97 protein-coding genes, 4 tRNA genes, 1 other RNA gene, 1 pseudogene and 1 riboswitch (1 of these 104 running past the window's edge) are annotated in these 114,782 nt (G+C 72.6%); of the genes and pseudogenes, 62 read left to right on the top strand and 41 right to left on the bottom strand.

What is annotated here, in order from left to right; translation table 11 throughout:
• The 3 genes from glgX to treZ all read left to right on the top strand — a co-directional run.
• Window positions 1–557, top strand: the 3' portion of a protein-coding gene (gene glgX / locus GCG21_RS03165) for a glycogen debranching protein GlgX (RefSeq protein ID WP_152817823.1). The gene continues 1,549 nt to the left of window position 1, outside the view; the window shows 557 of its 2,106 coding nt (coding positions 1,550–2,106); its start codon lies off the left edge, out of view; it ends in the stop codon at window positions 555–557.
• Window positions 554–2,875, top strand: coding sequence for a malto-oligosyltrehalose synthase (treY, locus tag GCG21_RS03160; protein WP_152817822.1), 2,322 nt, complete (start codon window positions 554–556; stop codon window positions 2,873–2,875). Before glgX ends, treY begins: the two co-directional genes overlap by 4 nt.
• Window positions 2,876–2,987: 112 nt before the next feature.
• Window positions 2,988–4,805 (top strand): malto-oligosyltrehalose trehalohydrolase, encoded by a 1,818-nt coding sequence (gene treZ / locus GCG21_RS03155; protein ID WP_152817821.1) that lies wholly within the window; start codon window positions 2,988–2,990, stop codon window positions 4,803–4,805.
• 30 nt (window positions 4,806–4,835) lie between these two features.
• Here treZ and GCG21_RS03150 read toward each other — a convergent pair whose 3' ends face one another.
• Window positions 4,836–5,642 carry a response regulator transcription factor gene (locus GCG21_RS03150; protein WP_227993074.1) on the bottom strand — a complete coding sequence of 269 codons (807 nt, stop codon included), beginning with the start codon at window positions 5,640–5,642 and terminating at the stop codon, window positions 4,836–4,838.
• 246 nt (window positions 5,643–5,888) lie between these two features.
• Here GCG21_RS03150 and GCG21_RS03145 point away from each other — a divergent pair, with 246 nt between their 5' ends.
• The 7 genes from GCG21_RS03145 to GCG21_RS03115 are packed head-to-tail and all read left to right on the top strand — an operon-like array spanning window position 5,889 to window position 12,892.
• Window positions 5,889–6,488: an STAS domain-containing protein gene (locus GCG21_RS03145; RefSeq protein ID WP_152817820.1), complete on the top strand. Its 600-nt coding sequence runs from the start codon at window positions 5,889–5,891 to the stop codon at window positions 6,486–6,488.
• 54 nt (window positions 6,489–6,542) lie between these two features.
• Complete coding sequence (locus GCG21_RS17180; protein ID WP_370517267.1) at window positions 6,543–7,739, top strand: thiamine pyrophosphate-dependent enzyme; 1,197 nt, start codon at window positions 6,543–6,545, stop codon at window positions 7,737–7,739.
• A 10-nt stretch (window positions 7,740–7,749) separates the two neighbouring features.
• The gene (locus GCG21_RS03135; protein WP_227993072.1) at window positions 7,750–8,280 is read left to right on the top strand and encodes a hypothetical protein; all 531 of its coding nucleotides are present in this window, start codon (window positions 7,750–7,752) and stop codon (window positions 8,278–8,280) included.
• Window position 8,281: 1 nt separating this feature from the next.
• Window positions 8,282–9,028 (top strand): gluconate 2-dehydrogenase subunit 3 family protein, encoded by a 747-nt coding sequence (locus GCG21_RS03130; protein ID WP_152817819.1) that lies wholly within the window; start codon window positions 8,282–8,284, stop codon window positions 9,026–9,028.
• Window positions 9,025–10,734 (top strand): GMC family oxidoreductase, encoded by a 1,710-nt coding sequence (locus GCG21_RS03125; protein ID WP_370517235.1) that lies wholly within the window; start codon window positions 9,025–9,027, stop codon window positions 10,732–10,734. The genes GCG21_RS03130 and GCG21_RS03125 overlap by 4 nt, the downstream gene beginning before the upstream one ends.
• Window positions 10,731–11,837, top strand: a complete 1,107-nt coding sequence (locus GCG21_RS03120) for an enolase C-terminal domain-like protein (protein ID WP_194164906.1) — start codon at window positions 10,731–10,733, stop codon at window positions 11,835–11,837. Before GCG21_RS03125 ends, GCG21_RS03120 begins: the two co-directional genes overlap by 4 nt.
• 56 nt (window positions 11,838–11,893) lie before the next feature.
• Window positions 11,894–12,892, top strand: coding sequence for an SDR family oxidoreductase (locus tag GCG21_RS03115; RefSeq protein WP_152817817.1), 999 nt, complete (start codon window positions 11,894–11,896; stop codon window positions 12,890–12,892).
• A 40-nt stretch (window positions 12,893–12,932) separates the two neighbouring features.
• On the opposite strand, the gene GCG21_RS03110 is transcribed toward GCG21_RS03115, so the two are convergent.
• From GCG21_RS03110 to GCG21_RS03100, 3 genes are all read right to left on the bottom strand, one after another.
• A complete protein-coding gene (locus GCG21_RS03110; RefSeq protein WP_152817816.1) occupies window positions 12,933–14,366 on the bottom strand; it encodes a dicarboxylate/amino acid:cation symporter in 1,434 nt (477 codons plus the stop codon).
• Window positions 14,367–14,619: 253 nt separating this feature from the next.
• A complete protein-coding gene (locus GCG21_RS03105) occupies window positions 14,620–15,921 on the bottom strand; it encodes an MFS transporter (protein WP_152817815.1) in 1,302 nt (433 codons plus the stop codon).
• Window positions 15,922–16,087: 166 nt separating this feature from the next.
• Window positions 16,088–16,819, bottom strand: coding sequence for a glycerophosphodiester phosphodiesterase family protein (locus GCG21_RS03100; RefSeq protein ID WP_152817814.1), 732 nt, complete (start codon window positions 16,817–16,819; stop codon window positions 16,088–16,090).
• A 164-nt stretch (window positions 16,820–16,983) separates the two neighbouring features.
• On the opposite strand from GCG21_RS03100, the gene GCG21_RS03095 reads away from it, so the two are divergent.
• The 4 genes from GCG21_RS03095 to recD all read left to right on the top strand — a co-directional run bounded on the left by GCG21_RS03095 (window position 16,984) and on the right by recD (window position 26,358).
• On the top strand, window positions 16,984–17,406 hold the full coding sequence (locus tag GCG21_RS03095; RefSeq protein ID WP_152817813.1) for an LppA family lipoprotein: 423 nt from the start codon (window positions 16,984–16,986) through the stop codon (window positions 17,404–17,406).
• A gap of 105 nt (window positions 17,407–17,511) precedes the next feature.
• Window positions 17,512–20,976 carry an exodeoxyribonuclease V subunit gamma gene (recC, locus tag GCG21_RS03090; RefSeq protein ID WP_194164905.1) on the top strand — a complete coding sequence of 1,155 codons (3,465 nt, stop codon included), beginning with the start codon at window positions 17,512–17,514 and terminating at the stop codon, window positions 20,974–20,976.
• Window position 20,977: 1 nt separating this feature from the next.
• The gene (locus tag GCG21_RS03085; RefSeq protein WP_152817811.1) at window positions 20,978–24,469 is read left to right on the top strand and encodes a UvrD-helicase domain-containing protein; all 3,492 of its coding nucleotides are present in this window, start codon (window positions 20,978–20,980) and stop codon (window positions 24,467–24,469) included.
• Window positions 24,466–26,358, top strand: coding sequence for an exodeoxyribonuclease V subunit alpha (gene recD, locus GCG21_RS03080; protein ID WP_152817810.1), 1,893 nt, complete (start codon window positions 24,466–24,468; stop codon window positions 26,356–26,358). The genes GCG21_RS03085 and recD overlap by 4 nt, the downstream gene beginning before the upstream one ends.
• Here the strand turns inward: recD and GCG21_RS03075 are convergent.
• Window positions 26,281–26,601: an Lsr2 family protein gene (locus tag GCG21_RS03075; RefSeq protein WP_152817809.1), complete on the bottom strand. Its 321-nt coding sequence runs from the start codon at window positions 26,599–26,601 to the stop codon at window positions 26,281–26,283. The genes recD and GCG21_RS03075 overlap by 78 nt on opposite strands.
• 33 nt (window positions 26,602–26,634) lie before the next feature.
• Window positions 26,635–27,648, bottom strand: coding sequence for an alpha/beta hydrolase (locus GCG21_RS03070; protein ID WP_152817808.1), 1,014 nt, complete (start codon window positions 27,646–27,648; stop codon window positions 26,635–26,637).
• Between the two features lie 120 nt (window positions 27,649–27,768).
• Window positions 27,769–27,868, top strand: a riboswitch (SAM riboswitch).
• A gap of 4 nt (window positions 27,869–27,872) precedes the next feature.
• On the opposite strand from GCG21_RS03070, the gene GCG21_RS03065 reads away from it, so the two are divergent.
• From GCG21_RS03065 to GCG21_RS03055, 3 genes are read left to right on the top strand one after another with little or no spacing between them, the layout of a single operon-like run.
• Window positions 27,873–29,111, top strand: a complete 1,239-nt coding sequence (locus GCG21_RS03065; protein ID WP_152817807.1) for an O-succinylhomoserine sulfhydrylase — start codon at window positions 27,873–27,875, stop codon at window positions 29,109–29,111.
• A gap of 40 nt (window positions 29,112–29,151) precedes the next feature.
• A complete protein-coding gene (locus GCG21_RS03060) occupies window positions 29,152–29,865 on the top strand; it encodes an SDR family NAD(P)-dependent oxidoreductase (RefSeq protein WP_152817806.1) in 714 nt (237 codons plus the stop codon).
• A complete protein-coding gene (locus GCG21_RS03055; protein WP_152817805.1) occupies window positions 29,865–30,239 on the top strand; it encodes a hypothetical protein in 375 nt (124 codons plus the stop codon). Before GCG21_RS03060 ends, GCG21_RS03055 begins: the two co-directional genes overlap by 1 nt.
• A gap of 109 nt (window positions 30,240–30,348) precedes the next feature.
• On the opposite strand, the gene upp is transcribed toward GCG21_RS03055, so the two are convergent.
• Window positions 30,349–30,987, bottom strand: a complete 639-nt coding sequence (gene upp / locus GCG21_RS03050; RefSeq protein WP_152817804.1) for a uracil phosphoribosyltransferase — start codon at window positions 30,985–30,987, stop codon at window positions 30,349–30,351.
• A 53-nt stretch (window positions 30,988–31,040) separates the two neighbouring features.
• On the opposite strand from upp, the gene tadA reads away from it, so the two are divergent.
• Window positions 31,041–31,514: a tRNA adenosine(34) deaminase TadA gene (gene tadA / locus GCG21_RS03045; protein ID WP_152817803.1), complete on the top strand. Its 474-nt coding sequence runs from the start codon at window positions 31,041–31,043 to the stop codon at window positions 31,512–31,514.
• 20 nt (window positions 31,515–31,534) lie between these two features.
• Here tadA and GCG21_RS03040 read toward each other — a convergent pair whose 3' ends face one another.
• Window positions 31,535–32,359, bottom strand: a complete 825-nt coding sequence (locus GCG21_RS03040) for a Sir2 family NAD-dependent protein deacetylase (RefSeq protein WP_153879117.1) — start codon at window positions 32,357–32,359, stop codon at window positions 31,535–31,537.
• Window positions 32,360–32,449: 90 nt separating this feature from the next.
• On the opposite strand from GCG21_RS03040, the gene GCG21_RS03035 reads away from it, so the two are divergent.
• The 5 genes from GCG21_RS03035 (at window position 32,450) to GCG21_RS03015 (ending at window position 37,753) form a co-directional block, all read left to right on the top strand.
• Window positions 32,450–32,534: transfer RNA gene (locus GCG21_RS03035), tRNA-Ser, on the top strand.
• 144 nt (window positions 32,535–32,678) lie between these two features.
• The gene (locus GCG21_RS03030) at window positions 32,679–33,203 is read left to right on the top strand and encodes a ferritin (RefSeq protein ID WP_152817802.1); all 525 of its coding nucleotides are present in this window, start codon (window positions 32,679–32,681) and stop codon (window positions 33,201–33,203) included.
• Window positions 33,204–33,286: 83 nt separating this feature from the next.
• Complete coding sequence (locus GCG21_RS03025) at window positions 33,287–35,248, top strand: DUF2264 domain-containing protein (RefSeq protein WP_152817801.1); 1,962 nt, start codon at window positions 33,287–33,289, stop codon at window positions 35,246–35,248.
• Between the two features lie 91 nt (window positions 35,249–35,339).
• A complete protein-coding gene (locus GCG21_RS03020; RefSeq protein WP_152817800.1) occupies window positions 35,340–36,176 on the top strand; it encodes an ABC transporter ATP-binding protein in 837 nt (278 codons plus the stop codon).
• Window positions 36,152–37,753 carry a transporter gene (locus GCG21_RS03015; RefSeq protein WP_152817799.1) on the top strand — a complete coding sequence of 534 codons (1,602 nt, stop codon included), beginning with the start codon at window positions 36,152–36,154 and terminating at the stop codon, window positions 37,751–37,753. The genes GCG21_RS03020 and GCG21_RS03015 overlap by 25 nt, the downstream gene beginning before the upstream one ends.
• Window positions 37,754–37,804: 51 nt before the next feature.
• Here GCG21_RS03015 and GCG21_RS03010 read toward each other — a convergent pair whose 3' ends face one another.
• The 4 genes from GCG21_RS03010 to GCG21_RS02995 are packed head-to-tail and all read right to left on the bottom strand — an operon-like array spanning window position 37,805 to window position 39,897.
• A complete protein-coding gene (locus tag GCG21_RS03010) occupies window positions 37,805–38,533 on the bottom strand; it encodes a glutamine amidotransferase (protein ID WP_152817798.1) in 729 nt (242 codons plus the stop codon).
• Window positions 38,534–38,540: 7 nt separating this feature from the next.
• Window positions 38,541–38,921, bottom strand: a complete 381-nt coding sequence (locus GCG21_RS03005; RefSeq protein WP_152817797.1) for a DUF4190 domain-containing protein — start codon at window positions 38,919–38,921, stop codon at window positions 38,541–38,543.
• Window positions 38,918–39,559, bottom strand: a complete 642-nt coding sequence (locus GCG21_RS03000) for a LytR C-terminal domain-containing protein (RefSeq protein ID WP_152817796.1) — start codon at window positions 39,557–39,559, stop codon at window positions 38,918–38,920. Before GCG21_RS03000 ends, GCG21_RS03005 begins: the two co-directional genes overlap by 4 nt.
• 32 nt (window positions 39,560–39,591) lie before the next feature.
• The gene (locus tag GCG21_RS02995) at window positions 39,592–39,897 is read right to left on the bottom strand and encodes a type II toxin-antitoxin system VapB family antitoxin (protein ID WP_153877131.1); all 306 of its coding nucleotides are present in this window, start codon (window positions 39,895–39,897) and stop codon (window positions 39,592–39,594) included.
• Between the two features lie 232 nt (window positions 39,898–40,129).
• On the opposite strand from GCG21_RS02995, the gene GCG21_RS02990 reads away from it, so the two are divergent.
• The 4 genes and pseudogenes from GCG21_RS02990 to GCG21_RS02975 all read left to right on the top strand — a co-directional run bounded on the left by GCG21_RS02990 (window position 40,130) and on the right by GCG21_RS02975 (window position 44,485).
• Entirely contained in the window at window positions 40,130–41,953 is a 1,824-nt protein-coding gene (locus GCG21_RS02990) for an exo-beta-N-acetylmuramidase NamZ domain-containing protein (protein WP_194164904.1), read from the top strand.
• Between the two features lie 144 nt (window positions 41,954–42,097).
• The gene (locus GCG21_RS02985) at window positions 42,098–42,277 is read left to right on the top strand and encodes a hypothetical protein (protein WP_152817794.1); all 180 of its coding nucleotides are present in this window, start codon (window positions 42,098–42,100) and stop codon (window positions 42,275–42,277) included.
• A 46-nt stretch (window positions 42,278–42,323) separates the two neighbouring features.
• Window positions 42,324–43,483: pseudogene (locus GCG21_RS17175) on the top strand (SLC13 family permease).
• Between the two features lie 123 nt (window positions 43,484–43,606).
• Window positions 43,607–44,485 carry a hypothetical protein gene (locus GCG21_RS02975; RefSeq protein WP_152817793.1) on the top strand — a complete coding sequence of 293 codons (879 nt, stop codon included), beginning with the start codon at window positions 43,607–43,609 and terminating at the stop codon, window positions 44,483–44,485.
• Here GCG21_RS02975 and GCG21_RS02970 read toward each other — a convergent pair.
• Complete coding sequence (locus tag GCG21_RS02970) at window positions 44,410–44,916, bottom strand: hypothetical protein (protein WP_370460166.1); 507 nt, start codon at window positions 44,914–44,916, stop codon at window positions 44,410–44,412. The two genes, GCG21_RS02975 and GCG21_RS02970, sit on opposite strands and share 76 nt — an antisense overlap.
• Before the next feature lie 126 nt (window positions 44,917–45,042).
• Between GCG21_RS02970 and GCG21_RS02965 the strand changes: the two genes are divergently transcribed.
• From GCG21_RS02965 to GCG21_RS02955, 3 genes are all read left to right on the top strand, one after another.
• Window positions 45,043–45,648 (top strand): PadR family transcriptional regulator, encoded by a 606-nt coding sequence (locus GCG21_RS02965; RefSeq protein ID WP_152817792.1) that lies wholly within the window; start codon window positions 45,043–45,045, stop codon window positions 45,646–45,648.
• Window positions 45,645–46,370: an ABC transporter ATP-binding protein gene (locus GCG21_RS02960; protein ID WP_152817791.1), complete on the top strand. Its 726-nt coding sequence runs from the start codon at window positions 45,645–45,647 to the stop codon at window positions 46,368–46,370. Before GCG21_RS02965 ends, GCG21_RS02960 begins: the two co-directional genes overlap by 4 nt.
• 95 nt (window positions 46,371–46,465) lie before the next feature.
• Window positions 46,466–48,289 (top strand): ABC transporter permease, encoded by a 1,824-nt coding sequence (locus GCG21_RS02955; protein WP_194164903.1) that lies wholly within the window; start codon window positions 46,466–46,468, stop codon window positions 48,287–48,289.
• Window positions 48,290–49,031: 742 nt separating this feature from the next.
• Here the strand turns inward: GCG21_RS02955 and GCG21_RS02950 are convergent.
• The 3 genes from GCG21_RS02950 to GCG21_RS02940 all read right to left on the bottom strand — a co-directional run bounded on the left by GCG21_RS02950 (window position 49,032) and on the right by GCG21_RS02940 (window position 50,748).
• Window positions 49,032–49,781: a hypothetical protein gene (locus GCG21_RS02950; protein ID WP_152817789.1), complete on the bottom strand. Its 750-nt coding sequence runs from the start codon at window positions 49,779–49,781 to the stop codon at window positions 49,032–49,034.
• Complete coding sequence (locus GCG21_RS02945; protein ID WP_152817788.1) at window positions 49,778–50,452, bottom strand: helix-turn-helix domain-containing protein; 675 nt, start codon at window positions 50,450–50,452, stop codon at window positions 49,778–49,780. Before GCG21_RS02945 ends, GCG21_RS02950 begins: the two co-directional genes overlap by 4 nt.
• Window positions 50,453–50,660: 208 nt before the next feature.
• Window positions 50,661–50,748 (bottom strand) — tRNA-Ser (locus GCG21_RS02940).
• 109 nt (window positions 50,749–50,857) lie between these two features.
• Here GCG21_RS02940 and ffs point away from each other — a divergent pair.
• The 8 genes from ffs (at window position 50,858) to GCG21_RS02900 (ending at window position 59,464) form a co-directional block, all read left to right on the top strand.
• An RNA gene (ffs, locus tag GCG21_RS02935) (signal recognition particle sRNA small type) lies at window positions 50,858–50,954 on the top strand.
• A gap of 50 nt (window positions 50,955–51,004) precedes the next feature.
• On the top strand, window positions 51,005–53,920 hold the full coding sequence (locus GCG21_RS02930; RefSeq protein ID WP_370517234.1) for a DNA polymerase III subunit gamma and tau: 2,916 nt from the start codon (window positions 51,005–51,007) through the stop codon (window positions 53,918–53,920).
• Window positions 53,921–53,924: 4 nt separating this feature from the next.
• Window positions 53,925–54,524, top strand: coding sequence for a recombination mediator RecR (recR, locus tag GCG21_RS02925; RefSeq protein ID WP_152817786.1), 600 nt, complete (start codon window positions 53,925–53,927; stop codon window positions 54,522–54,524).
• Window positions 54,517–55,095: a DUF5063 domain-containing protein gene (locus tag GCG21_RS02920; RefSeq protein ID WP_152817785.1), complete on the top strand. Its 579-nt coding sequence runs from the start codon at window positions 54,517–54,519 to the stop codon at window positions 55,093–55,095. Before recR ends, GCG21_RS02920 begins: the two co-directional genes overlap by 8 nt.
• A 48-nt stretch (window positions 55,096–55,143) precedes the next feature.
• Window positions 55,144–55,923 carry a TSUP family transporter gene (locus tag GCG21_RS02915; protein WP_370517233.1) on the top strand — a complete coding sequence of 260 codons (780 nt, stop codon included), beginning with the start codon at window positions 55,144–55,146 and terminating at the stop codon, window positions 55,921–55,923.
• Between the two features lie 116 nt (window positions 55,924–56,039).
• The gene (locus GCG21_RS02910; RefSeq protein WP_152817784.1) at window positions 56,040–57,065 is read left to right on the top strand and encodes a nucleoside hydrolase; all 1,026 of its coding nucleotides are present in this window, start codon (window positions 56,040–56,042) and stop codon (window positions 57,063–57,065) included.
• A 96-nt stretch (window positions 57,066–57,161) separates the two neighbouring features.
• Window positions 57,162–58,433: an aspartate kinase gene (locus tag GCG21_RS02905; RefSeq protein ID WP_370517232.1), complete on the top strand. Its 1,272-nt coding sequence runs from the start codon at window positions 57,162–57,164 to the stop codon at window positions 58,431–58,433.
• Complete coding sequence (locus GCG21_RS02900; protein WP_152817783.1) at window positions 58,430–59,464, top strand: aspartate-semialdehyde dehydrogenase; 1,035 nt, start codon at window positions 58,430–58,432, stop codon at window positions 59,462–59,464. The genes GCG21_RS02905 and GCG21_RS02900 overlap by 4 nt, the downstream gene beginning before the upstream one ends.
• Window positions 59,465–59,512: 48 nt before the next feature.
• On the opposite strand, the gene GCG21_RS02895 is transcribed toward GCG21_RS02900, so the two are convergent.
• Together GCG21_RS02895 and GCG21_RS02890 are read right to left on the bottom strand one after the other, a co-directional pair.
• Entirely contained in the window at window positions 59,513–61,669 is a 2,157-nt protein-coding gene (locus GCG21_RS02895; protein WP_152817782.1) for an HNH endonuclease signature motif containing protein, read from the bottom strand.
• A 188-nt stretch (window positions 61,670–61,857) separates the two neighbouring features.
• Window positions 61,858–62,451 (bottom strand): copper resistance CopC family protein, encoded by a 594-nt coding sequence (locus GCG21_RS02890; RefSeq protein WP_194164902.1) that lies wholly within the window; start codon window positions 62,449–62,451, stop codon window positions 61,858–61,860.
• 92 nt (window positions 62,452–62,543) lie between these two features.
• Between GCG21_RS02890 and GCG21_RS02885 the strand changes: the two genes are divergently transcribed.
• The 3 genes from GCG21_RS02885 to GCG21_RS02875 are packed head-to-tail and all read left to right on the top strand — an operon-like array spanning window position 62,544 to window position 66,092.
• Window positions 62,544–64,055, top strand: coding sequence for an MmgE/PrpD family protein (locus GCG21_RS02885; protein ID WP_152817780.1), 1,512 nt, complete (start codon window positions 62,544–62,546; stop codon window positions 64,053–64,055).
• Window positions 64,055–64,984 (top strand): methylisocitrate lyase, encoded by a 930-nt coding sequence (gene prpB / locus GCG21_RS02880; protein WP_152817779.1) that lies wholly within the window; start codon window positions 64,055–64,057, stop codon window positions 64,982–64,984. The genes GCG21_RS02885 and prpB overlap by 1 nt, the downstream gene beginning before the upstream one ends.
• Window positions 64,977–66,092: a bifunctional 2-methylcitrate synthase/citrate synthase gene (locus GCG21_RS02875; RefSeq protein WP_152817778.1), complete on the top strand. Its 1,116-nt coding sequence runs from the start codon at window positions 64,977–64,979 to the stop codon at window positions 66,090–66,092. The genes prpB and GCG21_RS02875 overlap by 8 nt, the downstream gene beginning before the upstream one ends.
• 33 nt (window positions 66,093–66,125) lie before the next feature.
• Here the strand turns inward: GCG21_RS02875 and GCG21_RS02870 are convergent, their stop codons facing one another.
• From GCG21_RS02870 to GCG21_RS02840, 7 genes are all read right to left on the bottom strand, one after another.
• On the bottom strand, window positions 66,126–66,455 hold the full coding sequence (locus GCG21_RS02870; RefSeq protein ID WP_152817777.1) for a hypothetical protein: 330 nt from the start codon (window positions 66,453–66,455) through the stop codon (window positions 66,126–66,128).
• Window positions 66,456–66,500: 45 nt separating this feature from the next.
• Complete coding sequence (locus GCG21_RS02865) at window positions 66,501–67,349, bottom strand: hypothetical protein (protein ID WP_152817776.1); 849 nt, start codon at window positions 67,347–67,349, stop codon at window positions 66,501–66,503.
• 24 nt (window positions 67,350–67,373) lie between these two features.
• Window positions 67,374–67,820 (bottom strand): very short patch repair endonuclease, encoded by a 447-nt coding sequence (locus GCG21_RS02860; RefSeq protein WP_255471583.1) that lies wholly within the window; start codon window positions 67,818–67,820, stop codon window positions 67,374–67,376.
• A gap of 5 nt (window positions 67,821–67,825) precedes the next feature.
• Window positions 67,826–69,052, bottom strand: coding sequence for a DNA cytosine methyltransferase (locus tag GCG21_RS02855; protein ID WP_152817774.1), 1,227 nt, complete (start codon window positions 69,050–69,052; stop codon window positions 67,826–67,828).
• A 181-nt stretch (window positions 69,053–69,233) separates the two neighbouring features.
• Window positions 69,234–69,310 (bottom strand) — tRNA-Pro (locus GCG21_RS02850).
• Between the two features lie 107 nt (window positions 69,311–69,417).
• The gene (locus GCG21_RS02845) at window positions 69,418–70,362 is read right to left on the bottom strand and encodes a metallophosphoesterase (RefSeq protein ID WP_152817773.1); all 945 of its coding nucleotides are present in this window, start codon (window positions 70,360–70,362) and stop codon (window positions 69,418–69,420) included.
• Window positions 70,362–72,773, bottom strand: coding sequence for a penicillin-binding protein (locus GCG21_RS02840; RefSeq protein ID WP_194164901.1), 2,412 nt, complete (start codon window positions 72,771–72,773; stop codon window positions 70,362–70,364). The genes GCG21_RS02845 and GCG21_RS02840 overlap by 1 nt, the downstream gene beginning before the upstream one ends.
• 241 nt (window positions 72,774–73,014) lie before the next feature.
• On the opposite strand from GCG21_RS02840, the gene GCG21_RS02835 reads away from it, so the two are divergent.
• The 3 genes from GCG21_RS02835 (at window position 73,015) to GCG21_RS02825 (ending at window position 74,076) form a co-directional block, all read left to right on the top strand.
• A complete protein-coding gene (locus tag GCG21_RS02835) occupies window positions 73,015–73,359 on the top strand; it encodes a WhiB family transcriptional regulator (protein ID WP_152817771.1) in 345 nt (114 codons plus the stop codon).
• Between the two features lie 70 nt (window positions 73,360–73,429).
• Window positions 73,430–73,585 (top strand): DUF4177 domain-containing protein, encoded by a 156-nt coding sequence (locus tag GCG21_RS02830; RefSeq protein WP_152817770.1) that lies wholly within the window; start codon window positions 73,430–73,432, stop codon window positions 73,583–73,585.
• On the top strand, window positions 73,582–74,076 hold the full coding sequence (locus GCG21_RS02825; RefSeq protein WP_153877150.1) for a RidA family protein: 495 nt from the start codon (window positions 73,582–73,584) through the stop codon (window positions 74,074–74,076). Before GCG21_RS02830 ends, GCG21_RS02825 begins: the two co-directional genes overlap by 4 nt.
• An 86-nt stretch (window positions 74,077–74,162) precedes the next feature.
• Here the strand turns inward: GCG21_RS02825 and GCG21_RS02820 are convergent, their stop codons facing one another.
• From GCG21_RS02820 to GCG21_RS02805, 4 genes are all read right to left on the bottom strand, one after another.
• Window positions 74,163–74,840, bottom strand: a complete 678-nt coding sequence (locus tag GCG21_RS02820; RefSeq protein ID WP_152817768.1) for a Crp/Fnr family transcriptional regulator — start codon at window positions 74,838–74,840, stop codon at window positions 74,163–74,165.
• 182 nt (window positions 74,841–75,022) lie between these two features.
• Window positions 75,023–75,928, bottom strand: a complete 906-nt coding sequence (locus GCG21_RS02815) for an alpha/beta fold hydrolase (RefSeq protein WP_228760059.1) — start codon at window positions 75,926–75,928, stop codon at window positions 75,023–75,025.
• A 93-nt stretch (window positions 75,929–76,021) separates the two neighbouring features.
• A complete protein-coding gene (gene acs / locus GCG21_RS02810) occupies window positions 76,022–78,004 on the bottom strand; it encodes an acetate--CoA ligase (RefSeq protein ID WP_152817767.1) in 1,983 nt (660 codons plus the stop codon).
• Window positions 78,005–78,125: 121 nt separating this feature from the next.
• Window positions 78,126–79,160 carry a hypothetical protein gene (locus tag GCG21_RS02805; protein WP_152817766.1) on the bottom strand — a complete coding sequence of 345 codons (1,035 nt, stop codon included), beginning with the start codon at window positions 79,158–79,160 and terminating at the stop codon, window positions 78,126–78,128.
• A 202-nt stretch (window positions 79,161–79,362) separates the two neighbouring features.
• Here GCG21_RS02805 and ssd point away from each other — a divergent pair, with 202 nt between their 5' ends.
• From ssd to GCG21_RS02770, 7 genes are all read left to right on the top strand, one after another.
• A complete protein-coding gene (ssd, locus tag GCG21_RS02800) occupies window positions 79,363–80,340 on the top strand; it encodes a septum site-determining protein Ssd (protein ID WP_152817765.1) in 978 nt (325 codons plus the stop codon).
• A 5-nt stretch (window positions 80,341–80,345) separates the two neighbouring features.
• Window positions 80,346–81,539, top strand: coding sequence for a TadA family conjugal transfer-associated ATPase (locus GCG21_RS02795; protein ID WP_370517231.1), 1,194 nt, complete (start codon window positions 80,346–80,348; stop codon window positions 81,537–81,539).
• 1 nt (window position 81,540) lies between these two features.
• Entirely contained in the window at window positions 81,541–82,257 is a 717-nt protein-coding gene (locus GCG21_RS02790) for a type II secretion protein F (protein WP_152817763.1), read from the top strand.
• Window positions 82,254–82,781, top strand: a complete 528-nt coding sequence (locus GCG21_RS02785) for a type II secretion system F family protein (RefSeq protein WP_194164900.1) — start codon at window positions 82,254–82,256, stop codon at window positions 82,779–82,781. Before GCG21_RS02790 ends, GCG21_RS02785 begins: the two co-directional genes overlap by 4 nt.
• Window positions 82,782–83,024: 243 nt before the next feature.
• Window positions 83,025–83,258 carry a DUF4244 domain-containing protein gene (locus GCG21_RS16555; protein WP_152817761.1) on the top strand — a complete coding sequence of 78 codons (234 nt, stop codon included), beginning with the start codon at window positions 83,025–83,027 and terminating at the stop codon, window positions 83,256–83,258.
• Between the two features lies 1 nt (window position 83,259).
• Window positions 83,260–83,637 carry a TadE family type IV pilus minor pilin gene (locus GCG21_RS02775; protein WP_152817760.1) on the top strand — a complete coding sequence of 126 codons (378 nt, stop codon included), beginning with the start codon at window positions 83,260–83,262 and terminating at the stop codon, window positions 83,635–83,637.
• Window positions 83,634–84,002 carry an Rv3654c family TadE-like protein gene (locus tag GCG21_RS02770; protein ID WP_152817759.1) on the top strand — a complete coding sequence of 123 codons (369 nt, stop codon included), beginning with the start codon at window positions 83,634–83,636 and terminating at the stop codon, window positions 84,000–84,002. Before GCG21_RS02775 ends, GCG21_RS02770 begins: the two co-directional genes overlap by 4 nt.
• A 12-nt stretch (window positions 84,003–84,014) precedes the next feature.
• On the opposite strand, the gene GCG21_RS02765 is transcribed toward GCG21_RS02770, so the two are convergent.
• Window positions 84,015–86,513 (bottom strand): DEAD/DEAH box helicase, encoded by a 2,499-nt coding sequence (locus tag GCG21_RS02765; RefSeq protein ID WP_370517230.1) that lies wholly within the window; start codon window positions 86,511–86,513, stop codon window positions 84,015–84,017.
• 205 nt (window positions 86,514–86,718) lie between these two features.
• Here GCG21_RS02765 and GCG21_RS02760 point away from each other — a divergent pair, with 205 nt between their 5' ends.
• Window positions 86,719–89,022 carry a sodium-translocating pyrophosphatase gene (locus tag GCG21_RS02760; protein ID WP_152817995.1) on the top strand — a complete coding sequence of 768 codons (2,304 nt, stop codon included), beginning with the start codon at window positions 86,719–86,721 and terminating at the stop codon, window positions 89,020–89,022.
• Window positions 89,023–89,172: 150 nt separating this feature from the next.
• Here GCG21_RS02760 and GCG21_RS02755 read toward each other — a convergent pair whose 3' ends face one another.
• The 9 genes from GCG21_RS02755 to GCG21_RS02715 form a co-directional block, all read right to left on the bottom strand.
• The gene (locus GCG21_RS02755) at window positions 89,173–90,504 is read right to left on the bottom strand and encodes an MFS transporter (protein WP_152817758.1); all 1,332 of its coding nucleotides are present in this window, start codon (window positions 90,502–90,504) and stop codon (window positions 89,173–89,175) included.
• Between the two features lie 63 nt (window positions 90,505–90,567).
• Window positions 90,568–91,500: an alpha/beta hydrolase gene (locus GCG21_RS02750; RefSeq protein WP_370517229.1), complete on the bottom strand. Its 933-nt coding sequence runs from the start codon at window positions 91,498–91,500 to the stop codon at window positions 90,568–90,570.
• Window positions 91,497–92,210, bottom strand: coding sequence for an N-acetylmannosamine-6-phosphate 2-epimerase (locus tag GCG21_RS02745; RefSeq protein WP_152817756.1), 714 nt, complete (start codon window positions 92,208–92,210; stop codon window positions 91,497–91,499). Before GCG21_RS02745 ends, GCG21_RS02750 begins: the two co-directional genes overlap by 4 nt.
• Entirely contained in the window at window positions 92,207–93,154 is a 948-nt protein-coding gene (locus GCG21_RS02740) for an ROK family protein (RefSeq protein WP_370517228.1), read from the bottom strand. The genes GCG21_RS02745 and GCG21_RS02740 overlap by 4 nt, the downstream gene beginning before the upstream one ends.
• A complete protein-coding gene (locus GCG21_RS02735; protein ID WP_152817755.1) occupies window positions 93,151–94,101 on the bottom strand; it encodes a dihydrodipicolinate synthase family protein in 951 nt (316 codons plus the stop codon). The genes GCG21_RS02740 and GCG21_RS02735 overlap by 4 nt, the downstream gene beginning before the upstream one ends.
• 78 nt (window positions 94,102–94,179) lie before the next feature.
• On the bottom strand, window positions 94,180–94,986 hold the full coding sequence (locus tag GCG21_RS02730) for an ABC transporter ATP-binding protein (protein WP_152817754.1): 807 nt from the start codon (window positions 94,984–94,986) through the stop codon (window positions 94,180–94,182).
• Entirely contained in the window at window positions 94,983–97,031 is a 2,049-nt protein-coding gene (locus GCG21_RS02725) for a dipeptide/oligopeptide/nickel ABC transporter permease/ATP-binding protein (RefSeq protein WP_152817753.1), read from the bottom strand. The genes GCG21_RS02730 and GCG21_RS02725 overlap by 4 nt, the downstream gene beginning before the upstream one ends.
• On the bottom strand, window positions 97,031–97,999 hold the full coding sequence (locus GCG21_RS02720; protein ID WP_194928778.1) for an ABC transporter permease: 969 nt from the start codon (window positions 97,997–97,999) through the stop codon (window positions 97,031–97,033). The genes GCG21_RS02725 and GCG21_RS02720 overlap by 1 nt, the downstream gene beginning before the upstream one ends.
• 64 nt (window positions 98,000–98,063) lie before the next feature.
• Entirely contained in the window at window positions 98,064–99,704 is a 1,641-nt protein-coding gene (locus GCG21_RS02715) for an ABC transporter substrate-binding protein (RefSeq protein WP_152817752.1), read from the bottom strand.
• Window positions 99,705–99,803: 99 nt separating this feature from the next.
• On the opposite strand from GCG21_RS02715, the gene GCG21_RS02710 reads away from it, so the two are divergent.
• Window positions 99,804–100,547 (top strand): FadR/GntR family transcriptional regulator, encoded by a 744-nt coding sequence (locus GCG21_RS02710; protein WP_152817751.1) that lies wholly within the window; start codon window positions 99,804–99,806, stop codon window positions 100,545–100,547.
• A 3-nt stretch (window positions 100,548–100,550) separates the two neighbouring features.
• Entirely contained in the window at window positions 100,551–102,191 is a 1,641-nt protein-coding gene (locus tag GCG21_RS02705) for a sialidase family protein (RefSeq protein WP_152817750.1), read from the top strand.
• A gap of 31 nt (window positions 102,192–102,222) precedes the next feature.
• On the opposite strand, the gene GCG21_RS02700 is transcribed toward GCG21_RS02705, so the two are convergent.
• Window positions 102,223–102,891 carry a TMEM175 family protein gene (locus GCG21_RS02700; RefSeq protein ID WP_152817749.1) on the bottom strand — a complete coding sequence of 223 codons (669 nt, stop codon included), beginning with the start codon at window positions 102,889–102,891 and terminating at the stop codon, window positions 102,223–102,225.
• 137 nt (window positions 102,892–103,028) lie between these two features.
• Between GCG21_RS02700 and GCG21_RS02695 the strand changes: the two genes are divergently transcribed.
• From GCG21_RS02695 to topA, 4 genes are all read left to right on the top strand, one after another.
• Window positions 103,029–103,781, top strand: a complete 753-nt coding sequence (locus tag GCG21_RS02695) for a FadR/GntR family transcriptional regulator (protein ID WP_152817992.1) — start codon at window positions 103,029–103,031, stop codon at window positions 103,779–103,781.
• A 15-nt stretch (window positions 103,782–103,796) separates the two neighbouring features.
• Entirely contained in the window at window positions 103,797–105,407 is a 1,611-nt protein-coding gene (locus tag GCG21_RS16080; RefSeq protein WP_194164899.1) for an SAM-dependent methyltransferase, read from the top strand.
• A gap of 5 nt (window positions 105,408–105,412) precedes the next feature.
• Window positions 105,413–106,294, top strand: coding sequence for a phosphatase PAP2 family protein (locus GCG21_RS17170; RefSeq protein ID WP_194164898.1), 882 nt, complete (start codon window positions 105,413–105,415; stop codon window positions 106,292–106,294).
• 101 nt (window positions 106,295–106,395) lie between these two features.
• Window positions 106,396–109,068 carry a type I DNA topoisomerase gene (gene topA / locus GCG21_RS02685; RefSeq protein WP_228760062.1) on the top strand — a complete coding sequence of 891 codons (2,673 nt, stop codon included), beginning with the start codon at window positions 106,396–106,398 and terminating at the stop codon, window positions 109,066–109,068.
• A gap of 39 nt (window positions 109,069–109,107) precedes the next feature.
• Here topA and GCG21_RS02680 read toward each other — a convergent pair whose 3' ends face one another.
• Window positions 109,108–110,118 carry a Gfo/Idh/MocA family protein gene (locus GCG21_RS02680; RefSeq protein ID WP_152817746.1) on the bottom strand — a complete coding sequence of 337 codons (1,011 nt, stop codon included), beginning with the start codon at window positions 110,116–110,118 and terminating at the stop codon, window positions 109,108–109,110.
• 104 nt (window positions 110,119–110,222) lie between these two features.
• Here GCG21_RS02680 and tmk point away from each other — a divergent pair, with 104 nt between their 5' ends.
• The 4 genes from tmk (at window position 110,223) to GCG21_RS02660 (ending at window position 113,709) form a co-directional block, all read left to right on the top strand.
• Window positions 110,223–110,840 (top strand): dTMP kinase, encoded by a 618-nt coding sequence (gene tmk, locus GCG21_RS02675; protein ID WP_153877168.1) that lies wholly within the window; start codon window positions 110,223–110,225, stop codon window positions 110,838–110,840.
• A complete protein-coding gene (locus tag GCG21_RS02670) occupies window positions 110,837–111,970 on the top strand; it encodes a DNA polymerase III subunit delta' (protein ID WP_152817745.1) in 1,134 nt (377 codons plus the stop codon). Before tmk ends, GCG21_RS02670 begins: the two co-directional genes overlap by 4 nt.
• Window positions 111,971–112,036: 66 nt before the next feature.
• The gene (locus GCG21_RS02665) at window positions 112,037–113,551 is read left to right on the top strand and encodes an alpha/beta hydrolase (RefSeq protein WP_194164897.1); all 1,515 of its coding nucleotides are present in this window, start codon (window positions 112,037–112,039) and stop codon (window positions 113,549–113,551) included.
• A gap of 82 nt (window positions 113,552–113,633) precedes the next feature.
• A tRNA-Thr gene (locus GCG21_RS02660) sits at window positions 113,634–113,709 on the top strand.
• Window positions 113,710–114,782 lie beyond the last annotated feature (1,073 nt).

Genomic DNA, 114,782 nt, shown 5'->3' with positions numbered 1-114,782 from the left:
TCCCGATGATCAGCCACGGGGACGAGGTCGGCCGCACCCAAGGCGGGAACAACAACGGCTACTGCCAGGACAACGAGCTCACCTGGATCGACTGGGAGAACCTGGACGACGAGCTGCTCGGCTTCACCCGCCGGATGGCGACGCTCCGGCGCCGGCACCCGATCTTCCGGCGTCGCCGGTTCTTCGACGGCCGGCCCGTGAGCCACCCGGACTCCGACGTGCCCGACATCGAATGGTTCACCCCGGACGGCACGGCGATGACCGAGCAGAACTGGGACGACGACTTCGGTCGCGCGATCGCCGTCTACCTCAACGGCCGCGGCATCCCCGGCACCGACACCCGCGGCCAACCGGTCACCGACCACTCCTTCGTGCTCTACTTCAGCGCCCACCACGAGCCGATCGACTTCCGGGTGCCCACGGCCGGATACGGCGCGGAGTGGGAGATCGTGGTGGACACGCTGACCGCGGCCGAGCCCGACCGGGTGGTCGGCCCCGGGGAGACCGTCACCGTGGGGCCCCGCGCCCTCGTGGTGCTGCGGGAGACGTCCGAATGACCGCGCCGGCGTCCACCTACCGGCTGCAGATCAGCGCCGGCCTCGACCTGAACGCCGCGGCCGGCCTGGCCGACTACCTCGCCGCGCTCGGCGCCGGCGCCTACTACCTCTCACCCCTGCTCCCCTCGACCTCGGATCACGGCTACGACACGGTCTCGTTCGGGACCGTCGACCCGGCCCGCGGCGGGGAGTCGGCCTGGCGGCGCCTGCTCGCCGCCGCGCGTGGGCGCGGCCTGGGAGTGATCGGGGACGTCGTCCCGAACCACACGGGGGTCGCTCACCCGGCCGAGAACCCGGCCTGGTGGAGCCTCCTTCGGCTCGGCCCCGCCTCCCCGCACGCCCCGTGGTTCGACGTGGACTGGTCCGGGCCGGCCGGACCGGTCGTGCTCCTGCCGGTGCTCGGCGACGACGTCGAGCCCGGGCAGCTGCGGATCGAGGGCGACGAGCTGCGGTATTTCGAGCATCGGTTCCCGATCGCGCCGGGCACCGGCCCGGTCGCCCATGACACTGCTGCCCAGGTGCACGAGCGCCAGCACTACCGGCTCGTGAACTTCCGCCGCGCCGACACCGACCAGAACTACCGGCGGTTCTTCGCCGTCACGTCCCTCGCGGGCCTGCGCGTGGAGGATCCGGAGGTCTTCGAGGCGACCCATGGCCGGATCCGCGGCCTGATCGCCGACGGCGCGGCAGGTCTGCGGGTCGACCACCCCGACGGGCTGGCCGACCCGGCCGGCTACCTCACGCGGCTGCGCGAGCTCGCCGGCGCCGACGCCTGGATCACCGTGGAGAAGATCCTCGAGCCCGGCGAACAGCTGCCGAGCTCCTGGCCGGTCGAGGGCACCACGGGCTACGACGCGCTCACCGAGGTCGCGCGCGCGTTCGTCGACCCGGCCGGTATCGCGCCCCTCGACGCGGCCTACCGCGAGCTCACCGGCGACCCCCGCACGTTCGCCGAGCACGTCGCCGCGGGCAAGCGGATGATCGCCACGACGATCCTGCGCGCCGAGGTGCTCCGCCTCGCCCGGCTCGTGCCCGAGGTGGCGCCCGCCGACGAGGCCGCAGGGGCACTGACCGAGCTGCTCGTCGCCTTCGACGTCTACCGCTCCTACCTGCCCGAGGGCGCGGACCGGCTCGAGGCGGCGCTGGCCGCCGTCCGCGCGTCCTCGCCCGAGGACGCCGGTCTCGTCGCCGTCCTCGACGCGCTCGCGCCGCGGCTGCGCGATCCGGGCGACGAGCTGTGCATCCGGTTCCAGCAGACCTCCGGGGCCGTCATGGCCAAGGGAGTGGAGGACACCGCCTACTACCGCTACACCCGCTTCGTCGCCGCCAACGAGGTGGGCGGCGATCCGGGCTCGCCGGGTGCCGAACCGGCCGAGTTCCACGCCGCCCAGCGCCGGCGCGAGCGGAGGGCGCCCGCCTCGATGACCACCCTGTCGACCCACGACACCAAACGCGGAGAGGACGTGCGCGCCCGGCTCGCCGTGCTCGCCGAACTCCCCGGCGAATGGACGACGCTCGCCCGCCTGCTCATGGAGCGCGCACCGCTGCCCGATCGCCCCGTCGCGTACCTGCTGTGGCAGACGTTCGTCGGTGCCGGCTTCATCGAGCCGGACCGCATGCACGCCTACGCCGAGAAGGCGATGCGGGAGGCCGCGACCTCGACCGGCTGGATCGACCCGGACGCCGGCTTCGAGGCCGCCGTGCACGACGTGATCGACCGAGCCTACGAGGACCCCGAGATCCGTGAGCCGCTGGGCGAGTTCATCGGGGTCCTCACCCCGCACGGCCGCTCGAACTCCCTGGCGCAGAAGCTCGTGCAACTGACGATGCCCGGCATCCCGGACGTGTATCAGGGCACCGAGCTGTGGGATGACTCCCTCGTCGACCCCGACAATCGCCGCCCGGTGGACTTCGCCGCCCGCGCCGACCTGATCGAGCGCCTCGACCGCGCCGCCGAGGCCGGCCGCACGCCACCGATCGACGGCACCGGGGCGGCGAAGGCGTGGGTCGTCTCCCGGGCGCTGCGGCTGCGGCGCGACCGGCCCGAGCTGTTCGCCCGGTACGCCCCGCTCGCCGCCACGGGACCGGCGACGGCTCACCTGCTCGCCTTCGACCGGGGCGGGGCGATCACCCTGGCCACCCGCCTTCCCGCCGGGCTCGAACGCGCCGGCGGCTGGCGGGAGACCCGCGTCGACCTGCCCGCCGGGATCGACGTGCTCACGGGCGCCCGCCACGGGGGCCCCACCGCCGTGGCGGATCTGCTCGCGCGCTACCCGGTGGCGCTCCTGGTCCGGGACGAGGAGGAGGAAGCTCAGTGAGGGCAATGACGGCAATGACGGTTCTGACGGTTATGACGGTTCCGATGGCCTTGACGGCTCTGACGGCTCTGACAGTCATGACGGGGTCGGCGGCCACGACCGGGTCGCGGCGATGACTGAGCAGGTCTGGATCGATCTCTGGGCGCCGCGGGCCGCCGGCGTCCGGCTGGTCACGGGCACCGGCGGCCGCCTCGACCACTCGACCGCGCAGGAGCTGACCCCCGCGCCGGGCGGCCGGTGGCACGGCCCCGCGCTGCCGCCCGGAACCGACTACGCCTTCCTCCTCGGGGAGTCGGAGCAGCCCCGCCCGGACCCCGCCTCCCGGTGGCAGCCGGCGGGTGTGCACGGGCCGAGCCGGGTCTACGACCAGGGGGCCTACGCCTGGGGCGATCGGGATTGGCGAGGCGCGGGACTGGCGGGGGGCGTCGTCTATGAGCTTCACATCGGAACGTTCACGCCGGGGGCGACGTTCGCCTCCGCGATCACCCGGCTCGACCACCTGGTCGACCTCGGCATCACCCACGTCGAGGTGCTGCCGGTCAACGCGTTCAACGGCACCTGGAACTGGGGCTACGACGGCGTGGGCTGGTACGCCGTGCACGAGCCCTACGGCGGGCCGGACGGCTTCAAGGCCTTCGTGGACGCCTGCCACGGCCGCGGGCTCGCCGTCGTGCTCGACGTCGTCTACAACCACTTCGGCCCGAGCGGGAACTACTGGGGCGAGTTCGCCCCCTATACCACGACGGGCCGCAGCACCTGGGGCGACCTCGTCAACCTCGCCGACCCGAACGTGCGGGAGTTCATCTGCGCGAACGCGCTCATGTGGCTGCGCGACTTCCACGTCGACGGGCTGCGCCTCGACGCGGTGCACGCGCTCCACGACGACAGCGACGTGCACATCCTCGCGGAGCTGTCGGAGCGGGTCGACGCGCTCGCGGCCGAGGTCGGACGCCCGCTCACGCTCATCGCCGAGTCCGACCTGAACGATCCGATCATGATCACCCCGCGCGGGGAGGGCGGCGCCCCGGGCGGATACGGGCTCGCGGCGCAGTGGGACGACGACGTGCACCACGCCCTCCATTCGGCGCTCACGGGCGAGCGGCAGGGCTACTACTGCGACTTCGGCGACCTGTCCGTGCTCGCGAAGGTGCTCACGCACGCGTTCCTGCACGACGGCACCTACTCCACCTTCCGCGGGCGGGACTGGGGCCGGCCCGTCGACCGCGACCACGTGCCGGGGTGGCGGTTCGTCGTGTGCCTGCAGAATCACGACCAGGTGGGCAACCGGGCCGTGGGGGACAGGCTGGCCGAGCTCATCGGGCCGGACCTGCTGCGGGTGGGCGCCGTGCTGCTGCTCACCTCCCCGTTCACCCCGATGCTGTGGATGGGCCAGGAGTGGGCGGCCTCGACCCGGTGGCCGTTCTTCACCTCCCATCCCGAGCCCGAGCTCGCCCGGGCCACCGGCGCGGGCCGGCTCGCGGAGTTCGACCGGCACGGTTGGGACACCTCGGCGATGATCGACCCGCAGGATCCGGCCGCCTACCGTTCCGCGGTGCTCGACTGGGCCGAACCCGAGGCCGACCCCGAGGCCGGCGAGAGTGCGGGTGGCGGGGACGGCGCGCATGCGGCGATGCTCGCCTGCTACCGGGAGCTCATCGCGCTGCGCGCGCGCGAACCCGACCTGGCCGACGGCGACCTGCGCGCGGTCGAGGTGGCCTTCGACGAGGCGGAGCGCTGGATCCGGATCCGGCGGGGCGCCTTCGACGTGGTGGCCAACCTCGGGCCCGCGCCGCGCGCGGTTCCCCTGGGCGCGGGCGCGGGGTGCGACCTCGTGTTCGCGACGGCGGCGGGCGCCCGGGGATGGGTCGACGGCGCGCGTGCGGCCGTGCGGCTGCCGCCGAGGTCGGCCGCGATCGTGCTCCGTCGTTGAGGGGCCGCCGAGGGGCCGCCGAGGTCGGCCTCAGGGCCCGGGCGGGCCGGGCCGGAAGCCGTGCTCGATCGCCCACAGGATCGCGCCCGCGCGACTCGTCGCGCCGATCCGCCGGTAGCAGCTGCGGATGAAGGACTTGACCGAGTTCGGGGTGACGTGGAGCCGCTGCGCAATCTGCGCGTTCGTCAGCCCCTCGGCGATGAGCGCCAGCACCTCGGCCTCCCGCTGGGTCAGGCCGTCGCCCCGGCCGGGCCAGTCGCCGTCGACGATCTGGGCGGCGCGCACCCCCGGCGCCCCCGGCGGTCGCGGCCTCATCCGCCCGGTGTGCCCGGGAAGCTCAGCGTGTCCGGTGCGCTCAGCGTGCCCGGTGTGCTTGGAGAGTGCCGTGTGGCCGGGCACCTCGGAAAGGGCGGTGTGCTCGGCGCGCACGGCCTCGAGCGCCGCCACGAGCCGGGCCGCCGGAAGCCCCTTGGAGATGTAGCCGCACGCCCCGTTCTTCATCGCGGTCGAGACGAGGACGGGATCGAGGTTCCACGAATAGACCACGATCCTTCCCGCCCGCGGATCCGCGGCCAGCACGCGCACTCGCGCCACGTCACCCTGGTGACCGCCGAAGGTGTCGTAGAGGGTGAGGTCGGCCGTCTCGGCGGGGCCCGGAACGCCCGCTCTGCCCGCTCTGCCCGCTCTGCCCGCTGTGACGAGAGGGCCACCGGTGCCCGTGGGGAGGTCGAGGTGCACGATCCGCACCCGGTCCCGGTACGGACGCAGCATCGCGGCGACGCCCCGGACCACGATCTCGTAGTCGTTGACGATCGCCACCCTCAGGCAGAGCTTCATCCCCTCACCCTAGGGTGGCCGTCCCATGAGCGGGAGGGGAGCACGCGGCACGGTTCCCCGACCCCTGCCTCACCCCTAGGGGTGGCGAAAGGCCCGCCCGAGCGGCCTAAGGTCGGTGCCATCGATCACGACCGGCCGGTGCCCGCGCCGTCGACCAGAGTCGACTTTGGAGCCGCGGGGAACCGGTGAGGAAGCGGTGGGGAGGCCGCGCGGTCGACACAGCGGAAGACAAGGGCGGGACGAGTCATGACCGAAGCATGGAACCAGACCCCGAGGATTTTTCACGGCGACCTCGCGAAGGCAACGATCCGGGAGCTGCTCACCGAGCTCGCGCGGATCGAGGAGGCGGCGCGCAGACGCAACAACGGCGTCCCGCGGCCCGCCTCGGTCCAGCCGTCCGAGCGGGAACAGGCGATCCTCACGGCGCTGCGGGCGCGCCGACGAGGCCTCGGGTCCGAGTCGAGCATTCCGTCTCCCGAGATCGAGCATGAGGCGCCGATCGTGCTCGAGACGAGGCGGCGACGCGGCCCGCGCGGCCCGATGTCCGGACGGCTCCGGTTCGACACGTTCCGGGCACCCGAGAAGTGGGTCCACCTGGCCGGGTGCGTCGATGCCTCGACCGGCAACGACGTGCTGCACACGCTGTTCCGCGCCGCCCGCGCGGGACGGACCCTCGTGGTCGACCTCGCGGGCGTCGACGTGCTCGACGAGGCCGGGGTCGCCGTGCTCGACACCGTGCGCAAGCAGCTGCGGATGAGCAACGGCGACGTGCGGGTCGCGAACGCGCCCGCCGAGTTCCGGCTGCTGCTCCAGGACTTCGCCACGGACAGTCGGCACGCGGGCTGAGCCCGGCCGCGCCGGGGACCGGAGGCCGGAACGCTCCTCCCCCCGGCCGCGGACATCCTCAACTCCGGCCGCAGGGTGGCCATGCTCGTCGGCGCCGGGGCCCTCGACGCAACCGAGGAGGTCATGCAGGTCGCCGACACCCTCGGCGCGGGGGTGGCCAAGGCGCTGCTCGGCAAGGCGGTCGTGCCCGATGACGTCCCCTACGTCACCGGCTCGATCGGGCTGCTCGGCACGAAGCCGAGTTGGGATCTCATGCAGGGTGCGGACACGCTCCTCATGGTCGGCTCCGGCTTCCCGTACTCGGAGTTCCTCCCGCCGATCGGCCAGGCGCGCGGCATCCAGATCGACGTCTCCGGGCGCATGCTCTCCATCCGCTACCCGATGGAGCTGGCCCTCCTCGGCGATTCGAAACAGACCCTCGCCGAGCTCCTTCCCCTGCTCGAACGCAAGGAGGACCGGTCCTGGCAGGAGAAGATCGTCGCCGCCGTCGAGGACTGGTGGAAGGTGATGGACTCCCGCGCGGAGCCCGCCGACGTCGACCGTGACGGGGACCGCCCCCGCGTGCGCCCGCAGGCGGTCTTCGCGGAACTGTCGCGGCAGCTGCCCGACCGGGCCGTGCTCTCCTCCGACTCCGGCTCGGCCGCGAACTGGTACGCCCGCCACATCCGGATGCGGACCGGGATGAAGGGCACCCTGTCCGGCAGCCTGGCCACGATGGTGCCCGGCATGGCCTACACGATCGCCGCCAAGTTCGCCTACCCCGATCGGGTCGCCGTGGGCACGATCGGCGACGGTGCCATGCAGATGGGCGGCATGGCCGAGCTCATCACGGCCGCGAAGTACTACCGCGACTGGGACGATCCGCGGATGGTCGTCGTGGTGCTCAACAACGAGGATCTCAACCAGGTCACGTGGGAACAGCGCGCGATGGCCGGGGACCCGAAGTTCGACGCCTCCCAGGACCTGCCGTACGTGCCCTACGCCGCATTCGCCGAGCTCATCGGGCTGCGGGGGATCAAGGTCGACCGCTCCGCCCAGCTCGCGGACGCCTTCGAGGAGGCCTTCGCCGCCGACCGGCCGGTGATCGTCGACGTCATGACCGATCCGGAGGAGCCGCCGATCCCGCCGCACATCACGTTCGCGCAGTTCGAGGCGCTCACCACGTCGGTGCTCGCCGACCCGAAGGAGGGCGTGGCGGGCGCGGTCAACGCCGCCCGGGAGTTCGCCGAGGGCATCCTGCCGAGGCGATGAGGTGAGTCGGATGAGCGTATGGACGACGCGGCCCGCCCGGGCGGGCGCGGGTGGGCGCGGCGTAGGGCGCAGCGGCGTCGGGCGCCGCGCCGAGGCCGCGGTGCCCGAGGTGGAACACCTCCTCGACCGGCTGGTCGTCAACATCGAACACGGCCGGTTCGAACGCTCCCTGTCGGGTCTCACGGCGGTGGCCGCCGTGGTCACGGCCGTGGAGATCTACCTCGAGCACTACAAGGCGAGCTTCGGAAACAAGTGGATGTGGAGCCCGATCCTCGTCACCCCGCCCGTCGTCATCGCCGGGATCGCCGGGGTGTACAGCCGCCGCTGGGCGAAGACGGCCCTGCCGATCGCGTCCGCGGTCTTCGCGATCGACGGGCTCCTCGGGGAGTACTTCCACGCCCGCGGCGTCGCCCGCAAACCCGGAGGCTGGCGACTCGCCTCCTACAACGTGCCCACGGGGCCGCCCATCTCCGCCCCGGGCCTCATGGCCATGGTCGGCGGCATGGGCGTGCTCGCCGCCGTGCTCCGCAGGGAACGCTGACATGCGCGACTTCTCCGATCCGGGCCACCTTCCGAACCTGCGCCCGCATCGCCAGCCCCCGCACCCGGACTGGCTGCCGCGGCAGCGCCGCGGCACCACCCCGCAGATGATCGGGCGCTACCCCGACTACGACGTGCTCGACTCGGCCGACACGTGGGATGCGGCCACGCGCGCGGTCGTGCTCGCGCGGCTCGCCGACCCGGAGCCGCTGCGAGTGTTCAACGAGGCCGAGGAGCGCACGCTCCGCCGGTTCTGCGACGACGTGCTCGCGCAGGACACCGAGCCCCGCGTGCCGGTGGCCGAGGGGATCGATGCTCGCCTCGCGGCGGGCACGACCGAGGGCTACCGCTACGCCGATATGCCGGGCGACCGGCTCGCCTGGCGGCTCCTGCTCGGCGGCCTCGACCACACCGCCCGGCAGCGTTTCGACGCGAGCGAGTACGCCCGCGCCGACTGGCCCTGCCGGCGCGAGCTGCTCGACGCGCTCGCGGCCGGCGACCCGGATGGGATCCTCACCGGCGGCCCCTGGGGCAGGCTCGACGTGCCGAACGTGTGGACCCTGTGCATGAGCGCCGTGCTCGGCCTCTTCTACGGGCACCCCTGGGCATGGAACGAGATCGGCTTCGGCGGGCCGGCCTACCCGCGCGGATACATGCGGCTCGGGCCGGTGAGCGTGCGCGAGCCCGACGAGGCGGTGGCCGCCACCGCCGAGGACCCGGTGCGCACGAGTGAGGAGGAGGGGCTGTGACGCTGCTCAAGGGGTCGGTCGGACCCGCGGAAAACGACTCGCGCTTCCTGCTCGACGTGCACTCCCGCCAGCTCCCGGGCGAGGACACGATGGCCCGCTACCGCGACGAGGACGAGGTCGACCTCGTGGTCGTCGGCGCCGGGGCGGGCGGCTCCGTGCTCGCCCAGCGGCTCGCGCGGGCGGGCTGGCGCGTGGTCGTCCTCGAGGCCGGGCCGTTCTGGCATCCGGACGAGGACTGGGTCTCCGACGAGGCCGGCTCCCACCACCTGTACTGGAACGAGCCGCGCGTGATCGGCGGCACCGATCCCGTCGCGCTCGGCAAGAACAACTCCGGGCGCGGGGTCGGCGGCTCGATGGTGCACTACGCCGGCTACACCCCCCGGTTCCACCCCTCCGACTTCCGCACCCACTCGACCGACGGTGTGGGCGCCGACTGGCCGATCGGATACGGCGACCTGCGGGCCCACTACGAGCTGCTCGAACGGGAGCTGCCCGTCGCCGGCCAGAACTGGCCCTGGGGCGAGCCGCACACCTACCCCTCCTCCCCGCACCCGATCTCCGAGCAGGCCGCCGTGCTCTGGCGCGGCGCGGAGAAGCTCGGGATCGAGATGCGGGTCGGCCCCGTCGGGATCGTCAACGGCACGTTCGGCAACCGGCCCCACTGCATCTACCGCGGCTATTGCCTGCAGGGCTGCAAGGTGAACGCCAAGGCCAGCCCGTACGTCACCCACCTGCCGGACGCGCTCGACCACGGCGTGGAGATCCGCGCCGACTCGATGGCCGCCCGGGTGGAGATCGACGATTCGACCGGCGCCGCGATCGGGGTCGCCTACTTCTCGGGCGACGACGACACCGTGCACCTGCAGCGCGCGGCCGCGGTCGCCGTGGCCGGCTACTCGATCGAGACCCCGCGGCTGTTGCTCGCCTCGACGTCCCGCCGTCATCCGAACGGGCTCGGCAACAACGAGGACCAGGTGGGCCGCTACGTCATGGTCCAGGGGGCGGCCCAGACCGCGGGCCGATTCGACCACGAGATCCGCCAGTACAAGGCGCCGCCGCCGGAGGTCTCCTCCGAGCAGTTCTACGAGACCGACCCGGCCCGGGACTTCGCCCGCGGCTTCTCCATCCAGACCGTGGGCCCGCTGCCGATCGGCTGGGCCGAGCACGTGCTCGCCGACGGGCACTGGGGCCGGGCGCTGCGGGAGTACATGCGCGACTACAACCACTGGGCGACCATCGGGGTGTTGAACGAGCTGCTGCCGCATCCGGACAACCGGGTCACCCTGGCCGAGGAGGTGGATCGGCGCGGCCTGCCCGTGGCCCGGTTCGACCATTCCCTCGGTGAGAACGACCGGCGCAACAACGCCTACTCCACCCGGGTCATCACCGAGATCCTCCAGGCCGCCGGCGCCCAGGACGTGCTCACGGTGCACCGCTTCGCCCACCTCGTCGGCGGGGCGCGCATGGGCGCGGCGCCGGCGGCGAGCGTCATCGATTCCGACCACCGGATCTGGGGGGTGCCGAACGTGTTCGTCTGCGACGGGTCGGTCATGCCGACCCAGGGCGCCGCCAACCCGGCGCTGACCATCATGGCGCTCGCCTCCCGGCTCGCCGAGCGGCTCACGGGCACCCGGCCCGGTGCGAGCGCGCGGCGAGGCGCTCGCCGGGGCGAGCTGCGTCGTCCACACGCCGGGGTCGGATCGTGACGGGGCACGCCGCGCCGCGGATCGGGCAGGTCGCGACCTCGGTCTACGAGATTCCCACCGACGGGCCCGAGGCCGACGGCACGCTCGCGTGGTCCTCGACGACCCTCGTGCTCGTGCGGGTGAGCGCCGGCGGGCAGGTCGGCACCGGCTACACCTACGCCGCCGGGGCGTGCGCGGGAATCGTCGACGGCCCGCTCGCCGCCGCGCTGGCGGGGCGGGACGCGTTCGACGTGCCGGGAAGCTGGGAGGCGATGGTGCGGGCGATCCGCAACCTGGGCCGGCCGGGCCTGGCCTCGTGTGCGATCAGCGCCGTGGACACCGCCCTGTGGGACCTCAAGGCCCGGCTCCTCGGGGTCTCGCTCGCCCGGCTGCTCGGGCGCGCGCACGAGGCGGTGCCGATCTACGGCAGCGGCGGCTTCACCACGTACGACGATCACCGCACGCGCGCCCAGCTCGACCACTGGGTGCACGCCCTGGGCATCCCGCGGGTGAAGATCAAGATCGGCGAGTCACGGGGGGAGCGCGTGGCCCGGGACCTGCACCGGGTGGCTCTCGCGCGCGCGGTGATCGGGGAGACGGCGGAGTTGTACGTCGATGCGAACGGCGCCTACGGGCGCAAGCAGGCGATCCGGGTCGGCCGGGCCCTCGCGGGTGAGCGCGCGACCTGGTTCGAGGAGCCCGTATCCTCCGACGACCACGCGGGCCTGGCGCTCGTGCGGGACCGGGTCGACGTGGACGTCGCCGCCGGGGAGTACGGGTACGACCTGGCGTATTTCCGCCCCCTGGTGGACGTGGTCGACTGCGTGCAGATCGACGTCACCCGGTGCGGTGGGATCACCGAGTGGCTGCGGATCGCGGCGCTCGCGGCGGCGTACAACCTGCAGGTGTCCGGCCACTGCGCACCGCAGTTGCACGCGCACGTGGCGGCGGCCGCGGTGAACCTGCGACACCTCGAGTATTTCCACGACCACGTGCGCATCGAGGCCCTGCTCTTCGACGGCGTGCTCGAGCCCCGGGGCGGCGCGTTGGTGCCCGACCAGGGGCGGGCGGGCAACGGGCTGGAGCTGCGATCCGCCGACGCCGAACGGTTCCGGACCGGGTGAGCGACCCTCGGGGCACGGGAGACCGAACCGGTAGAGCAGGAGAGCAGGAGGATGAGATGGACGCACGGAGGATCGCGGTGGTGACCGGCGGGACTGCGGGGGTCGGGCGGGCCGCCGTCCGGGAGTTCGCGGCGGCGGGCTACGACGTCGCCGTGCTCGCCCGCGGTCGGGCGGGGCTGGCGGGGGCGGTCGCCGACGTCGAGGCCCGGGGCGGGCGGGCGCTCGGCCTGCCCACCGACGTGTCCGACCACGGGGCGGTCGAGTCCGCCGCCCGCCGGGTCGAGGACGAGCTCGGGGAGATCGACGTGTGGGTCAACGTCGCGTTCGCCGGCTCGCTCGCACGCTCGTGGGACACCTCCCCCGAGGAGTTCCGGCGGATGACCGAGGTGAGCTACTTCGGCCAGGTGTACGGCACCCAGGCGGCGCTCGAGCACATGCGGCCGCGGGACCGCGGGGTCGTCATCAACGTGGGCTCGGCCCTCGCCTACCGCTCGATCCCGCTGCAATCGGCCTACTGCGGGGCGAAGCACGCCGTGGTGGGCTACACGCAGTCCGTGCGCACCGAGCTCCTCGCCGAGGGCAGCGGCGTGCAGCTGTGCATGGTGCAGTTGCCGGGGCTCAACACGTCGCAGTTCAACTGGAACCTCAACCGGATGGCCGGCCACCCGATGCCCGTGGCGCCGGTGTTCCAACCCGAGCTCGCCGGCCGGGGAATCGTGTTCCTGGCCGGGCATCCGCGCCGCAACCTGTGGGTGGGGTTCTCCACCGCCTACACGATCCTCGCCGAGCGGCTCATCCCCGGCCTGCTCGACCGCTACCTCGGCCGGACCGGGATCGCCTCCCAGCAGGCCGATGAGGAGTTGCCGCGGTGGGGATCGAACGTGTTCGAGCCCGAGGACGACGAGGTCGACCGCGGCTCCCACGGTGCATTCGATGCCACCGCGCATGCCCGCGACCCGTGGCTGTGGCTGACGATGAACCGCCGCGCGGTCGCAGCGGGGGCCGGGGCGGTCGCGGTCGCAGGCCTGCTGGCGCGGCGCGCGCGCCGCCGGTAGCGGCTGCCCACTCGAGCGGGCAGCCGCCACCGGCGCGGGGTCAGACCTGCTGCAGTTCCCGCTCGTCGGCCGCGTCGGCCTCGGCGGCCGCGTCGGCCTCGAGCTCGGCCTCCTCCTCGGCGGTGACGTCGGCCAGGAGGATCGCCTGGGACGGGCTGTCGTAGACCTCCTGGTCGAGGATGCCCTCGCGCTTGGCCACGATGGCCGGAACGAGCGCCTGCCCGGCCACGTTCACGGCCGTGCGGCCCATGTCGAGGATCGGGTCGATCGCGAGCAGCAGCCCGACGCCGGCGAGCGGCAGCCCGAGGGTCGAGAGCGTCAGGGTGAGCATGACGAGCGCGCCGGTCAGGCCCGCGGTCGCGGCCGAACCGACGACCGAGACGAACGCGATGAGCACGAAGTCGGTCACGCCGAGGTCGATCCCGTAGAACTGCGCCACGAAGATCGCCGCGATCGCCGGGTAGATGGCGGCGCAGCCGTCCATCTTGGTCGTGGCGCCGAACGGGGAGGCGAAGGAGGCGTAGGCGCGCGGCACGCCGAAGTTCCGCTCGATCACCCGCTGGGTCACGGGCATGGTGCCGAGCGAGGAGCGCGAGACGAACCCGAGCTGGATCGCGGGCCAGGCACCCTTGAAGTACTGACGGATCGAGAGGCCGTTGGCCCGCAGCACGATCGGGTAGACCACGAACACCACGAGCGCGAGGCCGACGTAGATCGCGATGGCGAACGTGCCCAGCTGCGGCAGCAGCTCCCAGCCGTAGCGGGCGATCGCGTTGCCGATGAGGCCGAGCGTGCCGAGCGGGGCGAGCCGGATGATCCACCACAGCACGGTCTGCACGACGGCCAGCGCGGAGGCGTTGAAGTCGAGGAACGGCTTGGCCTTCTTTCCCGTGCGCAGGGCGGCGATGCCCACGACGAGCGCGATGACCACGATCTGCAGCGCCGCGAAGTTCACCCGGTCGCCGTTGACGCTCAGGCCGAGGAAGTTCGAGGGGACGAGCCCGTTCAGGAAGTCGAGCCACGAGCCGGAGCGGCCCGGGTCCTCGGCCGCGGCCTCGGTCACCGACGTGTGATGACCCGGCTGGAACACGAGGCCGAGCCCGATGCCGATCGCCACCGACGCCGCCGCCGTGATCCCGAACCACAGCAGGGTCTGCCCCGCGAGTCGGGCGGCGTTCGTGAGCTTGCCCAGGTTCGCGATCGAGGCCACGATCGCCGTGAAGATCAGCGGCGGCACGAGGGCCTTGAGCAGCGTCACGAACGTCGAACCGATGGTGCTGAGCGCAACGAGGAGCCAGTTGTCGGCTGCCTCGCCCGCCGCGTCGACCGTCGGGCCGATCGCCAGGGCCGCCCAGCCGAGCAGCAGCCCGAACGCCAGGCCGAGGAGGATCTGCGTGCCGAAGGAGGGCAGTCTGAGGCGCCGCTTGGGTGGGACCGTATTGGTCGGGCTGGCGGTGCTGGCCGGGGTGGGCATGGCGAGAGGCCTTTCGTGGTCGGGGGGAACAAGCGTGCGGACGGCGCAGCTCGCGTCGCCGAGGTCCTCCCGTTGGTCATCGGCGGGGGCCCGGCTCGTCGCGGATTCGACGCTACGGCCGGCCACCGCGGCCGTCGACGGGGCGATCGGGAACGATCACGGGGTGAGACGACGGCCTGCCCGTGAGACGAATCGGCCCGCGCGCGTCCGTGACTCCGGGATCTGCTATGACGCGCCCCGTGAGCTTCGGCGATCAGCTGCCGCGGAGGACCCCACGGTCGGCCGGCTCCCGGCGCACCTCGAGTCGGTGGCGCGAGGCCACGATCGGCGAGAGCAGCGTGATCGCGGTGCCCATGCCGAGGAAGAGCACGAGCGAGGCGGTCCAGCCGCCGGTGAGCTCGACGAGCGACCCGGCGACCGTGGGCGCGAGGGCCGAGATGAGGTAGCCGACGGTCTGGGTCATCCCGGAGACCTCCCGCACGGTGTTCACGTCGGGGGAACGGAGCGTGATGAGCGCGAGCAGCATCGCCATGACTCCGCCCTGACCGAAGCCGCCGATGATCATCCACGCGATGTACGCCCCGGGCGCGAGCAGCAGCCCGAGCGTGAACACGACCCAGGTGAGCGTGCACCCGAGTGCGAGGAATCGTCGACCGCCCGTGAGCCGAGCGGTAAGCACCGGCAGACTCAGTGCGCCGCCGATACCCACGAGTTGGAAGATCGAGGCCGCCACCCCGGCCTGGGCCTCGCTCAGGCCGGCGAGGGCCGGAAGATAGGTGGGCATCCAGGCGGTATTCGCATAGAACAGCCCCGAGTGCAGGCCGAAGAACACCGCGAGCACCCAGGCCGCGGGCATGCGCCATGCATGTGCTCGCGGCGGTGGGCCATCGGGCAGTACCTCCTCCGGGCCGGCCTTGAGGAGGTAGAAGCAGGCGGCGGCGAGGATGGGCAGGGCCCAGACGGCCAGCGCCCACCGCCAGCCGATCCACATCGCCAGCGGCACGGTGAGCGCCGCCGCCACGGCCGCGCTCGCCGTGAGGGCCGCCGTGGACACGGCGATCATCGGTCCCTGCCGCCTCGGGAAGTCCCGCCGCACCACGGTGGGGTTGAGCACGTTCCCGGCGGTGATCGCGACCCCGATGCCGGCGGAGGTCGCGAGCACCCACCAGGCCGGACCGAACGGCCGCACGGCCACGAGCACCGCCAACAGCAGCAGGCTCGTCACGAGCACCCGGTTGATCCCGAACCGGCGCGTCGCCCCGGCCGCGAACGTCGCCGCCAGGCCGAAGCAGACGACCGGCAGCGAGGCCAGCAGGCCGGCCATCGTGGCCGTCAACTGGATATCGGCCCGCAACTCCGGCAGCACCGCGGCGATCGAGGTGATCGGCGAGCGCAGCGACATGCCCACCGCGACGATCGCCACGGCCGTCGCGATCCCGGGCCCCATCGCGCGGGTGACGCCGCTCGTCGGCGACCCGCCGCCGGGCCTCGGCCCCGTCGCCCCCGTCGACCCTGTGCTCGTCGCTCCCGTACCGGGACCGGATCGAACCGTCACCGCTGCTCCCTCGAACTCGTGAAGCCCGGCCGCGCCGCCCGGGATCGGGCCCGGACCTGGGCGCGGTCATCCTCCCCCGAGGCCGCGCCCGGAAGCGAACGGTTGCGGTTCGTTGCCAGGCTCAGCTTGTTCGGCCCACTCGGCCCACTCGGCGCACTCAGCCCACTCAGCCTGCTCGGCCGGCGAGGAGGCCCGCGAGCAGCTCGGGGCGATTCGTGATGATCGCGTCCACCCCGGCTGCGAGCGCGCGTCGCCACTGCTCGGGCTCGTCGAGGGTCCACACGCTCACCCGCAGCCCCGCCGCGTGCGCCCGCGCCACGAAGGCCGGGTCGCCCGCGAGTGCCGAGCCGCGCGGGTTGATCCCGCCGGCCGCGAGCTCCCGGGCCGTGCCCAGGTCCGCCGGCAGCTCGTGCACGAGCAGCTCGCGCCGCAGCTCCGGGGCGAGCTCGCGGCACCGCGTGAGGGTGGGCACCGAGAAGCTCTGCACCCGCACCCGGCCCGCCAGGCCCGCCTCCCGTGTCCCCGCGAGGACGACGCTCAGCGCCTCCGCCTCCCAGTCGCCCTTGATCTCGAGCAGCAGGTCGATGCCGGGCCGCGCGGTGAGGAAGTCGAGCACGTCGGTGAACAGCGGCACGCGTTGCCCGGCGAACGCCGGGGAGAACCAGGAACCCGCGTCGAGGGCGGCCAGGCCCGCGACATCGAACGCGGCGAGGGGACCGGTGCCGTCGGTCGTCGCGTCGACGGTCTCGTCGTGCATGACCACCGCGGTGCCGTCGGCGAGCTGCTGGAGGTCGATCTCGACGGCGTCGGCGCCGACCCGCCAGGCGGCCTCGAGCGCCGCGGGCGTGTTCGGCGGCGCCACCTGCGAATTGCCGCGATGGGCGATGATCTCGGTCATGGTCTCCGGCCGTTCCCCCGCGGGCGCTCGGGTGTCGATGGGTAGTTCTGCCTCTGGTCGCCCCGCCTCACCCAGCCTAGGGTGCTCGTCACAGCGAAGGAGTGCCACGTGGGTGATGTTCAGGCGCCGCGGCCGGCTCTGCCGCTGGGAATGTGAGGGCAACCATGGACCCGTCGACGCCCACCCTGCCCGAGGCGCTCGCGCACTGCCGGCGGATGCGCGCGGAGATGATCGCCGCGCTCGACCGGCAGTTCGGCCCGCAGGAATGGCACGACTGCGCCGACTCCCGCGAGCCCCGCAGCTACGACGCGTCGGGCCGCGAGGCCGTCGGGCTCGTGAGCCGGCAGTTCGAGGGCACGTATCCGCCGCCTGCGTGGCGCAGCGTGGGGGACCTGGTGGCCCAGATCGGGCGCCGGTACGGCTTCACCGACGTGCGCGTGCTCACGGAGCAGCCGGGCCGATTCGATCTGGCGGGCGGGGACAACGCCGGCGGGATCTGGCGGCTGAGCATGGCCGTGAACACGGTGCTCATGGTGCGCACCCCGATGGCCGCACCCACCCGGGAGCACGTACCCAGCGGTTCCTGAGGCGGCGCGTCGGCGCGGGGCCCGGTGGGGCCGGCTCGGATGTCGGCCCGGATGTCGGCCCGGGTGGAGGCTCGGGTGTCGGTCCCGGCAGATACATTCGTGGACGTGAGTATCTCCGTTCATCGCGCCGACCGCCTCGACGCCCTCGCCGACGGCCTCGGCGAGCTGCTCGCGGCCGATCCCGGCGACGTGTTCGAACTCGAACCGGTCGTGGTGCCCAGCCCCGCCCTGGGTCGATGGCTGGCGCAGCGGCTCTCGCACCGGCTGGGGGCGGGCGCCCAGGGCCCGTCACGGCGTGGGGACGGCGTCTGCGCGGGTCTCGAGTTCACCTCGCCCCGGTCGCTCACCCGGCTGGTCACCGGCCGCGACGACGAGGACCCGTGGCGGCCCGACCGGCTCGCCTGGCACGTGCTCGCGGAGATCGACGCCGCCGCCGAGGAGGACTGGGCCGCGCCCGTCGCCTGGCACATCGGTGCCCGGGCGGAACCACCCGCACCGTGGGCCGCCACGGGGCGGCCCGATCCCGGCGACGAGGCTGGGCTCGATGGGATTGCTGGGCTGGGTGGGCTGGGAGTTCCCGTGCTCACGCCCGCGGCGCGGCGCGACCGGCGCTATTCGGTGGCCCGGCGCGTGGCCGGGCTCCTGTGGTCGTACGCGGACGAGCGCCCCGAACTCGTCCGGGGGTGGCTCGCGGGCCACGCCGGCGGCGGGCGCGGGGCGCGGGGCCCGCACGCCGAGGCCACGGAACGCTGGCAGGCCGAGCTGTACCGCCGCCTCACCGCTCGCCTCGGTGCGGATCCGCGCACCGGCGGCCGAGCGGACCTCCTCGAGGGCGCGGGCGTCGCGATTCCGCGCCGCCTGAATATCGTCGTGCCCGCTCGGCTGAGCCCCGCCGACGTCGAGGTCCTGGCCGCCGTCGCCGACGTGAGCGAGGTGCACCTGTGGCTGTGCCACCCCTCGCCGCGGCTGTGGAACGAACTCGCGGCGGCTCCCGCCGACCCCGCCGCCGACCCGGCCCTGCGCCCCGCCCGAGCAGACGACGACTCCGACACGATCGCCCGGCACCCGCTGCTCGTGAGCCTGGGCCGCGAACTGCGCGAGCTCCAACTCACCCTCGCCCCCCTCCTCGAGCGCGCGGCGACCGACGTGGCCCCACCGGTGGCCCGCCCGGCGAACCTGCTCGGCCGGCTCCAGGCCGACCTGGCCGCCGACCGCCCGCCCGCGCCCACCGGCCGCAGGCTCGAGCCCGGCGACCGGTCCGTGCAGGTGCACGCCTGCCACGGCCCGACCCGGCAGGTCGAGGCACTGCGCGAGATCCTCACGGGCCTGTTCGCCGACGACCCCACCCTGGAACCGCGGGACGTGGTGATCATGTGCCCCGACCTCGACACCTACGGCCCGGCCATCCAGGCGGCGTTCGGGATGACCGAGGCGACCGGCCCGGTCCATCCGGCCCACGGCTTTCGGGTCGGCATCGCCACCCGCGGGCGGGTCAACCCGCTCGTGCAGCTCGCGCTGACCCTCGTGGAGCTCACCGCCGGGCGCATCCGCGCGAGCGACCTGCTCGACCTGCTCGGCCGGGACGTGGTGCGCCGCCGCTTCCGCCTCACCGACGACGACCTGGCCACCCTCACCACGTGGGTGGGCGAGGCCGGCATCCGCTGGGGACTCGATCGCGCCGACCGCGCCGACTTCGGCGTCGACCTGCCCCACAACACCCTGACGATGGGCCTGCGCTCGCTCCTCCTCGGTGCCGCCATGGCCGAGGACGGCCGGTCCCTGGGCAACGTGCTCCCGGTCGACAACGTACCCAGCGGCGCCATCGACCTCGCGGGCCGGTTCGCCGAGGCGACCCATCGACTCCGGTCCGTGGTCGCGGCCCTCCGCGCGGCCACGACCCTGGCGGACTGGTCGGCGGCGCTGCTCGAGGCCACGCACGGCCTCGGTGCGGTCGGCCCCGACGAGGAATGGCTCGCGGCCCAGGCCGACGCCGACCTGACCCGGATGGCCGGGAGCGACGGACTCGCCGATGCCCCGGCCGGAATCGCCGACGTCCGCGGCATCCTGCGCGGCCTGACGGATCCGCAGCGCAGCCGCGGTGGCCCGGGCGGGGTCCGCACCGGATCCCTCACGGTCGCCCCCCTCGGCCCCCTGCGCGGCGTACCCCACCGCGTCGTCTGCCTCCTGGGCATGGACGACGGCACCTTCCCGCGCGCCGGCCGCCTCGACGGCGACGACCTGCTCGCCCCGCGGCCCCGCATCGGTGAACGCGACGTCCGCGCCGAGGACCGCCAACTCTTCCTCGACGCCATCATGGCCGCCACCGACACCCTCGTGATCACCTACTCGGGGGCCGACCAGTACCGCGGTGCGCGGCTGCAACCGGCGGTACCCGTCGCCGAACTCCTCGACGTGCTCGAGGCGACGGCGCCGGGAGAGGGCCGCCGGCGCGTCCACGTCGAGGAGCCGTTGCAACCCTTCGATGCCCGCTATTTCACGCCGGGGACCGCCCTGGTCAGCTTCGACCGGGCGGCCGCCGCTGCCGCCGCCGCCCGGTCGGGCGACCTCATCACCGCCGAGTCCTTCCTCGCTCATCCGCTCCCGCCGCCGCCACCGGCCGACGTCCTCCTCGCCGACCTCCAGGGCTACTTCGTGCACCCGGTGCGCGGCTTCGTGCGCGACCGGCTCGACGTGGGCGTCTCGGCCGACCACGAGCCGATCGCCGACGACATCCCCCTGGACGCGCGGGGCCTCGTGGGCTGGCAGATCGGGGACCGGCTCCTGCAGCGGGCGCTCGCCGGCGCCGACCCGGACGTGCTGCTCGCGGCCGAGCGGCTCCGCGGGGAGCTGCCCCCGGCGGAGCTCGGCCGCCGTGAGCTCGAGGTGATCGCCGCCCGCGTCGGCCGCCTGCTCGGCGTGAGTGAGCAGCTGCGCGCCGCGGGTGCCGAGCCCGTCGACTGCGACGTTCCCCTCGACCCGGCCACCCCGGGCGCGCGCCGCCTCATCGGCCAGGTGCAGGGCGTGCGTGGCAGCGACCTGGTGCGCATCCACTACTCGTCCCTCGGGCCGAAGCACCGGCTCGCGGCCTGGATCGACCTCCTCGCGGTGCAGGTCTCCCACCCGGAGCGCGCCTGGCGCGCGCACGTCATCGCGCGCTACGGGCGCGGCGCCCGCCACGTCGTCCTCGGCCCCCTGCCCGCGCGGGATGCGGCCCGGGAACTCGCCGTCCTCGTCGACATCCGCGACCGCGGCCTGACCGAGCCGCTCCCGCTGCCGATCAGGACGAGCCACGCCTGGGCCCTCGCGCACGCCGATCCCGGGGGCAACGGCCACCGGCAACGCGAGGCGGCCAAGAAGCAGTGGGAACGCGGCTTCAAGTCCCCGGTCCCAGGCGAGAACGAGGACCCCTATCACCGGCTCGTCTGGGGCGAGCTGTCCACCGGCGCGCTCCTCGAGCAGCAGGTGCGAACCGACCTGGGCGAGACCTGGTTCTCGGGTGTGCCCAGCCGGCTGGGCCAATACGCGCTGCGGCTGTGGCAGGCGCTCCTGCTGGCCGAGAGGAGAGGCTGACATGCCCGAGCGATTCGAGATCACCGCCCCGATCCCGCGCGGCACCACCGTGCTCGAGGCGAGCGCGGGGACCGGGAAGACCTGGACGATCGCCGCCCTCGTCGCCCGGTTCGTGACGGAGGGGACCCACCGGCTCGCCGACCTGCTCGTGGTCACCTTCGGCCGCGCGGCCAGCCAGGAACTCCGCTCCCGGGTGCGCGAGCGGCTCGTGCGCACCGAACGGCTCCTCGCCGCCGCGGTCGCCGGCACGGCGGGTGACGCGGGCGCGGCGGCCAGTGCGCCCGGCGCGGAGGGGCCGTGGGACGAGGTCGACCAGCTCCTGGCCGGTCCGGGACTTCCCGGAGCCGAGCTCCGCCTCCGGCACCGGCGGCTGCGTCACGCCCTGTCGGAGATCGACGCGGCCACGATCGCCACGATCCACCAGTTCTCCCTCGCCGTGCGCGACGGCCTCGGCGTCGCCGGCGACGCCACCGCGGGACTCACGGCGGTCGAATCGGTCGACGACCTGCTGGCCGAGACCGTCAGCGACCTGTACGTCTCGGCCTACGCGCACTTCCCGCATCCACCCCAGCTCACCCTCTCCGAGGCCCAGGAGATCGCCCGGGCCGTGGTGAGGGACCCCATCGCCCACCTCGAGCCGCAGGATTGCGACCCGCGCTCCGCCGCGGGGCAACGGGTGCGGTTCGCCGAGCACGTGCGAACCGAACTCGCCCGCCGCAAGGAACGTACGGGCGTGCTCACCTACGACGACATGCTCGCCCACGCCGCCCGATCGCTCGCCTCACCCGCGGCGCGGGCGAGGCTCTCGGACCGGTGGAAGGTCGTGCTCGTCGACGAGTTCCAGGACACCGACCCGCTGCAGTGGCACATCCTGCGCGAGGCGTTCCACGGCTCCTCCGACATGATCCTCATCGGCGACCCGAAGCAGGCGATCTACGCCTTCCGCGGCGGCGACGTGGCCACCTACCTCGAGGCCGCCGGTCACGCCGACCGCCGCCTCACGCTCTCCCGGAACCACCGCGGCGACCAGCACCTGCACGAGGCCCTCCAGGGCCTCTTCGGGGGTGCCGAGCTGGGCGATCCCCGGATCCGGGTCACCCCCGTCGACGCCGGCCGCACGGGTGGGCGCACGTCGGGCGTGCCCGCGCCCGCGCCCGTGCGGCTGCGTATGGTCGACCCGAGCGGCCTGCCCGGCAGCGCCCGGCGCGGGGTCTACCTCTCCGGGCTGCGCGCCCGGATCTACCAGGACCTCACCGCGGACATCGCGCGGCTGCTCACCTCCTCCGCCCAGGTGCGGGAACGTGATCCGGATCGGGACCGGGAGATCGAGCGGCCCGTGCGCGCCGGCGACGTCGCGGTGCTGTGCACCACGAACTTCCAGGCCGAGCGGGTGCAGGAGGCGCTCGCGGCCGGCGGGGTGCATTCGGTCATCGCCTCCGCCGGCTCCGTCTTCGCCACCGCCGCCGCCGGCGACTGGCTCACCCTCCTCGAGTCGATCGAGCTGCCCTCGAGTTCGCGGCGGGTCCGGGCCGTGGCCCTCACCCCCTTCTTCGGCCACACGGCCGCTGAGCTCGACCGGCGGGGCGAGGAACTGACCGACGAGGTCGCCGAACGGCTGCGGGACTGGGGCGACCTCCTCCGCCGCCACGGCGTCGCCGCCGTGTTCGAGACCGCCCAGGGCTGGGGTCGCGGCGGGGTGAGCGACCGGGTGCTGCGCCGCAGCGGAGGGCAGCGGCTCCTGACCGACCTGCGGCACCTGGCCGAACTGCTGCACGATCGCACCCGCCGGGTGCCCGAGGCCGGGGTGATCGCGCTCGTGCACTGGCTGCGCGAGCGCATGGCGGCCCCGGAGGGGGAGGACCTGCGCCGCCTCGACACCGACGACAGTGCGGTGCACATCCTCACCGTCCACGGTTCCAAGGGCCTGGAGTTCCCGTTCGTCTACCTGCCCACGCTCGCGGAGACGTTCGGGGCGGAGAACGACCTCCTCCTCTTCCACGACGCGACCGGCCGGCGCTGCCTCGACGTCGGCGGCACCCCGAGCCCGGAGCACCGCGACCTCGCCCGGGCCGAGGACGCCGGGCAGGCGCTCCGGCTGCTCTATGTCGCCGCCACCCGCGCCCGTTCACACCTCGTGGCCTGGTGGATGCCCTCGCTCGAACGCACCCCGGCCTCGCCCCTGCACCGGCTCCTCTTCGCCCGGGGCAGCGGCGACGGCCCGATCGCGGCGACCGCGCCGCTGCCCGCCGACCCGCTCGCCGAGGCCGCCGAGCGCTGGGGCGCCCAGGTGCACCTCGAGGAGGCCCGGATCGCGGACCTGCCGAGACCGGGAACCCCGAGCGCGCAGGCACTCACCGGCGCGCGCTCGTGGAACCGCCGGATCGACCTGCAATGGCGACGCACCTCCTACACGGCGCTGAGCGCCGCCGCCGAGGACCGCGACTGGTCGGAACCGGGCGGTGAACCGGGGTACGACCTGCGCGCCGACGAGCAGGAGATCCAGATCGAGCCGGGAACCGGCGGCCACGGCCCCGATGGCACCGACGGCCCCGACGACATGGACGACATGGACGGCCCCGACGGCATGGACGGCATGGACGGCACAGCGGTCGCGGATCCGGCCGGACCGGGCGACGTCCTCCCCTCGCCCATGGCGTCCCTGCCCCGTGGTGCCCGCTTCGGGTCGCTCGTGCACGGGGTGCTCGAACACCTCGATCCGGTCGCCGCCGGCGACGATCTGCGCGGCCGGATCGGCGAACTCGTGGGCGAACAGCTCACGTACTGGCCCGAGCAGGTCGACCGGGAGGTGCTCGTCACCGCTCTCGAGGCGGTCGTGCGCACGCCGCTCGGCCCGCTCGTGGATCCGGCGGCCACGCTCGCCGATGTGCCCCGGTCGGAGCGGCTCCACGAGCTCGACTTCGAGCTCCCCCTCGACGGCGGTGACCGGGCACGCGCGCGCACCGGTGACACCGCGGGGGCGGCCGGCCCCGTGACGCTGGGCGACCTCGCGCCGGCGCTGCGCCGCCACCTCGGCGCCGAGGACCCGCTGGCCGCCTACGCCGGCGAACTCGACGGACCTGGCTACCGGGCGACGTCCCTGCGCGGTTATCTCACCGGCTCGATCGACGTCGTGTTCCGGCGCGGCGGGCGGTTCTTCGTGGCCGACTACAAGACCAACTGGCTCGGCCCGCTCGACGAGCTGCTCACGAGCGCGCACTACGGCCCCGCCCAGCTCGACGCGGCGATGCGCGGTTCGTCCTACCCGCTGCAGGCCCTGCTGTACTCGGTCGCACTGCACCGGTACCTGCGGTGGCGGCTGCCGGGCTACGATCCGGCCGAGCACCTCGGCGGTGTCCTCTACCTGTACGTGCGGGGCATGGCCGGCCCGGCCACCCCGATCACGTCCGGGCATCCGGCCGGGGTGTTCTCGTGGGCGCCGCCCGCCGGGCTCGTGACCGACCTGTCGAACGTGTTGGACGGAGGAGCCGCATGAGCAGCGCGCTTGCACTCGAGGCGACCGGCGTCGACCGGCTGGGGGAGTGGGACCCGGCACGGGTCCGGGGCCTGAGCGGGCTGCTCGCCGCCTTGAACGAGACGGGCGAGATCACCGCCGCCGACGTCCACATCGCCCGCGGACTGACCCGGCTGACCGGGGAGGAGCGCGAGACCCACGCGCTCGCGGTGGCACTGACCGTGCGGGCCGTGCGGGGCGGATCGGTGTGCCTCGACCTCGGTGGGGTGCCGGTGGGACCCGACGACGAGCGCACGCAGCTGTGGCCCGCGGTGCCGCCGGAAGACTGGCCCCGTGTGCACGAGGACGGGTGGGTCGCGGAATTGGCCGGCTCCGCCCTGATCGGCGGGTCGGGTGGGGCCGGCGTGCACCCCCTGCGGCTCGACGGCGACCGCCTCTACCTCGACCGCTACTGGCAGGAGGAGACCGCGGTGCTCACGCACCTGGAGACCCGCGGGGCGAGGAGCGTGCCGGTCGACGAGGCGGCGCTCGCGGCCTCCCTCGCCGAGTACTTCCCGGGCGAGGGCTTCGCCGACCAGCGCGCGGCGGCGGAGGTGGCGGCCCGCTCCCTCACGAGCGTCATCACCGGCGGTCCCGGCACCGGCAAGACCACGACCGTCGCGCGGCTCCTGGGCAGCCTCCTCGACCAGGACCCGTACGCCCGGATCGCCCTCGCGGCGCCGACCGGGAAGGCGGCCGCGCGGATGGCCGAGGCGATCCGCGCCGCGGCCGCCGATCCCACCTTCCCGACCCGGCACGCCGACCGGATCGCGGCCCTGCCCGCCACCACGATCCACCGGCTGCTCGGGACCATCCCCGATCAGGGCACACGGTTCCGGCACCATCGCGGGAACCGGCTCCCGGTCGACATGGTCGTCCTGGACGAGACCTCGATGGTCTCCCTCACGATGATGGCCCGCATCCTCGAGGCGCTGCGGCCGGGGGCACGGCTCGTGCTCGTGGGCGATGCCGACCAGCTGGCCTCGGTCGAGGCGGGTGCGGTGCTGGGCGACCTCGTCGCGGGCCTGCGGAGCCGGCCCGGGGCGCCCGTGGCGGAACTGACCCGCAACCGGCGCTTCGGAGAGGGGATCGGCGCCCTCGCGGGGGCCGTGCGGGACGGGGATTCGGACGCGGCGCTCGCCGCCCTCACGAGCGGGAACCCGAGCCGGCGGTTCATCGGAATCGACGACCTGGAGGGCATCGTCACGCCCGCGGCCCTGCGGCTGCACGAGCTCGCCGCCGCGGGGGACCGGGCCGGGGCGCTCACGGTGCTCGAGGAGCACCGGATGCTGTGCGCCCACCGGGACGGGCCGACCGGCGCGGCCCATTGGAACCGACGGCTCGAGGAATGGCTCGCGGCCTCGCTCGGGCACCGGCTCGGGCGCTGGTACCCCGGCCAGCCGCTGCTCGTCACCTCGAACGACTACGGCCTGCGGCTGTACAACGGCGACATCGGCGTGGTGGTCGACACCGGCGCGGGCGGGCTCGCGGCCGTCATCGCCGACGGCAGCCACCCGCAGGGGCGGCTCGTCGCCCTCGCCCGGCTCAACGACGTCGTCACCGCCCACGCGATGACCGTGCACCGCTCCCAGGGTTCGCAGTTCCAGGACGTGAGCGTGCTCCTACCTGCGATCGACTCGGCGATCCTCACCCGGGAACTGCTCTACACCGCCCTCACCCGGGCGCGCCGCTCGGTCGCGATCGTCGGCGAGCAGGAGGTGCTCGTGCGGGCCATCACCCACCACACGAGCCGGGCCTCCGGGCTGGCGCAGCGGCTGGCACGGTCGGCGGGGTCAGTTGCCCGCGGCCACGAACTGGTCGATCACGCTGCGCGGCAGCCGCCTACCCTCCGGGACGGCGATGCCGTGTGAGCGGGCCCATTCACGCACGGCGCGCGGGTCGGCGTCGGTCTCGGCCACCCGCAGCTGCGGGCCCGCTCCGTCCACGCGCCTGGCGACCGTGATGAACCGTGCCAGGTCCCGCACGAGCGCATTGCGATTCGCGCGCGAGAGATCGATGGCGTATTCCATGCCGTCGAGGGCGAAGTGGACCGTACGCTCGGCGGCACTGCCGTCGATATCGTCGATCAGGGTGATGGATTCTACGGTCGCCAAGAAGAGCTCCGATAACGCTGAGACGGGGAGGCCCTATTCTGGCACGAATGGCGGGCGACCGTGCGCGATCGCGAATCGACCGGCGAGCCAGCCCGTGAGTTGCCGATCGAACCTGTTCCGGGCGCGGGGTCTCGACAGGGTCAGATCGTGCCGGCCGCCCGCGATCCGAACGACAGTCACGTCCCGTCCCAGCCCGCGGGCGCGCCGCCACATCTGCGGCGGCGAGAGCACGGTGTCGGTGCCGTCGAGGTCGGCCGGGGTCGGATCGGTGTTGCTGCCCCGCGCACCCGAGGTGGCCACGAGCACCGGCACGTCGATCGACAGACCCCGCCGGATTCGGGCGTGCCCGCGCCGGATCGCCCGGAACCAGCCGGCCGCCACCCCGAAACCCTCGAGGGGTTTCCAATTCAGGTTGTAATCCCATTCGCCGCCGGTCGAGATATGGAGTGATTCCCCATAGGCCCGGCCGAGCGGGCGCAGCGGCACGAGCGGTGCGACCGGTGCGATCGCACAGATGAGCGGACTGGCCACGTGCCGAACCGGCCACGGCTCGTTCAGGTCGAGCCACGGGCTGTTGAGGACCAGGCCGTCGACCCCGCGGGGATGATCGTGGGCGTACAGGCTCGCGACGAGGCCACCGGTGGAATGCCCCGCGAGGAGCACGTGGGCGTAGCCGGCGCTCCGGATCCACCCGAGCGCGGCGTCGAGCTCCTCGTCGTAGGCGCCCAGGTCGGTGATCCAATTCGGTCGCCGCCCGGGCCGGATCGAGCGGCCGTAGTCACGCAGGTCGAGCGCGAAGAAGTCATAGCCCGCCCGCTCCCACGTGCGGGCGTGATGAACCTGGAAGAAGTAGTCGACGAACCCGTGCACGTACAGCACCGCGCACGATGCCCGCGGCCGACCGGCCCGGTCGCCCGCCCGGTGTTCGGCCCGGTGCACGAGGGTGGCGACCGGCGGCTCGGCGGCGCCGTCGGGCGCGAGCCGGATCGTGCGTCTCGCCCAGTCCTCGCCCAGGACGTCCGGCCGGGCCTCCTGCACAGCTGCCATGCCTCATCCTGGCACGCGCACCGCGCTCGCCCGGGCATTCGCCCCCATTGCCCGCGTCTCAGATGGCGGAATGCCGTCGCCGGGTGGCGGGCGCGGGCGCGGGAGTCCGTACGCTTCGGAGAACCATCCAGAGCAGCCGAGAGATCTGGCTCGTCGACGCTGCAGCAACCGCGCCACCGACCCGAGTGCGCGAAGGTGCTACCGCCAGGACCGATGGAGGAGAGATGAGCGAACCACGCCCCCGATGTTCCCTGCCAGGCGGGCTCGACCCGGCCACCTACGCCGCCCGGGGCGGCCTCGAGCGCACCGGATTCGCCGAGATGTCCGAGCCCATCTTCCTGACCCAGGGCTTCGTGTACGACCGTGCGGCCGACGCGGCCGCGGCCTTCGCCGGTGACCTGCCGCGCTATATCTACTCCCGCGATGCGAACCCCACGGTCGCCGCCTTCGAGGAACGGCTGCGCCTCATCGAGGGGGCCGGCGCGTGCACCGCCACCGCGAGCGGGATGAGCGCGATCCACGCCTGCCTCAACGCGCTCCTGCGGCCCGGATCCCGCGTGGTCGCCGCCCAGGAGCTCTTCGGCACCACCTTCGCGATGCTCGAGGGACTCTTCGCGGACTGGGGCGTGCGCACCGACTACGTCACCGGCGCCGACCTCGACGAATGGCGGACCGCGCTCGCCGAGCCGGCGGACGTCGTCATCCTCGAGACCCCCTCGAATCCGATGAACACGATCGTCGACCTGCCGGCCGTGGCGGAACTCGCCCACGCGGCCGGGGCGACGGTCGTGGTCGACAACGTCATGGCCACGCCGATCCTGCAGCGTCCCCTCGAGCTCGGCGCCGACGTCGTGGTCTACTCCACCACCAAGCACATCGACGGGCAGGGCCGGGTCATCGGCGGCGCGATCCTCGGCACCGCGGACTTCATCAACGGCCCGGTCGAGGATTTCATCCACACGACCGGCCCGACCCTGAGCGCGTTCAACGGCTGGGTGCTCCTCAAGGGGCTGGAGACGCTGCCGCTGCGCGTGCGCGCGATGGCCGATGCGGCGCTCGAACTCGCCGAGTGGCTCGAGGGCCGGCCGGGGGTGCGGGCGGTGCACTACCCGTTCCTGCCCTCCCATCCACAGCACGACCTCGCGCGCCGGCTCATGAGCGGCGGGGGCACGGTGGTCACCTTCGACCTGGGTATCGACGACGACGACCCCGCCGTGGCCACGGAACGCACCTTCGCCTTCATGGACGCACTGCAGGTGATCGACATCTCCAACAACCTCGGCGACGTCAAGTCGATCGTCACCCACCCGAGCACGACGACCCACCGCAAGCTCGGGCCCGAGGTCCGCGCCGCGAACGGCATCGGGGCGACGACGATCCGGTTCTCGGTCGGACTCGAGGCGCCGGCCGACCTGATCGCCGACCTGGACCAGGCGCTCACCGCCGCCGGCCTGCAGGACTGAGGCCGCCCCGAACGGGGGTCGCTGCGGCTACGGTGGGGCCATGTCGAGCGAGCGACCCACGGCCGTCATCACCGGAGGCAGCCGCGGCATCGGCCGGGCCACGGGTGAGCGACTCGCGCATGCCGGGTACGACCTCGTGCTGCTCTCCCGCGACGAGGCCCGGCTCGCCGAGTCCGCCGCGTACCTGGCCACGAGCGGTGTCACGGTGCGCCACGCGGCGGTCGACCTGGCCGACGACCGGGCGCTCGTGGCGGCCGTGGCGGGCCTCGGCCTCGACCGCGTCGACGCCCTCGTGCACGCCGCCGGGATCGTTCACACCGGCCAACTTCCCCGGACCACCACCGAGGAGTTCCGGCTGGCCTTCGACGTGAACGTCACCGCCGTCGCCTCGCTCACCCGCGAACTCCTGCCCGCGCTCAAGGCGGCCCGCGGGCGGGTGGTCATGCTCAACTCCGGTTCGGGCAAGCGCGCCAACGGGCCGAACACCCCGATCTACGTGGCCACGAAATTCGCGCTCAACGGCCTGGCCGAGTCATTGCGGCACGAGTTCCGCCCGCATGGGATCATCGTCTCCACGGTCGCGCCCGGCCGGGTCGACACCGACATGCAGCACGAGCTCGTCGCCGGCCTCGGGGAGACCTACGACGCCGCGAGCTACCTCTCCGCGAGCGACGTGGCCGCCGCGATCGTCCACGTGCTCACCCAGCCGGGCGAGATCGACTACCTCTCGATCCGCCCGCCCGCGCGGGGATGATGACGTCGGAACACGGAGCCAGTGCCGGTGATCGAGATCAAGCCGTGGTCGATCCTGCTCGGGCGCGAGAGAAGGGGTCAATCCTTCTGGCCGTCGCGGCGGTGATGCTCGGCTGGCTACTGCTGTGGGTGCCGGCGTGGGTCTTCATGCTGCTCGCATTCCTCGGCTCAACCGATTGTGGGCCTCAGTGCGCGGGGCAGACTGCGACGATCGTGCCGGTGCTCTCGATGATTGCGACGCTCGCACTCCTACTTGCGCCGGTGTTCGTCGGCTGGAGCGTGCGTCGGCCGTGGTCGCAGGCGTGGAAGGTGGGTGTGGGTGTCGCCGTGCCCGCTCTGGCAGGGTTCGTGTTTCTGGTGGCGGGCGGAGTCTGATGGTGAAGCCGCGGGCCCGTGACACGAGCCGGGCCGTGGGCATTGGGGTCGATTCCTCGCCTCACCCAACGCCACGCGAGCCGCCCGCCCGAGGCGAGCTGCGCCGTCCCTAATCGACGATGCCGTACAGCCGGTCGCCCGCGTCCCCCAGGCCCGGCACGATGTACGCGTTCTCGTCGAGACCCTCGTCGACCGAGGCGGTGACGATCGTGACGTCGGCGTCGGCGGTCACGGCGGACTCGAGCGTGGCCAGCCCCTCGGGCGCGCACAGCAGGGTGACGCACGTGACGTCGCGGGCGCCGCGCTCGAGCAGGTAGGCGATCGCGGCGGCGAGCGTTCCGCCGGTGGCGAGCATCGGGTCGAGCACGAAGCACTGCCGGCCCGCGAGATCGTCGGGGAGCCGGTTGGCGTAGGTGATCGCCTCGAGGGTGTCCTCGTCGCGCTGCAGCCCGAGGAAGCCGACCTCGGCCGTGGGCAGGAGGCGGGTCATGCCGTCGAGCATCCCGAGGCCGGCGCGCAGGATCGGCACGACGATCGGGCGCGGCTCGGCGAGCTTCGTGCCGGTGGTCATGGTCACGGGGGTGCGCACGTCGATCGTCTCGGTGCGGATTCCGCGGGTGGCCTCGTAGGCGAGCAGGGTCACGAGCTCGTCGGTGAGGTTGCGGAATACGGGCGAGGGGGTGGTCTCGTCCCGGAGCACGGAGAGCTTGTGGGCGATGAGCGGGTGGTCGGCGACGTGCAGGCGCATGTGCTCAACCTATCGTGGACTCGCTCCGGGGCGAGAGGCGGCACACTGGGCGTATGGACGACGACGCGGCCATGGTTCTGGCCATCTCCCAGGCGCGACTCGCCGCCGCCGGGGGAGACGTGCCGATCGGCGCGGTCGTGCTCGACGAGGCCGGGCAGGTGATCGCCACCGGGCACAACCGGCGCGAGCTCGACGGCGACCCGACGGCGCACGCCGAACTGCTCGCGCTGCGGGCGGCCGGGATGCGGCGCGGCCGGTGGCACCTGGGCGGGTGCACGCTCGTGGTCACCCTCGAGCCGTGCACGATGTGCGCCGGGGCGATGGTGCTCGCCCGGCTCGACCGGGTGGTCTTCGGCGCGTGGGATCCGAAGACGGGCGCGGCCGGATCGATGCGGGACGTGACCGGCGACGGGCTGCTCAACCACCGGGTGGCCGTGACCGGCGGGGTGCGGGGGGAGGAGACCGGGGCGATGCTGCGGGAGTTCTTCGCCGCCCGGCGCCGCTCGCGCAGCAGCGCCGGCGCCTGAGGCGCGCCGGGGCCGGCGGCTCAGCCGGCCAGGGCGGCCTCGAGTTCGAGCAGGGTGGGCGTCGTGCCGGCCTCGAGCTTGACCGTGGCGAGCTCGTCGCCCCGGGTCTCGCCCCGGTTGACGATGGCCACCGCAATCCCGTGCCGGACGGCGTGGCGCACGAACCGCAGGCCGCTCATCACCGCCAGCGACGTGCCGAGCGCCAGGAACGCACCGCCCCGGTCGACGAGCGCATACGCGTCCGCCACCCGCTGCTTGGGCACGTTCTCGCCGAAGTAGACGACGTCGGGCTTGAGCATGCCGCCGCACACCGCGCATGGCGGCACCACGAAGTCCTCGGTCTGGGTGAGCACGGCGTCGGCGTCGGGGGCGATCTCGACATCGGACACGGCGACGTCGAAGCCCGGGTTGGCGAGGTCGAGGCGCACCTGCATGTGCGCGCGGGAGATGCGGGTGCCGCAGTCGAGGCAGATGACCGTGTCGGACCGGCCGTGCAGGTCGATCACGCGGTTCGACCCGGCCCGCTCGTGCAGCAGGTCGACGTTCTGCGTGATGACCCCGGTCGCCAGGCCGCGGGCCTCGAGCCGGGCGAGCACGCGATGGCCCTCGTTCGGTTCGACGGACCGCATGTGCCGGTAGCCCACGTGGTTGCGCGCCCAGTAGTGCCGCCGGAACGCCTCGTCGGAGACGAACTGTTGATAGGTCATGGGGGTTCGCGGGCGCGCGGACGGCCCGCGGTAGTCCGGGATCCCGGAGTCCGTCGAGAGCCCGGCGCCCGTGAGCACCGTGAAGGGGGTGCCGCGGAGCAGGTCGATGACGGCGGTCGAGGAGGTCACTGAATCAATGTAGGTCGGTGCCGGGCGTGGCGGAGGCCACTCGGCCCGGTTTGGTTCCACGGGCCAGGTCTCGGTACGCTGTCCCGGCCGGAAGGCGAAGGTAGCGTGTCCGAGCGGCCGAAGGTGCGGCACTCGAAATGCCGTGTGGTGCAAGCCACCGTGGGTTCAAATCCCACCGCTACCGCCGGCGAAGGGCCTCGGTGCCGTCGAGAGATCGACGGCACCGAGGCCCTCGTCGTCCGGAGGGGAGTCTCGGGCGTGGTGCGCGGGACGAGGATCGACGGACCGGCTCCTGTGCGCATCCGGGGCGGAGGACTAGGCTGAGGCGATGAAGATGTCAGCGGAGTTGGAAACACTGTTCAACGCGCAGATCACGCTGGAGTTCGAGGCATCGATGGTGTACCGCCAGCTCGCGATCCGGGTGTCCGAGATGGACCTGAGCGGTGCATCCGCCTGGCTCCGCCACCAGGCGGACGAGGAGATCGTGCACGCGAACAAGTTCATCGATCACCTCGACGACCGCGGGAACTACCCCCGGATCGGCGACATCGCCCAGCCGCCCGACGTGCGCGGGGCCTCCATGCTCGAGATCTTCCAGGCCGCGCTCGCGCACGAGGAGAAGGTCTCGGCGGCGATCCGCAAGCTCGCGCTCTCGGCGGAGGACGCGGGCGATCTGGACTCCCGACCGATCCTCAACTGGTTCTTCTCCGAGCAGATCGAGGAGGAGTCCACGGTGCGCGAGATCATCAGCCGCATCGAGCTCGCCGGCGACGACGGCGCCGGGCTGCTCAAGATCGACGAGCAACTCGGTCGGCGCCCGAGCGAGAGCACCGAGAACACCGAGCCCCTCTGATCGTCGCGCATCGTCCTCCGGTGGTCGGGATCGGATAGTCGGGCTCGGCGAGTCGGCGCGCGCGGGCCGGTAGCCTCCACGGCATGGGTACCGCCGCCGCACCGCTCCTTGCCACCCGGGCCGATCTGGCGGGCTACGCCGACGGCCTCCTCACCGCGGTGCGGCCGCACGCCTCCGACGGGCACGGGCTCATCACGCTGCCGGGCCGCCCGGGCGGGTCCGGCACGTGGGTCGACGGCCTCGAGGGCTTCGCGCGCACCTTCCTGCTCGCGGGATTCCGGCTCGCGGGCGAGTGCGGCGCGGATCCGCACGGGTTCGCCGAGTGGTACGCCCGCGGGCTCGCGGCCGGGGTCGACCCCTCGGCGGCCGACCGTTGGCCCCGTCCGAGCGAGGCGCCGCAGGCGAAGGTCGAGGCGGCCTCGATCGCCCTCGTGCTCGACCTGACCCGCCCGTGGATCTGGGACGCGCTCGACGCGCTGACTCGGGAGCGGCTCGTGGACTACCTCGGGGAGGTCGTCGGCGACGACGGCTTCCCGCGGAACAACTGGCTGTGGTTCCGGGTCGTCACCGAGACGTTCCTGCGCGGCGTCGGCGGACCGCACGACCTTGCCGACATCGAGGCCGACCTCGCCCGCCACGACTCCTACTACGAGGCCGGCGGCTGGTACCGCGACGGCGAGATGCGCGCCTACGACCACTACGCCGGGTGGGCGATGCACCTGTACCCCGCGCTCTGGGCGCGCATGGCCGGGGCGGGCGACCTGGCGCCGTCCCGACGCGCGCGCGACCGCTCTCGGCTGGAGGAGTACCTGACCGACGCGGTCGGGCTCGTCGGCGCCGACGGCTCCCCGCTCGTGCAGGGGCGCAGCCTCGTGTACCGGTTCGGTGCCGCCGCCCCGTTCTGGGCGGGCGCGATCGCCGGCGCAGAGTCCGTCTCGCTCGGCCGGCTTCGGCGCGCGGCCTTCGGAATCGTCAACCACTTCCGCGCCCACGGCGTGCCGAATGCGCGCGGCCTGCTCGACCTCGGCTGGTATCGGCAGTGGCGGCCGATGGCGCAGTGGTATTCCGGCCCGGGCTCGCCGTACTGGGCGAGCAAGGGCCTGGCCGGGCTCCTGCTCCCCGCCGATCACGCGCTCTGGTCGAGCCCGGCCGAGCCGCTTCCGCACGAGGACGGCGACACGGTGCGCGCGATCGTCGCGCCCGGGTGGGCCGTGTCCGCGACGGGCGCCGACGGCATCGTGCGCATCGCGAATCACGGCACCGACTACGCCGCCGAGGGCCTGGCGGAGGGGGACGACCCGCTCTACGCCCGACTCGGCTATTCGACCGCGACCGCCCCGCTGGGCCACCCCGAGGCGCGGATCGCCCCGCTCGACCAGGCCGTCGCGATCGTCGATGGGGCGGGGGCGCGCAGTCACCGCTGCGGCATGCGGCTCCTGCGCCGCGAGATCGCGGACGACGCCGCCGGCCCGGGCGGATGCGTCGCCCTGGCGGCCTCCCGTGCGCAGGACCACTGGGTGGAGGCGCCCGCCGACCAGTTCCGCGGCAGCAACGGCGGGGTCCAGGGACCGGCGAGCCGGGCCGGCACCACGACGGTGATCTCGGTGCTGCGAGGAGCGTGGGAGGTGCGGCTCATCCACCTGCACGAGGCTGCGGCGGAGACGACGATCGAGGCCGGCGGGTGGCCGCTGGCCGACGATGCCGGCGTGACCGTGGCCGAGGGGCCCGGGCGCATCGACCTCGAGACGAGCGCGGGCCTGCGGGCCCGGCTCCTCACCCTGAGCGGCTTCACGGAGCAACGAACCGAACACCTCGACGAGGCCTCTCCGCTCGGCGCCCATGCCGCCGTCGGCGTGCTCGGCGCGCCGGCCCGGCCCGGCTGGTACGCCCTCGCCCTCGCGCTCACCCGGGCGTCACTGGCCGCGGACCCCCGCCTCGACCTCGGCGACGCCGAGGCGCGCATCGCGTGGCCCGACGGCGCCACCACCACCCTCGACCTCGCCGAGTTCACCGGCCCCACCGGCCCCACCGGAGCCGCCCGCTGACCGTCCCGGGTGCTGCCGCGGGTGGGGACATCTGCCCACCCGCGGGGTGGCCGATCCTGCCCGGACGGTGGTGCGGCTAGCGTGGGGAGCGATGACTACGCTCCCTCCTCCCGGCTCCGAGCCGGCGCGCCCGCCGTACCCCGGTGGGCTACCGTTCCCACCCGGCCCGCCCCCGGCCCTCCACCTGGCCGGGCTCGCCAAGGCCTTCGGGCCGAAGGTCGCGGTCTACGGCCTCACCCTCGCGATCCCCGCCGGTGCCTGCTACGGGATCGTCGGCCCGAACGGCGCCGGCAAGACCACCTCGCTGTCGATGGCCACCGGGCTCCTCCAGCCCGACTACGGCGCCGCGTACGTCCACGGCGTCGACCTGTGGGCCGAGCCGGGGCGCGCCAAGGCCATGCTCGGGGTGCTGCCCGACGGCATGCGACTGTTCGACCGGCTCACCGGACGTGAACTCATCACCTATGCGGGCCTGCTGCGCGGGATGGCGGGCGACGTCGCCCGTGAGCGCACCGAGCAGCTCCTGGAGGTGCTCGACCTGACCGAGTCCGCGAGCGTCCTCGTGGCCGACTACTCGGCCGGGATGCGCAAGAAGGCCGCACTCGGGTGCGCGCTCGTGCACGCCCCACGGGTCGTCGTGCTGGACGAGCCCTTCGAGTCGGTCGACCCGGTCTCGGCCGCGGCGATCCGCGCCCTGCTCGAGGACTTCGTGGCCGGCGGCGGCACGGTCGTGCTCTCCAGCCACGTGATGGACCTCGTGCAGCGCATGTGCAGCCACGTCGCCGTGATCGCCCAGGGGCAGCTCGTCGCGGCCGGAACGCTCGATGAGGTCCGTGCCGGCGGCGACCTGGAGACCCGGTTCGTGCAACTCGTGGGCGGGCCCGCGCAGCAGGGAGGGCTCGAATGGTTGCGACCCTCCTCCAGCTGAGGGCCCGGATGCTCGTCAACTCCCTCAAGCGGGAGACGTGGCGACTCGTGCTCACCCTCCTCGGGGTCGCGTACGGTCTCGGGGTCGTGGCCCTGCTGGCCGTCGCGGCGTTCCTCCTGCGCGATGCCGCCCCGGAGTCGAAGGCCCTCGGCGTGCTGGCCGGCGGGATCGTGCTCACCGCCGGTGCGGCGATCGTGCCGCTCCTCGCGTTCGGCGTCGACGACTCCCTCGACCCGGCCCGCTTCGCCCTGTTCACCACGGCGAGCACCCGCCTCGCGGTCGGGCTCGCGCTCGCCGGCGCGATCTCGCTGCCGGCGATCTTCATCGGCCTCGGCTCGCTCGTCGTGACCATTCTGTGGAGCACGAGCATCCTCACCGCGGTCGCCTGGCTCGTGTCCGGCGCGATCGGCCTGGCCACCTGCCTGCTGCTCGCGCGGGTGACCACGACCGCGGCCGCGACCTGGCTGCGCAGCCGGCGTGGCCGCGACGCCTTGGCGGTGATCTCGCTCGTCGTGTTCTTCACCGTGGTCCTCGTGCCGACCCTCGGTGACCGCCTCGACTGGGGCGGGGCCGTCCGGGCGCTCGAACCGGCCGCCGGGATCCTCGCATGGAGCCCGTTCGGTGCCGCCTGGGCCGTGACCGGTGCGATCGCCACCGGCAGCGTGGGGACGGCGCTCGCCCACCTGGTCGTGGCCCTCGCCTGGGCCGGGCTGCTGCTGTGGGCGTGGCGGCGGCTGCTCGGCCCGGCCATGGTCGCCCGGGCCGAGGCCGCGGCCCACCGGCGCCGCTCCATGACCGGCGGCTACACCCTCCCGGAACGGTTGAGCGACACGTTCCGCCTGCCGCCGCCCGCCGCGGCGGTGGCGGCCCGGTGCCTGCGCTACTGGCGCTCCGACCCGCGCTACGTGAGCATCGCGGTGGGGAGCATGTTCATCCCCGTCATGATCGTGTTCCTCGCCGAAGTCGGCCAGGCGGGTGACGTGGCGGTCATGGCCCCGATTCTGTTCGCGCTGTTCGCCGCCTGGAGTGTGCACGACGACACCGCCCACGACTCCACGGCCCTGTGGATGCACGTCTCGGCCGGGATCTCCGGCGTGCACGACCGGATGGGGCGGGCGATCGCGGCGCTGGCCTGGCTCGTTCCGGCCGGAATCGCGCTGACCGTCACCGCCTGCGCGCTCACGGGCCGGTGGGAGTCCCTCCCCGCCGTGCTCGGTGCGACGCTCGGCATCCTCCTCGCGGGGCTGGCGGTGTCGATGTGCGCCTCCGGATTGCTCGTCTACCCCGCCCAGCCCCCGGGGGCGAGCCCGTTCTCCACGAACGGGATGGGTTCGGTCGGGCTCACGCTGCTCGCCCAGACGGTCACGGGAATCGCGACGCTGGCCCTCTCCCTGCCGGTCATCGTGACCACGCTCCTCGGCTTCTTCGTCGCGCCCGGCTGGGGGTGGGTCACGCTCGCGCTCGGAATCGGCGGCGGGATCGGGACCCTCGCCGCCGGGGTGCGCCTCGGTGGCCGGTTCCTCGATGCCCGCGGCGCGCGCCATCTGCAGGTGATCCGGGGCTGGGCGGGCCACTGATCGGATCGGCCGTGCCGGCCGGGGACGGCGGCCCGGGACGGCCGGGGACGATCAGGCGCGGGCGTAGCGGCGCGTGAACGCCGCGAGGATCCGATGCACCGGGGAGACGTCGACCCGGGAGACCTCGGCGATGAGGTCCTCCGCACCGCCGGGTGGGAAGTAGCCGTGCCCGTCGTAGCGGCGGATGCGCTGGGCGAAGGCCGCCAGGTCGAGCTCGGGGTGGAACTGGGTGGCGTAGGCGCGGTCCCCGATCCGGAACATCTGCACCGGGCAGCCCGCGGAGGAGGCGAGGATCGTGGCCGTGGGCGGCGCCACGGTGAGCGCCTCCTTGTGGCCGACGAACGCGGGAAAGCGCTCGGGCAGCTCGGCCAGCAGCGGATCGGCCCTGCCCGCCTCCGTCAGGGTGATCTCCACGGCCTGGGCCGCCTCCCCGTACTCGCGACCGATGACCCCGCCCTGGTGCACCCCGAGCGTGCCGATGCCGTAGCACGCGCCGAAGAAGGGCACGCCTGTGGCCAGGACCAGGTCGATCAGGCTGCTGAGCCGGGCCTCGATGGCGCGCTGGGTCGCATCCTTGTGCGGCTCGCTGAAGTCGTAGGGGCTGCCGCCGAGCATGACCCCGGAGTAGTCGGACAGGTCCCAGTCGGGGAGCGGGTCGTAGTGGGGCAGCACCTGCACGATCTGCCCCGGCGCCAGCCGGCCGTGCCGGTGGAAGGAGGCGAGCTCGGCCGCGGCCAACTCCCGCTCCGGGCGGGTGGTGATGAGCAGGAAGGGCTTCATGCGTGCCTCACAGGGCGAGGGCTGCGATCATCGCGAAGAAGGTGAGCCAGACCCCGGCGGCCGCCGCCCCCAGGACCAGGCCGCCGCGCGCGTATCCGCGGCCGGGGGCCCCGTGCCGGGTGGCGCCGAGGGCCACGATCCCGCACACGATCGCCACGATCGCAAGCGGCGCGATCGGGAAGGAGAGCAGGCCGAACACGAAGGCCGTCATGGCCACGGGGCTGACCCGGACCTTCGGACCGGTATAGCCCGGGCCTGCGAACACCTGCCGCGGCTCGGCCGCGGGCGCCGTCCACGGCGATTGATACGTGCGGGGGTCGACCGGCTGCCACACGCCGCGCCGTCCGTACGCGTTCGGATCGCGACCCGCCGCGGCCGGGGCGGTCACGACTCCTCCGAGCCCTCGGCCGGGGCGTCGGGCGGGAGCTGCCCGACCGCCACGGCGCTGCACCCGTCGGGCGCCGGGATCGGCAGGTCGGGGTCGAGCGTGATGTCCTCCGGCTTGGCCAGGCCCTGATAGGCAGCGCCGATCGTGATGTCCGCGACGGCACTCTCCCGGTCGACCACCTTGACCTGGGCCTCGGGGATGAGCGCGGCGAGCGCATACGCCGCGGGAATCCCGGACGGTCCGACCGTGATGAGCGCGGACCCGTAGTAGAGGTCGGGTGCGTTGCCGATCTCCTCGACGGTGAGCCCCACGCCGGTGAGGGACTTGCCGGTCTGGGCGCCGAGGCCCGCGGTCGTGGTCGAGTTGTACACGTCGACCGTGATGTCGGCGTAGGCCGGCGGGGGAGTCTCGGGCGGTGGGCACGGCATCGGCAACGCGGTCGGGGCGGTCGGCGACGGGTCGTGGATCGGCACGGAGACGGGGTTGGGGATGATCTCGGCCCACATGGCCCCCGCGAGGAGCCCGATGGCCAGCAGCGCGGCGATGATCGTGCCGAAGATGACGGTCTGGCGCTGCTGCAGGTGCTTGCGGCGAAGCGCGCGAGCGCGTGCGGCGGGCTTGGCGGGCGGTGGCGTCACGGGGCAAACCTAGCCGATATCGGGGCGATTGCTCACGTGTCCACTCCTGCTTCCACGACCCGGGCGTGGATCACGCCCCGCTGGGCGAGCGCCGCGCGCAGGGCACGGTGGAGCCCGTCCTCGAGGTAGAGGTCACCCCGGTAGGAGACGACGTGGGCGAACAGGTCCCCGTAGAAGGTCGAGTCCTCGGCGAGCAGGGTGCGCAGGTCGAGGGTGGACCGGGTGGTGATGAGCTCGTCGAGTCGGACCATGCGCGGCGGGATCTGTGACCAGGCGCGCGGGGTGTCGTAGCCATGGTCGGGGTACGGCCGGTCGGTGCCGACTGCCTTGAAGATCACGCCCCGATCCTAATGAAACCCGCCGACACCGGGCGTCCACCCCGGGGTGGGTGCGGAGCGCGGGCACTCATCCATTGGGTGCAGGTCCATTGGGTGCGGGATCGGCCGGGCGGGGTTGGCCGGGCGGGGTTGACCGGGCGGGGTTGACCTGACACCGTGGAAATCAAGTACAGTATCCGCGATCGTAATGAAGCGATGTTTCACGCACGGTAGCGTCGACGAAAGGATGACCATGCCCAGACGGGTCTTGACACGCGCGGGGGGAATCGTCGGCATCGGTGCCGCCGCCGCGCTGGTTCTCAGCACGGCGGCCGGAGCCATGCCGGCCGGCCCCACGCCCCAGGCGCTCGCCCCGATGGCGGCCCAGGCCCCAACCCTCGAGCTCGGTATCGAGGCGCTCTTCGACGACCCGGCCGAACTCGCGCTGCTCGAGGGCAAGAAGGTCGGGCTCATCACCAACCCGACCGGGGTCGATCACGACCTCACGCACTCGATGGACCTGCTCATCGCGGGCGAGGACGAGGGAGGCTACGAACTCACGGCGCTCTACGCGCCCGAGCACGGCATCCTCGGGGGTGCCCCGGCGGGCGCCGGCGTGGAGAGCTACGTCGACGAGCGCACCGGGCTGACCGTGTGGTCGCTCTACGGCGCCACGCAGCGGCCGACCGCGGAGATGCTCGCCGACGTCGACGTGCTGCTCTTCGACATCCAGGACATCGGCGCCCGCTTCTACACCTATATCTGGACGATGTACTACGCGATGGACGCCGCCGCCGAGTTCGACAAGGGCTTCATCGTGCTCGACCGGCCCAACCCGCTCGGCGACCGGATGGACGGCCCGATCCTCGACGAGGCGCTCTCCTCGTTCGTCGGGCTCAAGGCGATCCCGATGCAGCACGGCCTCACCGTCGGCGAGCTCGCCTCCTACTTCAACGGCGAGTTCCTCGACGATCCGGTCGAGGACTTCCACGTCGTGACCATGGACGGGTACGACCCCGACGACTTCACGAGCGGCTACGGCCTGCCCTGGGTGCTCCCCTCCCCGAACATCCCCACGATCGAGACGGCGTGGGCGTACGCGGGCATGGGCCTGATCGAGTCCCTCAACGCCTCCGAGGGGCGCGGGACCACGACCCCGTTCCTGTGGACGGGACACCCCTCGATCGACGAGGTGGGCGCGTACGACCTGGCCGCGGACCTCAACTCCCGCGGGCTCGAGGGCGTGACCTTCCGGCCGATGTTCGCCAACCCGACCACCTCCAAGCAGGCCGGCAAGCTGAGCGGCGGCGTCAACCTGCACATCACCGACCCCGAGGCCTACAGTCCCGTGCGCACGGGACTGCACGTGGTCTCGGCGATGTACCACCTCGACGGCATCGACTGGCGCGAGGGCACGATCTACCCGAGCCAGTCGTGTGAGACGGAGGCCGACACCTGCTGGATCGACCGCCTCACCGGCGACAAGAGCGTGCGGATGCAGATCGAGGCCGGGATCGACCCGGACGTGATCATCGCCGGCTGGCAGGACGACCTGGCCGCATTCGACGCGAGCGCCGAGCCCTACCGCCTCTATGTGGCCGACGAGCCGGAGCCGACCGAGGAGCCCACGGACGACGCAGCGGGCGCCGGCGACGACGGGGCAGCCGACGGGGCAGCCGACGGGGCCGAAGCAGACGGATCCTCCGACGGTGCGGGCGCGGGCGCGGGCGCGGACGGTTCGGACGCCCAGGGTGCTGCCGGTGCCGATGGTGCCGACGGGACCGACGCAGGCGCGGACGGAGATGCCGACGGGGCGCAGGCCGGCGCCGACGCGGGCGCCTCGGACGGTGCCGACGGTGCCGACGGTGCCGACGGGGCCGATGGAGCAGATGGAGCCGATGGTGCACAGGCCGCGGCCGGGGCGGGGACCGATGGATCGGACGACGCGGGTGCCGGGGCCGCCGCCGACGGCGACCGGCTCCCGGTCACCGGCGCCACGGTGACCGTCGGGGTCGTGCTCGCGCTGCTGCTGAGCGCCGGTGGCGTGCTGCTGGTCCGGCGCCGTCAGCACTCCTGACATGCGGTGACCGGCTACGGGCGGCGCCCGGGAACGATCGGGTTCCCGGGCGCCGTCCGTACGCTTGTGATCGAGCGAGAGCCGCCATTGCCCCCACGCCCGGCGGTCGTTACCGTGACAGGGAGGGACCGCGAAGGAGGAGTGATGAGCGAATCGACGGAGTCCGAGCGTTCGGCCCAGCACGAGTTGGGCAAGGCGGCGGAGGAGGAGGGGGCTGCGATCGGGCACGCGGGAATGGAGAACGAGGGGCGCGTCGCCCAGTCGGAGGCGAAGGCCGGCAAGACCGGCCAGCCCTCCGATGCGCAGAAGGACGGTCGCGGCTGACCCCCTGATCCGCACCTGACCGGCCGTTTCGGAGCAGAGTGAGCCGGTGCGCACAGCGATCGTCGGCGGGGTACTCCTGCTCCTGGCCGGAGTGGCCGTGGCCGTCGGCCTCGTGCCTCTCGATGCCGCCCGCGTTCAGGTCGACCGGATCTGGCCGGTGCTGCTGTTCGTGCTCGCGATCACGATCGTGGCGGAACTGGCGAGCGTGGCCGGGGTCTTCGACGCAGCCGCCCGGTGGGCCGTGCCGCTCTCGGGTGGGCGCACCTGGCTGCTCTGCCTGACGGTCGTGGTGCCGGCGGCCGCCAGCACGATCTTCCCCTCGCTCGACACGACCGCGGTGCTGCTCACGCCCGTCGTCGTGCTTGCGGCCCGTGGCGCCGGCGCGCCGCCCGTGCCGTTCGCCCTGGTGACCGTGTGGCTGGCGAACACCGGCTCGATGCTGTTGCCCGTCTCGAACCTGACGAATCTGCTCGCGAGCGGCCCGCCCGAGGAGCTCGCCGTGGGCGAGTTCGTGGCGCTCACGTCGGTGCCCGCCATGGTCGCGATCGTCCTGCTGACGGCGATCATCGCCGTGGTGTTCCGCCGGGAGCTGCGAGGCGGGTTCGGGGCGGTCGGCGGCCCCGGCGCGAGCACGACCGCGTGCTGCTCGTCGGGGCCTCCGTGGTGGTCGCGGCCCTGCTCCCGGTGCTCGCCAGCGGAGTGCCGGTGTGGCTCAGCTCGTCCATCGCGGCGGTGGCGCTGCTCGGGCTGACCGGCTTGCGTCATCTGTCGGTGCTCGGGCCGAGGCTCGTGCCGTGGTCGGTGCTCCTCTTCGCCGCCGGCCTGCTCGTCGCTGCGCGGGTCGGCCACGAGCTCGGGCTGTGGGAGCGCCTGGCCGGCGTCGTGGGGCAGGGGGAGGGCTTCGGCGACCTGCTCCGGGTGGCCGGCGCGGGTGCCCTCGGCGCGGACCTCGTGAACAACCTGCCGGCCTATCTCGCGTTCGAGCCGGTCGCCGGCAGCCCGGTGCGGCTCGTGGCGCTGCTCATCGGCGTGAACGCCGGGGCGCTCATCACGCCGTGGGTGTCGCTGGCGACGATGCTGTGGCCCGCCCGGCTCGGGGTGCTCGGGGCGCCGATTCCGTGGCGGCGCTACATCCTGCTGGGCGCGGTCGCCGCTCCGCTCACCGTGGTCGCGGCGACGGCGGCGCTCACGCTCCTGGCCGGATAGAGGGTGGCCGCGGTGTGTCGCCGGTCGGGCCGCCGTGCTGGAGTCGACACGTCTTTCCCGGGAGGACACCCCCTATCCTGAGGAACGCAATCGTGTCGAACCGGCGGTGGGGTGACGTAGTACATGAGAGCAGGCGAACGAGCCTCCTGGAACGCGCTGGTGCGGCGGGTGCCGGGCATCGGGGAGATCCCGCGGGCGGAGAGCCCCGCCGTCGGGGAACTCGTCGCAACGATGCAGCCCCAGGGCTGGAGTCGCGAGCAGGTGCTCAGCGAGCTCGAAACGGTCGCCGCCGGCCCCGCGAAGCGCGCGATCGAACGCGCACGCACCGCGGATCAGCAGAGGCGGGTGCGGGCGGCCAAGGATCACATTCCGCGGCGCGCGCTCGCCCGGGCGGTCGTCGGGCTCTTCCTCATCGTCGTCGGTATCGTCTTGATCCTCCCGGACCTGCCGGCCCTGTTCGTGAACCGTGGAGCAGACCTGACGAGTCCCGCGTACTACGAATTCGATCTGGATGAGGTCGCCTTCATCGCCGGCGCCCTGATGCTGGCCGGGGCGGTCCTGCACTATGCGCTCGAGCGGCACCGGCCGAGGGCGCTGCCCTACCCGGCCCGCATCTACATCCCCTACACGCTCTTCGGCGTGATCGTGTCCGGGCTGTCCATCGCCCGGCTCCTCAGGTGGGGGGCGCCCGGCGCATCGGTCGTGCTCGGTGTCGTCATGTGCGTCGCGGCGACGGTGGGGTTCATCGGGCTGCTCTGGTACTCGATGCGCTCCCCGTCGGTCGCGCACGTGTTCGCGCCGGGAACCGACACCTCACGCGCCTTCGACCGGAGGTTCCGCGAGGACGTGCGCGCGGCGATCCACGGCAGCGAACACGTGCACCTGGACTCCTACCGGGCTCAGGCCCTCGACGGCATCCGGCGCCTCTACGAGCGCCGGCTCGTCACCGAGGACGACGCCGTGTGGATGCTCCGGGAGATCGCGCCGGAGGCGACCGGGTAACCAGAGGCGCCCGGCGGCGCGTCAGTCGGTGACCGAGCGCGGGCCGGGGAGCCGACGACGAGGGCGTCGGCGGGCACGTCCCTGGGGACGACGGACGCCGCCGCGACGACGGCGTTGTCGCCGATCGTGATGCCGCCCGGATCCTGGAACCGGCAGCCGGAGTTGACGAAGACCCGCTCGCCGATGGTGAGGTTCTTGCCGAAGCCGGTGGTTGGCGGCGGGAACGCGGTGACGGCCTCGGCGATCGGGCGGCCGGTCAACTCGGTGAGAAGCTCGCAGACTCGCGAGGGTTCGTGATAGCCGCCGTTGAGCTCGACGGTGAGGCGCAGGGCCTCCTGGCTGACACGGTGCATCGTCTCGTGCAGCGGCGAGCCGCCGGGGAAGGTCCCGCCGCCATCGAGCGCCACGAGAAGCTCCGCAAGTGGCGTCATGGTTCCATTCATCGTCGAGGGGCTTGGCAGCGCGCGCTCAGCAACGAATCCGCGTGTCGCCGGCGCTCGCCCCTCAAGATTGGTTACATTGCAACCAATGGTTCCGGTGTAACCAATGGAGGAGTGATGTCCGTTCGTGATGGCCTGCTGGCGACTCTGAGTGCACGACCGATGCATGCCTATGAACTACGGGGCGAGTTCGAGCGACGCACCACCTCGGCCTGGCCGCTCAACATGGGTCAGGTCACCGTCACCCTGGGCAGCCTGGTGAAGACGGGTCTCGCCGAGCCGGAGCCCGAGAGCGATGCCCCGGTGCGCTACCGCATCACCGAGGCCGGCAGTGCGCACGTGCGGTCGTGGTGGCTCGAGGCCGCCGACCGCGCCACGCCCGCCCGGGAGGAGGTGGGCATCAAGCTCGCGCTCGCCGTCGGTGATCCGAGCGTCGACGTTGCGGAGGTGGTCGCGAACCAGCGCGCTGCCACTTTGGGCGCGATGCACGATCTCACGAGGCTCAAGCGCGCTGCGACCGAACCCGAGGACCTGGGCTGGCGGATCACTCTCGACCGGATGATCTTCGCGGCGGACGCCGAAGTCCGGTGGCTCGACCACGTGCGCGAGCAGGTTGCGCGCACAGGGATTCGCGCTGGCGCGACGGGTGCGACGACAGCCGGCGAACCTGGCCCCGCCCTCGCCGTCGATGCCCACCCCGAGACCGAGGAGAGCCTCCGATGACGGCGGAAGGCGCCGTCGTCGAGGCACGGGACCTGGTGCGACACTACCCGGGCCCCGGGGACGAGGAGGTGACGGCGCTGGACGGTGTCTCGCTCACCGTTCGCCTGGGCGAACTGGTTGCCGTGATGGGACCGTCGGGGTCCGGCAAATCGACTCTGCTGCATATGCTCGGGGGGCTGGACACGCCGACGTCGGGCACGGTCACTGTGACGGGAACCGAGTTGAGCGGCGCGAGCCGCGCCCAACGCTCCCGAGCGCGGCGACGGCGAATCGGGTACGTCTTTCAGGATCTCAACCTCATCCCGTCGTTGCGAGCGATCGAGAACGTCTCCCTGCCTCTGGATCTCGATGGCGTCGGCCCTCGCGAAACGCGCAAGGCAGCCTTGGATGCGCTGCGAGCGGTGAACGTCGGTGACCTGGCCGAGCGGTTCCCGGACGCGCTGTCGGGCGGACAGCAGCAGCGCGTGGCGATCGCCCGAGCGCTCGTGGGCCCACGTCGGCTGCTGCTGGCCGACGAGCCGACCGGGGCCCTCGACTCGGTGACCGGCGAGGAGGTTATGAACCTCGTCCGCGACCGCGTCGACGCGGGGGCCGCGGGAGTGATCGTCACCCACGACGCCCGGCTCGCGGCCTGGGCCGACCGGACGCTCTACCTCGAGGATGGCCGCGTCGTCACGACCAGCGCGCCCGGTGAGCCCGAGTCGCTGCTGGAGGGCGTGTGATGTGGCACCGCGCCCGCCCAGTGCTGCTCATGACCGTCCGCGACCTGCGACGGAGACCGCTGCGCACCGTGCTGGTAGCAGTGCTGATTGCGCTGGTGACGGCTGTCGCGTCGGCGACCGTGGGCATCGCGATCGCCAACCGGGACGAGGCGTCCGGGGTAGCGATGGACCCATGGGCCGCGGCCACCACGGTGCTCGTCTGTGTGCTGGTGCTCGGGATGATCTGCCTCGTCACGGCGCCGGTCCATCTGGCAGCTGCCCACCGCAACATGCGCCGGTTCGGGCTCCTCGAGGCAGCGGGTGGCCGTGCCACCGACACCACCCTCGCCCTGACCGCCCCGGCCGGACTCACGGCGGCTCTCGGCGCGGGTGTAGGCGCGCCCGTCGGGCTCGTGCTCGCCCAGCTGGCGGGGCAGGTCGGTGATGATACGGCGTGGGTGCTGTCGACCGCAGCCGCAGTGGTCGGCGCCGTCGTGATCATCGTCGTCGTGGTGGCCGTCAATGTGGCCGCCTCACTGCTGACAGCGTGGCGGGTTCGGGACGCGCCCGTCGTCGAAATGCTCCGGGCGCGCCCGCCGCAGGGGGCGCTCACGCACGGGCCGCGTCGCGTCGGGCTAGCCGTCTCCGGCGCGGCGCTGGGTGCCACGACGGCGATGCTCGGGCTGCATCGCGTCGACCTGCTGCTCGTCGGCATCGGCGCCATCGTCACGTGGGCGGGTCTCGGAGCGCTGTTGGCGCTCGGCGTCGGCTCGATCCTCGGCAGTGCCCGAAGGGGTCCCTATTCGCTCCGGTTCGCGCTGCGAGAGGGGGCGCGGCATCCGATGCGGGTGGTGCCGACGACCATCGCCAGCGCCACCCTCGTCGCTCTTCTGGTCGTGGCGATGGCGTTTCTGGGCAGCACGCGTCAGGCCGCCCTCGACAGGTACATCCCGACCGGCCCGCCGGGCTCGGGGCTGCTGATGCTCTCAGGCGGCGACGCGACATCGGTGCCTCCGACTGCTGCAGACCTCGAACGCATCTCATCGCTGATCGCGGCGGCCGGCACTGACGGCCGCGCGGTACCGCTCGTCACTCCGGACGGTCCGCTCCAACTGTCACGGGAGCAGCAGCTCGTGGCACTCGTTCCCGCCGACGTCGACAGCCTGCTGGGCGGCTCGGGTGCGCCGACCGCACTCGTGGCAACCGACGGCCTGGTTGATGCGTGGAACTACGACACCGCCATCCGGGATGTGATCGCCGCAGGCAACGTCGCCGTGGCGCTGGGGACACTCGAGGATGGCGATGGCCCTGCGGTGCTGGCTGGACCGGGCGGCCAGCACGAGGTCGAGGTCGAGGAGATCCTCCCTCGCAGCCCGATGGCGGCCCTCCTGCCCCCGACCGTCGCCACCGAACTGGGCCACGACACCCATGTCTTCGCGGCGATGGCGATGGGTCTCGATGGCGGCGAGCTCGAGGAACTCGGGCAAAGGGCACTCAAGGACGGCTGGATGCTCGCGATCGAGCAGGGCCCGCCCGAGCTGGAGCGGGCGCGAACGCAGTACACGCTCCTCGCGGCCGCCGCGGTGGCGGTCGCACTCATCCTGTGGATCATGGGCGCGCTCGCTCGGGAGGAGGCACGCGCAGACATCGTCACGCTCGCGGCCGTCGGGGCGCGTCCGAGATTCATGCGCTCGGTCGCGGCGTGGCAGGCCGGCGGCGTGGCGATCATCGCGGTGATCGGGGGTGTGCCGGTGGGACTGCTCGCCACCAGGCTGCTCATGACGCTCCGCGACGCCAGCCTGGCCCACGAGCACACGCCACTCGTGATCCCGTGGCTTCCGGTGCTCGCCATGCTCGTCGTGGTTCCGCTCGTCGCGGGAGTCGGCGTGGCACTACTCCAGCCCCGCCGATCACCGTTGGTGCGCCGACCAGCGGAGTGAAGTGCGCGGGGAGGCGATCCGGCGCGGGTTGGCTGAGTTTGCCGCGTGAGGGTGCTCGAAACCGTGGTGCTGATATTTCAGAGTGGCGAGGAGATGGTGATCCATGCCATGCCATGCCATGCCCATGCCGGCGAGGAAGAGGTACTTGGACCTGCTGCCCGGACTACACAGCTTGGTGGTCACGGCGGAGGGTGCTTGGGAGTGTCGCGCCACCGCCCTCGCGAGATGCCGAAGGCGGGCGTTACTGCGGCCGCGCTACATCTTCCCGGGTCCCAGACGGGCGCCCGGGGACGCTGTCGCACCTTGTCTATGGACGAGTCGCGGTGTCGTTGAGGGTGAGTATCTCCGCGACCATGGGTTGCCACTGGGACTCGGCTGGTTTGCCGGACGACGACCTTGCGTGTGATCGCCCCGTTGCCTGCTGCCCGACACTCCTCGTGTACTTCGCGCCTGCATCGTTGGGAGCACCACCCGCGGGGTCGGCCGGGTGCGCTCGTGTTCTTCTTCGGAATCTCGTCGCCACGCCGCGGGCACGTATTGGGCGTTCGCGCCACCTCGTTCTCGGGATCGCGTCGCCCGTCGGCACTCACCGGGGCACTCTTCTCGCGAATGATGTCCTGAGACACCCGCGAACGATGTCCTGAGACATCACACAGCGGAGGATGGGGTAGTAAAACCAGAAGCGCTGTGACCTGCTCATTGAGAACCTGATGTTGCCGTGTGTCAGCGGTGTGTCAGCTTCTCAGGTGATCGCGCGTGTCCGTAGCGCGAGCTCAACTCGTTGCAGCCCGGCTGCTGAGCCCTCGACGACGGCCCAGACGAGCCGATGGGCCTTCATGTCACCGACCATCGAGACCAGCCTGGCGCGTTCCAGGTGGTCCAGAGGCGAGTCGTTGCGCACATCGGCGGGCACCAGCAGTGCGGCGAGGACGGCGAAGTCGATGAGGTGCCGGTCCCGGGCCCGGTCAAGCATCACGGTGCGGGTGGCTGCCTTCGCCCCGAGTGCGCCGAGCAGCGAGGGGCGCGGGACGGTGCCGTGTCGCCCGGCTACTGTGACCGGCTGCGGCGAGGTGCGATTGAGTGCTTTCGGTGCTCCTGGTGTCTCGAGCGTGGTGCCCCCGCCGATGCCGACTCGGTTCGCGGCAGTCTCACCGAGGAAGCGGGGGATCAGCAGGTCGATGGTGGCATCGTCACGCACCCACCGATGCTGGTGGCCCCGCCAGGTCGTGCCGTCGGGAGTGAAGCCACGCTCGGAGAGTGCGGTGGTGACCGGCAGGAGCGCGTGCGGATGTCCTCGGACGTCCAGGACGGCGTCCGCGTCGTCGGTGGGCCGTGTGGGCCAGGACTGCCGGGCGGCGCACCAGAGGTGGACCATCTGCCCGCCTACGAGCGTCCACCCGGTGGGGTGGGCTTGGTAGAGGTCGAGCAGTGCATGCCAGCCGGCGGTCTGCTTGTCGTTCAGCATCGGCACGTCGACGAGGGAGTCGGTCATGCTTGAGGCTCCGGCTGGTTGGCTGAGTGTTCACGGATGAGAATGCGCGCCTGTTGCGCCTCGCGCGGTCCGAGGTCGGCCAGGTCCGCCGCTATCAACAGCCACGGCACGGGGTTGCCCGACGGTTCGGGGGCGGCGTAGAGGACCACGTTCGGCATGTCGCCGAGAGCCGGTTCCGTCAGCAAGTGGTCCCACACCACGCCCTGCAGGTCGGCGACGGCTACATAGCCCTCGGCCAATCGTGCGTCGGCCATGCCCGAGCGCGGATCGGATCTGCCCGAGGGGGCGACGCGTGGGTCGGCCAGCAGTGCGGGTGCATCCGGTCCGACGAACTGTGATCGCTGTGCTCGGCGGGAGAGGAGTGAGCGCAAGGAGGGCAGCGGGTCCGGCTCGAGCAGTAACGCTCGCCATCTGCGGCGCAGGCGTGACACCTCCGAGGGGCTCAGCTCGTCCGATGGGCGACCGTCGGCGATTGCCACGAGGGCTCGCGCTGACCGGGGGCTGAGGGGTTGACCGCGTCGCACGGGCACTGCGGCCAAGGAGGCAAGGTCGATCAACCAGCGACCGCCGATCTTCTGGCCGCGAAGCTGGCCGCGAGCGAGCATGTTTCGCACCCGCTGAGGGGTCACCCCAAGATGTCGGGCGACATCGTTCACGTCGGCCTGTGTCATAGACAGTATTGTTGCGATGACGAAACAATACTGTCAATAAGTGGGCCGGGGTTCAGCCTCCGATTGCGCCGCTGTCGCGCGCCGCGCACGGGGTCGAAGAGGCCCACACGGTTCGTGCCGCTGTAGGCGTCGACATACGGGCCGAGCAGCAAAAAGACCCCGGAACCCGAGCCAGGAACTGCTGTTCCTGTCGAGGTTCCGGGGCACATGGCGGAGGATGGGGGATTCGAACCCCCGAGAGCTTTCACTCAACACGCTTTCCAAGCGTGCGCACTAGGCCACTATGCGAATCCTCCCGGCGCCAACGAGGATAGCGGTTCGGGAGGCGAACTAGCGAACCGGGCCGCCGTGACGTCGTTCACCCGCCCGGGTTCGTCTCCCGCCCGCCCGCCGGGTACAGTGGAGCCCGACCCCTCGTGCGGCGTCATCTCACTGAATCCCCCCAGGGCCGGAAGGCAGCAAGGGCAGGTGGGCTCTGGCGGGTGTGCGAGGGGTCCTTCAATTCCCGCGGGCGGACTGGCGATGTCGGCGCTTCCGCCTAGAGTGGCGTGGGTGAGCACAGCCCTGTACCGCCGCTACCGCCCGGACACGTTCGCCGACGTCATCGGCCAGGAACACGTGACCGGTCCGCTCATGGCGGCGATCGACTCCGGGCGCATCAATCACGCCTACCTCTTCTCGGGCCCGCGCGGGTGCGGGAAGACCACCTCGGCGCGGATCCTCGCCCGCTGCCTCAACTGCGAGCAGGGCCCCACCTCCACTCCGTGCGGGCAGTGCCCCTCGTGCGTGGAGCTGGCCCGCGGCGGCAGCGGCTCGATCGACGTGATCGAGATGGACGCAGCCTCCCACGGTGGTGTCGATGACGCCCGTGACCTGCGTGAACGCGCACTGTTCGCCCCGGTGCGCGACCGCTACAAGGTGTTCATCATCGATGAGGCCCACATGGTCACGACCCAGGGCTTCAACGCGCTGCTCAAGCTCGTGGAGGAGCCGCCCGCGCACGTGAAGTTCGTGTTCGCCACGACCGAGCCCGAGAAGGTCATCGGCACGATCCGCTCGCGCACGCACCACTATCCGTTCCGGCTCGTGCCGCCCGATCAGCTGCTCGCGTACCTGGCCCACCTCGCCGAGGTCGAGCAGGTCCGGATCGAGGACGGCGTGCTCCCGCTCGTCGTGCGCGCCGGCACCGGCTCCGTACGTGATTCCCTCTCGGTGCTCGATCAGCTCGTCGCGGGCGCCGAGAACGCTGTCGTCTCCTACGACCGGGCCGTCGCCCTGCTCGGGTTCACGCCGGGCACGCTGCTGGACGACGCCGCCGAGGCCCTCGCGGCCCGTGACGGTGCGGGGCTGTTCGCCGTCGTGGAGCGGGTGGTCGACTCGGGCCACGATCCGCGCCGATTCGCCGAGGACCTGCTCGAGCGGCTCCGTGACCTCATCGTCGTGCTCGCCGCCGGCGATTCAGCCGCATCGGTGCTGCCGACCGTGCCGGCCGATCAGCTGACGCGCATGCACACCCAGGCCCGCAATCTGGGGGCCGCCACCTGCTCGCGTGCCGCCGATCTCGTGCACGCCGCGCTCGCGGAGATGGCCGGGGCGACGTCGCCACGCCTCCAGCTCGAGTTGCTGTGTGCGCGGCTGCTCCTGCCCACGGCCGAGGACGGCGCCGCCGCCCTGGGTGCGCGGGTGGAGTACCTCGAGCGGGTCGCCGGCGACGGCGGGTTGCGATCGAGCGCCCCGCAGGCGGCGCCCGTCACGTCACGTCCGCAGGCTCCCACGCCCATGCCTGCGCCCGCGCCCGTGCCTGCGCCCGCGCCCGTGCCCGCGTCCGGCGCGGCGGCACCCGCTGCACCCGCACCCACGTCGGCCGCGCCTACACCTTCGCCCGCACCCACCGCGGCCGGGGCCGGCCCCGACGGGTGGAGTCCGCGCGGGGCGGATCACCCGCAGGCGGCGAACGCTGCGGCGGGCGCCGGCACCGAGCCTCCGGCGGCCACCGGTCCCGTGCCGCCGGGTGCGATGCCGCCGGGCGGGATGCCACCGGGCGGGATGCCGCCGGGTGGGGGCGAATCGGCTCACGAACCGCAGGTCTCGCGGCCCGCGCCGGCCGCCCCGGCCACCACCCCCGCGCCCGAGGCCCGCCCGGCCGCACCCGCCCCGGAGGCGCGCCCCACAGCCCCCGCGCAGTCGGGGTCGAGCGGGCTCAACGTCGCGGCCGTGCGTCAGCGCTGGGACGAGGTGCTCCAGACCCTTGCCCAGATCAAGCGGGTCACCTGGGCGCTCGTGTCCCAGAACGCCCAGGTGGTCGACCTGAGCGACGACTCGCTCACGCTCGGCTTCGCAACCGGCGGCCTGGCCACGGCCTTCCGCTCGGGCACGCACAGCGAGCCGGTGGCCCAGGCCCTGGCCGAGACCCTCGGACTCCGGGTGCGCATCGAGGTCTCGATCCTCGGCGAGGACGGTGGCTCCGGCGGCGGCCCGCGCGGCGGCCAGGGCGGCCCCGGGCGCGGTGGCGGCCCGGGTCGACAGGGTGGCCAAGGTGGCCCGGGCGGCCAAGGCAGTCAGGGGGGCCAGGGCGGAACCGATGGCGCAGGCGGTCAGGACGGCGCCCACTCCGGAGCTCGCGGCCCCGGGGGAGTCTCGGCGTCACAGCGTGGCGGATCCGATGCAGTGAGCCGGGCCAGTGCCGACTGGGGGCTGGACGACGCCCCGCTCGAGACCGCGGAGTTCGCCGCCGAGCGCGCTCCCGCCCCGGAGACTGGACCGTCGGGAACCGCCGTACCGGACACCGGCACGCCGGTCACTGGACCGCCGGGAATTGCCGTACCGGACACCGGCGCGCCGGCTGCCGCTGTCGGACCCGTGGCAGCGCCGGTGCCCGGCGGTGCCGAGACCGGGCCGAACCACGTGACCGTGAGTCCACCGGCGGACACGTACGCGTCGCCGGCGCCCGGTGCGCAGGCTCAGGCGAGCCCGACGGATTCTGCGACCCCGACTTACCCGACTAACCCGACTAAATCTGCGGGACCTGCAGGGCTTGCGGACCCCGCAGGCCAGTCGACCACCGCGGGCGAGTCGAGCCCTGCCGGCCCGTCGACTTCGGCGAGCCCCCCGTGGGCGCCGGGCGGCGCGGGCAGCGTAGTGAGCCCGCCGAGTCCCGTGAGCCCGATGAGCCCGCCGAGTCCGCCGAGTCCGCCGAGTCCGGCGAGCGTTCCCGGACCGGCGAGTGCTGCGGAACCGCCGGAGCGGGCTGCGGCGCGTGCGCGCCCGCCCGCGGAGCACCGGCAGCCGGTCCAGTCTGCTCCGGCCGATGACATGTGGGATGCGGCCCCGCCGTGGGACGACGACGCCTATGACACCCGCCCCGGTTCGAACGGTCACGGCGGCGACCAGCTCGTCGGTGCGCCGCTCGTGGCCAAGCTCCTCGGCGGCACGGTGATCGACGAGGTCACGCTGGATTCGGAGGGCTGAGCAGATGTACGAAGGTGCCGTTCAGGATCTCATCGACAACCTTGGGCGCCTGCCCGGGATCGGCCCGAAGAGTGCCCAGCGGATCGCGTTCCATGTGCTGGCCGCGGATCCGCAGGACATCCGCTCCCTCGTGGCCGCGCTCACCGTGGTCAAGGAGAAGGTCCGATTCTGCTCGGTCTGCGGCAACATCGCCGAGGCCGAGACCTGCCGGATCTGCCTCGACCCGCGCCGCAACCCCGCGGTCATCTGCGTGGTGGAGGAGGCCAAGGACGTCGTCGCGATCGAGCGCACCCGCGAGTACCGCGGCAAGTACCACGTGCTCGGCGGGGCCATCAACCCGATCGACGGCGTCGGCCCGGACGACCTGCGGATCCGGGAACTGCTCACCCGCCTCGGCGGTGAGGAGGTGACCGAGGTCATCATCGCCACCGACCCGAACGTCGAGGGCGAGGCGACCGCCACCTACCTCGTACGGATGCTCCGCCCGCTCGGGATCACCGTCTCCCGGCTCGCCTCGGGACTACCCGTCGGGGGAGACTTGGAATACGCGGACGAGGTCACCCTCGGACGCGCCTTCGAAGGGAGACGATCCGTCGATGCCTGACACCCCCGCCCCGCTCGGTGAGGACCTCGTCGAGATGGCCCACACCACGGCGGCCCTCAGTTCCCACTACCTCGACAGCCTGACCGAGGTGGCCTCCGGCGCCAACCCCGATGCCGCCATCCCCGTGCTCCTCCTGGCTGCCACCGACCTGAGCGCGGCGGGCGCGCGGCTCGGAGCCATCGAGGACGTCGTGCCCGCGCACCGATTCGAACCGGACGACGGCCCCGACCTCGACGTCGAGCCGCTGCGCACCTCCCTCGTGAACGTCCTCGGCGACCTCGACGGCTACACCGACGTGACCGATCCGCTCATCGCCCCCGAACTCACCGACGCCTCCCTCGTGAACGACCTGGCCGAGACCGCGGCGGCCCTCGCGCTCGGGCTGCGCCACTACCGGGCCGGTCACCTCTCCGAGGCGCTGTGGTGGTGGCAGCTGACGTATCTGTCGACCTGGGGCGACCGTGCCCTGGCCGTCTCCCGCGCCCTGCTCGCGCTCATCTCCCACCTGCGTCTCGACGTCGACGACGACACGGCCCTCGCCGCGCAGATCGACGCCCTCAACGCCGACTGAACCGACCGAACCGGCTGAACCGGCTGAACCGAGGGGACGGGGCAGGGCGTGGGCATCGAACTGAGCGTCGCCACCCTGCTGCTGCTCGCCGTCGCGGCCTTCGCCGCCGGCTGGGTGGACGCAGTCGTCGGCGGCGGCGGACTCATCCAGCTGCCGGCCCTCCTGCTCGTGCCGGGGATGACCCCGCTGCAGGCGATCGCCACGAACAAGATCGGCTCGATCATGGGCACCTCGGTCAGTGCCCTGACCTACTACCGGAGGATCCGACCGGACCTGCGCACGGCCCTGCCGATGGCCGCAGCCGCGTTCGCGGCCGCGCTCGCCGGTGCCCGCCTCGCCTCGCTCATCCCGGGGCCGGCCCTGCGGATCGTCATCCTCGCCGCACTGCTCGCGGTCGGCATCTACACCGCCGCTCGGCCGCGGCTCGGGCAGGACACGAGGCTGCGTTGGGAGGGCAACCGCCACGTCGGCGCCGCGATGATCCTCGGCGTGGCCATCGGCCTCTACGACGGCATGCTCGGGCCGGGGACCGGCACCTTCCTGGTCATCGGGCTCGTGAGCCTCGTGGGCTACGCCTTCCTGCCGGCCACCGCGATCGCGAAGATCGTCAATCTCGCCACGAACCTCGGCGCGCTGCTCTTCTTCGTGCCGAACGGCTCGGTCGTGTGGGCGGCCGGGCTGACGATCGCGGCCGCGAACATGGTCGGCGGCTACACCGGAGCCCGGATGGCGATCGCCCAGGGGGGGCGCTTCATCCGGGTGGTGTTCCTCGTCGTCGTCGCCGCGCTCATCCTCCGCCTCGGCTGGGACGTCGTCGCCGGCGGCTGAGTGCCCATCCACCCGGAAGGACGGGGGTCCGAGAGGTCCACGGCGCACGATCCGCGCCTGGACGGCCGTCGCTCGGGAGCACTAGCCTCGGACCGACCGGCAGACAGGAGACCCCCATGGCGGCCGTGCCACTGCTCGTCGACGTCGACACCGGCATCGACGACTCGCTCGCGCTCCTCTACCTCCTGGCCGGTCCCGAGGCGGAGCTCGTGGCGATCACCTGCACCGCCGGGAACGTGCCCGCCCGACAGGTCGCCACGAACAATCTCGCCTGGCTCGAACTGTGCAGCCACCCACCCGTCGAGGTCGCGCTCGGAGCCGAGGTGCCGATCGTCCAGGCGCTCAAGACCACCGAGGAGACCCACGGCCCCCAGGGGATCGGCTACGCGGAGCTGCCCGCGCCCACGCGCTCGATCTCCGAACGCCACGCCGCCCAGGTCTGGATCGAGGAGGCCCGGCGCCGGCCGGGCGAGTTGACCGGCCTGGTCACGGGACCGCTGACGAACCTGGCGCTCGCGGTCACGCTCGAACCGGACCTGCCCCACCTCCTGCGCCGGGTCGTCCTCATGGGCGGGGCGTTCAACCACCCGGGCAACACCGCCCCGACCACCGAGTGGAACATCGCGGTCGATCCCGAGGCCGCCAAGATCGTCTTCGACCGCTTCGCCGTCGCGGCGAACCGGCCCATCGTCTGCGGCCTCGACGTGACCGAACGCATCGCGATGACCCCCGAGCACCTGCGCCGCCTCGCCGAGGCGGCCGGCTCGACCCCCGTCGAGCTCCTGCGCCCCGACGACGGCGACGACGACCGCTCCAGGGCGAGCAACGTCGTCATCAAGCAGGTCTCGGACGCCGTGCGCTTCTACCTGCAGTTCCACCGCGACAGCGGCCGGGGCTTCATCGCGCACATGCACGACCCGTTCGCCGCGGCCGTCGCGCTCGACCCCACGATCGCCGTGCTGCGGCCCGCGACGGTCGACGTCGAACTCGCGGGCACGCTCACCCGCGGCCAGACCGTGGCCGACTGGGACGGGCTGTGGGGCCGGCAACCGAACGCCGACGTCGTGGTCGATGCCGCCCCGGCCGACTTCCTCGACGCCTTCATCGAACGCGTCGGCGCGCTCGCCCGGCGCGTCGGCTGACGCCCCGGGTCCAGGTCGTGGACCCGCCAGAGGGAGAATCGGGCCGGGGTTTAGACTGGTGCGGTCCTTGATACACCCGTGGTGCGGAGCAAGTGCGTGACCCTCATTGTCCAGAAGTTCGGTGGATCCTCGGTCGCCGATGCGGAGAGCATCGCGCGTGTGGCGGCACGGATCGTCGCCACGAAGAAGGCAGGTCATGACGTCGTCGCCGTCGTCTCGGCGATGGGTGACACGACCGATGACCTGGTCGACCTCGCGGGCCGGCTGTCGAGTCGTCCCCCGACGCGGGAGATGGACATCCTGCTGACCGCCGGGGAGCGGATCTCGATGGCGCTGCTGGCGATCGCCATCTCGGAGCACGGGATCGAGGCGAAGGCCTTCACGGGCCAGCAGGCCGGCGTCGTCACGGACGACACCTACGGAAACGCCCGGATCGTCGAGGTGACCCCGCAGCGGCTCGAGAACACGCTGAGCCATGGGCACGTCGCGATCGTGGCCGGGTTCCAGGGGGTGACGGCCACGACGAACGACGTGACCACCCTGGGACGAGGTGGCTCGGACACGACGGCCGTCGCCCTGGCCGCGGCCCTGGGCGCCGAGGTCTGCGAGATCTACTCCGATGTGGACGGACTGTTCACGGCGGACCCGCGGATCGTGCCCTCCGCCCGGAAGGTCACCCGCATCACGACCGAGGAGACGCTGGAACTCGCGGCCCACGGCGCGAAGATCCTGCACCTGCGCGCGGTCGAGTACGCGCGCCGGTACGGGGTCACGCTGCACGTGCGGTCCTCGTTCAGCACCGAGCAAGGAACCATCGTCACCGACGAGGAGCAGGAAGCAGAGACCATGGAAGCCCCGATCATCTCCGGCGTCGCCCACGACCGTTCGCAGGGAAAGGTCACGGTCATCGGCGCCCCCGACGTTCCCGGCACGGCCGCACGGATCTTCGAGGTCGTGGCCGCGCGCGGCTGCAACATCGACATGATCGTGCAGAACGTCTCCGCCGCCGAGACGGGCCTGACCGACGTCTCCTTCACGCTGCCCGAGGCCGAGGCGGCCGACGCCCGCGAGGCGCTCCGCGGCATCCGGGACGAGCTCGGATTCGCGGACCTGGTCTACAACGAGAACGTTGGAAAGCTCTCCCTCGTCGGCGCCGGCATGCGCTCGCACCCGGGCGTCTCCGCTCGGCTGTTCGGCTCGCTGCGCGACGCGGGAATCAATATCGAGATGATCTCCACCTCGGAGATCCGCCTCTCGGTCATCGTGCGAAGCGACGACCTGGAGAACGCGGTCCGGGCCGTGCACGCGGCCTTCGGGCTCGACGCGGACGAGGTCGAGGCCGTCGTGTACGGAGGGACCGGACGATGAGCGTACGTATTGGAATTGTCGGAGCCACCGGCCAGGTCGGCGGCGTGCTGCGCACCCTGCTGGCCGAGCGGGACTTCCCGGCCGAGCAGGTGCGATTCTTCGCCTCGGCGCGGTCGGCAGGAAAGACGCTGCCGTGGAAGGGCGGCGAGATCGTGGTCGAGGACGCCGCCACGGCGGACGTCTCCGACCTGGACATCGCGCTGTTCTCCGCCGGCGGCGCCACCTCCAAGGCGCAGGCGCCCCGGTACGCCGAGGCCGGCGTGACCGTCGTGGACAACTCCTCCGCCTGGCGGATGGACCCCGAGGTGCCGCTCGTGGTCGCGGAGGTGAACCCGGGCGCGCTCGATGCGATCGGCAAGGGCATCGTCGCCAACCCGAACTGCACCACCATGGCCGCCATGCCCGTGCTCAAGGTGCTTCACGACGAGGCCGGGCTCGAACGCCTCATCGTGTCCACCTACCAGGCGGTGTCCGGATCCGGCGTGGCCGGCGTCGCGGAACTCGCCGGGCAGGTCCGGGCGGCCGTGGATCAGGACCTGACCGCGCTCGCCGTCGACGGTTCCGCCGTCACCCTGCCGGAGCCGCAGATCTACGCCGCTCCGATCGCGTTCAACGTCATCGCCCTGGCCGGCTCCCTCCTCGACGACGGCTCCGGGGAGACCGACGAGGACCGTAAGCTGCGCAACGAGTCCCGCAAGATCCTTGACCTGCCGGAACTCGCCGTCTCGGGAACCTGCGTGCGGGTGCCGGTGTTCTCGGGTCACTCCCTGAGCATCAACGCCGAGTTCTCTCGGGCGATCAGCCCCGACCGGGCCCGCGAACTGCTCGCGGCGGCGCCCGGCGTCGCCCTCGTCGACCTGCCGACGCCGCTCCAGGCGGCCGGTGCCGATGCGGCCTACGTGGGCCGGATCCGTGAGGACTTCTCGGTTCCGGGCGGTCGCGGCCTCGCGCTGTTCGTGAGCAACGACAACCTGCGTAAGGGCGCCGCCCTCAACACCGTCCAGATCGCGGAGCTGCTCGCCCGGCGGTGAGCCCGGCGCATCTGGCAGACGGGTGACGCTCGTGCCCCGAGGCCGCCCTCAGAAGGGTGGCTCGTCGGGGAAGCGGCGGGCGTCCTCCGCCGCCTCGGCGTGTCGGGCGGCGCGGGTGGCGCCGGCTCGGTCGCTGATCCGGGTGTCGGTGGCGACGGCGACGCCGAAGGTCTCGAAGGTGAGCCGGGACCAGTGTGCCCGGTTCTCCCGCTCCCGCTGCGGGGAGAGCCCGGACGCGGCGACGTCGCCCGTGCCACCGTCGTCGTGTCCGTCATGCCCGGGATTCGCGTCGCCCGTGGCGTGCCCGTCGCCGCGGGCCCCGGGCGCCTGGGTGTCGTAGGTTCCCCACGGAGTGCGGAGGAGCCGGATGCCGTGGGGGCCGATCCACAGGTAGGTGCCCGCGTCGAGCTTGATATAGGTCCAGGCGGCGTGCCGGCCGCGGGTGGCCGTACCGGTGCGGGCGTGGGTCTTGAGCCGGTGGTGGGCTCTGCACAGTGGAGCGATGTTGCAGGGGCAGGTCGCGCCCCCGGTCACCACCTCGCCGGTACCGCCCTGCGCGCATCCGCCGGCGTGACCGCCGGCGCGGCTGTGCCAGGGATCGATGTGGTCCAGGTCGCAGGAGCGGGCCGTGCGGGTGCACCACGGGAACGCGCACGCGTCGGAGGCGAGGATGGCTTGCGCCCGCATCCGCTCGGTCGGGGTATAGGAGTCGGTGGCGAGCGGCTCCTCCAGGTCCAGGACCGGGCGGATGACGATCTCCGGCACGAAGCACGCCCCGCGAGTCCGCGGGCCGGCCCACCGACCGGCTGCGCCGGTGGTCGCGGGCAGGCCTGTGCCCTCGCCACGGGCTGCTCCGGGCACAGCTGTCCCCTCGCCACGGCCACCGGGTGGTGCGGGCAGACCCGTGCTGCGGCCATCGGCTGTCGCGGGCAGACCTGTCTCCTCGTGACCGGGTGCCCCGGGCGCAGTCGCACCGTCGCCGCCGGCCGAGCCGGTGCCTGCGAGGGCGGTCGCGGGCGCGGTGACCGGAAGGAGCGTGCTGGGCCGGTGGAACATCGACGCGAGCTCCTCGGCGGACATGACCGCCCCTCCGGCCGGGCCGCTCCCCTCGACCCGCACCGGTACCCGGCGCAGCCGGCTCTGGCCGAGGTCGTTGCCCGAGCCATGCCGCGCGAGCCAGAGGTCGGTGGCTTGGAGGTGGAGGTACATGAGGATCCGCCCGCGTGGCACGCTCGTGCCGTCGCTACTCGCCGATCCGGCTCGTTCGCCGGGCCCGGGGACGAGGGGCGGTTGGCCGGAGCGCGCGCGGGCGAGGTCACCCAGGGCAGACGCGCGGCGTTCCCCGGCCGGAAGGAGGCGGCCCTCGTCCGTGATGTTCTGGGCGAGGTGGCCGATCACGTCCTGCAGGATCCGCGCATCGACCGCAGACAGGACCGCGCTCATGCGCGTGTCTCCGGCGGCGGTGTCGGCGTGACGGAAGACGACATCACGTGGCTCGCCGGCGGCCGCCGCCTGCTGGAGCGACTCGTACTCGCTCGGCATGTGCCGGATGAGGGCCTCCTTGATCAAGCCATCGAGTTGCGTGCCGCCGAAGACGACCGGAACGAGCTCGAGCTCGGAATCGACGAACGAGCAGGCCTCGACCGAGAGGTACAGGGTCGAGGCGGCGATCCGGCGGGCCCGCCACACCCGCACCCGCCCCGCCAGCACCCGCGCGAACAGGCGCGGGAGCCGGGAGCGGAGCTGTTCGGCTTCGAGCAGGAGCCGTTCGGCGGCCTCCAGGCCCATCCCGACCGCGGCGGCGAACGCCGAGATCGAGAACTCCTCCACGGTCCACAACCCCCGCCGGCCGGAACCTGCCCCTGGATCCACGGCTGGAGCCACGGCCGAATCGACGGCGGCCTCGACGGCCGGATCGGTGGCCGCGTGGATCGCGTCGGCCTCACGGCGGCGGGCGTCGTGCTCGACCTGTTCCCATGCGGCCTTCAACCCGAGCGTGGCCTCGACCACGAGCAGCGGCTCGTGGTCGAGGGCCTCCTCGGTGTCCTCGTCGGCGGCGAGGACGAACGGGTGCCGCTCGACCCACATCGCCGCCAGCGCGAACCGCTCGATCGTCCACCGATCCACGGCTTCACGGCCCTCGCGCAGCCGGGCGACCATGGCCGAATCGTCGACCACCTCACCCGCGAGCTGCTCCATCTCCATAGCAGACATCGTCTCAGCGGCCACCGACATTCCCGCGGGGGAGCGGTCCGAGTGTCCGAGGGTCCGAGCGGCCCGAGCGGCCCGAGCGGCCCGAGCGGCCCGAGCGGCCCCGCGGCGGAAGGGGCGGCAGCCATGCCCCGACGGACCCGCAGCGAGCCCGGGCTCGGCGGCGCTGCGAACGATTCGGGCTACTGCCCCAGGTCGCGGCGCCGCTTCTGAATGACGACGGCGACGATAGCGGCGAAGGCCGCGGCACCGCCGAGCACGATCGCCCACTTGAGCACCGGGGAGTCGGTCGTCTCGTGGCCGACCTCCACCGCGGGCGTCGTCTCCTCGGGCGCTTCGGTCTCGGTCTCGGCCGCGTCGCCCGTCGGCGTGGCGCCGCCGACGTCCTCGGACGAGGTGAACGTGTACTCGCCCGAGATCGGGTGCCCGTCGGCGGAGACCGCCCGCCAGGTCACGGTGTAGGCGCCCGCGGGCCGGGAGCTCACGAGCCGCTGGGTGATCGTGGGGCCCTCCACCTCGACCTTCCCGGCTGAGAGGATGTCGCCGTTCGGGCCGGTCACGATGACCTCGGTGCCCAGGTCGGTGATGTCCTCGTTGAACGTGAGCGTCACCTCCCCCGGGGTGCTCGCCAGCTGATCCCCCTCGCCGGGGACGGCCCCGGTGAGCGCGCTGTGTGCGAGAGCGGGGGCGCCGAGGAGGGGAAGCAGCAGCAGCGCGGCCGCGAATGCCGACGCGAGGAGGACGATCGTGCGAGCGGGGACCCGAATGAGACGCATGCCGCCAGTGTAGGCGGCGCCCGAACGCCCCCCCGGGGCCCCGCCTGGACGTGACCCTTGCCACATCCGGCCCGGGCGCATAGGAAGGAGGCATGGCCCTCGTCCACGACCTCCACGTCCACCCCAGTGCCGACGACCTGCCCCGCACCGGCCAGCTGGCGTGGCGGCTCGCCGAACTGGCCACCGACCAGGTCGCCGTCGACGAGGACGTCGCGGAGATGATCGTCAACCGGGTCATCGACAACGCCGCCGTGGCCACCGCCTCCCTCGCCCGCGCCCCGGTCGTGGCCGCCCGCGCCCAGGCCCGCGCCCATCCGTATCGCCCGGGCGCCGCCGTGTTCGGGGTCGAGGGCAGCTACGGACCGGAGTGGGCGGCCTGGGCCAACGGCGTGGCCGTGCGCGAACTCGACTTCCACGACACGTTCCTCGCCGCCGACTACTCGCACCCGGCCGACAACATCCCCCCGCTCGTCGCGGCCGCCCAGCACGTCGGGGCCACGGGGGCCGACCTCGTGCGCGGCATCGCCACGGCCTATGAGATCCAGGTCTCCCTCGTCAAGGCGATCAGCCTCCACGCCCACAAGATCGACCACGTCGCGCACCTCGCGCCGGCGGCGGCGGCCGGGATCGGCACCATGCTCGGGCTGGAGGAGACCACGATCTTCCAGGCCATCGGCCAGGCCCTCCACACGAGCACCGCCACGCGGCAGTCCCGCAAGGGCCACATCTCCACCTGGAAGGCCTACGCCCCCGCCCTCGCCGGGAAGATCGCGATCGAGTCGGTCGACCGGGCGATGCGCGGCCAGAGCTCGCCGGAACCGATCTACGAGGGGGAGGACGGCGTCGTAGCCCGACTCCTCGACGGCCCCGACGCCCACTACACGGTGCCGCTGCCCGCCCCCGGCGAGCCCAAGCACGCGATCCTCGAGACGTACACGAAGGAGTATTCGGCCGAGTACCAGTCGCAGGCGCCCATCGACCTCGCCCGCCGCGTCCGCGCGGAGCATCCCGAGGTGAGAGACCCCGACAACGTCGCCGCGATCGTGTTCCACACGAGCCACCACACCCACCACGTCATCGGCTCGGGTGCGAGGGACCCGCAGAAATACGACCCCACGGCCTCCCGCGAGACCCTCGACCACTCCCTTCCCTATATCCTCGCGGTCGCCCTCCAGGACGGCGCCTGGCACCACGTCGACTCCTACCGGCCGGAGCGCGCCGCCCGCCCCGACACGGTCGAGCTCTGGCGGAAGATCAGCACGGCCGAGGATCCCGACTGGACCCGCCGCTACCACGCGGCCGATCCCGCCGAGCGGGCGTTCGGCGGACGCCTCGAGATCACCCTGACGAACGGCCGCACCCTCACCGCCGAGATCGACGTCGCCGACGCCCACCCCCGCGGCGCCCGGCCGTTCGCGCGCGCCCAGTACCTCGACAAGTTCCACGACCTCGCCGGCCCCGTGCTCGAGCCCGCCGAAATCGACCGCTTCCTCGATCTGGCCACGGCCCTGCCCGTCCTCACCCCGGAGGCGGTCCGCCGCCTCAACGTCGTGGCCCCGCCCGGCCTCATCGCCGCGGCCACCTCGCCGAGGGGGCTGTTCTGATGCTCCACGCCCACACCTCCGCCGCCGAGCGGCGGCGTCTCCTGCGCGAGGCACTGAACGAGGCACGGCGTATGGACGACGTCCTCCAGTTCCCGGGTGCGTTCAACCCGCTGTCGGCTCGCCTCGTCGAAAAACACGGCTTCGCCGGCGTGTACGTGTCCGGGGCGGTGCTCTCGGCCGACCTGGGCCTGCCGGACATCGGGCTGACGACGGCGACCGAGGTCGCGGGGAGGGCCGGGCAGATCGCCCGCGTCACGAACCTGCCGGCGATCGTCGACGCCGACACCGGCTTCGGGGAGCCGATGAACGTGGCCCGCACGATCCAGCTGCTCGAGGACGCCGGCATCGCGGGCGCCCACATCGAGGACCAGGTCAACCCCAAACGCTGCGGCCACCTCGACGGGAAGGCGGTGGTCGACGTCCATACGGCCGCGCAGCGGATACGCGCGGCCGCGGCCGCGCGCCGGGACGAGAACTTCCTGCTCATCGCGCGCACCGATGTCCGGGCGATCGGGGGCCTGGACGCGACGATCGACCGGGCGCGGGCGCTCGTGGCCGCCGGGGCCGAGGCGATCTTCCCCGAGGCGCTGCGGGACCTCGACGAGTTCGCCGCCGTGGCCGGCGCGCTCGACGTGCCCGTGCTCGCGAACATGACCGAGTTCGGCAAGTCCGACCTGTTCACCCTCGAGCAGCTGCGCGGGGCCGGGGTGCGGATGGTCATCTATCCGGTCACGCTGCTGCGGCTGGCGATGGGCGCCGCGGACGCCGGACTCGCCCGGATCGCGGCCGACGGCAGCCAGGCCGGGGTGGTCGATCGGATGCAGACCCGTGCCGAGCTGTACGACCTGCTCGACTACGCCGGCTACAACGTCTTCGACGACGCGATCTACACGTACCGGCCGCCAACGCAAGGAGGATCCGATGAGTGACATCCACAAGGGGCTGGTCGGGGTCGTGGCCGATACGACCGCGATCTCCAAGGTCGACCCCGACACGAACTCGCTGCTGTACCGGGGCTACCCCGTGCAGGAGCTCGCCGCGACGTGCACCGTGGAGGAGGTGGCCCACGTGCTCTGGCGCGGCGACCTGCCGAGCCCCGCGGAGCTGGCCGACCTGCGCGAGCGCGAACGCTCCCAGCGGGACCTGCCCGAGCCGGTCGTGCGCGCCCTCCTCGAGACCCCGACGGGGGCGCACCCGATGGACGTGGTGCGCTCCGCCGTCTCCCTGCTCGGCGCGCACGACCCGGCCGCAGCCGACTCCTCTCCGGAGGCCGAGCAGGCCAAGGCGATCCGGCTGTTCGCCCAGCTCCCGACCGTGGTCGCACTCGATCAGCGGCGCCGCCGCGGCCAGGAGCCGGTCGCGCCCGATCCGGACCTGGGATATGCCGCGAACTTCCTCGCGATGACGTTCGGTCGGGCGCCGGAGGCGGTGGACGAGCGGGCCTTCGCGACGTCGATGATCCTCTACGCCGAGCACTCCTTCAACGCCTCCACCTTCACGGCCCGGGTCATCACCTCGACCGAGGCGGACCTGCACTCGGCCGTGACCGGCGCGGTCGGGGCGCTCAAGGGGCCGCTGCACGGGGGCGCGAACGAGGCGGTCATGGCGGCGTTCGGTGAGATCGGCTCGGCCGACCGGGTCGAGGAGTGGCTCACCGAGGCGCTGGCGAACCACCGCAAGATCATGGGCTTCGGCCACCGGGTGTACACGAACGGTGATTCCCGCGTGCCCACGATGAAGGCCGTACTCGACGAGCTCGTCACCCGACACGACCGGGCCGACCTGGGTCGGATGTACGCCGCGCTCGAGACGGAGATGGCCGAGCGGAAGGACATCAAGCCGAACCTCGACTACCCGGCCGGTCCCGCCTATCACCTGCTCGGCTTCGACTCCGCGACGTTCACGCCGCTGTTCGTGGCGGCCCGAGTGGTCGGGTGGACCGCCCACATCATGGAGCAGCGGGCCGACAACGCCCTCATCCGGCCGCTGAGCGAGTACTCCGGGCCCGCGCAACGCTCCGTGCCCGGTACCCGGTAGCCACGCGGATCCCCCGCGTGCCCCGTGCGGGGGTCAGGAATCGTTCGCCGAGCCCGGTCGTCCGTCCCGCAGGAAGAGCATCTCGACCCCGAGGATGATCGCGCACAGCACGCCGAGCGAGCCCGGAATCGCCACGAGCGCGACGTGGATCCGCTCGCTGTCGTCGGGGAGGAACATGTCGACCCAGCCGAGGGTGAGCGCGGCCGCGGTGGAGATGCCGCCGATGCGGGAGGAGTATTCGAACAGCCGCGCGTGCCATTGATCGCCGGGCGTGCGGCTGCGAATGTCGATGCTGAAGAAGATGAGCAGCACGGCAAGAAACGAGATGAGGCTGACGAGCTCGCTCGACGGCATATGGCGCATGTGATCGCACTGTAGCGGGTCGGTGCTCGGTGAGCCGAGCGTTGGCTAGACAGCGAGGAAGCGGGTGTCGTACTCCGTCGCCATTCGCTCGATCATTCGATCGTAGTTGTCCGACTCGCCACGATTCGGGGCCGGGGGATCGGTCACGATCTCGACCGGTCCGCCATCGTTCTCGAAGGAGAGGACCGTGATCCCCAGGCCGTCGAAGCCGTGGTCGGACTGACGAGTCCTGCGGGGAAGCTCACGGACCTTTGAGATCACGCGCTCCGTGTCTCGGGGCTGCCTATGGGGCGTGTACCGGATCGGGAACTGATCCAGCGGCAGATTGTTGGTCACCGATGAAGCGAATCGATCGGCCGCATTGACCTGGACGTAGCCGATCGCCAGGGCTTGGGCGGACGCGCCGTGGACACACTGATGCGATGAGTTCAGCTCGTCGTAGAGCCGTGGCAGTGCCTTGATGTGGGCTGTCATCGTGGCCTTGGCCTCCAGCGCCACCAGGACAGCGCCCACCGGTGCAACCGGGAAGTCGGGTAGTCCGTCGAGGACGGAACGCTCCTCCCGGGAGAGAACGATCCCGTAGGAGTCGCTGAGACTCCGCAGCGAGCGGTGGTTCGCAGTCACACTGCCCGCGGGGCGCGCGATCACCAGGTCGAGATCCTTCTTACGGCTCGTGGCAAAGTCACGCATTTCATGGTTCACGCCGAGCGCGACCTTGCCTTCCTCGACGTGCCGTCGCAGGAGGTTCGAGCTCAACAGGAGGTCGAATGCGATGCCCCAGCATCCAACCTTGGAGTGACGGTCCGAACGTGAGTTGTACTGCCACTCGTTCCCATATTTGTCGGCGGGCCCGGGTTCGGCGAGGAACCGTGCCAGGATCGTGGGTCCGTGCATGCGCTGACTCTACCGGTCGAGAGCTCAGTGGGATTCCATTCGAGGAGCGGTGAGCTCCAACAGTACGCGGATCTTCTCGGCGGCTGCTGAGAGGTCCTCGTGCTCCCAAATCCGTACGACGAGCCACCCTTGCTCCGTCAGATGCGCCGAGGTCTCGGCGTCGCGTTCCCGATTGGCTGCGATCTTCTCGCGCCAGAAGTCGGCGTTTGTCTTCGACCGAGTGCCGTGGATCGGACAGCCGTGCCAGAAGCAGCCATCGACGAATACCGCGAGCTTCACGCGTACGAATGCGATGTCGATCGATCGACGTGGCATTCCCGGCACGGGGTACTGAACGCGGTAGCGACACCCGGAGGCATGGAGGCGTCGGCGCAGGACCATCTCGACGGCCGTGCCGGCCCGCTTCTGAGCTTGCATGCGCTTGGATGTCGAGCGTTGTCCTGGCGCCACAGTACGCGCGGGTCGGGCCATGCGGGCTACCGAAGAGTCGACGCGAAGAGGGGGACGGTGCGTTCCTGCTCGTACTCCAGTGCATCGATGTGCTGGCGAATGTCGTCGCGGAATCCAGGGTGCCGTCCCAGATTTCCCTGCTGTAGGCGGTTCCAGAATCCCCTCGTGGCGCGTAGCGTCAGCACGTCGGACTCGCCGGCGTCGACCATCGTCGACAGGTGGTGATATTCGCCATGCTCCGGGTATTCACTGATGCCCGTCGGTACCTCTAGCCTCCCGGGCGCTCCGGCTGCTGCCTTGGGCCACGAACCCCTTCCCGGCTCCCATGGGACGAACTCGCTCACGGGGTCGGACGGCTGTGCGAGTCGACTGCCGACCCAGCGTGAGACACCGACGGTCACCGCGTTTCCCACCATCTTCCAGCGCGTGCCCTTCTGTCGTGGCGATGTCGAGTCGGTATCGGTCCATCCGCGGTCGAACCCCTGCATGGCCTCGGCGTCCTCGATCGACGGCTTGATCAGTCGTCTGCCGAGTGCAGCGCCGGGTACCCAGACTGCAGGCGGGGAGGGGATGCCGATCGTCGAGCCGCCCTTGAGAGTAGGAACTGCGTCCTGTGCCCAACCGAGGCCACCACGCCCCTCGGTCCAGTAGAAGCCGAACATGTCTTCACGAAATCCTTCGGAGCGGTCTCCGGCGTCGTCCGCGAACAGCACGCGTCGCGGATCGAAATCCACGGAAGCGACCAGGATGACCCGTCGGCGCCGCTGAGGAACGCCGGTGAACCTCGAGTCGACGACGCGGTAGGCCCAGGAGTATCCGAGTCGTTCGATCTCCTCGATCAGAAAGGCCATCGCGCGGCCGCGGTCGAGTGCAAGCATGTTCGGGACGTTCTCGATGAGGAGAGTGGGCAGTGTGCCGGTACGGTGACGGCAGTCCTCGAGAAGTCTGAAGACGTTCACGACGAGTCCGGAGTTCTCGCCCTCGATCCCGACGGTTCTGCCGGCTTGCGACAGGTCTGTACAGGGAAAGCCTGCTGTAACGAGCGTCGTTCCAGCAGGCAGCCTGTCCATGGTGCGCACGTCCGGCTCGACGGGAACGCCCGGGAATCTAGCCTGGAGAACTGCTTGGGCGGGCTCCCATGCCTCACAGAACGCGAGTGTTCGGAGGTCACCACCCAGCGCGCGCTCCAGCCCGAGCTCCACCCCGCCGATACCGGCGAAGAGTGCTGCGACCTTCCATTGTGTCTCTGACATCGATCCGCTCCCAACCTCACTCCGACAGTACTCGAGAATCGGCCAAAACTCGAGTTTCTACGTTGCTACGGACCGTAGGCGGGGGGTCCGACATTAGCGCGATCGCTCGGCGCGGGTGCGGGCGAAGGTACCCGCAACGAGTAGCGCCGTGTAGTCCGGGAACCCGGGCTACACGGCGCGTTGGTCGGGGTGGCGGGATTTGAACCCACGACCTCTTCGTCCCGAACGAAGCGCGCTACCAAGCTGCGCCACACCCCGATGACCAAGAAACACTCTAGCGGAGGAGGGGGTGATCGGCGAAATCAGCCACCGGTGCGAACCGGGCCGCCCGGGCGCCGCCGGGTGACCGCACCCCGCACGGGCGGTCAGCCCGCCGCGGTCTCCGGCACGAGCGTGAGCAGGGTGGCCTCGGGCCGGCAGGCGAGCCGAACGGGCGTGAACGGTGAGGTTCCCAGGCCCGCGCTCACGTGCAACCACAGGTCGCCCGGTCCCGCCGCACCCGCGCCCGGCCGTCCGGGCCGACCCGGCCAGGGGTGCAGCCCGCTCGCGCGGCGGCGATCAAGATCACAGTTGGTCACGAGCGCGCCGAGGCCCGGCACGCACACCTGGCCGCCGTGGGTGTGACCGGCGAGCACGAGGCGAGCTCCGTCGTCCGCCATCGCCCGCAGCACGCGCGCGTACGGCGCGTGGGTCACGCCGATGCGCACGGACGGCGCCCCGCCGGCGGGCGGATCGGCGGGGGCGGGGTAGTGGTCGGCGTCGATGTGGGCGTCGCCGGTGCCCACGAGGTCGAGGTGCACCCCGCCGAGGTCGAGCCGGCCGCGGGCGTTGTCCAGGTGCTGCCATCCGGCGGCCGTGAGCGCGCCGACGAGCTCATCCCCCGGCAGGTTCGGCTCGGAGGGGGCGCGGTGCTTCTGGGAGGGCCCGCTCAGATAGCGCAGCGGGTTCTTCCACTCCGGGGCCACGAAGTCGTTCGAGCCGGTCACGAACGCGCCGGGCAGGTGGAGGAAGGGCAGCAGCGCGGAGAGCACCGTGGGCAGCGCGCGGGGACTCGCGAGGTTGTCACCGGTGGTGATGACCGCATCGGGCCGCTCGGCCGCGAGGGAGGCCACCCAGTCGACGCGGCGCTGCTGCCGGGGCAGCAGGTGCAGATCGGACAGGTGCAGGATCGTGCGGGCCCGGGCGCCGGGCGGCAGCACGGGCACCGTGTAGCGGCGCAGCGTGTAGGCCTCGGCCTCGACGAGGGACCAGGCGAGCGCGCCCGCCCCGGCGGCTCCCACGGCGAGGGCCGCCCGGGCGAGGCCGCGCATCAGTCCTGGTCTCCGTTGTTCCCGTTGTCGCCCCGGTTCCGGCCCTTGTCGTCGTCGCCCTTGTCGTCGCCGCCCTGCTGGGTCACGGGACCGGCGCTCACCCGGATCGTCACCTGGGCGCCCGGTCGCTCCGTGCCGGTCGTCGACTGCCACGCCACCTCCCCCTTGCGGGGGTACTGGTCGCTCAGCCCGGGGTCGCCGACCTGCACGCGGAAGCCGGCGGACTCGAGCCGGGCCCGGGCGTCCTGCTCGCTCAGGCCGAGCACCCAGGGCACCTGGACGCGCTCGCCGTAGATGAGCTTGTCCTGCGGGCTGGCGAACTTCTCGACCTTCCAGTCCTTGACCGAGGGCTCCATGTAGTTCTGCCAGATCGGCGCGGCCATCTTCCCGCCGTACACGAGGTGGTAGTACTGGCCGTTGATCGTCACCCGCATCATCGGGATCGACCCCTCGGAGTGGCCGACCCACACGGCGGTCGAGGCCTGCGGCACGTAGCCGACGAACCAGGCGGCCATGTCCTCGTTCGCGGTTCCGGTCTTTCCGGCCACGGGCCGGTTCGGCAACCTGGCGGCAGCCCCGGTGGCGCCGGCGTCGGTCACCTTGTTGAGCGCGTAGTTGACCGTGGCGGCGACCTTCGGGTCGAGGACCTCCTTGCAGTCGGCCTGCGGCACGGGCAGTTCCTCGCCGTTGCGGTCGGTCACCGAGAGGATCGCGACCGGCGTGCAGTGGGTGCCGTTGGCCGCGTACGTGGCGAACGCGGCCGCCATGGTCAGCGGTGCGATCGTGTTCGATCCGAGCACCATCGACGGGTTGAAGTTGAAGGGGTCGCCGTACTCGTTCGGCCCGGTCGCCAGGTGCACCCCCATGGAGGCGGCCGTGTCGGCGATGTCGCACATGTTCAGCTGGCTGGCCATGTTGACGAACGCGGTGTTGACCGACATCTTCGTCGCCTGCAGCACGGTCATCCGCCCGCCCGTCCCCTCGACGTTGTTCGGGGAGTAGACGCTCCCGGGGCGCCAGTTGGTGCAGCCGTCGTAGGTCCACACGCTCGGCGGGAAGTGCTGGCCGCGGGAGCCGTTGATCGGGTCCATGAGCGACTTGCCGGCCTGGAGCCAGGCGGTGAGCACGAAGGCCTTGAACGTCGAACCGACCTGGAAGCCGCTCGAGCCGCCGTAGTTCTGGTCGGTGTTGTAGTTCACCTCGGTGTTGCGCGGGTGCTTCTTCGTGGGCTTGCCGAATTTCGTGTTCTGCGCCATCGCGAGGATCTCGCCCGTGCCGGGCTCGACCGTGGAGATCGCGTTCGAGATGCCGGAGCTGTCGTCGACGGGGATCGCGTCGGTGAGCGCCTTGTACGCGTTCTTCTGCATCGCCGGATCGATCGTCGTCTTGATCGTCAGCCCGCCCTGCAGCAGCAGCCGGGACCGGTCGGCCCGGGTCTCGCCGAAGACCGGGTCGTCGAGGATGACGTCGCGCACGTACTGGCAGAAGTAGGCCGAGTTCCCGGCCGCCTCGCAGCCGCTCGAGGTCTCGTGCACCTCGAGCATGTCCTCGACGTCGAGCGCGGTGGCCTCGGCCCGCTCGTCCTCCGTGATGATGCCCTGCCCCTGCATCTTGCGCAGTACGAAGTCACGGCGTTCCTGGGACGCCTCCGGGTTGCGCTCGGGGTCGAAGGTCGAGGGGGAGTTCGTCACCCCCGCGAGCAGCGCGGCCTCGCTGATGCTCAGATCCTTGGCGGAGTGCCCGAAGAAGTACTGGGAGGCGGCCTCGACCCCCCAGACGCCGACGCCGAACTGGGCGATGTTCAGGTAGCCCTCGAGGATGTCCTTCTTCGAGCGGGACTTCTCCACCGCGATCGCCAGCTTCGCCTCGCGCAGCTTGCGCCCCATGGTGCGCTCGGTCGCCTCCTCGTAGGACTCCTCGTCCTGCTGGATCCGGCTGTGCTCCACGAGCACGTTCTTCACGTACTGCTGGGTCAGGGTCGAGGCGCCCTGGGTGTCACCGCCGGAGAGATTGTTGACGGCGGCCCGCGCCAGGCCCTCCGGGTCGACCCCGCCGTGCTCGAAGAAGCGGCGGTCCTCGACCGCGACGACGGCCTTGCCCATGATCGGCGCGATCTCCGCCATCGGAACGACGATGCGGTTCCACATGTAGAACCGGGCGAGCACGTCGCCGTTGCGGTCGAGCAGCACGCTCTGGTCCGACATGGTCTCGTTGCCGAGGTCCGCGGGCAGTTCGTCGAAGAGCCGGGACGACGCCTCGGTCACCTGGCCGACGGCGGCGACGGCAGGCATGACGACACCGGCCGTGAGGAGGCCGCCGAGGCCCGCGAACAACAGGAAGGCGACGAACGCGGACAGCGTCCGCGGGCCGCTCGCGCCGGAGGGACCTCCGGGCCGGGTCGGAGAAGACATGGGGCTCAGTCTAAGCACCCGGCCCCGATCGACCGACGAAGAGCTTGTGAAGAAGCCGTGACGGGGCGGCCGTCGAGGGGTCGGAGGCGTCGCGCCGAGAAAGTCCACTAGGTGAGTGGGTTCTGCCCACATCGTGGCCGAAACGCGCCGGAGGTTGTGTCTTCATGGGCGGTGATCTAGCTTTTGGATTAAGAAGATCAGTCGTTCCGTAAGGATGCGGAACCGACCGGGGGTGTGAATTATGGATTACGAAGACGACCAGAGTTGGACGGCCCGTGCGGCGTGCGCGTCACAGGAGCCCGACGAGCTCTTCGTGCAAGGGTCCGCGCAGCGCCAGGCGCGTGAAGTGTGTTTCGCCTGTCCGGTCCGACTCGAATGCCTCGTGGACGCCCTGGACAACCGGATCCAGTACGGCGTGTGGGGCGGAATGACCGAGCGGGAGCGGCGGGCCCTGCTGCGCCGGGCGCCGTCCGTGGAATCGTGGCGCGAGGCGCTCGCGGAATGGGATCGCGACCACCTGACCGAGATGATCCTGCAGCGGTGGCCGCTGCCGCAGCGGCGCCGAGTGCACGCGCACACCGGGTGATCGGCGGGCGATCGGCGGGCCGGTCGAAGGTCCCAGGACAGGACGGGGCGTCGATCCGTAAGATCGGGCCATGACCACTTGGGAATATGCCACCGTGCCATTGATCATCCACAACACCAAGGCGATCCTCGACAACTGGGGTAGCGACGGCTGGGAACTCGTCCAGGTCGTGACCGGCCCGGACGGGAACGGCCTCGTCGCCTACCTGAAGCGGCCGACGCAGTGAGCGGGGTCGCGGACGGGTCGCGATCGGCGCGGCTGGAGGAACTGGGCATCGAGTTGCCGCCGGTGACGCTGCCGGTCGCCAACTACGTGCCGGCCGTGCTCACGGGCGGCTACGTGTACACGAGTGGGCAGCTGCCCATCGAGGCGGGGGAGCTGCTCAGCCGCGGCCACCTCGGCGCCGAGGTCCACGTGGAGGAGGCCGCCGCGGCCGCGCGCGTGTGCGCCCTCAACGCCATCGCCGCCGCTGCGGCCGTCGCCGGTGGCGTGGACGCACTCGTCCGGCCGGTCAAGGTGACCGGGTTCGTCGCCTCGGCGGCGGGGTTCTCGGACCAGGCCACGGTGATCAACGGCGCCTCGGATCTCCTCGGCGAGGTCTTCGGCGCCCCGCACGCCCGCTCGGCGGTCGGTGTCGCCGAACTCCCGCTCGGAGCCGCGGTCGAGGTCGAGGTCGTCTTCGAGGTCGGCCGCGCCGCGCCGGCCGACAACCGGTAGCCGCACGCCCCCACTCGGACCCGAGCCCGCCGATCGTCACGATCGGCGGGCTCGGGTGCGTCGCGGTCGGACGCGACCGACGTTCGTCAGCGCGCGCGGCGGCGGAGCTTGGGGATGTCGAGCAGCACGACGGAGCGGCCGTCGAGCTGCAGCCAGCCGCGGGAGGAGAATTCCGCCAGCGCCTTGTTCACGGTCTCGCGGGTGGCGCCGACCAGCTGGGCCAGCTCCTCCTGCGTGAGGTCGTGCGTGACCCGCAGCCCCCGCTCGGTCTGCTGGCCGAAGCGCGCGCCCAGGTCGAGCAGCGCCCGCGAGACGCGGCCGGGCACGTCGGAGAAGATGAGGTCGGAGACCTTGTTGTTCGTCCGTCGCAGCCGGATCGCCAGCGAACGCAGCAGGTGCTGGGAGATCTCCGGGCGGGCGTCGAGCACCCGCAGCAGATCGGTGTGCTGCAGCTCCACCACCGTGGTCTTGGCGAGCGCGGTCGCGGTGGCCGTGCGTGGGCCCGGATCGTAGAGGGAGACCTCGCCGAGGATCTCCCCGGGCCCCAGGATCGCCAGCAGATGCTCGCGGCCGTCGGGGGCGGTGTGGCCGAGCTTCACCTTGCCCGCGCCGATGATGTAGAGGCGATCGCCGGGGGAGCCTTCGCGGAAGATCTCCTCTCCACGCCGATAGGTCGACTCCTGCATCCGCTCGCGAACCGCCAGGTAACTCTGATCACCTAGCTCCGCGAAGAGCGGAGCGGCTCGAACGATAGACTCGTCCATTGTGTGCAGCACCCTTCCGTGTGAGATAGCGCACAGTCTGCCAGGTTTATCGGTCAGCCCGCACCAGCAGCCAGCATACGGGCGAGTCGGCGACCGGTGGCGGACATCGGCCGCGTGTGCGCGAGGAGTTCCGGGTGGGCCGCCTCCGCGCGCCCGGGAGACGCCGACACCTGCGGCCCGCCTCAGCCCGTGACGCCCGGCAGCCAGCGCAGCAGCGCCCCGGTCACCTGGTCGGCGGCCTCCTCGGGCAGGAAGTGCCCCGCGTCGTCGATGAGCAGGCGCTTGTACCCCGCGCCCACCCGCTCCCGCTCGTTCGCGGTCGCCTGCGAAGGCACGAACCGGTCCGCCCGGCCGTGCAGGAGCAGCGTCGGCACCCCGACCGGGCCGGCCAGCGAACGCAGGAACGCCCGACCGGGCCCGCCGAGCCGGGCGCGGGTGAGCCAGCGCACCTGCTGGAAGGCCGAATGCGCCACGAACGGGATCCGGGCGGCCTGCTGATACGTGGCCACACCCACGGGCTCCCAGCCCGGCGCGGACCACTCGGTCAGGATGAACTCCATGAGGTCCCCGGCGATGAGCCGGTTCTCCGGCAGCCACGGGGTCTGGGCGAAGCTGAAGAAGTTGAGCGCGACCCCGCCCCGGCCGCGGATCAGCGCCGACCACAGCGACGCGGGATGCGGGTAGGACATCGGCACGATCGCGCGGGCGACGCCCGGATGCAGGGACGGCAGCGACCAGGCGATCTGGCTGCCGAAGCCATGGCCGACGACCACGGCGTTCGCCGCCCCGAGGCCCCGGATCACGCCGGCGGCGTCCGCCGTCAGGGTGGGCAGGTCGTAGCGGCCGCGGGTCTTGTCGGAGGATCCGTAGCCGCGCAGGTCCATCGCGGCCACGCGGTAGCCCGCGCGTGCCAGCCGGGGAATCTGGGCCCGCCAGCTCCACCAGAACTGGCCGAAGCCGTGCAGCAGCAGCACGAGCGGCCCGTCGGCCGGTCCCGCGCACGCCACGTGGAAGCGGGAGCCGTTCGCGGCGACCATTCGGTGCACCCAGTCCCCGGGCGGGGCGATCACGGCAGGATCAGCAGTCACATGCGCCAGGTTACCGGGCGCCGTGCGAGGGGGAGCGAACGGACGGCGTCACTCGCCCGCGCGGGTGAGTGACGCCGTCCGTAGGTCGAGCGCTCAGCTGCCGGAGCCGCCGGCGAGGCCCTCCTGGATCAGGTTCATGACCGAGTTGTCCGCCAGCGTCGTCACGTCGCCGACCGGCCGGTTCTCGGCCACGTCGCGCAGCAGCCGGCGCATGATCTTGCCCGAACGCGTCTTGGGAAGCTCGCCCACCACGAGGATCGAGCGCGGCTTGGCGATCGGGCCGATCTCCTTGGCCACGTGGGCGCGCAGCGTGGCCACGACCTCCTCGCCGCCGCCTCCGGCCTCCGCGACCGCCTCGTGGCGCAGGATGACGAACGCGACGACCGCCTGGCCGGTCGTGTCGTCGCTCGCGCCCACGACGGCGGCCTCGGCGACCCAGTCGTGGGAGACGAGAGCCGATTCGATCTCGGTGGTCGAGAGCCGGTGGCCCGAGACGTTCATGACGTCGTCGACCCGGCCGAGCAGCCAGATGTCGCCGTCGTCGTCGTACTTGGCGCCGTCGCCCGCGAAGTAGGTGCCCTCGAAGTGGGACCAGTACGTGTCCTTGTAGCGCTGCTCGTCGCCCCAGATCCCCCGGAGCATCGACGGCCACGGCTCGGTGAGCACGAGGTATCCGCCGCCGCCGGGGCCGACGTCCGCGCCGGCCTCGTCCCACACCTGGGCGCTGATCCCGGGCAGCGGCGTCTGGGCGGCGCCGGGCTTGGCGGCCGTGATCCCGGGCAGCGGGGAGATCATGATCGCGCCGGTCTCGGTCTGCCACCACGTGTCCACCACGGGGGTGCGGTCGGCGCCGATGACCCGGCGGTACCACATCCACGCCTCCGGGTTGATCGGCTCCCCGACGCTGCCGAGCACGCGCAGCGAGCTGAGGTCGAACTTCGCCGGGATGTCCTCGCCCCACTTCATGCACGTGCGGATCGCGGTCGGCGCGGTGTAGAGGATCGTGACGCCGTACTTCTCCACGAGCTCCCACCAGCGGCCCTGGTGCGGCGTGTCGGGGGTGCCCTCGTAGAGCACCTGGGTGGCGCCGTTGATGAGCGGGCCGTACGTGACGTAGGAGTGCCCGGTCACCCAGCCGACGTCGGCGGTGCACCAGTAGACGTCGGTCTCCGGCTTGAGGTCGAAGACGACCTCGTGGGTGAAGGCGCACTGGGTGAGGTAGCCGCCGGTCGTGTGCAGGATCCCCTTCGGCTTCCCGGTCGTTCCGGAGGTGTAGAGGATGTACAGCGGGTGCTCGGCGGGCACGGGCACGGCGCGGTGGTCGGTGCTCGCGGCCTCGAGCTGCTCGTGCCACCACAGGTCCCGCCCCTTCGACCAGGCGACCTCCTGGCCGGTGCGGCGCACGACGAGCACGTGCTCGACCGGGCTGTCCTCGTGCTCGAGGGCCTCGTCGACCGCCGGCTTGAGGGCCGAGGGCTTGCCGCGGCGGTAGCCGCCGTCGGCGGTGATGACGACGCGGGCGTCCGCGTCGACGATGCGCGAGTGGAGCGCCTCGGCCGAGAACCCGCCGAAGACGACCGAGTGGGGGGCGCCGATGCGGGCGCAGGCGAGCATCGCCACGATCGCCTCGGGGATCATCGGCAGGTAGATGGCCACGCGGTCACCGGTCGCGACCCCAAGGCTCTCGAGCGTGTTCGCGGCGCGCTTGACCTGCTCGAGCAGGTCGGCATACGTCAGGGCGGCGGTGTCTCCCGGCTCCCCCTCGAACAGCAGCGCCACGCGGTCGCCCCGCCCCGCCTCGACGTGCCGGTCGAGGGCGTTGTAGGCGGCGTTCAGGGTGCCGTCGGCGAACCAGGAGGCCCGGGGGGCCTGGGAGAAGTCGAGTACCTGCGTGAACGGCGTGTCCCACGTGAGCAGCCGGCGGGCCTGGTCGGCCCAGAACCCCTCGCGGTCGGCCGCCGCCCGTTCGTAGATCTCGGGCTGGGCGACCGCGGCGGCCGCGAATTCGGCGGGCGGGGGGAACTCCCGGCGTTCCTCGAGCAGGTTCTCTAGGGCGGGAGTGGTTGGCTCGGTCATGGGACCTCCAGACGGGAGCGATGGCGACGTTGACGCCTACCAGCCTAGAACTATTTTCAGCGTGTGCGTGACGGGCGCCACGATTTATGTTGAAACCGAGAATTCTTCTCGGGTCGGGTGCTCAGCCCTCGAGCTCGGAACGGATCCGTTCCTCGCGGCGACCCTGCCGGCGCGCGCCGTGGGAGATGACCCCCGCCATGATGAGGACGACCCCGAAGGTGAGCAGGCGTCCGGTCACGGCGTCCCGCTGCAGGTGGTCGAGCACGTTCTGGCCGAACTGTCCGAGGCGGGTGAAGATCTCGGCATAGTCGGCGAGGAAGTCCTGTGCCCGGTCGGGGAACGCGAGGTACGCCGCGCCGAGGAGGGCCGTGATCGAGCCCAGGATGATCGGGCCCACCGAGGACCAGCGCGCCGCGAGCAGCACGATGATCGCCGCGAGCAGCCCGGCGCCGAGCTCGACGTAGGCCCAGACGTTCACCGTCTCGCTGTGCTCGATGCTCCACGAGAGGCGCTCGCCGCCGTCGGCGAGGAGGTACCAGGCCACGGGCACGAACACGAGCGAGACGAGCACGACCCACCAGTGGGCGGCCGCGCGGGACTCCGGCCCCTCGTTGAAGCCCTCGAACGGGTCGGCCGGCTCCGCGGGCTCCGGGGGGCTCACGTGGGCCACGGGCGTCGAGGGCATGGACCGGGTCGCGGGCACGGCACCGATCGAGCCGATGCCGCCGGCCGGGGAGGCCGGGAGCGGGGTGACCGGACCGGTCGGGGCGTGCGCGGACTCCTCCTCGGCCAGGAGCTCGGTGGAGCCCGGGCCGAAGGCGGTCGTCGCGGGCCCGGAGTCCTCGAAGGTCGAGGCGGGCTCCTCCTCGCCGGGGACGCCGGCCGGATCGCTCCCGCCCGCGGGATCGCCGCCCTCGTCGCGGCCCGGCCCGAACCGGCGCGCGCGTTCCTGCCGGAGAGCCTCGTCGTCCTCGGCACTCGGTGCGGCGGTGGTCTGCGGTGTCCACGGGGCCGGGGCGTGCTGCTCCCGGTCCTCGGCGTCCCCGCCCTCGGGGCGCTGCGACATCTCGGGGCCGGTGCCGGCCACGGATTCGGGGGGTGCGGGTGTGACGCGTGCGCCGCTGTAGGAACTGAGCGGATCGTTCGGCTCGGACATTCTGCCTCCAGTGGACTGAGCGTAGGCACCACGGTAGCGAGGAGCCCGCGCGGGGTGAGGAGCCACGCCGTCCGGCGCCCGTGTCCGCCCACCTGTCCGCCCACGTGTCCACAAGGTGCGCGGCCGTCCACAGGCGGGGCGGGCGACCGTGACGCGCGGACGGGAAGGCGTCAGGGTGGTCCGAGACGACGGGGAGGACGAGATGGCCGAGACACCGGTGGCGCTGCGGAGCGAGTCGGCGGAGACGATCGAGGCGGTCCGGGCCGTGCTGGCGGTGGCCGGGCTGCCGGTCGCGGTCTATCCGGACCATGCCGATCCTCCGGCGGAGGTCGGCCTCGCCCTCGACGGCGCCGATCGGGCGGACGAGCGCTGGCGCCACGCCGGCAACCGATCCGCCCGGGTGGGAACCCGTGAGATCGAGGCCGGCACCCTCGTCCTCCCGGCCGGGGCCGATCGGCTCCTCGCCCTCGCCCGCGCGGCCAACCGGCGGGTGCGGGCGCGGGTCGTCGGGGTCGTCGGTGCCCGCGGGGGCCTCGGGGCCTCCGCCCTCGCCGCGGTCCTCGCTCGGGTGAGCGCGGCCCAGGCGTTGACGGTCGCGCTCGTCGACGGCGCGGACGGTGCCCCGCTCGAGGTGCTCCTCGGGATCGAGGGCCATCCGGGCCTGCGGTGGCCCGACCTCGTGGGGGCGGGATCGATCGACCCGGGCGAACTCGCGAACGCCCTCCCGGTGTGGATGGGAGTGCGGGTGCTGAGCACCGACACCCGGCCGGCCGCGCTCACGGCGAATGCGGACGGGGTGATCATGGCGCTGGCGCAGTCCCACGATGCGGTCGTCCTGGATCTGCCGCGGCATGCCGTGGCTGCCGGAGTCGCCGGGCAATGGTGCGACGTCGTGCTCGTCCTCACCACTCCCGACGGCCCCGCCGCGGCCGCAGCTCGGCGCCTGGCCGAACTCGTAGGCGGGCAGGACGCGCGGCTCGTGGTGCGCGGGCCGATCCGTGACGGCTTCACCCCCGCGGAGATGGCCGAGTTCTGCGGGCTCACGCTCGCCGGCGCCATGCGCACCGAACGATCGCTTCCCGCGGCGATGGAGCGGGGACTGGCGCCGGGGGAGGCGAGTCGTGGCCCGCTCGTGCGGCTCGCTCGCGGGCTCGTGCGCGACCTGCACCTCTCGGACTGAGTGCCGTGTCGCCGCCGCAGGGCCCCGGGGAGCTCGAGGGCATCCGGGAACGCCTCGTGAGCGCGGGCGGGAGCCTCACCGGCGCCGTCCGGGCCGCGCCTGCCCGCAGCGATGCCGCGACGTGGGGGCTGCTTCGCGACGCGGCCGCGGAGATCCACGGGGCCGGCCGGATCGTGCAGCCGCTGCTCGACGATCCCGCGGTGACCGACGTGCTCGTCAACGGCGAGGCCGCGATCTGGGTGGACCGCGGCCGCGGCCTGGAACGGACCGGCACCCGGATCGAGGACGCCCGCGGCTTCGCCGTGCGGCTCGCCACGCTCGCGGGTCAGCGGCTCGACGAGGCGGCCCCGATCGTCGACGGACGCCTCCCGGACGGCACTCGCCTGCACGCGGTCCTGCCGCCGCTGGTCGACGGCGGCGTGCACATCAGCCTGCGCACCGGGAACCGCCGGGCGCGGCGCTGGCAGGACCTCATCGCGGCCGGATTCCTCCATCCCCGTCTCGCGGAGATCGTCGACCGGCTCCGCAGCCGCCGCGCGAACATGCTCGTCTCGGGAGCCGCGGGCGTGGGCAAGACGACCCTCGTGGCCGCGGTCCTCTCCCGGGTGCCGAGCAGCGAGCGGATCGTCATCATCGAGGAGGCGGCCGAGCTCGCCCCGGATCATCCCCATGTCGTGCACCTGCAGGGGAGGCCGCCGAACGTGCAGGGTGCGGGTGCCGTGGCGCTGGCCGATCTCGTGCGCGCGGCCATGCGGATGCGTCCCGACCGGCTCGTGCTCGGGGAGTGCCGCGGCGCGGAGGTGCGGGAGGTGCTCTCGGCGCTCAACACGGGTCACGACGGCGGGCTGGCCACCGTGCACGCCAACGCCGCGACCGACGTGCCGGCCCGGCTCCTCGCCCTCGGCGCGCTCGCGGGCATGGAGGCCGCGGCCGTCGCGGCCCAGGCGACGGCCGCGATCGATGCGCTCGTGCACCTGCGCCGCGATTCGTCCGGCCGGCGGTACCTCGACCACGTGGCCACCTTCACCGCCGACTTCCGGGCCGAGCGGGCCGTGACCGTGACCGCCGCCGGGCTGCGCTACGGGCCGGGGTGGGAGGCGCTCGCCGCACGACTCGACGGGGTCGATGGCGGTGCCGGTGACAGGGCCGATGTCGGGGCGGATGACGCGGGCGTTGCGCCGGCCCCGGGGGGAGGGTGACATGGGCGGGTCCGCATGGCTGGCCTGGGCCGCGATCGTTGCCGCCGTGAGCCTGTGGGCCGTACCGGGTGTGCCACGGGCCCCCCGCTCGATGCGGCGCGCGCGGAGCCGGTGGAGCCTCGCCCGGATGCTCGAGAGCCGCCTCCGGGCGGTCCGGCGGGCCCGATCCACTGGCCGGCCCGAGAACGAGGTGGGCACCGTGCTCGTCGCGGTGGCGGCTCGGCTGCGCGCCGGGATGGCGCCGGAGGTCGCCTGGCAGCGGTCGTTGCGGGGTGCCTCGCCGCCGGTGGCCGAGGCGCTGCGCGCCGAGCTGACGGGCGTGGACACCCGGAACACGCGGCGCCGGGGCGGCCGGTCCCGCGGGGCCGCCGTCCGGACCGCGGTGGACTCGGCGATGGCCGCCCGAGAGGTGGCCGCCGGTCTCGGGGCCGAGCTCGCCGTGGTCCTCGACGCCTGCGCCGACGGGATCGAGGAGGCGGGCCGGGCGGCCTCCGATCGGGCCGGAGCGCTTGGCGGTCCGCGGGCCACGGCCCGGCTCCTCGGCTGGCTGCCGCTCGGAGGGCTCGTCCTCGGCACGGGTCTCGGTGCCGACCCGCTCGGCTGGCTGCTCGGATCATGGTGGGGAGCGGCCGTGGGGCTGCTCGCGATCGGACTCACCGTCGCCGGCCACCTGTGGATCCACTCCCTCGTCGCCGGTGCCGAACGGGCCGGCCGATGAGCATCGTGCTGAGCACTCTCCTCGTCGCCGCGGCGGCCGCGCTCCTCGCGGCACCGTGGGGGCCGCGGTCCCCACGCCGCCGAGCCGCCCGCCCGCCTGCCGCGCGTCCGCGCTCGGTCGACCCGGCGGTCGTGATCGACCTGCTCGCGGTCGCACTCCGTGCGGGCGCCTCGATCCCGCAGGCCGTCGGAGTGGTCGGCGCCGCGCTCGGCGGGAACGAGGGAGCACGCCTGGAAACGGCGGCGCGGGCGCTCGAGCTCGGCTCCTCCTGGCCGCAGGCGTGGGGAGACCATCCCCTCGGGGCCACCCTCGAGCCCGCGTGGGGCGACGGCGTGGACCCGACCGGGCTGCTCGTGCAGTCGGCACGGGCCGTCCGGTCCGAGCGCCGGTCCGCGGCCCGCTCCGCCGCCGCCCGGCTCGGGGTGCGGCTCGTGCTGCCCGTCGGTCTGTGCCTCCTGCCCGCCTTCGTCCTGCTCGGGCTCGTGCCCGTGCTGGCGAGCTCCGGCCTGAGCCTCCTGGGCTGAACCCGCGGTCACTGTGCCCCACTCGCCGTTCCGGCTGGTCTGCCTGCTGTGTTTGCTGTGCCTGCTCTGCCGCGCTCACCGCGTGCGGCAGACGCCGGGCCGTCCACAGCCTCCCCGCCCCTCCACAGCGCGGGGTCGGGCTCCGGCACGGTCCCGCCCGGATCGGCCACGGTGGGATCGAGCCCGATGGCTCACCCGGGGCCGGGAACCCGGCTTCGGTGATCGAAGGAGAAGGGAGCATCCATGAAGGTGATCAATCAGTTCCGGCGCCTCGTGCGCCGCTGCCGGGCCGGGTACCGGTCACGGTGGCGGCGCGTGCGAGCGATTCCCCAGGCCGGGATGGCAACCGCCGAGTACGCGATCGCGACCCTGGCCGCGGCCGGGTTCGCAGGCCTGCTGCTCGTGATCCTGCGCAGCGATCAGGTGCGCGGGTTCCTGGTGGAGATCATCCAGCGGGCGCTGTCGGTCGGAGGATGAGATGACCACCGCCGCGGGCACGCGTCGTGGGAAGGCGCGGGAGGCCGGCGCCGTCACCGCGGAGTTCGCGATCGTGCTGCCCGCGGTGGTGGTGGCGCTGGTGCTCGTGCTCACGGTGCTCGCCGCCGGGGTCACCCGGCTCCAGTGCACCGACGCCGCGCGGGCCGCCACCCGGGCGGCGGCCCTGGGGCAGGGGCGGGAGGAGATCGTGCAGATCGCCGAGGCGAGTGCATCCGCCGCGAGCGTGGCGATCGAGGACGACGCCGCCTGGGTGAGCGTGACCGTCACCTGCCCGGTCGACTTCGCCCTGTTCGCCGGCCCGTGGAGCGTGCACTCGACCTTCACCACGCCGTCCGAGCCGGACGGGAGGGCCCCATGAACGACACGCCTGCCGGTGGGGCGGGCCGGGACCGCGGCTCCGCCACCGTCCTTACCCTCGCCGTCGCCTGCGCCGCGCTGCTCGCCGCGATCGTGCTCGCCGGACTCGTGCAGGCATACTCGGCCCGGGCACGGGCCCAGGGCGCGGCGGACCTCGCCGCCCTCGCCGGCGCCGCGCAGGCCGTTCGTGCCGGGGACGGCTGTGGCGCCGCCGGGCAGGTCGCTCGGCGCAACGACGCCCGGATCGCGTCGTGTGTTCAGGACCCGGGCGGTGTCGTGCTGGTGCGAGTCCGGGTGCCCAGCAACCTGCCGCTCCTCGGATCCGGGAACGCGTGGGCCGCCGCGCGCGCGGGACCGGTCCGATGAGGGCGGCGGAGCTCAGCCGAAGGAGCCGGCGAGGAACGTCAACACCCGCACGGCGCCGCTCTTGTCGAGCGGGGAATTCCCGTTGCCGCACTTGGGCGACTGGATGCACAGCGGGCAGCCGCCTGAGCACGGGCAGTCGCGGACCGCCGCGAGCGTCGCCGCGATCCAGTCCCGGGCGGCGTCGAAGCCACGCCGGGCGAAGCCGGACCCGCCGGGGAAGGCGTCGTGCACGAAGACCGTGGGGGCGAACGTGTGCTCGTGCAGCGAGGTCGACAACCCGCCCAGGTCCCAGCGGTCGCACGTGGCCACGAGCCCGAGCAGGGCGATCTGGGCGTGCTCGGCCGCGTGGAGTGCGCCCGGGAGCGACGCGGCGCCCACGCCCGCCTCGGCGAGCGTCTCGGCGGGCACGGTCCACCAGGTGCTCATCGTGTGGAGGGTACGTTCGGGCAGGTCGAGGGTGTAGGAGCCGATGAGGTCCAGCTGTGGCACGCGGCGCCGGTCGAAGCCGGTGACCTGGGTCGTCACCTCGACCGGGCCGTGCTGCCACGTGACCGGGCCGCACGAGCGTTCGGCGCTCACGCCGCCCACCCGGACCCGGGTGTGGGTGTGCGGCCGGGTCCGGTGCGGGGCGTTCGACGGCTCCACCACGGCGACGTCACCGGTGTAGGAGAGCACCTCGAACGTCGCGCCCTGGTGCACGTAGACCGCGCCGGCGTGCACCGCGGCGTCGGCGCGGGCCGCATCCACGGTGCCGATCATCCGCCCGGTGGCGGCCTCGACCACCGAGACGGCCGCGCCCCCGCCGCCGCGCAGGTCGGTAAGTGAGGTCGGGGACTCGGGCCGGTCGTAGTTCCAGTACCAGCCCTTGGGGCGCGCCCGCAGCAGGCCCCGGGCCACGAGCTCGGCGAGGAGGGCGCGCAGCGTGGCCTGCGCCCCCGCGGGATCCGGCGTGCCCGCCGCCCGCGTCGGCGGGGCGGGCTCCGCCGGCGCGAACCAGGTCAGGTCGGCCTCCGTCAGCGGCAGCTCCGCCGCTGCAGCGCACAGGTGCGGGGCGAGGACGTGCGGGTTCTGCGGATCGAAGGTCGACAGTTCGACGCCGGAGGAGAAGACCGCCTCGGGGTGGTGCACGAGGTAGGCGTCGAGCGGGTTCTCGGAGGCGATGAGCACCGTCAGCCCCTCCGCCCCCGCCCGGCCGGCCCGCCCGGCCTGCTGCCAGAACGAGGCGTGGGTGCCGGGCCAGCCCGCGATCACCACGGCGTCCAGGCCCGTGATGTCCACGCCCAGCTCGAGCGCGTTCGTGGTCGCGACGCCGAGCAGGCCGCCCCCGCGCAGCCCGCGTTCCAGGGCCCGACGCTCCTCCGGCAGATACCCGCCGCGGTAGGCCGCCACACTCGCGGGGTTCCCGCCCCGGCGCTCCACGTATTCCCGCGTCAGGGTCGCGATCGTCTCGGCCCCGATCCGCGAGCGGGTGAACACGAGCGCGCGCCGGCCCCGGCCCACGAGCTCGGCGAGCAGGTCCGCCGCCTCCACGAGGGTCGACCGGCGCGGCCCGGCCTCCTCGGCGGCCGGGTTGCCCGTGCCATCGGTGCCATCTGTGCCATCTGGGCCGGCTGGGCCACCTGGGCCACCTGGGCCATCTGTGCCATCTGGGCCACCTGTGCCATCTGGGCCACCTGTGCCACCTGGGCCATCTGGGCCATCTGTGCCGCCCGTGCCACCGGTGTCCGCCGGGGCATCGACCGGCGGCGGCTGCCAGAGCACCACCGTGCGCTGCCCGACCGGAGAGGTGCCCGTCGTCACCGCGGTCACCCGATCGGCGGGCACACCGATGAGCCGGGCGGCGGTCGGCCCCGGATTCGCGGCCGTGGCCGAGGCGACGATCACCTGGGGCGAGGCCCCGTAGTGCGCGGCGAGCCGCAGCAGCCGGCGCAGCACGAGGGAGACGTGCGCGCCGGTCATGCCCCGATAGGAATGCATCTCGTCCACGACGACGTAGCGCAGGCCCCGCAGCAGCCGCGCCCAGCGGGAGGCCCGCGGCAGGAGCGAGAAGTGGAGCAGATCCGGGTTGGTCAGCACGAGATCGGCCCAGTCGCGGGCCCAGTCCCGCTCCGCCACGGGCGTGTCCCCGTCGACGGTCACGGCACGCACGTCCCGGATCCCGGCGGCCTCGAGCAGCCCGGTCAGGCCCGCGAGCTGATCGGCGGCCAGAGCCTTGGTCGGACTCAGGTAGATGGTCGTCGGGCGATGCGTCAGCCGCGAGATCCGCCCGCTCACGGTGTGGGCGCGGATCGCGGAGACCGCCGCCGCCCACGCGACGAGCGACTTGCCCGACCCGGTCGGTGTCGCGAGCGCCAGGTGCCGCCCCTGCGCGAGCGCGGCGAGCCCGCGGACCTGGTGCGCCCACGGCCGCGTGATCCCGCGCGCCCCGTAGCCGGCGACGAGCGCGGCGTCGACCCAGTCCGGCCACGGCTCGACGGCCCCGGGGCGCGCGGGCAGCACCTCGACGTGCACCGCGCACTCATCCCACCGTCGCCCGCCCAACACCCCACCATTGTCGCCGCTGCCGGCCGCGGCGGCGACGGTTCGGACCGGGCCCGCCGCGCCCCGATCCGAAGACCTCGCGCGAAGGTCGGCGGCGGCGGTTAGACTCGCGCTGTCTGTCCCTCACGGTCAACGGGCCGTGCGTGCAGGGGGCTACGTCAAGGAGGACGCATTCATGCTCGAGACCTCGAGTCTGGTCATCGTGGGGGCGATCGCCGTCATCGCCGTGATCGCGCTCATCATCGCCGTCGTGCTCAGACGCCAGGTGCTGGCGGCCGGCGAGGGCACCACGTCGATGCAGGAGATCGCCAAGGCGATCCAGGAGGGGGCCGCGGCGTACCTGAGCCGACAATTCCGCACCCTCGCGATCTTCGCCGTCGTCGTGTTCGGGCTCCTGTTCCTCCTGCCCGGGGACGCCGGGATCCGAGTCGGCCGATCCATCGCGTTCCTCGTCGGGGCCGGATTCTCGGCCACCATCGGCTACCTGGGCATGTGGCTCGCCACCCGCGCGAACGTGCGCGTGGCCGCCGCCTCGACCCGGCCCGGCGGGCACGCCGAGGGCGCCCGGATCGCGTTCCGCACCGGCGGATCGGTGGGCATGAGCGTCGTCGGACTCGGGCTGCTCGGCGCCGCAGCGGTCGTGCTCATCTACCGCGAGAGCGCCCCGGCCGTGCTCGAGGGCTTCGGCTTCGGAGCAGCGCTGCTCGCGATGTTCATGCGGGTCGGGGGCGGGATCTTCACCAAGGCCGCCGACGTCGGCGCCGACCTCGTGGGCAAGGTGGAGAACAACATTCCCGAGGACGACCCCCGCAACGCCGCCACCATCGCCGACAACGTCGGCGACAACGTCGGCGACTGCGCGGGCATGGCCGCCGACCTCTTCGAGTCCTACGCCGTCATGCTCGTCGCGGCACTCATCCTCGGCAAGGCGACCATGGGCGAGGAGGGCCTCATCTTCCCGCTCATCGTCACCGCCGTGGGGGCACTCGTGGCCGTGCTCGGCGTCGCGATCACCCGGGTGCGCGGGAACGAGGACGGCCTCAAGGCCATCTATCGGGGCTTCTACATCTCGGCCGTCATCGGCGCCGCACTCGCCGCGATCGCGGCCTTCGTGTACCTGCCCTCCTCCTTCGCCGAGCTCGTGCCGGGATCGGCCACCGACCTCGCCTCCCACCCGGGCGACCCCCGCCTCGCGGCCGCCGGGGCCGTCGTCATCGGCGTCGTGCTCGCGGGGATCATCCTGTGGCTCACCGGATACTTCACCGGCACCACGAACACCCCCACGAAGACCGTCGCGGCCACGTCCCGCACGGGTGCGGCGACCGTCGTGCTCTCCGGCATCGGCGTCGGGTTCGAATCGGCCGTGTACACCACGGGCATCATCGCCGCCGCGCTGTGCGGGGCGTTCCTGCTCGCGGGCGGATCGATCTGGCTCGCGCTCTTCCTCGTCGCCCTCGCCGGCTGCGGACTCCTCACGACCGTGGGTGTCATCGTGGCGATGGACACCTTCGGGCCCGTGAGCGACAACGCCCAGGGGATCGCCGAGATGAGCGGGGACGCCTCGCCCGAGGCCGCCCAGATCCTCACCGACCTGGACGCCGCCGGCAACACCACCAAGGCGATCACCAAGGGCATCGCGATCGCCACCGCCGTGCTCGCCGCGACCGCGCTGTTCGGCTCCTACGGCGACGCGGTCTCGACCGCGCTGGCGAAGATCGGCGACGCCGCCGCGGCCGGAGGGGACTCCCTCGTCGGGGCGATGCTCGACTACGAGATCATCTCCCCGATCACGCTCGTGGGCACCATCCTCGGTGCCGCCGTCGTCTTCCTGTTCTCCGGCCTGGCGATCGACGCCGTCACCCGCGCCGCGGGCGCCATCGTGTTCGAGGTGCGGCGGCAGTTCCGCAAGTTCCCCGGCATCATGACCGGTGAGACCCGCCCCGAGTACGGCCGGGTCGTCGACATCTGCACGAAGGACTCGCTGCGCGAACTGGCCACACCCGGGCTGCTCGCCGCGTTCGCCCCGATCGCCGTCGGCTTCGGGCTCGGGGTCGGCCCGCTCGCGGGATTCCTCGGCGGGGCGATCGCGGCCGGGGTGCTCATGGCGGTGTTCCTCGCCAACTCCGGTGGCGCGTGGGACAACGCCAAGAAGCTCGTGGAGGACGGCGCCTACGGCGGCAAGAACTCCCCGGCGCACGAGGCCGTCATCATCGGCGACACCGTCGGCGACCCGTTCAAGGACACCGCGGGCCCGGCGATCAACCCGCTCATCAAGGTGATGAACCTCGTCTCGCTCCTCATCGCCCCCGCGGTCGTGGCCATGAGCGTGCCCGCCGACGCCAACCACGGCCTGCGGATCGCGATCGCGATCGTGGCCGCGGTCATCGCCGTGGCCGCGATCTTCGTCTCCCGGATGCGCTCGTCGCGGGAGGACTCGTTCGCCGACCCGATCGAGGAGCCGGAGTCCGTGCGCAGCTGAGCCAGTCCGTGCGCCGCCGAGCCACCGCTCCGCAACCGACCTGCCGCCCCGCGACCCTCAAGCACACTCAGCCCGCCGCCGATCCACGGCGGCGGGCTGCGTCGTCCCCAGGCGGGAGGGCCGGCGCCGGGTCACCAGGAGGGCGGGCGGTCAGTCCGTCAAATGAGGGGTGGTCGGGGAGGCGGGGGTGGTGCGCGGCAGGCGCAGCGGCAGGAAGACGAGCAGGCCGGCGAGGAGCACGGCGAGGATGCCGAGGATCCCCATCCGCGGATTGTCGGTGGCCCGCACGAGGGTCGTGTACAGCGCCGGCGCGAGGAAGCTGATGGCCCGCCCGCTGGTGGCGTACAGGCCGAAGTTCTCCCCGGCCTGCTCCGCGGTGGACATCCGCGCGAGCGCCGACCGGGAGGCCGACTGCACCGGGCCGACGAGCGCCGCGATCGCCATCCCGCAGATCCAGAACACGAGCGGGGCGCCGGAGGCCGCGATGACCGAGCCGAGGGCGACCATGGCGACGAGGCACGTGATGATCACGGCCCGCGGCCCGAACCGGTCGTCCGCGCGGCCCGCGAGCCACGTGCTCACCCCCGCGATGAGGTTCGCCGCGAGGCCGAAGTAGATGACCTCCTCGGTGGAGAAGCCGTAGGCGCTCGCGGCGAGGACCCCGGCGAACGCGAAGACGGCGCTCAAACCGTCCCGGTAGACCGCCGCCGCCACGAAGAAGTGCAGCAGCCGGCGCTCGTTGCGCCACAGGTGCGCGACGCGGCGGGCCAGCTCCCCGTAGGCCATCGCCAGGTTGAAGCGGCCCTCGTCCTCACGGGGGAGGTCCTTCGGCGCCAGCACGAGCAGGGGCAGCCCGAACACGAGGAACCAGCCCGCACACAGGAGCGCGATGGCGCGCATGTTCGCCATGTTCTCGGTCGGGAGGCCGAGCAGCCCGTCGTCGAGCACGAACCCGAACAGCGTGATGACGAGCGCCAGCACGCCCCCGAGGTAACCGAGCCCCCAGGCGAAGCCGGAGATGCGCCCATACGTCGCCGGGGTGGAGATGCGCAGCAGGATCGCGTTGTAGAAGACCCCGGCCAGCTCCGAGAAGAGGCCGGCGGCCGCGACGAGGACCGCCCCGTAGACGAGGAAGGTGTCCTCCGGCCGCGTGAACCACAGCAGCGCCATGCAGGCGATCGTCGCCGCCGTGGTGATCGCCAGCAGCAGCCTGGAATTGCGCACCCGGTCGCCCCACGAGCCGAGCGCCGGGGCGAGCAGGGCCATGACCAGTCCCGCCCAGGCCTGGGCGTTGCTGAAGACCGCCGCGCCGCGGGTGGGGTCCGAGGCCACCGCGTCGGTCAGATAGACCGAGAAGACGAACGTGAGGATGACCGTGTTGAACGCCTGCTGCCCGAAGTCCCACAGCCCCCACGCGCGGACGACCTTCGGGGGGACGGGCTGCGGCGGCCGGGCACGGGCGTCCAGGTGGGGGCTCGTCATGTGCCCAACCTAGGCCCTCCACGGCGGCGGGCAGGGCAGATCAGGCGCGGGGCCGGGCGCAGATCAGGCGGGGCCGGGCGCGCGGAGATAGCCGGAGACGACGCGCACCAGTTCGGCGAGCGCGTCCCGGCTCAGGCGGGCGTGCTCGATCGTCGTGAAGCCGTGGAAGGCGCCGGGCCAGCAGTGCAGCTCGGTCGGCACGCCCGCGCGCAGGAGGCGGGCGGCGTAGTCGAGGCCCTCGTCGCGGAGCGGATCGACCTGGTTGACGGCGAGGTAGGTGCGGGGCAGGCCGGCGACGCTGCGGGCCAGCGCCGGGGAGGCGTACCCGTCCGGCTCCCGGCCGCCGAGGTAGAAGTCCCAGGAGCGCCGGGCGTTGCTCAGGAACCACACCGGAGTGTCGGTGCCGCCGATCATCGACTCCGTCTCGAGCCGGGCGTCGAGCTCGGGCTCGAGCAGGAACTGGGCGGCGAGTTCGACCTCGCCCTCGTCGCGGACCCGGAGCGCGAGTGCGGCGGCGAGTCCGCCGCCGGCGCTGTCGCCGAGGACGCCGATGCGGCGCCCCCGCGAGCGGCCCAGGCCGCCCGAGACGATCCACCGCAGGGCCGCGTGGCAGTCGTCCAGTCCCGCCGGGTAGGGGTGTTCCGGCGCGAGCCGGTAGTCCGGCGAGACGACGACGACCCCGGCCCGGGCCGCCAGCTCGGCGTTGCGGGAGTCGTCGAGGCGTGGGTGACCCAGGCAGAACCCGCCGCCGTGGATGCTCAGCAGCACCGGGGCATCCGGGTCAGCCCCGACCGGGGCGATGACCCGGACGGTCAGGATGGACCCGTCGCCACGGTCGAGCGCGACGTCGCGGACGGTCAGGTCGCTCCGGCCCGACCAGTCGTAGTCGCCTGCGAGCCCGGCGGAGCGTTCCCGGCACGCGGCCAGGTCGGCGAAGTCCTGGACGGGCAGATCGGCGAGAGCCCGGGCGAGCTCCGGGTCGAGCGGATGCCTCACCTCGCCCCGGCCGCCGAACCCGCTGCGGGAGTCGCCGCGACGAACCAGCCGGTGATCGTGCTCGGGTGCGTGATCGCGGTGCCGACGGTCACGCTGTGCGCCCCGGCCCCGTAGGCCGCGGCCACGTCGGCGGGGGAGTGGATGCGGCCCTCGGCCATGACCGGCACCCCGGTTCCGGACAGGGCGGCGACGGCCTCGCGGACGAAGTCCAGGTCCGGCCCGGACGTGCGCGGCCGTCCGGGGGCGTAGCCGCCGAGGGTCGTGCCGACGAGGTCGGCGCCGGCCCGCGCCGCGGCGACCGCGTCCGCTACGGTGGCGCAGTCGGCCATGACGAGGGCCCCGGCCTCGTGCACGGCGGCGACGACCGTGTCGAGGTCGCGCCCGTCCGGCCGCGGCCGGTCGGTGCCGTCGATCGCGACGATCGCCGCCCCGGCGTCGACGCAGTCGAGCGCGAGTGCGAGCGTGGGGGTGATGAAGACCCCCTCGTCACCCTCCTTGACGAGCCCGATGACCGGCACGGTCACGTGCGCGGCGATCTCCCGGATGTCGTCGAGGCCCTGGGCGCGGATCGCCGCCGCGCCGCCGAGCACGGCCGCCTGGGCGACCCGCCGCATCGTCTCGGGGGTGCGCATCGGTTCCCCCGGGTAGGCCTGACACGAGACGACGAGGCGCCCCCGGAGAGGGTCGAGCAGGGAGGGATCGGGGGTCATGGGGTGTCCTGACGGTCGTGGGTGCGGGCGAAGTGGGCGGCGCCGAGGAGCGCGGCATCCGGGCCGGCGCTCGCGGCCACGACCGGGGTGTCGGAGACCAGGGTCATCGCATCGAGTGCGATGCCCGCGCGCACGGCGTCCCACCAGGCCTCCCCGGCCTCCGAGACGCCGCCGGAGAGCACGACGAGCTCGGGGTCGAGCACGTTGAGCAGCCCGCCCACGACCCGCCCGGTCGCGCGGGCGCAGCGGGTGAGGATCTCGCGCGCGAGTGGGTCGGTGCCGGCCCGGGCCGCGACCTCGCGGGTATCGGCGGCGACGCCGCCGGCCCGCCGGTAGGCGGCGAGGATCCCGGGGCCGGAGGCCAGGCCCTCGAGGTGGCCGACCCGCCCGCACGGGCACGGGACGTCCTCCGCCTCGGGCACGGGCACGTGCCCGACGTGGGCCGCGGCCGAGTGTGCGCCGAGGACGACCCGGCCCTCGAGCACGAACGCGCCGCCGATCCCGGTGCCGACCGCGACCAGGAGCATCGAGGAGCGGCCGGAGCCGCTGCCGTACACGGCCTCGCCGAGGCCGTGGGCATGGACGTCGTTGAGCACGTGCGTCTCGAGTCCGACGGCCTCCCGGACCAGCCGACCCAGGTGCGTGCCGGCCCAGCCGGGAATCGCGTCGGTCGCCGAGGTGACCCGCCCGGTCGAGGAGTCGATCACCCCGGCGGAGCCGATCCCGATGACCGTCGGGCGTTCCCCGGCCGCGGTCGCCTCGGCCAGGGTGGCGCCGAGGGCCGCGACGAGGCCGGCGACGACGTCCCCCGGGCCCCCGGCCGCCCCGGTGGGGACGGTTCGCCGGCCGCGGACGGTGCCGTCGCCGGTCACCCGCGCGACCGTCGTCTTCGTGCCGCCGAGGTCGACCGCCAGGGAGGTGGTCCTCTCGTCGGGGGTGCTCACCGCACCATGGGGATCTCGAGGGAGGCGAGCACGGCCCGCACCCGCTCGATGTTCGCCCCTTCGAGCGCGGTCATCGGGGCGCTCATCGTGTTCGTGTCGAAGATGCCCATGAGCCACAGCGCCGTCTTGAAGGCGCCGACCCCGGCGGCCGGGCCGGTCTTCCCCTCGACCGCGAAGACGATCTCGAAGAGCGCGGCGAGGCGATCCTGCTCGAGGCGCACCGCGTCCCAGTCGCCGGCGCGGGCCGCACGGTCGAGCCGGACGTAGCCCGCCGGGTCGACGTTGCCCAGGCCCGGCACGGATCCGTCGCCGCCGGCGAGGTAGGTGCCGTCGACCACGACCTCGTGCCCGGTGAGGAGGACGAGCGGGGAGCCGGCCGCCCGGTTCGCCGCGATGAGCCGGCGGTAGGCGACGTCGTCCCCGGAGGAGTCCTTGACCCCGGCGAGCACGCCCTCGGAGCCGAGCCGCACGAGCATCGCCCCGTCGAGCTTGACGTGCACGCACACGGGCAGGTCGTAGGCGAAGAGGGGAAGGTCGGTCGCGGCCCCGATCGCCCGGAAGTGGGCCTCGATCTCCTCCGGTCCCGTGATCGCGTAGAACGGCGCGGTCACCACGACGCCGGCCGCCCCGAGCTCCTCGGCGCGGCGCGCGTGCGCGAGCACGCGGCGCGTCTGCATGTCGATGCAGCCGGCGAGCACGGGCACGCGGCCGTCGACGATCCGGATCGCGGCCGTGAGCACCGCCTCGCGCATCTCGTCCTCGAAGTAGGCGACCTCGCCGCTCGAGCCGAGCACGAACAGGCCGTCGACCCCGCCGGCGAGGTGGTGGTCGATCACCCGCTCGAGGCTCGGGACGTCGAGGTGCCCCTCCGGGGTCAGCGGCGTGACCAGCGGGGGGATCACCCCGCGCAGCGTGGTGGACCCGGCGGTGTGGAGGGCGGCGGTCATGGATGAACTCCTCGGATGATGGCCCCGGTGGGGCGTGACGGTCCGGGCGCAGAACGTGCCCGGACGGGTATGGCGGACTTACTGGTCGAGCAGGGCGGGCGCGGCGCCGAGGAGGGTGCGGGTGTACTCCTCGGCGGGGGAGTGGAAGATCTGCTCGGTCGGTGCGGACTCGATGATCCGGCCGAAGTACATGACGCAGATCCGGTCGGAGACGTAGCGCACGGTGTTGATGTCGTGGGAGATGAACACCATGCCGAGATCGAGTTCGCGCTTGAGGTCCGTCAGCAGGTTGAGCACCTGCGCCCGGACCGACACGTCGAGAGCGCTCGTGGGCTCGTCGGCGACCATGACGTCCGGCTCGAGGGCCAGCGCCCGGGCGATCGCCACCCGCTGACGCTGCCCGCCCGAGATCTGCCGCGGCAGCACGGCCAGGGCCGACTGGGGCAGGCCCACGAGATGCAGCAGTTCGCGGACCTTCGCCTCCCGATCGCGCGGGGAGCCGATGCCGTGCACGTCGAGCGGGTCGACGAGCGCGTCGTGCACGGTCATCCGCGGGTTGAGCGCCGTGGCGGGATCCTGGAAGACGACGGACACGGCCCGGCCGAGCAGGCGTCGTCCCCTCGCGGTGTTCGCCAGCTCCCGCCCGCGGAAGCGGACGGTGCCGCTCGTGACCGGCTGCAGGCCGACCATGACGCGGGCGAGGGTGGACTTCCCGCAGCCGGACTCCCCGACGATGCCGACGGTCTCGCCGCGGGCGACGGTGAAGTCGACGTCGTTGACCGCGTGCACCGTGTCGGGGCGGAAGAGCCTCCCGGTGCGGGTCTTGTGGATGACGTCGACGTGCTGGAGCTCCAGCACCGGTTCGGTCGCATCGGTCGGGCTCATCGCGCACCTTCCTTGACGAGGGCTTCCCGGGCGGGGGTCGTGGCCACGACGTGGTCGGCGTCGCCGACCGGCTGGAGCACGGGCTTCTGATCGAGGCCCACGCCCGGCATGCTCGAGCGGGGGGCGAACCGATCACCCGTGACGAACTCGCTCGGGGAGGGCACGGTGCCGGGCACCTGGTGGAGCCGGCCGGCGCCCGCCTCGATCGAGAGGACCGCGCCGAGCAGGCCGCGGGTGTACTCGTGCCGGGGATCGGTCAGGAGTTCGGAGGTCTGCGCCTGCTCGACCACCTGGCCGGCGTACATGACCGTGATCCGGTGGGCGAGCTGGGCCACGAGGGCCAGGTCGTGGGAGACGAAGACCATGGCGAAGCCGAGCTTGGTGCGCAGGTCGTTCAGCAGGTCGACCACCTGCTTCTGCACCGTGACGTCGAGCGCGGTCGTCGGCTCGTCGGCCATGATCAGGCGCGGGTTGCGCGTGAGGGCCATGGCGATGAGCACGCGCTGACGCTGCCCGCCGGAGAGCTCGTGCGGATACGACTTGAGCGTGCGCACCGGGTCGAGTCCGACCAGTTCGAGTAGCTCGGTGGCGGTGCGCTTCCCGCCGCGGCGGGTGAGCTGGGCCAGCTGCGAGCGGATGAGCATCGAGGGGTTGAGGGAGCTGAGGGCGTCCTGGTAGATCATCGCCAGTTCGTGTCCGCGCAGCGCGTTGCGCCGGCGCGGGGTCATCGCGAGCACGTCTCTGCCGTCGAAGAGGATCTCCCCGGTGATGCGCGCGGTCGGCGGCAGGAGCCCCATGACCGCCATCGACGTGATCGACTTCCCGCAGCCGGACTCCCCGACGAGGCCCATGGTCTCGCCGGGGCGCACGCTGAAGGAGACGTCGTCGACGATGTTCACGTCGCCGTGGGCGCCGGGGAACGCGATCGAGAGGTTGCGCACCTCCAGGAGCGGGGACTCGTCGCTCGTGTAGCGCAGGCGGGCCCGGTCGCCGGTGCGGGCCAGCTCGGTCGCCCTCAGGGCGGCCAGCCGCTCCTCGAGCGTGCGGGCGATCGTCTCCTCCTCGGGCTCGGGCCGGATCCCGCCGACGGGCCGGGACGGTGCGGCACCGGCGACCTCCTCGGGCACCTCGGACAGGTCGGCGCCCCGCGCCTCGAGCGCCCGCTCGTCGCCCTCGACGTCGACCTTCACGCGGGTCCGCGGGGTGGCCATCGAGTCGGTCATGCCCTCGGAGAGCACGTTGAGCGCGAGGGTCGTCAGGAGGATCATCAGGCCGGGGAAGAAGGTCGGCCACCAGCGGCCGGAGAGCAGGAGCTGCTTGCCCTCGCTCATGATGTTCCCCCACGAGGGGTCCGGCGGGCGGACGCCGGCGTTGATGAACGAGAGCGACGCCTCGAGCACGATCGCATCCGCCACGAGCACGGTCGCGAACGTGAGCACCGGGGCCATGCAGTTGCGGGCGACGTGCTTGACGAGGATCCACGTGGTGCGCGCGCCCATGACCTTCGTGGCGGCGACGTAGTCCTCGCCGAGCTCACCGAGCACGTTCGCGCGGACCACGCGGGTGAGCTGCGGGGTGTACAGGAAGGCGATCGTGAACACGAGGACCGGTACGGCATTGCCGAAGACCGCGATGAACACGGCGGCCAGCGCGATGCCGGGGAAGGACATGATGATGTCCATGATCCGCATGAGGACCTCGGAAACGGCCTTGCCCGCCGTCGCCGCGATCGACCCGAGCACGGCGGCGGCGGCGAGCGCGGCCACGGTGGCGCCGACCCCGATCACGAGGGAGTAGCGGGCGCCGAAGAGCACGCGCGAGAAGATGTCGCGGCCGTTGGCGTCCGAGCCGAACCAGTGTTCGGAGCCCGGGGGCACGACGGGTGTGCCCGAGGCGAGCGGGTCGTAGGGGGCCAGGACCGGGGCGAGCAGCGCCGCGAGCGCGACGATGGCGATGACGGTCAGGCCGATCCGCGCCCCGAGCGGCAGGCCGGAGGCGAAGCGCAGCCCCGGGGTGCTGAGGCGTTCTGTCAGGCGGCGGCGCATCACACACTCCTGATTCGTGGATTGACGAGCACGTAGAGCAGGTCGACGACGATGTTCACGACGATGAAGGCGATCGCGACCGTGAGCGTGACGCCCTGGACGAGGAACACGTCATTGCGTTTGACGCCGTCGAGGATGAGCTGGCCCATCGCCTGGATGTTGAAGATGATCTCGATGATCACCGCCCCGCCCATGAGGTAGCCGGCGCGCAGCCCGAGCACGGTCACGGGCGTGATGAGCGCGTTGCGGAAGACGTTGCGTGAGACCACGACGCGGTAGGGGATGCCGGCGCCGATCGCGGTGCGGACGTAGTCCTTGTCGAGTTCCTCGACCATCGCCGTGCGCACGACGCGGGTGAGCGATCCGGAGACCGGCACCGCGAGCGCGATCGCCGGCAGCGCGATCTGGTTGAGCCACATCCGTGGATCCTCCGAGAGCGGCACCCAGTCGGTCAGGAGGGCGGGGAACATCCCCCACCCGCCGGGCACGTTGGCGAGCCACTGGATGAGCAGGATCGCGAGCCAGAACGAGGGCGTGGCGAGCGAGAGGATCGAGACGACGCGGATGGCCTGGTCGGGCCACCGGTCGCGGTAGAGGGCGGCGACGACGCCGAGCACGGCGGCCAGGATGATCGCGAGGAACAGCCCGAGGAACGTCAGCTGCATCGTGATCGGGAAGGCCTGGAGGACGACGTCGGTCACCTTCTGGTTCCCCGAGGTCACCCCCATGTCGCCGTGGGCGACGAGCCGCCACAGGAACGTGAAGTACCTGATGGCCAGCGGGTCGTTCAGGCCGTTCTTGTCCCGGTAGGCGTCGATCGCCTCGGGGCTCGCGGACTCACCGAGGGCCAGTCGGGCCGGGTCGATCGGCGAGAACGACATGACGACGAAGACGAGGAACGTCACGCCGACGATCATGATCGGCAGCGCGACCAGGCGTCGCCCGATCAGCCGGATGAGGTTGGACACGAGCCGCTACTCCTTCCCCTGGCGGCCCCGGCGGCTCGTCGATCGCCGGGGCCCAGGGAGTGGGCTACTGGGTGCTGGCGACGTTCTCGAAGGAGAGGCCGGTGAGCGAGATCGGCTTGAAGTCGACGAGGGTCTCGCCGTCCCAGGCGGTGGGCACGCTCCGGTGGAACAGCGGGTAGAGCGGGACCTCCTCCGAGAGGAGGTCGAAGGCCTGGTCCCACGCCTGCTGCTGCGCGGCGGGGTCCTGGGCCCGCAGGCCCTCGTCGAGGAGCGTCTGCATCTGCTCGTAGGAGTCCTGGCCCTTCCAGTGCATCCGCTGGTCGGTCCACACGTCGCCGGCGAGCCACCAGCGCATGAGCAGGTCGGGGTCGTTGCCGAACACGCTCGGGTCGCCGGGGGCCACGAGGATCTCGTAGGCGTCGGGGCCGCTGTCGATCTTCGTGTAGACGCCGGCCGACTGGCCCTCGTCGAGGGTGACGTCGAGGCCGAGGGCGTCGAGGTCCTCCTTGATGAGCGGCGTGCACTTCTTCACCCAGTCGTGGTCGGTGCACGTGATCGTGATCGACTTGCCCGCGAGGCCGGACTCGGCGAGGAGCGCCTTGGCCTTCTCGGGGTCGTGATCGTAGACGACCTTGGCCTCGTTGTAGTTCGGGTGGGTCGACTGGAGGAAGCTCGTGGCGGCCTCGCCGTTGCCGAGCAGGCCGTTGTCGACGAGCTTGGCCAGGTCGATCCCGTACATGACGGCCTGGCGGTTGCGCAGGTCGGACCAGATCTCCGAGCCCATGTTGAACATGATGAACAGCAGGCCGAAGCCCTGCACCGAGTCGACGGTGGCGCCCTGGCCGGCCAGGGTCTCGGTGTCGAGGTAGGGCACCGAGTCGATCGCCTGGACGGTCTGGGAGGTGAGGGCGTTGACCCGCGCGGTCGCGTCGGCGAGCACCTGCCAGTTCATCGTCGCGGCCAGCGCCGGGCGGGGGCCGTTGTACTCCTCGAACCGCTCGAACTTCACGGTTCCACCGGCGCCGTTGTCGACGAGCTTGTACGGGCCGGACCCGATCGGCTGGGCGTCGAAGGCGTCCCGGTCGGCCTCGACGGCGGCCTTCGGCACGATCTTGACCACCGAGAGGCGCTCGGTGAAGACGCCGGCCGGGTACGCGAGCGTGAACGTGACCGTCGTGTCGTCGGTCGCCTCGACCGAGTCGATGAAGGGGATGAACTGGGAGTAGAGCGAGGCGTTCTCGGGGTCGAGCACGCGCTCGAAGGAGTAGACGACGTCCTCGGGGGTGACCGGTGTGCCGTCGTGGAAGGTCGCGCCGTCGCGCAGGGTGACCGTCCAGGTGGTGTCGTCGACCTTCGTCGGGTCCGCGGCCGCGAGGGCGTTGTAGGTCTCGAGGGTGGCGGGGTCGAGTTCGGTCAGCCCCTCGAGCGTGTGCCAGTTCGCGGCGATCGTGAGCGCGGCCGAGGTGGTCATCGGGTCGTAGCCGTTCGAGCCGAGCTCGTAGCTGATGCCCGCGTTGATCGTGCCGTCGGTGTTCGCGGCGCCGGAGGCCTGATCGGCGCCGGTGTCGGGGGAGTCGCCGGTGGCACCGCCGGCGGTGCCGTCCTGCGGCGCGCAGGCCGCGACGGCGGTGACGATCCCCGCGGCGGCGAACAGGCCGGTGGCGCGCAGAAAGTTGCGGCGGTCGAACGTGGGCTGAATCTTCATCGTTGAGACCCTTCGGAGAGTGATGGTGTACATAACACGTCTGATGTCCGATCTTGCTAGGATGACTGTAGGACATCCCCGGAGAAATGAGCAAGCCGAATGACGGAGCCCGCCGCATCCCCGCCCCTGGGCCGCGCCGCCGCGAAGCGGGAGACCTGGTCTGCGACGGATGCCATCGCCGAGTTGATACTCGCCGAGAGCCTGCGCCCGGGCGACCCGATCCCGACCGAGGCCGTGCTGTGCGAGCGGCTGGGGATCTCCCGCTCCTCGCTGCGCGAGGCGATCCGCACGCTCGCGAGCCTGGACATCGTCGAGGTCAGGCACGGGCACGGCACGTTCGTGGGCGGGTTGTCGCTCTCCCCGCTCGTGCGGGGCCTGATCTTCCGCGCCCGCTCCGATGCCGCCGACGACCTGCGCACGCTGCGGGAGGTGCTCGAGGTGCGGATCGCGCTCGACCTGGCGATGGCCGACGCGCTCGCAGCCGAACACGCGGGCACGAGCGATGCGGTGTTGACCGATCTGGTCGAGTGCATGAGCGCCAAGGCGGACCGGGGCGAGCTGTTCGTGGACGAGGATCGCGCCTTCCATCACCGCCTGCTGGAGAAGGTCGACAACACCCTGATCACGGAGATGGTCACCGCGTTCTGGACCGTGCACACCGTGGTCCAGCCGTACCTCGGCGTCGCCCCCGGAGCGGACATCGTCGAGACGGCGCGTGCCCACGGCCGGATGCTCGAGGCGGTCGAGGCCGGGGACGCGGCCGCCTACCGCCGTGCGGTCCGCGCGCACTACGCCCCACTCGAGCGGGCCGTCGAGCGGGCCGTCGAGCAGACAGGCGTCTGAGCGGTGGGCGAGCGCGAGGCGGCCTGCTGGGAGCCGGCGCCGGGCCGGGTCGTCCTGGCCGAGCGTGGCGTGGGCGGCTATCGCCAGTACCGCATCCCGGCCCTGGCGGCCACCGCGACGACGACCCTGTGCGCGTTCGACGGCCGGCACGACTTCGACGACCTGCCCGCCCCGATCGACCTGCTGCTGCGGCGCTCGTCGGACTCCGGAGCCACCTGGGAGGAGCCCAAGGTCGTGCGCCGGGGCACGGGCCACGAGGGCTTCGGGGACCCCTCGCTCCTCGCCGATCCCGCCACCGGGCGGGTGTTCCTGTTCCACTCGGCCACCGAGCGGGCGGGGTTCTTCGAATCCGGCGACGGTGAGGATCCCGCCGATCCGATGCTCCAGCACGCCGACGTGTCGGTCTCCGAGGACGAGGGGCGCACGTGGCGCCACGAACGATTGACGGCGCCGCTGCGCCGCAGCGGTAATGCCGTCCTCGACGGCGAACGGATCGCCGGCATGTTCGCCGCGGCGGGGGCCGGCTGCGCGATCACCGCCGGCCCCCATGCGGGCCGGCTCGTGCAGGTCTACGTCCTGCGGATCGGGGGCCGCATCGACGTCGCCTGCGCCGTCAGCGACGACCACGGCGGCAGCTGGCGCCTCGGCCGGCCCATCGGCCACGGGCGGGAGGCGGCTCCCGTCGAGCTGAACGAGTCGAGCGTGTGCATGCTCGCCGACGGGTCGCTCCTGCTCCACTCGCGGGGCCCCGGCCACCGGCTCGAGACCCGTTCGAGGGATGGCGGTGAGACGTTCGGCCCGGTCACCGCGGCCCGCGACCTGCCCGATTCCGGCACGAACGGCTCCGTGCTCGCCCCGGCGGCCGGTCCGGAACTGTACGCGAGCCACACGGCCGGCCCCGATCTGCGTCGCGGCGCGCAGATCAGCCGCTCCGACGACCGGGGCCACACCTGGAGCGCCGTCCGGGTGCTCGAACCCGGCTCGGCGGGCTACACCCGCCTGGCCGAGCTCCCCGACGGCCGCATCGGCGTCGTGTACGAGGCGGACGGGTACCAGGAGATCCGGTTCGAGGCCTACGCGCGGGAGGAGCTCCTCGATCCGCGGCGCACCCCGCGCGGGGCTCCCGTCCCGGCCGGGGCGACCGGCTGGGCGCGCGCGAACGCGGGCGGCGTCGTGGTCGACCTCGTGCTGCGCAGCATCCTGCCGGCCCGTCCGGCGAGCCCGCACGAGTGGTCCGGCACGGAGCCGGTGCACGTGATCGACCTGTCGGAGTTCGCGGGGATCGGGGCGGCGGTGTTCAAGGAGATCGGCCGCGCGCCGGGCGCGGGCGACCTCCAGGTGCTGCGCACCCGCGCGGCCCTCGACCGCAATCTGGGACCGGCGCGGCCCGGGATCGGCGCCGGTGATCTCGTGCTCGTGCACGGGCGCGCGTGGAACGGGACCGGGCGCCCGCTGCGGGTGACCTGGGACGGGCGCAGCCGCGACCTCGAGCCCGGCGAGTGCTGGGTGCGCCGCGACCTGTCCCACCGGGTCGGGACCGGGGACCTGAGCGCGGGCCGGGTCCGGTTCGCGACCGAGATCGCCACGCCCGCGGCCCGCGCGAGGCCGGTCCTCGAGGTGCCCGCGCGCGCCGCCGGCCGGTGAGGCGGCACCGATCACCCGCCGATCACGCCGATCACCCGCCGATCGCCGCCGGTCCTGCCGGGACCGCCGCGCGCGCGGCCCAGCGCCCCGCGATCGGGCCGGTGACCAGGAGCAGCAGCCAGAACAGCTGTCCCGGCGTCGAGGTGTCCCACGCCTCGACCGCGAGGTAGGTCACCGGCACCGAGAGCACGAACACCGCTGGACGGGTGAGGGCGCTCAGCAGCTGGGCCCGGCGTCCCCGGCGCGAGAGCGTGGACCGGACCATCCCGCGGCGCAGCGCGATCTGGTACATCGCGATGCTCGCCAGGATCGCCCCAGCGACGTTCAGGGCGTAGAGAGCGGTGGGCAGCGGCAGGTGCCGCAGGGCCGGATCGCCGATCGCCTCGGTCGTGAACGGGATGAAGACGACGAAGAGCATGACGGCTATATTCGACCAGATCGTCACCCCGTCGATCCGGTCGAAGCGCTCGAGGAGATGATGGTTCTGACGCCAGAACACCGCGATCACCACGAAGCTGACCGCGAACGAGGCCAGTTGGCTCGCGTTGGTCCCCAGCAGGGAGCCGACGCTCTGCCAGGTCGCCTCCCCGGAGACGTCGATCGTCGTGACGAGCAGGGTGAGGGCGAACCCGTAGACGGCGTCGAAGAACCCGAGCGCGCGGTCGTAGCTCGAGGATCCCTTGTCGTAGCTTTCGGCCATGGCTCATTGGAGCACAGGAGCGTCCGTCACGGGCGCGAGCGCCCGGCCGGCTCCGCGGGTCCCCGCCGCGGTACACGATGTCAGGCCGGTGCCGATATCCTGGTGGCCGGATACCAGGGAGGAGTCGAGGCGTGACGATGAAGCCGGCCCGATCTCGCAACGAGGACGTCGTCGAGGCGATCAAGCAGTACATCATCGACGAACGGCTGCAGCCGGGTGACCCGCTGCCCACCGAGAACCAGCTGATCGAGGCGATCGGCGCCTCCCGAACGAGCGTGCGGGAGGCGATGAAGCGCCTCTCCGCGCTCGACATCGTGGACATCCGCCACGGGTACGGCACGTACGTCGGCCGGATCTCGATGCGCGCGCTCGTCGAGGCCCTCGCCTTCCGCGGGCAGCTCTCCCGCGGCACGGACGGCCGGATGCTCGAGGATCTGGTGGACATCCGGATGCTGCTCGAGCAGGGGCTGAGCCGGCCGATGATCGACTCCCTCGGCACGATCGACCTCGCCTACCTGCGCGAACTCGCGGTGCGGATGCGCCGGCTCGCGATGGAGGGCAAGCCGTACGTGGAGGAGGACCGGGCGTTTCACATGCGCCTCATGAAGGCGATCGGAAACGAGCTCATGGTGCAGCTGACCGAGGCCTTCTGGCTCGTGCAGGCCCGCATCGCCCCCTCCCTGCCGGTGACCCCGCAGGACTGGACGGCGACCGCCGAGGCGCACGGCCGGATCGTCGACGCGCTCGAGGCCAAGGACGCCGTTGCACTGCGGGCGGCCCTCGCGGTCCACTACGAGCCCGTGCGCAACGTTCTTCACCAACTCGCCCGGGACGGCCAGTTCACCCCGGTCGAGGCGGACGAGGCGACGCCGGACCGGGCGCGGGCCTAGCCGCGGGCACACCCGATGAGCGATCACGACGCCCGGCCCGACCGGATCGACCCCGCCGGGCTGGCGGGCCTCGCCGCCGACCTGGCCGGATTCACGGTCGACGCCGTCACGGACCTGCTCGACGAACGATCGATCGCGGCCCTCGACCGCGAGAACGTGCTGCCCGCCCGCCTTCGGCTGCGCGAGCGGGACGAGCCCCTCGCGGTGCTCGTGCGGCTGCTGCTCCTCGGTGAGACTGTCGCGGAGGAGCACGTGCGCACCGCCCTGCCCTCCTCCTACGAGGCGGCCGCGGCCGCGGGGCTGCTCGTGGTCGAGCACGGCTCCGTGCGGGCCGCCGTGGACCTGCGCCCCACCCGCCTCGGCGAGGAGGACCTGCTGCTGGCCTCCGACCCGAGCGAGGCCGCGACGGGCCGGGGGGTGCGCCCCGACCACGTCCTCGGCCTCGGCGGCGCCTCCGCCACGCTCGCCCGGTTGACGATCCGCCGGCCGGTCTCCCGCGCCCTCGACCTCGGCACCGGCTCGGGCATCCAGGCCCTCGGCCTCAGCGCCCACGCCGACCGGGTCGTGGCCACCGATGTGAGCCGGCGGGCCCTCGACCTGGCGGCCTTCAACCGGGACCTCGACCGGGAGGTCCGCCGGGTGCGTTCCGAGCGGAGGGTCGAGCCGTCGGCCCAGGTGGCTCAGGTGGCTCGGGTCGCCGGGCCCGCGCAGATCGAGCTGCGGCACGGGTCCCTGTGGGAGCCGGTCGCGGGGGAGGTCTTCGACCTCATCGCCTCGAACCCGCCGTTCGTCATCAGCCCCCGGGGAGGCGCGCTCGCCACCTACACCTATCGCGACGGCGGCCGCAGCGGGGACGACCTGCTCGCGGGCCTCGTCGCGGACCTGCCGCGGATGCTCGCCCCCGGCGGGATCGCCCAACTCCTCGGGAACTGGGAGGTGCGTGCCGGTGAGCCCTGGCAGACGCGCGTCGAGGGGTGGGCGCGCGGCACGGGGCTCGACGCGTGGGTGATCCAGCGCGAACTGCTCGACCCGGCGCAGTACGTCGAGACCTGGCTGCGCGACGGCGGGCTCACCCCGGACCGCGACGGCGCGGCGTGGGACGAGGCGTACGAGCAGTGGCTCGCCGACCTCGACTCGCGGCAGGTCGCCGGCGTCGGATTCGGCTACCTCGTCTTCCGCAACCAGGGCGCGCGCCCGCCCTGGGTCCGCCTCGAGGAGATCACCGGAACGATCGCACCCGTCCTGGGCGAGACGATCGCGACGGTGCTCGACGTCGTCGACACGCTCGAGCGAACGGACGACGCCGCGCTGGCCGACTGGCATGTCCGCGTCGCCCCCGACGTGACCGAGGAGCGGCACTACCGGCCCGGGGAGGCGGACCCGCAGGTCATCGTGCTCCGCCAGGGTGGTGGATTCGCGCGCACGGTCCGCGCCGACACCGTGCTCGCCGCCGTCGTGGGCGCCTGCGACGGCGAGCTGAGCCTCGGCCGGATCGCCGCGGCCGTGGCGGCGCTGCTCGACGTCGATCCGGGCGCGCTCTGGGCACAGGTGGCCCGGCCGGTGCGCGGGCTCCTCACCGACGGGCTGCTCCTGGCCCCCTCCGACGCCGCCGGGGCGCTACCGTGACCGATGTGACCGATGTGACGAGCCCCACGCGCGGGTTTCCCACGCGCCTCGACTTCCTGGTGCGGCCGCTGCTGGCGACGGGCGTGCTCCTCCTCGGGCTCTGGGCCACCTGGTTCCTCTTCCTGCGCTCGGAGCTCGGGCAGGTCGTCGACGATCTGACCCTCACCGGCAGGGGAGAGCCCGGACTGCCGGATGCTCTGACGCGCCCGGTCCTGGGCGTCGTCTCCGCCCCGTACATCATCGCGGCCGGCGTGGTGATCGTGGGGATCGCGCTGCTGCAGCGCCGCTACGCGCTCGCGGTCGCGGCCGCCGCGCTCTATATCGGCTCGAACGTGACGACCCAGCTCATCAAGGGCCTGCTCGACCGGCCCGACTACGGGGCGGTGTTGGCCTACGGGAACTCCTGGCCGTCCGGTCACACGACGGTCGCCGCCGCCATCGCGGTGTGCGTGCTCCTCGTGGTGCCCGCCCGCGGCCGCGGGCCCGTGGCCCTCGTGGGCACCCTGTACATGGTGCTCACCGGATGGGGCACGGTCGTGGCGGGCTGGCACCGCCCGGCCGACGTCATCGGGGCGTTCATGGTCGCCGGGGCCTGGTACGGGATCGTCGAGTCGATCCGGCGCTGCGTGCCCTCCCAGTACGTCGTGACCGACCCGGTCCGCACCGCCGCCCGCGGCTCGGCCCGCTCCCTCGATGTGATTGCGGGCATTGCGGCGGCGCTCGGTGTGGGTATCCTGGCCGCGACGGCGCTCAGTCTGCCTGGGACGGGCGACGTCAGCCCCGGATCCGGACTGGCCCAATGGGCCTATATCGGCTCCTGCTGCGGGATCGTCGCCGTGGCGGCAGGGGTCCAGCGACTGCTGTTGGCAGTCGGCCCACACCGCTGAGCGGACTCGGGCCCCAGGCCGGTGTCGTAGTCTCGTCACCGGATTCGATACGCGCGCCGGCGACGAGGTCGTCCGACGCGGTGGAAGGAAGGTCATCGCCCGTGAGCTCACGCAAGCTCGTCATCGTGGAGTCCCCCGCGAAAGCCCGGACCATCGCCGGATACCTCGGTGAGCAGTTCGACGTGGAGGCCTCCGTCGGGCACATCCGTGACCTGCCGCAGCCATCCGAGCTCCCCGCGGAGATGAAGAAGGGCCCGTACAAGAAGTTCGCGATCGACGTCGAGGACGGCTTCACCCCGTACTACGTGGTGGACCCGGACAAGAAGAAGAAGGTCTCCGAACTCAGGAAGCTCCTCAAGGGCGCCGACGAGCTCTACCTCGCCACGGATGAGGACCGCGAGGGGGAGGCGATCGCCTGGCACCTGCTGCAGGTGCTCGAACCGACGATCCCGGTCAAGCGGATGGTCTTCCACGAGATCACCCGGGAGGCGATCGAGCGGGCGCTCGAGAACACCCGTGAGCTGGACGACCGCCTCGTCGACGCCCAGGAGACCCGCCGCATCCTCGACCGCCTCTACGGCTACGAGGTCTCCCCCGTGCTGTGGCGCAAGGTCCGTCAGGGCCTGTCCGCCGGCCGGGTGCAATCCGTGGCGACCCGGCTCGTGGTCGCCCGGGAACGCGAGCGGATGGCCTTCGTGGCCGCCGGCTACTGGGACCTGACCGGCACGTTCGCCGCAGCCGATCAGGCCTTCAAGGCCAAGCTCGCCGCCGTCGACGGCACCCGGATCGCCACCGGTCGCGACTTCTCCGACGCGGGCGAGCTCAAGTCCGCGGGCGTGATCGCCCTCGACCGCGCCGGCGCCGAGAGCCTGGCCGCCGGCCTCGCCGAGGCGAGCTTCGCCGTCCGCAGCGTCGAGACCAAGCCGTACACGCGCCGTCCGGCCGCCCCGTTCACGACCTCCACCCTGCAACAGGAGGCCTCCCGGAAGCTGCGCATGAGCGCGAACCAGACGATGCGCACCGCGCAGACCCTGTACGAGAACGGCTTCATCACCTACATGCGTACCGACTCCGCGTCGCTGTCGGGGCAGGCGGTCGCCGCCGCCCGCGCCCAGGCGACCGAGTTGTACGGCGCCGATTTCATCCCCGCGAAGCCGCGCACCTACGGCAAGGCGGCCAAGGGCGCCCAGGAGGCGCACGAGGCCATCCGCCCCGCCGGGGACACGTTCCGCACCCCCGGCCAGGTGGCCCGGGAGCTGAGCGGCGAGGCGTTCCGGCTGTACGAGCTCATCTGGAAGCGCACCGTCGCCTCGCAGATGGCCGACGCGAAGGGCTCGACCGCCACGATCCGGCTCGGCGCGGCCGCCGCCGACGGCCGGGACGCCGAGTTCTCCGCCGCCGGGACCGTGATCACGTTCCGCGGGTTCCTCGCCGCCTACGAGGAGGGCCGCGACGCCGACCGCTACGACGCGGGCGCGAACGAGTCCCGGCTGCCGCAGGTCGCCACGGGCGACGCGCTCGAGGCGGGCGAGATCGCGGCCGACGGCCACGAGACCACGCCGCCTCCCCGCTACACCGAGGCCTCGCTGGTCAAGGCGCTCGAGGAGCGGGGGATCGGCCGCCCGTCGACGTATGCCGCGACGATCTCGGTCATCACCTCCCGCGGCTACGTGGACCGTCGCGGTCAGGCACTCATCCCCAGCTGGCTCGCGTTCGCCGTGGTGCGCCTGCTCGAGGAGAACTACGGCGACCTCGTCGACTACGACTTCACGGCGCAGATGGAGAACGACCTCGACTCGATCGCGCGCGGTGAGGCCGACCGGGTGGAATGGCTCACCGGCTTCTACTACGGCGGCCCCGGGCACCCCGGCCTCAAGCCGCTCGTGGAGAGCACCGGCGACATCGATGCCCGGGCCGTGAACACGATCGACCTGGGCCAGGGGGTCGCGCTGCGTGTTGGCCGCTACGGGCCCTACGTCGAGGTCGCCGGCGCCGAGGGGGAGGATCCCAAGCGAGCCTCCGTCCCGACCGACATCGCCCCCGACGAGCTCACCGCCGCCAAGGCGCTCGAATTGATCGAGACCCAGGCGGACGGCGACCGCGAGCTCGGCGCCGATCCGGAGACCGGGCACCAGATCGTCGCCCGCACCGGGCGATTCGGCCCGTACGTGACCGAGGTCCTGCCCGAGACCGACGCGAAGAAGAAGCCGAAGCCGCGCACCGCCTCCCTCTTCAAGGACATGGAGGTCGCCGCGATCGACCTCGAGACGGCGCTGCGGCTCCTCTCCCTCCCGCGGACCGTCGGCACGGTCACCGAGGGCGAGGGGGAGGAGGCGGCCGAGGTCGCCATCACCGCCCAGAACGGCCGCTACGGTCCCTACCTGAAGAAGGGCACCGACTCCCGGTCCCTCGAGTCCGAGCAGCAGCTCTTCGACATCACCCTCGAGCAGGCGCTCGCGATCTTCGCCCAGCCGAAGCAGCGGCGGGGCGCGGCCGCGGCCAAGGCGCTCGCCGAGTTCGGGCCCGACCCCGTCTCGGGCAAGCCGGTGCTGGTCAAGGACGGCCGATTCGGCCCGTACGTGACCGACGGCACCACGAACGCCACCCTGCGCAAGGCCGACCCGTTCGAGACCCTCACGGCCGAGCGGGCCTTCGAGCTCATCGCGGAGAAGCGGGCGGCCGGGCCCGCGAAGAAGCCGGCCAAGAAGCCGGCCGCGAAGAAGCCCGCGGCCAAGAAGCCCGCGGCCAAGAAACCGGCGGCCAAGAAGAAGTAGCCGGGGCCCCGGGCTCATCCCCGGGCTCAGCGACCGGGCTCATTCCCCGGGGAAGGTCACCCCGAGCTGGCCGCGGATCGTGTCCATCGTGCTCATGACGTCGAGCGTGCCCTGCCAGGACATGAGTTCCGATGCGGTCTCGCCCGCGGCCACCGCCCGGGCCACCGCGGCCGCCTCGAACTGGAACCCGCCCTCGGCGCCCGGGTCGATCACCCGCTCCTCGCCGTCGGCGCCGGTGACCTCGAGGCGTGCCGACGGATGGTAGAAGGTGTCGGTCACCCGGATCGTGCCCGCGGTGCCGGCGATCTCGGCCACGTTGCGGGTGCGCGCGAGCATCGTGGTCGAGAGCGTGGCCACGGCGTTCGGGTAGGTGAGCACGACGCCGACGTTGGCATCGACCCCCGCGTCGGTGAGAATCCCGGCCGACGTGATCTCCTCCGGCGGGCCGAGCAGATCGTGGGTGAACGAGATCGGGTACACGCCCAGGTCGAGCAGCGCGCCGCCGGCGAGATCGGGGCGGGCCATCCGCGGCACCTGGGCGATCGGCTGGCCGTGCGCGGCGTAGACGTGGGTGATCTCGCCGATGGCGCCCGCGGCCACGAGGTCGCGCAGCGCCCGCACGTGCGGCAGGAACCGCGTCCACATCGCCTCCATCGCGAAGACCCCCGCGAGTCGGGCGGCCGTGAACACCTCCTCGGCCTCGGCCCGGTTCCGGGCGAATGCCTTCTCCACGAGCACGTGCCTGCCCGCCTCGATCGCGAGGAGGGCGTGCTCGCGGTGATGGGAGTGCGGCGAGCACACGTACACCGCCTCGACCCGCGGATCGGCGACGAGCTCCGCGTAGCTGCCGTACGCCGTCCCGGCGTTGAACTCCGAGGCGAACGCCTCGGCGCGTTCCAGTGACCGCGAGCCGACGGCGACGACCCGTGAGCTCGTGTACCGGTGCAGCTCCCGGGCGAACTTGCGGGCGATCCCGCCCGGGGCGAGGATGCCCCACCGCAGCGGCGGGGCGAGGGCGGGGTCGGGGCCGAGCGCGGGTGCGGCGGACATGGTCACTCCAGATCGACGTCGGGGCGGGAGAGGTTGGTGGAACGGTACTGCACGGAACCGGCCGCTGCCGAGGACTGTCGGCGTGCCCGGATACAGTGAGCGCTGTGTTCATCTCCTTCGAGGGCGGCGACGGCGCGGGCAAGACCACCCAGGTGGGCCTGCTCGCCGAGTGGCTGACCGAGCGCGGCCACGATCCGCTCATCACGCGCGAACCGGGCGGCACCGAGCTGGGCCGCTCCCTGCGCGATCTCATCCTGCACGGCGGCGACATGGATCCGCGCACCGAGGCGCTGCTGTACGCGGCCGACCGGGCCCATCACGTCGACTCGCTCGTCCGCCCCGCGCTCGCAGCCGGGCGGGTCGTGCTCACCGACCGCTACCTCGACTCCTCAGTCGCCTACCAGGGCGTGGGCCGGGGACTGGGGGCGGAACGCGTCGAGGATCTCAACCGCTGGGCGGTCGGCGGGCTCCTGCCCGATCTCACGCTCCTGCTCGATCTCGATCCCGCCCGCCTGCCCGATCGCCTCCAGCGCGCATTCGACCGGCTCGAACGCGCCGGGCAGGAATTCCACCGGGCCACGCGTGAGGCGTTCCTCGCGCGGGCGGCCGCGGCGCCGGAGCGCTTCGTGATCATGGACGCCGGAGCTCGCCCCGAGCAGCTCGCCGACCGCATCCGCGCGGTCGTCTCCGCTCGGCTGGCCCGTCCGGGAGCGCGGGCATGAGCTGGGAGGCGGTGGTCGGTCAGGAGGAGGCGGTCGCGGTCCTGGCCCAGGCGGCGGCGCACCGTGAGGCGATGACCCACGCCTGGCTGATCACCGGACCACCGGGCTCGGGCCGGTCGGTCGCGGCCCGGGCCTTCGCCGCGGCGCTGCAGTCCCAGGGCGACCCCGATTCGCACGCCGCCCGAACGGCGTTCGCCGGCACGCACGCGGACGTCCGGGTGCATCGGAGCGAGAAGCTCATCATCGCCAAGGAGGAGGCCACGGCCCTCGTCGACCTCGCCCAGCAGGCGCCGAGCACGGGTGCGTGGCGGATCCTCATCGTGGAGGATGCCGACCGGATCTCCGAGCGCACCTCGAACGTGCTGCTCAAGGCGGTCGAGGAGCCGCCCGAGCGCACCGTGTGGATCCTGTGCGCGCCGAGCCCGATCGACCTGCTGCCGACGATCCGCTCGCGCTGCCGGCAGGTGAACCTGCGGATTCCGCCCGCGCAGGCGGTCGCCGACCTGCTCGTTCGGCGCGACGGGGTCGAGCCCGAGCTCGCGCTCACCTGTGCCCTCGCGGCCCAGAGCCACATCGGGGTGGCCCGCCGGCTGGCCCTGCACGAGGACGCCCGCGCCTATCGGGAACAGGTGCTGCGCATCCCCGGGCGGATCCGGGGCGTCGGGGACGCCGTGCTCGAGGCCGGCGGACTCATCGACGCGGCGAAGGAACAGTCCAAGGCGGCCACGGACGATCGGGACGCGGCGGAGCGGGCGGCATTCCTGCAATCGAGCGGAATCGACGCCGACGGTCGGATCCCGCCGGGGCTGCGATCGCAGCTCAACCACCTGGAGGAGGAACAGAAGCGCCGGGCCCGCCGGTCGCTGCTCGACACCCTCGACCGGGCACTGGTCGACCTCCTCTCCCTGTACCGGGATGTGATCACGGTGCAGCTCGGCGCCGAGGTGGGGCTCATCAATGTGCGAGAGGAGTCACAGGTGCGCGAGCTCGCCGGCGACTCCACCGCCGAGCAGACCCTGCGCCGGATGCGCGCGATCACCCGCACCCGGGACCGATTCGCCGAATTCACGTCGATCGCGCCGCAACTGGCGCTCGAGTCGCTGTTCATCGCGCTGCGGCCGCAGGGCTGAGCGGGGCCCGGGATCGTCGTGCGGCCGCGGAGAGCCCGCCCGGTGGGCCGACCTAGGATGGGCACCGTGCGATCACAGACCACGGTGGGTACCGCCGTCCTCGCGGCCGTCTCCGCGCTCACGCTGGCCGCGTGCTCGACCACCGCGCCGATGGTTCAGGGGGGCGATGCGCCTGCCGCGGGCGGGCAGGGCGCGGGGGAGTTGAGCGAGTACTACGAACAGGCGGTGGACTGGCGCGACTGCGGGTCCCTCGAATGTGCCTCGGTCACCGTGCCGATCGACTACGCCACCCCGGACGGGGACACGCTGGACCTCGCACTCAACCGGCTGGTTCCCGCCGGGGGCGCGGACCGGTCGGTTCTCGTCAACCCCGGCGGGCCGGGCGGCTCTGGCCTCGAGCTGGTCGAATCGGCCCGCGGCTATTTCGGCACGGACCTCCTGGGCGGGGCCGCGATCGTCGGGTTCGACCCCCGGGGCGTCGGCGAGTCGAGCGGAATCCACTGCTACTCCGACGCCCGCCTGGACGAGTGGTACACGACGGAGTACGACCTCGAGACCGACGACGGCTGGGACGCCATGGTCGCGGCGCAGGAGGACTACGGGCAGGCCTGTCTGGAGAACAACCCCGAGCTGCTCGGGCACGTCGACACCGTGAGCGCCGCCCGCGACCTGGACATCATCCGGGCGGTCCTCGGGCACGAGAGCCTCGACTACCTCGGCTTCTCCTACGGCACCTTCCTCGGGGCGACCTACGCCGAGCTCTTCCCCGACCGGGTCGGCCGATTCGTGCTCGACGGGGCCATCGACCCCGCCCTGACATACGCCGAGATGACGATCGGTCAGGCGGCCGGGTTCGAGACGGCCTATCGTGCCTACCTGGCCGACTGCCTCGAGGGCGGTCAATGCCCGTTCAACGGTGACGTCGACCGGGCCTACCAGCGCACGATCGACCTGCTCGAGGAACTGGCCGACAGCCCGGCGGACACCGGGGATCCGAAACGCCCGGCGACCGACGCCGACCTCATCAGCGCGATCGTCGTCGCCCTCTACTCCACCCAGTCCTGGCCGCTGCTCAGCCAGGCCATCGGCGGGCTGCTCGACTCCGGCGACGGCGCCACGATCAAATGGCTCTCCGACTTCTCGCTCGAGCGCGACGAGGACGGGCACTACCCCGAGGACCAGGGCGCGTTCACCGCGATCAACTGCCTCGACTTCCCCGTCACGAGCGATCGGGAGGAGATCGAGACGGCGGCGGAGGCGGCGGTGGACGCCTCGGCCCTCTTCGGGCCCTACCTCGGCTACGGAGAACTGAGCTGCACCACCTGGCCGATCGAGGCGACCGGAACACGCGCCCCCATCGCCGCCGCGGGAACCCCGCCCATTGTCGTCATCGGCACGACCCGCGATCCGGCGACGCCGTACGCCTGGGCCGAGGCACTCGCCGAGGAACTCGAATCCGGGGTCTTCCTCGGCTACGACGGCGACGGGCACACCGCCTACGGCAACGGCTCGTGCATCGACCCCCTGGTCGAGGACTTCCTGCTCCATGGCACCGTGCCGGCCGACGGCACCGTGTGCTGAGTCACGAACCAGGCGGTGGCGGCGGCCGATTTTGCCGCCCGGGCTCCGATCCGGGTACAGTGGGCGCGGCCCAACCGGCCACGCCGCCTTAGCTCAGTCGGCAGAGCGATTCACTCGTAATGAATAGGTCCGGGGTTCGATTCCCCGAGGCGGCTCCACAGCACACGACCCCCGGTCCACCTGGACCGGGGGTCGTGTTGCATCCGGGGCTGGATCCGGGCAGGCATCCGGTGCGCTCGCGCCACGATGCGCAGGCTCGCCGGAATGCACACAGTCTCGAAGAAGGCGACGCCGGCCGGCGATCGGCGCGCCGGCGACCCGCGCGCGCACCCGCCGAACCCTCCGACGGCCGTCGACGCGACCATGCACCCGTGCGGTCACCACGGCCACCCCACCGCCGCGGCCACCCCACCGCCGCGGCCACCCCGACACCGCGGCCACCCCGACACCGCGGCCACCCCGACACCGCGGCCACCCCGACACCGCGGCCACCTCGGGTGGCCATCCAGGGCGGGCTCGAGCTCGGCCGGTACAGGGGTGGTGGGGCCGGCGGTGCGGCGGGAGTCGGCTCTGCTCGCAGCGCCTCGAGCAATCCCGCAGACCCGCCGCGCGGCCCCGGCGGTCCGGAGCCGCGGGCCCGGGCCGACGCGCCTCACAGCCCCGGCCGCCGCGAACCGATGCACCCCGACAACTCGTCCGGCCTGTGTCGTCGTCGGAACGAGGCGCGGCGGGCGGTAAGCGATGGGGACGCGTACCTGAACAACGTCAAGGGTGACCGATCCCGATCGGGTGCTCGCTGGTGCCGACCTGCGCGCGGGCGGGGTTGTGCCCGTGCGCGGGGGGCCGGCGGGGTTGTGTTGTGGTGACGACCGGGGGCTGTTGAGTCCCTCCACTCTGCGTCCGTGAGCCCCTGCGCCTGGGAGCCCTTGCGCCGGGGAGCCCCTGGGTCCGTCAGTGCCTGAGTGGTTCGGCTGTTGACGCTTGGATTCGCTTGGATTCGGGTGGATTCGTCTGTGTGGCCGGGCCTGGTGGGTGGTTGTGAGTACGGTCACGAATCGGTCCGGGCGCCCCGGATTTCGGCTCGGCGTGGCCGGAGTTCGGGGCGTTTGTGCTGGTCAGGGCGTTGTGGGGGTGGGTGTGTGGGGGTGGGGGTGGGATTTGACGTGGGGGGTGGGGGTGCGTAATGTTCTATCTCGTCGCCCCGAGCGGGAGGAACGGCCGCTGAGTGTGG

Source organism: Pseudactinotalea sp. HY160 (assembly GCF_009372055.1).
Lineage (GTDB): Bacteria > Actinomycetota > Actinomycetes > Actinomycetales > Beutenbergiaceae > HY158.
The sequence above is the reverse complement of the archived record's forward strand: the minus strand, read 5'-3'. Positions and strand labels throughout refer to the sequence as shown.

Bases quoted from the DNA above. Each gene is read 5' to 3' on its own strand.
- GCG21_RS02865 (WP_152817776.1), bottom strand. From the start codon at position 67,349: ATGCACGGACCCACGATCCTGGCACGGTTCCTCGCCGAACCCGGGCCC.
- GCG21_RS03025 (WP_152817801.1), top strand. From the start codon at position 33,287: ATGGGTACCGCCGCCGCACCGCTCCTTGCCACCCGGGCCGATCTGGCG.
- GCG21_RS02770 (WP_152817759.1), top strand. From the start codon at position 83,634: ATGAACGACACGCCTGCCGGTGGGGCGGGCCGGGACCGCGGCTCCGCC.
- GCG21_RS02805 (WP_152817766.1), bottom strand. From the start codon at position 79,160: ATGTCCGAGCCGAACGATCCGCTCAGTTCCTACAGCGGCGCACGCGTC.
- GCG21_RS03150 (WP_227993074.1), bottom strand. From the start codon at position 5,642: ATGAAGCTCTGCCTGAGGGTGGCGATCGTCAACGACTACGAGATCGTG.
- treZ (WP_152817821.1), top strand. From the start codon at position 2,988: ATGACTGAGCAGGTCTGGATCGATCTCTGGGCGCCGCGGGCCGCCGGC.
- GCG21_RS03110 (WP_152817816.1), bottom strand. From the start codon at position 14,366: ATGCCCACCCCGGCCAGCACCGCCAGCCCGACCAATACGGTCCCACCC.
- recD (WP_152817810.1), top strand. From the start codon at position 24,466: ATGAGCAGCGCGCTTGCACTCGAGGCGACCGGCGTCGACCGGCTGGGG.
- GCG21_RS02960 (WP_152817791.1), top strand. From the start codon at position 45,645: ATGACGGCGGAAGGCGCCGTCGTCGAGGCACGGGACCTGGTGCGACAC.
- GCG21_RS02670 (WP_152817745.1), top strand. From the start codon at position 110,837: ATGAGCTGGGAGGCGGTGGTCGGTCAGGAGGAGGCGGTCGCGGTCCTG.
- GCG21_RS03070 (WP_152817808.1), bottom strand. From the start codon at position 27,648: ATGGCAGCTGTGCAGGAGGCCCGGCCGGACGTCCTGGGCGAGGACTGG.
- GCG21_RS02790 (WP_152817763.1), top strand. From the start codon at position 81,541: ATGGGCGGGTCCGCATGGCTGGCCTGGGCCGCGATCGTTGCCGCCGTG.
- GCG21_RS02945 (WP_152817788.1), bottom strand. From the start codon at position 50,452: ATGACACAGGCCGACGTGAACGATGTCGCCCGACATCTTGGGGTGACC.
- GCG21_RS02975 (WP_152817793.1), top strand. From the start codon at position 43,607: ATGAGAGCAGGCGAACGAGCCTCCTGGAACGCGCTGGTGCGGCGGGTG.
- GCG21_RS02775 (WP_152817760.1), top strand. From the start codon at position 83,260: ATGACCACCGCCGCGGGCACGCGTCGTGGGAAGGCGCGGGAGGCCGGC.
- GCG21_RS02760 (WP_152817995.1), top strand. From the start codon at position 86,719: ATGCTCGAGACCTCGAGTCTGGTCATCGTGGGGGCGATCGCCGTCATC.
- GCG21_RS02700 (WP_152817749.1), bottom strand. From the start codon at position 102,891: ATGGCCGAAAGCTACGACAAGGGATCCTCGAGCTACGACCGCGCGCTC.
- treY (WP_152817822.1), top strand. From the start codon at position 554: ATGACCGCGCCGGCGTCCACCTACCGGCTGCAGATCAGCGCCGGCCTC.
- GCG21_RS02965 (WP_152817792.1), top strand. From the start codon at position 45,043: ATGTCCGTTCGTGATGGCCTGCTGGCGACTCTGAGTGCACGACCGATG.
- GCG21_RS02950 (WP_152817789.1), bottom strand. From the start codon at position 49,781: ATGACCGACTCCCTCGTCGACGTGCCGATGCTGAACGACAAGCAGACC.
- GCG21_RS02725 (WP_152817753.1), bottom strand. From the start codon at position 97,031: ATGCGCCGCCGCCTGACAGAACGCCTCAGCACCCCGGGGCTGCGCTTC.
- GCG21_RS02860 (WP_255471583.1), bottom strand. From the start codon at position 67,820: ATGGCCCGACCCGCGCGTACTGTGGCGCCAGGACAACGCTCGACATCC.
- GCG21_RS02830 (WP_152817770.1), top strand. From the start codon at position 73,430: ATGACCACTTGGGAATATGCCACCGTGCCATTGATCATCCACAACACC.
- GCG21_RS02695 (WP_152817992.1), top strand. From the start codon at position 103,029: ATGAAGCCGGCCCGATCTCGCAACGAGGACGTCGTCGAGGCGATCAAG.
- GCG21_RS03115 (WP_152817817.1), top strand. From the start codon at position 11,894: ATGGACGCACGGAGGATCGCGGTGGTGACCGGCGGGACTGCGGGGGTC.
- GCG21_RS02990 (WP_194164904.1), top strand. From the start codon at position 40,130: ATGCCCAGACGGGTCTTGACACGCGCGGGGGGAATCGTCGGCATCGGT.
- GCG21_RS02855 (WP_152817774.1), bottom strand. From the start codon at position 69,052: ATGTCAGAGACACAATGGAAGGTCGCAGCACTCTTCGCCGGTATCGGC.
- GCG21_RS02920 (WP_152817785.1), top strand. From the start codon at position 54,517: ATGCCTGACACCCCCGCCCCGCTCGGTGAGGACCTCGTCGAGATGGCC.
- GCG21_RS03020 (WP_152817800.1), top strand. From the start codon at position 35,340: ATGACTACGCTCCCTCCTCCCGGCTCCGAGCCGGCGCGCCCGCCGTAC.
- GCG21_RS02715 (WP_152817752.1), bottom strand. From the start codon at position 99,704: ATGAAGATTCAGCCCACGTTCGACCGCCGCAACTTTCTGCGCGCCACC.
- GCG21_RS03055 (WP_152817805.1), top strand. From the start codon at position 29,865: ATGACGTCGGAACACGGAGCCAGTGCCGGTGATCGAGATCAAGCCGTG.
- tadA (WP_152817803.1), top strand. From the start codon at position 31,041: ATGGACGACGACGCGGCCATGGTTCTGGCCATCTCCCAGGCGCGACTC.
- GCG21_RS03085 (WP_152817811.1), top strand. From the start codon at position 20,978: ATGCCCGAGCGATTCGAGATCACCGCCCCGATCCCGCGCGGCACCACC.
- GCG21_RS03065 (WP_152817807.1), top strand. From the start codon at position 27,873: ATGAGCGAACCACGCCCCCGATGTTCCCTGCCAGGCGGGCTCGACCCG.
- GCG21_RS02680 (WP_152817746.1), bottom strand. From the start codon at position 110,118: ATGTCCGCCGCACCCGCGCTCGGCCCCGACCCCGCCCTCGCCCCGCCG.
- GCG21_RS02755 (WP_152817758.1), bottom strand. From the start codon at position 90,504: ATGACGAGCCCCCACCTGGACGCCCGTGCCCGGCCGCCGCAGCCCGTC.
- GCG21_RS02875 (WP_152817778.1), top strand. From the start codon at position 64,977: ATGAGTGACATCCACAAGGGGCTGGTCGGGGTCGTGGCCGATACGACC.
- GCG21_RS03010 (WP_152817798.1), bottom strand. From the start codon at position 38,533: ATGAAGCCCTTCCTGCTCATCACCACCCGCCCGGAGCGGGAGTTGGCC.
- GCG21_RS03095 (WP_152817813.1), top strand. From the start codon at position 16,984: ATGGACCCGTCGACGCCCACCCTGCCCGAGGCGCTCGCGCACTGCCGG.
- GCG21_RS03135 (WP_227993072.1), top strand. From the start codon at position 7,750: ATGAGCGTATGGACGACGCGGCCCGCCCGGGCGGGCGCGGGTGGGCGC.
- GCG21_RS02785 (WP_194164900.1), top strand. From the start codon at position 82,254: ATGAGCATCGTGCTGAGCACTCTCCTCGTCGCCGCGGCGGCCGCGCTC.
- GCG21_RS02745 (WP_152817756.1), bottom strand. From the start codon at position 92,210: ATGACCCCCGATCCCTCCCTGCTCGACCCTCTCCGGGGGCGCCTCGTC.
- GCG21_RS03145 (WP_152817820.1), top strand. From the start codon at position 5,889: ATGACCGAAGCATGGAACCAGACCCCGAGGATTTTTCACGGCGACCTC.
- GCG21_RS03060 (WP_152817806.1), top strand. From the start codon at position 29,152: ATGTCGAGCGAGCGACCCACGGCCGTCATCACCGGAGGCAGCCGCGGC.
- GCG21_RS02985 (WP_152817794.1), top strand. From the start codon at position 42,098: ATGAGCGAATCGACGGAGTCCGAGCGTTCGGCCCAGCACGAGTTGGGC.
- GCG21_RS02840 (WP_194164901.1), bottom strand. From the start codon at position 72,773: ATGTCTTCTCCGACCCGGCCCGGAGGTCCCTCCGGCGCGAGCGGCCCG.
- GCG21_RS02885 (WP_152817780.1), top strand. From the start codon at position 62,544: ATGGCCCTCGTCCACGACCTCCACGTCCACCCCAGTGCCGACGACCTG.
- GCG21_RS02820 (WP_152817768.1), bottom strand. From the start codon at position 74,840: ATGGACGAGTCTATCGTTCGAGCCGCTCCGCTCTTCGCGGAGCTAGGT.
- ssd (WP_152817765.1), top strand. From the start codon at position 79,363: ATGGCCGAGACACCGGTGGCGCTGCGGAGCGAGTCGGCGGAGACGATC.
- GCG21_RS02900 (WP_152817783.1), top strand. From the start codon at position 58,430: ATGAGCGTACGTATTGGAATTGTCGGAGCCACCGGCCAGGTCGGCGGC.
- GCG21_RS02895 (WP_152817782.1), bottom strand. From the start codon at position 61,669: ATGGAGATGGAGCAGCTCGCGGGTGAGGTGGTCGACGATTCGGCCATG.
- GCG21_RS02910 (WP_152817784.1), top strand. From the start codon at position 56,040: ATGGCGGCCGTGCCACTGCTCGTCGACGTCGACACCGGCATCGACGAC.
- prpB (WP_152817779.1), top strand. From the start codon at position 64,055: ATGCTCCACGCCCACACCTCCGCCGCCGAGCGGCGGCGTCTCCTGCGC.
- GCG21_RS02710 (WP_152817751.1), top strand. From the start codon at position 99,804: ATGACGGAGCCCGCCGCATCCCCGCCCCTGGGCCGCGCCGCCGCGAAG.
- upp (WP_152817804.1), bottom strand. From the start codon at position 30,987: ATGCGCCTGCACGTCGCCGACCACCCGCTCATCGCCCACAAGCTCTCC.
- GCG21_RS02890 (WP_194164902.1), bottom strand. From the start codon at position 62,451: ATGCGTCTCATTCGGGTCCCCGCTCGCACGATCGTCCTCCTCGCGTCG.
- GCG21_RS16555 (WP_152817761.1), top strand. From the start codon at position 83,025: ATGAAGGTGATCAATCAGTTCCGGCGCCTCGTGCGCCGCTGCCGGGCC.
- GCG21_RS03030 (WP_152817802.1), top strand. From the start codon at position 32,679: ATGAAGATGTCAGCGGAGTTGGAAACACTGTTCAACGCGCAGATCACG.
- GCG21_RS02730 (WP_152817754.1), bottom strand. From the start codon at position 94,986: ATGAGCCCGACCGATGCGACCGAACCGGTGCTGGAGCTCCAGCACGTC.
- GCG21_RS02835 (WP_152817771.1), top strand. From the start codon at position 73,015: ATGGATTACGAAGACGACCAGAGTTGGACGGCCCGTGCGGCGTGCGCG.
- GCG21_RS03015 (WP_152817799.1), top strand. From the start codon at position 36,152: ATGGTTGCGACCCTCCTCCAGCTGAGGGCCCGGATGCTCGTCAACTCC.
- GCG21_RS16080 (WP_194164899.1), top strand. From the start codon at position 103,797: ATGAGCGATCACGACGCCCGGCCCGACCGGATCGACCCCGCCGGGCTG.
- acs (WP_152817767.1), bottom strand. From the start codon at position 78,004: ATGACCGAGCCAACCACTCCCGCCCTAGAGAACCTGCTCGAGGAACGC.
- GCG21_RS03130 (WP_152817819.1), top strand. From the start codon at position 8,282: ATGCGCGACTTCTCCGATCCGGGCCACCTTCCGAACCTGCGCCCGCAT.
- GCG21_RS02735 (WP_152817755.1), bottom strand. From the start codon at position 94,101: ATGACCGCCGCCCTCCACACCGCCGGGTCCACCACGCTGCGCGGGGTG.
- GCG21_RS02845 (WP_152817773.1), bottom strand. From the start codon at position 70,362: ATGCGCGGCCTCGCCCGGGCGGCCCTCGCCGTGGGAGCCGCCGGGGCG.
- GCG21_RS02970 (WP_370460166.1), bottom strand. From the start codon at position 44,916: ATGACGCCACTTGCGGAGCTTCTCGTGGCGCTCGATGGCGGCGGGACC.
- recR (WP_152817786.1), top strand. From the start codon at position 53,925: ATGTACGAAGGTGCCGTTCAGGATCTCATCGACAACCTTGGGCGCCTG.
- GCG21_RS03100 (WP_152817814.1), bottom strand. From the start codon at position 16,819: ATGACCGAGATCATCGCCCATCGCGGCAATTCGCAGGTGGCGCCGCCG.
- GCG21_RS02870 (WP_152817777.1), bottom strand. From the start codon at position 66,455: ATGCGCCATATGCCGTCGAGCGAGCTCGTCAGCCTCATCTCGTTTCTT.